A 112,624-nucleotide genomic window follows, 5' to 3' on the forward strand; every position below is an offset into this window, starting at 1 on the left:
CAGGCTCTCGGACCAATGGTAGGGCCATTACTGAGGTGTGTCGGCGTGTCGCGGTAGGCGTGTCACGATCACCATGTCCAAAATGGTGCATTCATCTCTATGTGCAGCCCCCGAATTTCCCCTGACCTCACGCCATAGATGATCAGATTGTTCCCTCCACCCTCTCCGATTTCATATGGTGTGACTCCAGTTACTGCTGCGGCTGGGGAGGGCGGCGGTGCGGGATCCACAAGCCGAACCCTCGGATCTCATCCGAAGCGTTTCGAGGGCCCTACGAGTGTTGGAGGCGGTCGGTCAGTCGCCACGCGGTCTGACCGTGAAGCAGATCGCGCGCCGATGTGACTTCACCGTCGCCACGACGTACCACCTGGTGCGAACGCTGGCCTACGAGGGGTACGTGATCCGCAGGGAGAACGGCACCTACGTCGTCGGCCTGGAGATCGCCGACCGCTACCGGGAGCTCGTCCTGGCCTTCCGGGGCCCGGGCGCCGTCATCGACCGGCTGCGCCGCGCGGCCGCCGAGACCGGGTACTCCCACTACCTCGGCCGCTTCGTCGGCGGGCGGGTGGCGGTGACGGCGATGGCCGAGGGGCCGCGCACGCCGCCGATGGACGATCTCGTGCCGGGCTACGACGAGGCCGCGCACGCTACGGCGCTGGGCAAGGCGCTGCTCGCCACGATGAGCGCGGACCAGCGGTGGCGGTTCCTCAAGGAGTACGGGATGAAGGCCTACACCTCGGCGACGCTGACCTCGCCGGAGGCGCTGGACTCCGACCTCGCCGCGGGGGAGCGGCGCGGGATGCAGATCGAGATCGGGCAGTTCCGGCAGGGGCTGGCCTGTGCCGCCGTGATGGTGGTCAACGATCGGGATCAGGATCGGCGGGTCGTGCTGGCCTGTGCGCTGCCGCCGGCGGAGCTGATGTCGTCGGCCAAGGTGGTTCGTACTCGTCTTCTGGCCACGGCCCACCACTTGGCCACCGTTCTCGCCGAGTAGCTCGGCTTCTTGCCTCGGCTTCTTGGCTGGGCGTTTTGTCCGATAAGTCGGGCGCTGGCGCGCCACGACTTATCGGATTTTTCGTATATGCCCGATTTCGCGACTGTCGCCTCTGTGACAACTGCTTTCCACCTGAACCTCTGTGCGTATTAGTGCGTAGAAGCTGGTGGAAGGGATCGGAAACATATCGAAGCGTGAGTAGAGACGATGCTGACCTGCTGAAGGCACTCCACGCGGAGCACGGCGACGCGCTGTTCGCGCACACCTTGCGACTGACCGGCGGCGACCGCCAACGGGCCGAGGACCTCGTACAGGAAACCCTGCTGCGGGCCTGGCAACACCCGGAGGCGCTCGACCCGGCCCGTGGCTCGGTCCGCGCCTGGCTCTTCACCACCGCACGCAATCTCGCCATCGACGCGTGGCGAAGACGGTCGGCGCGGGTGGGTGAGGTGTACACCGACCAGATGCCGGAGACCCCGGTAGTGGTCGACGAAACGGAGCGAGCCGTGGAGTCTTGGGTGATCGCGGAGGCGCTGACCCGGCTCTCCCGCCCGCACCGCGAGGTGCTGGTGGAGTGTTTCTATCAGGGTCGCTCCGTCGCGGAGGCGGCTCAACGGCTCGGCGTGCCTGCCGGCACGGTCAAGTCGCGTACATACTACGCACTGCGGTCACTGAAGGTCGTCCTAGAGGAGTTGGGGGTGACGCAATGAGGTGTGAGCACCTCCATGACTCGGCCGTCTACGTGCTGGGGGCGTTGTCGCCGCCCGAGCGCGAGGCATACGAGCGGCATCTCGCCGACTGTGCGCAGTGCCGTGCGGAGGTGGCGGAGTTCTCCGACCTGCCGGGGCTTCTGGGCCGGCTCGATCCGGAGATCGCCGCACAGATCGCCCTGGCGTCGGACGACTCCTTGGACGCGCCTCCTTCCGAGGCCGCTTCTCCTTCCGGGCCTCCTTCGTCTGGGGCCGCGGGCCCGCGCTGGGCTGGTCCGACTGTGGCTCCGACCTCCGCTCCGACCTCCGCTCCGACCTCCGCTCCGACCTCCGCTTCGGCTTCGGCTCCGGCTTTTGGCCCGGCCGACAAGCGCTGGGCCGGGCCCACCGCTCCCGGCATGAACGGCAGCGCCGTCGACCCGCTGCTGCCGCGCGTGCTGGATCGGGCGCAGAGCGCTCGCCGCACGGCCCGTCGCCATCGGCGCTGGCAGACCGTGGGCACCGCGCTCGTGGCGGCGTGCCTGGGCGTCCTGGCCGTGCTGGGCGTACGGGCGGCCGGGGTCGGGCAGCCGGACTGGGAGTCGATGCGCGAGGTGGCCTCGACGGTGCCGATCACCGCGTCGCTGGCCGTGTCGCCGGACTCCGGGGGGACCGAGGTACGGATGAAGTGCGCCTACAAGGCGAGCGAGGGGTCCGAGTACTCGAAGTGGACGTACACCCTGGTCGTGGTTCCGAAGTCGGGACAGGCGCAGGAGGTCAACACTTGGACGGCTCGGCCGGGGGACGAGATGGAGCTGTCGGCGCACAGCGACCTCAAGCAGTCCGACATCGACCACATCGAGATCCGCAAGGGCGACGGGACGCCGCTGCTTTCGCTTCGCACCTGATCTTCTTCGCTCTACTCACACACTGCTCCACGGCGGCCGCTTCCCCTTTCGGAAGCGGCCGCTTTTCGGCTTTTCTGGTGCTCGCGCGGTCTCGCTCGGTTCTCGTGCTTTGTGCCGTGTGGCCGTGTGGCCATGCGGCGTTTTGGCTCAGGCCGGCGCGGCGGCGGTCTCGTCGTGCGGCGCGGCCGCGGTGTTGCGCGCCGCGCGGTTGCGCCGGGCCACTCGGAACGCATCCCAGGTGAACAGCGCGAGCGCGAGCCACACGATCACGAACCCGGCCAGCCGCGCGGGCGGGAGCGGCTCGGAGAAGATCGCCACCCCGATGATCAGCTGCAGCGTCGGCGTCAGATATTGCAGGATCCCCAGCCCCGACAGCGGCACCCGGTTGGCCGCCTCGGCGAACAGCAGCAGCGGTACCGCGGTCAGCAGCCCACTGCCGGCCAGCATCACCGAGTGCCAGGTCGACACGGTGCCGAAGGTCGACTCGTGCTGGTTGGTGATCCAGAAGAGGTACACCAGGGCGGGCAGGGTCAGCACGCCCGACTCCAGCAACAGCCCCTCGGCCGCGGGGAGCCCGAGCCGCTTCTTGACCAGCCCGTAGCACCCGAACGACGCGGCCAGCGTGAGCGCGATCCACGGCAGACGCCCGTAGTCGACGCTCAGCACGACCACCGCGACCGCACCGATCCCGAGCGCGCTCCACTGCAGGGGCCGGAGCCGTTCGCGCAGCACGAGCACGCCGAGCAGGATCACAAAGAGGGGATTGATGAAGTACCCGAGGGATGCCTCGACAACGCGATCCGTGTTCACCGCGAAGATGTAGACGCCCCAGTTGACCGCGATGAGCACCGCCGCGGCCGCGAGCCCGGCCATCCGCTTGGTCTGCTTGAGCAGCGAGCCGACCCGCCGCCAATGCCGGATCGCCGCGATCACGAGCACCATCGTCAACAGCGACCACACAACCCGATGCGCCAGTACCTCAACCGCTCCGGCCGGCCGCAGCGCGTGGAAGTACAGCGGAAAGACCCCCCACAGCACGTTGGCGGTCAGAGCAGAAAGATATCCACGGCGCAGCGGGTCCACGCACTACACCGTATGCCCTTATGAGTAAGGGGCGGACGGGAAGTCCACCCCTCACGCAATGGTCTTCGTCACGGTCGTTTTGCGGCTTTTCATGGGGTTGACTCGGCGGCGGGCTCGCAGCTCAGCGGTAGTCGCGGTAGCCCTGGTTGCCGTTGCCGTACCCCTGGTCGTCCTGGCCGTAGCCACCACCACCGCCCGGCTGGCCGTATCCGCCGCCGCCCTGCTGGCCGCGGCCGTACCCCTGCTGCTCGCGGCCGTACCCCTGCTGCTCGCCGCGGCCGTAGTCCTGGCCGTAGCCCTGCTGGTACCCGCCGCGGTACTGCTGCTGTTGCTGCTGGACCTGCCGCTGCCGCTGGCGCTGCTCGTAGTCGTAGTCGCGGTCGTCCCGCTTGCGCTTGCGGTCCTTGCCGTCGGGGACGAAGAAGTTGAGCAGCCAGCTGACCACGCCGATGAACAGCGCCCCGAGCACGGCCGTGGGCCAGAACTTGTCGACCCGGAACGGCAGGTCGAGCGCCTCGGCAATCTTGCTGGTGAGCAGCAGCAGCGCCCCGTTCACGACGAGCGAGATGAGGCCGAGCGTGAAGAGGTACGCGAAGCACCCGATCGTCTTGATGATCGGCCGCAACACCGCGTTGACAACCCCGAAGATCACCGCCACCGCGACGAGCGTGAGCACCTTCCGCCCGGTGTCGCCCTCAACCGTGATCCCGGAGATAACCAGCGTCGCCAGCCAGACCGTGAACGCACTCACAGCGAGCCGGATGAGGATTCCCATGCCGGTGATCGTGCCACGTCGCGCCCAGTCCGGAACACCCCGCTATCACCCCTTCTCAAGCCCATGCCGGACCACCCCCACCCAGCGCGACCGGCCCATCTGCATACCGTCGGGTAGCCGCCTCCACCCTTCGCCGCTCCACGTGCCGGCTGGCCTTCGGGTCGGGGCGTGCTCCATAGGCGCCGGGCGCGAGGCGGCGCAGGATTCGGGCACGGTCGTTCAGCGGCCGGGACCTCCCGTCAGTTGGACCTCGATCGGCGTGGGCTTGAGGTGGGCCCAGCGCACGGCCTCGCGGTTGGCGACCACGCAGACCATCTCCGGGCTGATCATCGCCAGCCCGGCGATACTGGTGTCGGCGAGGCCGAACGCGTCGCCGGCCAGCGAGGCCTCGCCGGGGGTCATCGGCTGCAACAGGGCCAGGTCGACCTGGGTCAGGAGATCCACGTCGGCCGGGGTCAGCTTGACGCGCAGGAACAGCACCGTCCGCCAGGCGCTGCCCGGAACCGGCATCGACCCTGCCGGCACCGGGCCGATGTCCACGACCAGCAGCTGCGGGCGCGTGGCCATGGCCGGTTGGGGCTCCGGGAGGCGGCCGGGCGCCACGACGGTCAGGGCCTCCGAGTTGCCGAGCGCCCGCTGAAACGCCTCCCACGCGTACGGCCGGCCCGACTGCACCAACACCGTTGCCCCAGCCGCCAGCGCCCGCAGGATGAGCAGCTGGGCACACCGCCGCCGGCCGATCAGCATGGCCCGGGTCGGCTCGCCGCGGAACAGGCGTACGACCAGCGGGTGGCCGTTGCGGTCGACGCCGAGCATGACGCCCTCGCCGCCGATGACCGGTTCGGCGAGCTTCAACCGTTCGCTGGTCACGATCGCCGGCTGCCCACCGGCGAGCGCGAGCCCATCGCGGCCGGCCACGAGGCCCGCCAGCGCCGCGTCGTTTCTCGCCGCACCTCCGCCGAGCGGCAGGGTCGCGGCGAGCCCCTCGAGCTGGTACCCGTCGAGCCGTTCGACCTCCCCGCCCATGTTCTCGGCCAGCCGTTCGAGCGCGGCCGCGGCCAGGGTCAACGTGTCCGGCCTGGGCGTCGCGAGCCGCACCACCAGCTCGGCCCGCACCGACCCGCCGCCGCCCGCAGCAGCGCCAAGTGCCTGGTCAAATCCCGCTCCGCTGCCCGCGAAGCCGCTCCGGTCACCGCGCGCGGCCGGACGTTCGCCGGCTGCGAATCCGTCCGAGCCCCTCGAATCACCTCCGCGTACGTACGGCCCCTGGTTGCCCGCAGAACCGCCCGGACCACTCCGCTCGCCGCCGTACACGGGCAACCCCTGGCCGGTCGCGAAACCGCCTGAAGCGCTCCGTGCACCGCCATGCACAGGCGACCCGTGACCGTCCGGGGATGAGGCGACGCCCACGAGCTCGTGGCGCCCCCGGCCGCGTCGTTGCTCAGGCACCCGCGCGGCCGGAGCCGCCTCCGGACCGTACGGCTGGACGATCAACGACAGCGTCATCAGCGCGTTCGGCAGCATCAGCAGCCGGCCCATCAGCGGCCCCTGCTCGGGCCATCGCCGTAATCGGAACACCGCCTGGTGCAGGCCACCCACCCTCAGGCCGGTCGAGCTCTCGGCGACCGGATAGGCCGGGTCGTGCTGCGCCACCTCGGCGAGGGCTGTCACGGCCGCTTCCGCCGACAGGGGCCGCGCCGGGAGGCGGGACTTGGCGAGGACGCGCACCGCTCGCCGTACCGCCGACTGGAGGGACTGCTCCAGATCAGCCCGTCGGTAGCCGCCCGCCCGGCGGACTCGCACGGCCAGGAGGACATCCTGGTGCGCGAGCACGCGGCCGTCCGTGAGCTGCCGGTATGACGTCGCGGACGCGGTCGATGTCGGCGGTGGAGCCGTGACCACGCTGACCAGCAGTTGGACGCGGACCTCCGGCACGTCCCGCGCCGGCGCCGGCAGCAGGGCGTCCAGCGGCGGCACCGGGGGTAACGGGGTGCTGAGCAGGCCCGACAGGTCGCCGACGCGCACGACGGCCGCCAAGCCGTCGGTGTCCTCCAGTACTCCCATCTCGGCTCCGTCGAGGTCGAGCGTCGAGATCGCGCCGCCCGGCCTCACCAGCGCGAACAGGTCGGCCCCGCCGGCGCCGAGGGCCAGGGCGCGGCGCCGGACCCGCGGGCGTCGCCGTCGCGCCAGGGCCAGGGCGAGCAGGAGCAGCGCAAGCGGTACCGCTGCGTAGGCCCACGCCCGCCCGAGCGCCCACGCCGCGATCACAATCGCGATCGCCCCCTGAGCCAGCACTATTCGCGTTGCCGCCGACATATCGCCCCCCGCCGATTGATTTGACGGGCTTATCGTATGGCGCCGGTACGACAATTTTGGGGGGCCGATGGCGTCGCGGCAGGATCAGCTGCAGTCGTACCAGTTCATGGTTCAACGGGTCGTCTCCGCGGTCGTACTGCGGGAGACCGACCCTGCTCAGCCGCCATTTCGCCGGGTCGCCGGGGCCACCCTGGTCGGCGTCATGCTGGCCGCACTCGGGGTCGGCGGCGCGGCGGCGTTGTCGATGTTGCGCCCTGGGAGTTCTGGCAAATGGCGCAACGACCGGGCGATCATTGTGGAGCAAGAATCAGGCGCATTATTCGTCTATCGCGACGAGGTTCTCCACCCCGTTCTGAATCAAGCGTCTGCGCTGCTCATTCTCAACTCGGCCGGCGCGCCGACGGTCGTTGTCGGGCGTGCCGCGTTGTCCGATGCGCCGCGAGGCGAGACTTTCGGCATTCCGGGCGCGCCGACGTCCCTGCCGCCCGCATCCGCGCTGCTCAAGGGGGCGTGGACGGTGTGCTCCACACCGGAGGGGTCGGTGCTGCTGGTGGGGAGGGGCCCCTCAGGCGGTACAAAAGCAGAAGAGAAAGGGATGCTGGTCGTCGGCCCGGATCGACAGACATATCTGGTCTGGCGCGGGTTCAAGCACCTCATCCGCCAGCCCGGCGCGGCCCTGCCCGCCCTCGTGTGGTCGGCGCGGCCGCTGGTCGAGGTCGCGCAGGCGCTGCTGCACGCGATCCCGAGCGGCACCGACCTGGTCACGCCGCCGGTCCCGGACCGCGGGAGACAAGTGCAAAACGGCAAAATCGGTCAGTTGTACCGTGTGAGCTCCGGCCAGCGCGCCGAAGCCTTCATCGTCACGGCGGAGGGCCTCGCCTCCCTCACGACGTTGCAGGCGGAACTGCTGCTCGCGGCGCCGGAGACGCAGAGCCTGCAGCCGGGCGGCACGTTCCTGCCCCTCACCCCGGCCGAGTTCGCCGCGCGCGTGCAGGGCCGGTCGGTCAAGCCGTTCGCACCCGACCCCGGCGGCGACGGTGCGCTGCCCTCCACGCCGCCGGAGTTGATCGAGGCCGTTCCCCATGTCGTGTGTACCGCCGAAGCTCTCACGATCGACCCCCAGCTCCCCGACCTCACGCACGCCCTGAAGACCACCACGGCGACGAAGGAGGGCGCGGTGCTGGCGGACCGCGTGGTGGTGCCGCCCGGGACCGGAGCACTGATCCGAACAGATACAGGTGTAGTCACCCTGGTGACCGATCTCGGCAAGCGCCACACTGTGCCGGTGCCCGATTCGTTGGGCGCACTCGGGTACGGCGGGGAGCAGCCCACCTCCGTGCCGAGCGAAATGGTCGCGCTCCTGCCCGCGGGACCAGCCCTCGACCCGAGTGCGGCCGGCGCGGTTGTCGGCTAGTCCGTCGTGTCGTTCGCCTAGTTGCCCGTAGTTGCCGCTCTCGCCCGTTTCGACGCTGCCGGCCGCTTCGGTCGCGTCGCTGCCGGGTCGCCACGTCGGACCGTCGCGTCGGACCGTCGCGTCGGGCCGTCACGTCGGGTCGCCACGTCGGGCCGTCGCGTCGCTGCCGGGTCGCCACGTCGGGCCGTCGCGTCGTCGGCGGATCGAGCGCGGTCAGCCGGGCTGTTGCTGCGTCGCCGTGTCTGCGGTCGGGGCGATGGTCCCTGGTCGAGGGCCTAGTAGTTCGTCAGCACCAGGTCGAAGCTGGCTCGTTCGGCGGCGCGGAGGTTGATGTCGCGGCGGGTTGCCATGCGGGTGGTGCGGAAGCCGGAGTAGATCTGGCGCGTCGCGTCGGTGTCGCTGTTCGTCATGGTCAGCAGCACGCCGCGGCGGGAGGCGTCGTGCATCTCGGCCGCCAGGCGTTCGTGGTCGGCGTCGCGGAACTGGCCCGGTGTGTAGCGCTTGAAGTCGGCGAACCCGCCCTCTGGGAGATAGGGAGGGTCCAGGAAGACCCAGTCGCCCGCGGCTGACTCGCGTAGGGCGTCGGCGAAGTCGCACAGGCGTATGTCGGCGTCCGCCAGCGCCTGGGAGGCCTCCAGGAGGGTCTCGCGGCGATAGTACGGGCGGTCGTAGGCGCCATAGGGAGCGTTGAATCCGCCGCGGCGGTTGACGCGCCACAGGCCTCGGAACGCGGTTTTGTTCAGGTAGATGACCCTCGCGGCTCGCTCGACCGGGGCCAGCGCCGCGGGGTCCTGGCGGCGGACTCGGTCGAAGTGCTCCGGCGTGTTGGCCATGGCGTCCAGGCCGGCCATCACGGACTCCGGGTCGGTGGCGACGGCCTGGAAACACGCGACCAGTTCGGGGTTGGCGTCCGACAGCACGGCCTTGGCTGGGCGCAGTTCGAAGAAGACGGCGGCGCTGCCCATGAAGGGTTCCCAGTACCGGCCGGTGAACTCCGGGGCGGCCGCCACGAGCTGGGTCGCGTAACGCGTCTTGCCGCCGGCCCACTTGATGAACGACCGGCCCTCCGCCATGCCGGTCATCTTAGATCGATTCGCGCTGAATCTACGGCAGGCCGGGCTGTCCGGAGTGGTGGGCGAAATGCCGGAAGTTATCCACAGCGCGGGATTGGCTCTGGTGACCGATCGCGGGATGCCGATACGGTCGGTGAGATCCCGGGGTCGTGCGAAAAGCATTCGAATCAGTTGATGTCCACTACGGAAACGGGGTGATCGCCGGTGGCGCAGACAACGCAGGCTGAACAGGCCGAGCTCAATTCGGCCGCACAGCGGTTCGAGCAGGTCAATGGCGAACTGCAGGGCATGCTCAACACGCTGATGCGGGAGCTGGAAGTGACGCGGGCCGGCTGGCAGGGCGTCGGCGGGCGGACGTTCGAGTCGGTGAAGCTCACGTTCAAGAACGACCAGGACGTGCTGAATCGGAACCTGCTGGAGACATCGGAAGGCCTGCGTACGGCGGGCCGGAACTACGGCGCCGCCGACGCCGACGTCGCGGGCACGATGCGGCGTGCGGGCCACTCCGATCTGTCCGCGCTCGGCGGGTGAGGAGGGCTTTCATGGAGTACACACTGGTGGTTGATTTCGGTGCGCTGCAGCACGCGAGTCAGTCGATTCAGTCGGCCCTCAACACGTTGCACTCCCGGCTCGACGAGGTGTCTCAGCTCGGCCGGCGGCTGACCGGGAATTGGCAGGGCGACGCCAAGGACGCGTACTCCCTGCGCCAGGCGAACTGGGAGCGCGCGGGGGCCGATCTGGCTCAGATGCTGCGCGACATCAAGCTCGGGGTGGACGAGTCGATGCAGCGGTACCAGGAGACCGAGGCGCGGAACACGCACCTGTTCCCGGGCGGGGGCTGATTCGGGGGCTCGGATTTGCACGGCGTTCTTGCTCCGCTCGGTGATTTCGACGGAGGAGGGGCGCCGCGCTGCCGTTTGCGGAATTCGTGGCCGGCATTTGGTTCGGCAGATCTGCGGGCCGGCGACGCCTCGGGGCATCGAGCCGCCGGAGTCCGGCGCCGTGCCATGAATGCGAGCCGGCGCGGTTCAGCGCCTGTGCCGTGGATGCGAGCTGGCGGAGTCGGGCGCCTGTGCCGTGGATGCGAGCTGGCGGAGTCGGGCGCCTGTGCCGTGGATGCGAGCTGGCGGAGTCGGGCGCCTGTGCCGTGGATGCGAGCTGGCGGAGTCGGGCGCCCGTGCCATGGATGACGGCTCGCCCAGCGGTCGGGTCGCGTCAGGGTCGCGGGCCGAATGCGGGCAGCGAGCGGTCCGGCGGGGGCTCGGGTGCGGGCGGTAGGTCTCGCAACCCCGGGCGCCAGTTGCGGCGGCGGCCTTTGGGAATGATCACGGCCAGGAACGACATCAGTACGACAGCGGCCAGGCCGGTCAAGGCCCAGGTCAGAGCCGTGTGCGTGGCGGCTGCCTGGGAACTGGTGTTCGGGTTCTTGGCCGGCTGGGCCAGGTTGCGGGACTGCGGGTTTGGGGAGGCGCCCGTCCGCTCGGTCAGGGCTCGGTACGGGTTCAGGACCCCCGCGCCGTAGCCGTCGCCCGCCTGGCCGCCGTCGGCTGTGGCCCGGAGCTGGGCGGCTACCTGGGTGGCGGTGAATTCGGGGTGGTACTGGCGCAGCAGGGCGGCCGCGGCCGAGACGAAGGGGGCGGCGAAGCTGGTGCCGTCCACGGTGGTCCAGCCGCTCGGTGTTGCCGTCGTCACAATCTGGGCGCCGGGGGCGACCAGGTCGACGTACGGGCCGAGCTGCGAGGACGGGACGCGCCGGCCGTCGGGGGCGATCGAGCCGACGCCGATGACGCCGTCGTACGCCGCTGGGTAGGGGGTGCGGTTGCCCTGTTCGGCGTCGTTGCCGACCGCGGCCACGAGCACGACGTCGTTGTCCTGGGCGAACTTGACGGCGGCGCGGACCTGGGGCTCGTCGGCGTACGAGACCAGGGAGAGGTTGATGACCCTCGCGCGGCGCGCCACGGCGTCGCGGATCGCGGTGGCCAGGCCCGCCGGGGTGCCGCGGCGGCCGGTCAGGGTGCCGTTGTCGCCCTCGATCTGCTCGGTCACGCGCAGGGCGAGGATCGTGGCGGCTGGAGCCAGGCCGCGGAATTGACTGTTCTGGTACGGCCGGGCAGCGATGATCCCCGCCACCGCCGTACCGTGCCCGACGCAGTCAAGTGTCGAATTGCCGCCGTCCAGTTGGTCGGGGCCGGGTTGGACGGCGCCCTGGAGCTGCGGGTTGCGGGCGTCGACGCCGGAGTCGATCACGGCGACCACGATGCCGCGACCGTCGGACAGGGCGTTGAGTCGGGTTTGGTCGTACCGTTGCTGCGGCCATGGGGGCACGGAAGGTACCGACGCGGCTTGTTTGGGTTGGTTCTGACAGGCGGCCGGTGCACGGAGGGGCGGCCCCTGCGCGGCCGCGCGGAGGGTGGCCAGTGTCACGGTGGCCGGCGGTTGGGGTGATTCGCCCCCGGTGTCCGAGTTCGAGGTTACCGGTGGGGAAAGATCAGCTATCGGGCTGAAATTGAGGATTGCCGCGAGTGTCGACAAAAGCGCCATAGCGGACATCGCGTACCGGCGCGGCATGGGGTCATGGTAGGCGCCAGGCATCGATGGGGCTGCCCCGCGAGCGTGGTGCTGTCGTCTGTCTCGACCGGTTGCGACGTCGAACGGCCCGTATGGGTGCCGCGAATGAGACAGGCCTGTGAGCCGCCCCGCTTCGATCGCTATGCTGGCCGGAGCGCTTGCCCGCGTCGCACCCCTCGAATTGCCGTGGCCATATAGGTTAGGTTTCGGCGACGCGGCGGTTTCCGAGCCCGAAGAGGGGGTGGCCGTTGAGCGAGTGGGAGCCGGCCACCGAGGCCGAGGTCGCCATGCGTGACGCGCTGCGCGCAAACGACCAGGAGCAGTACTTCCGCATCCTGGCGCGCGCAGACGTCCTGCTGCCGATCGCGCCCGACAGCTCGTCCGGCAGCGACGGCGGGTGGGGCACGTGGACCACCGAGGGCCGCACACATGTGCTGGCCTTCACTTCGCCGTCCGCGCTGCAGGAGTGCCTCGCGGGGCACCCGGGCACGCATCGGCGGGTGCCCTTCCGCGACCTGGCCGGGATCTGGCCCAACGTCGAGTGGTGGCTCGCCGTCAACCCGGGACTGCCCATCGAGGGGTACCTCCCGTCCTGGTTCGTCACCCAGATCAGCCGCGGTGACGTCCGCCTGCCCGGGCGCACCCTGGGGGCGCGGGCGCGCATCGAGCAGGCGTCGTCGCGTACCCGGGCGACCGCCCAGGTGCCGCAGCGCGGTGTGCCGAACCAGCCCGCCCCGACGCCCATCGAGCGGCAGCGCATGAAGGCGGCCGACCAGGCGTCAGCGCCGCCGGCGTCGACGGTTCCGCCTCGTCGTGAGGTACCGCCGCCGGATGTTGCGCCGCCGGGTGCCTTCCTGCCGACTCGGGCGGACCGGCCCATCAACTTCGAGCGCTCGGCGGGACGGCCTTTCACGCCGCCGGCGGCCGCTCCGGCTCGGCCTGTTGTGCCGCCTGTTGTGCCGCCGCCGGCTGAGGGGCGGCCTGTTCCGCCCGTGGAGAACGGGCCGACCTCGCCTGCGCCGACCTCGGGGGCTGGGGCTGCGCGGGGGCGGGCGTCGTTCCCCGGCGCGGCGCCGCGGGGGCTCTTTGACGATGCCGACCGCAAGCCAATGGACGTGCCTGGGGAGCGGGAGCTGTTCTCGGGCATCGACCGGGGGCGGCAGCCGAACGGGACGCCGCCGTCGGCCGGGCTGCCGTCGCGGCCGTCCAGCGTGCTGCCGAACCGACCGATCGACCCGGGCCTGTCGTCGCGGCCTGGCGATATGCCTTCGCGCCCCGGTGACATGCCGCCGCGGCCTGGTGACCTGTCGTCGCGGCCCGGGGACCTGTCCTCGCGCCCTGGGGATCTGCCGCCGCGGCCTGGCGATCTGCCCTCTCGCCCGGGGGACCTTTCCTCGCGGCCCGGTGACATGCCCTCGCGGTCTGGTGATTTGCCCTCGCGGCCCGGGGATCTGTCGTCGCGGCCCGGGGATCTGCCTCCGCGTCCGGGGGACTTGCCGCCGCGGCCTGGGGATTTGCCGCCACGATCGGGTGATTTCCCGTCGCGGCCGGGCGATGGTGGTCCGCGGCCGGTCGAGGGTTTCCCGCCGCGGCCAGTTGAAGGGTTTGCACCGCGGCCGGCTGAGGGTCTTGCGCCGCGGCCGGGTGAGGGGCTGCCGCCTTGGCCGGGGGCTGACTCCGGGCTGCCGTCGCGCCCTTCGCGGTTGAGTGACGCTGGTCTTCCGTCTCGTCCCGGTGGGGAGTCCGGGCTGTCGCGTCCGGGTGGCGAATCCGGTCTTCCGTCGCGGCCTGCTGGTGACTCCGGGTTGCCGTCGCGTCCGGCGGGTGGGTCGGGTCTGCCGCAGCGCCCGGGCGAGGGAACGTCCTCGTGGGGCGAGTCGGGCCTCCCTTCGCGCCCGGGTGGTGAGTCGGGTCTTCCCTCGCGGGGCGGTGATTCGGGTCTGCCACCGCGCCCGGGCGAGGGACCGTCGCCGTGGGGTGGTGAGTCGGGTCTGCCGTCGCGCTCAGGCGGCGATTCGAGTCTGCCCACGCGCCCGGGTGAGGGACTCCCCTCGCGGGGCGGTGACGCTGGTCTTCCGTCGCGGCCGGCTGGTGGGTCGGGTCTGCCGTCGCGCCCTGGTGGTGAGTCGGGGCTGCCCTCGCGGCCCGGTGGTGAGTCGGGGCTGCCCTCGCGGCCTGGCGGTGAGTCGGGGCTGCCCTCGCGGTCGGGTGGGGAGTCGGGGCTTCCGTCGCGGCCGGGTGCTGGGGATGAGGGGCGGGATCCGCGGTACTGGCCGCGGCGTGATCCGGGGCGTGGGCTCGGCGAGATCTATACCGAGCACGCTGAGGCGGTCATTCCCGCCGCTTGGCAGCCGCCGCCGGATCTTCCTGCGGCTTCGGGGCCGCCGTTGCCTACTCGGCAGCCGCAGGCGACTCGGTCTGAGCAGGATGCGCAGCCTACGTTCCGGCCGGGTGGGACGTTGCCGCCTCGGTCGGGGGAGCCTTCCGCGTACCGGTCGGGGGAGCGGCCTGAGCCGTTGCCCTCGCGTCCCTTGCCGCCGGTGGAGCCGTTGCCGTCGCGGCCGCTTTCGGGTGAGGTGCTGCCGCCTCGGCCGAATTCCGGATCCGCGCCGGTTTCCGGGTCGGGGTCTGTGTTCGGTTCGGGCTCCAGTGCTGGTGAGCCGCAGGCCTATCGGTCCGGGGGGCCGTTGCCGTCGCGGCCGGTTTCTGGCGAGGCTGCGCCGTACCGGTCGGGTTCGAGCGATCCCGCTGCGTATCGGCCCGGTTCGGAGGAAGCCGCTCCTTATCGGCCCGCCGCAGATCAGCCTGCCGCGTATCGCGCCGGCTCCGAGGAACCTGCCGCCTATCGTTCCGGTTCGGAAGAGCCCGCCGCGTATCGGGCGGCGGCGGATGACGCTGCTGCCTATCGGTCCGGTTCGGAAGAGCCCGCCGCGTATCGGGCGGCGGCGGATGACGCTGCTGCGTATCGGTCCGGTTCGGAGGAGCCCGCCGCGTATCGGGCGTCCGCCGGGGACGCCGCTGGGTATCGGTCCGGGGACGAGCGGCCGGTGTCGGGGGAGCCCGCCGCCTATCGGGTGGGAGAGGTGCCGCCGCCTAGCGAGGACACCCAGCCGATTCGGTCCGGGTGGACCGGGGCGGCCGATGTGCGTCCGGGGCGGCCCGGGTTGGCCGCCCGCAGTGGTGAGAACGGAACCCAAGCCTGGTCGCAGTCCGCGCCGGCGTCGGTGCCTGCCGCCGCGCCTGAGCCGCCTTCGTTGCCGTTTGATCGGCCGGTGTTTGATCGGCCGGGGTTCAGCCGTACGGAGATTGAGAGCCCGGAGGCCGACGAGCCGCCCGCCAGCAAGCCGTTTGGTGATGTCTCGGCCGGGGCGCGCAGTGCTGGGTTCGGGCGGGCCGATCTCGACGAGCATCCGTTCTTCGCGGACGAGGGGCCGGCGCCTGCGCGTGGGCTGTTCGAGCCGCAGGAGCCGTCGGCCTGGTCGAGTCAGCAGCCAGTGGCTGAGCCGCCGGTTGCGCAGCCGACGTCACCCGCCCCAGAGGCATGGGACGCGCCGCGCCCGGAGTCGGCCGCGCCCTCGTGGCAGGAGGTCCACCCGGAGTCGGCCGCGCCCTCGTGGCAGGTGGAACGGCAGGAGTCGCGTCCAGAATCGGCCGGGTCATGGCAAGAGTCGCGCCCGGAATCCGCCGCGCCGTCGTGGCAAGAGGAGCGGCAAGGGGAGCGGCAAGGGGAGCGGCAAGAGCCGCAGCCCGAGTCGGCAGCCCCTTCGTGGCAAGAGGAGCGGCAGGAAGAGCGCCCCGACGAACGCCCCGAGTCGCCCGCAAGGAACGAAGAGCGCTCCGAGCCGGCCCCGTGGGAAGAGAGCTCCGCGCCGTCGTGGCAGGAGCGTGAGGAAAAGCCCGCCACCGAAGAGACCGGCGGGTTCTTCAGCGGGCGTGCCGAAGTACAACAGTCGCCGTACTTCCAGGCGCCCGCACCCGAACCGCAGCGCTCCTTCTTCGGCGAGCAGCCCGCCCCGCGCGAGGAAGAGCAGCGCCCCTTCTTCGACGACGAGCCCGAGCAGCAGCCCTTCAGCGCCTTCGGCACCCAGCGCGCCGACGACGCGCCGGTCCGCGACCCGTACGCGGCGCTGGCCGATCTGCGAAGCGAGCCCGAGAAGGAACCAGAACAGGTCTCGTTCGAGGACGGCGTCGCCGCGCTGGCCGAGCACCCGCCGGCCAGCGTCAACGAGGATCGCGCCGAGCCCTCGCCCGAGCTGCGCTCCTTCTTCGAGGACGACGCCCGGCCGGACTTCAGCCAGGAGCTGAACCTGCCGATCGAGGACGAGGAGCCGAGCAGCAGCACCACGCAAGGCTTCCGCCCCTCGATGGAGGACGCCCTCCCCAGCACCGGGCAGGGGTACCAGACCAGCGGCGCCACGCCCGAGCCCGTGTACGAGCCGGAGATCGTCGACGACGTACCGGTACGGCTGCATGACGAAATCGTCGACGCCGAGGTCGTGCCGCCGCCGCCCGCGCCCGCACCGGAGCCGGTGACCAAAACGGTGGTCAAGGAGGACCAGCCCGAGTTCCACCCGGCCAACCAGGTCGAGCGCGATCTCTTCGAGGCGGTCACGGCCAACAGCACCGACCGGTTCCTCTCGACGCTGCTGCTGGCCAAGGTCCTGATCCCGTTCTGGACGGACGGCGGGCCGGTCGAGCCGATGAACATGCGCACCGAGCACATGAACGGCCTGCCGCACCTCGTCGTGTTCACGTCGCAGGAGCGGATGGCGGAGCGGCTCGGCGAGGACGCGCGCGGCAACTTCATCAAGTTCACCCGCCTGATCCGGCAGTGGCCGCCCGGCGACCAGCTGGCGTTCGCGATCAACCCGGAGTCCCCGTCCGGCGCGGTGCTGCCCGGCACCGAGGTGATCCAGCTCGCGAGCTGGGCCACCGAGATGGGCCTCGGCGTCGACGACCCCGACGAGCAGCCGGCCGCCGTGACGCCCGAGCCGGCCCCGCAGGCCGCCCCGCGCCCGGCCTACGAGCCGCCCGGATCGGGCCTCGAGCAGGTCATGCAGAAGCCGATTTCACCAGAGCAGCTCTCGTACTACCTGGAGCGCAACTACGACCGCGTCTCCGGCTTCGTGCATCGCGCCGGCGAGGTCGCGCATCTCGAAACGCCCGAGCAGCTGTACAACGCGCTCGGCCTCGGATACGCCGGTTCCTCGTTCAAGCCGGACGCCGACGAGGCGTACGTGCTGCGCTGGATCGCGTACCGCGGCGACCTGTACCGCATCCCGTACGGCGGCGGCTCGCCCGAGGCCATGCGCGCGATGGAGGGCTGGGTCATCGAGCGCCCGCCGTTCCGCGGCAACGGCTTCGCGCCGAGCGAGACGAGCGACGTGATCGCCGAGTTCAAGGTGGACAGCGCGCGCCTGCCGCACAACGCCGAGCTGTGGCGCCTGCGCCGCGACGGCCGCCAGGAGCTCATCGCGCGCCTGGACGCCGACGGCCCGGCCTGGCGAAAGGCCGGCTCGTGATCCGCGACGGCTATGCGGCCCGCTGGCTCGGCGCCGAGTACGAGGCGAGCCCCGACGGCGACGACGTGCGCCTCTACCGGCCGGACGCGAGCGAGGGCTTCGAGGAGGTGCGTCCCGGACGGTACCGGCGAATCGTGCCCCGCAACGAGATCGATGATCTGGTCTATGTGCGGACCACGTGCTTCTGGCGCGACCAGCCGTTCATCGTGCTGGGCGAGCACGAGGGCTGGATGCGCGTGGAGTACACCGGCGGCCGCGCCCCGGCCGCCGCCGAGCTCGGGCTCGAGGAGTTCGACTACGGCGTGTACCAGGGCTGGGCGCCGCGCGCCGAGGTCAGCGAGCTGCGCGAGTACCGCGTCTAGCTCAGCCGGCCTTGGCCCAGCGGATGATCTCGCCGGTGACGAGCTCGGGCTGCTCGACGTGCGGGAAGTGGGCGGCGTTGGGCAGGAGCCGCCACTCGTACTCGGCGAGCACGTAGCGCCCGGAGCCCTGGGCGGTGCGGGGCAGGACGGCCGGGTCGAGCGCGCCGTGCAGCTGCAGCGTGGGTGCGGTGATCGGCTGCTGCAGAAGCTTGACGAATCGGTACCCCTGCAGCCGCAACGCCGACCGCACGGCCCAGCGGTACGTCTCCAGCGCGCAGAACGCCGCCTGCGGGATCTGCATCGCGGCGCGCAGGCAGGCCTCGTACTCGCGGTACGACTCCCGGGACGTCCATTCGGGCGAACCCCAGCGGCGCAGGTAGTCGCCGACCAGGGCGGCGTCGTGGCGGGTCAGGATGTGCTCGAAGCGCGGCACCTGGAAGCGCAGCACGGGCTTGGCCGCGGCCAGCTGGCCCCGCGGGTCGGTGGCGAGCCCGGCGCGCAGCCGCAGCGGGTGGGCGGCGCTGAGGACGACCAGGCGGCGGACCATCTTGGGGTGGAAGGCGGCGGTGGCCCAGCCGATCATGCCGCCGTACCCCGCGCCGACCAGGATCGCGCTGCGCTCGCCGAGGGCGCGGATGAGCCCGGCCACGTCGCCGGCCATCGTGTAGCCGTCGTACCCGCGGGGCGGCTTGTCGGAGGCGCCGTACCCGCGCAGGTCCACGGCGACGGCCCGGAAGCCCGCGTCGGCGAGCGCGGGGAGCTGGTTGTGCCAGGCGTACCAGAACTCGGGGAACCCGTGCAGGAACAGCACCAGCGGGCCGGTGCCGGCCTCCACCACGTGGAATCGGTTGCCGTTGGCGCTGACGAATCGGTGCGACCACGGTCCGTCCATCATGACGCACGTGTCGTCTACCGCGGGGTTCATGTCGCTCAGCGTAGGACCTTCTCGGTCGAAATCACGTAAGGCGACCGGCTAGCGTTCTTCACATGCCGCCTCCGCTGCCATTGATCACCGCCAAAGGAACTCCGCGTAAGTGCGGCACTACGTACGGTTCCGTAGCGGCCTCGGCAATTGCGGCAAACGTCGCGAACTACATGACCCGGTTCGCTGCCGCCGGTATTGACGCCCAGCAGGTCCACGGTTACGGAGCGTTGTTCCGCGCCGCCTCCCATCAGCACGCCCCGCGGGTGGCGGAAATGCTGGACGGGGTCGCCGAGGGCGCCCGCGCGAACGTCGACGAGATCTACGCCCTCAACGGCCGCACCGAGCTGATCTACAGCGCGGCCGGCGAGTGCACCGCGATCGCCGTGCTGGGCGAGCGCAGTGCGGGCGGCCACACCCTGCTCGCGCAGAACTGGGACTGGCATCCGGACCAGCGGCCGTACGCGCTGCTGCTCGACACCACCGACGAGCGCGGCCGCCGGGTCGTGGCCCTCACCGAGGCCGGCATGCTCGCCAAGGCCGGGCTCAACGACGCGGGACTCGGCGTGTGCGTGAACATGCTCGGCAGCACCAAGGACCGGCGCGACGGCGGCGTGCCGTACCACGTGCTGCTGCGCTCCGCGCTCGAGTCCGCGCACCTCGGCGAGGCGCTCGCGGCCGTGTGCTCGGTGCCGCGCGGGGCGAGCATCAACCTGCTCATGGGCCAGGCCTATCCCGCCGGTACGCCCGGCGAGGCGATCGACGTCGAGCTGGCCCCGGACGACGTCGGGTTCCTGCATCCGGTCGACGGGGTGATTACGCACGCCAATCACTTCGAGACCGCGCTGGCCCGGCACGACACCTTGAAGTACATCGGAAGCTCCTCGTTCTTCCGCTCTTCCCGCGCGCGCCGGCTGCTCGGCACCGGGCCGGTCGAGGAGGAGGGGATCCGCGCGGTGTTGCGCGATCACGGCGGGTTTCCGCAGGCGATCTGCCGCCACGACGAGCCCGGCGGGGCCGACGCGGACCGCACCGAGACGCTGTTCTCGCTGGTGCTCGACCTCGACGAGCGGCGTATGTCGATCGCCCACGGTCCGGCGTGCCGCGGGGTGGAGTACCACCACATTCGTCTGGGCGAATCGGCCTGAATCGGACAGCCTTGGCATTTACAACGGGACCTTAAATGTACCTGTGTAAACCGTTCCTTAAGTGGGCCGTTGTTTCATGTGTTTCAGCAGCTCAGCGGCCTTTGTGACGGCGTTGTCACTACGCCGGTGACCTTGGGTCACGGAGATTGTCTTAAGTCCTGGTCAGCGCGCTTCAAGCGTCGGTTGTACGGCTTCTGAGCAGCAACTACCTTCCGATCGACAAATAAGCGCGCCCCATTCGTCTGATCGGGACCGGTAGATGAACGAGCGTTACGACCCGTATTCCGACTCGTACTACGAGTCCGGGTACGAGGACCAGACCGGCCGCCAGGACCGCCGCGGCTACCGTGATCCCCGCGTGCCTGCTGACCGCGGTGGCTCCGGTCCGCACTTCTACGACCCGAACGCGCGCGGCGGTGGCCGTGACGTGCTGCCGGACATCGACGATGACGACGAGTACGACGACGAGCCCTCGAAGTGGCGCCGCCGTACCGCCATGGTCGCGATCGGCGGTGGCGCGGCCGCGCTGATCGGCGGCGGCGCCTACGCGGTGACCCAGTTCTTCGGCAAGGGCGGCGGCCACGGTGCCGACCCGGTCGCGGCCGAGCCGCCGATCGACAACACCGTCCCGGCGTACGTGGACCAGAACCAGAGCCTCATGAACGGCGAGGCCGGCCTGGGCGTCCGCAAGAACACGCCGACCACCGGCTCGTCGTTCGGCACCCCGGCCGACGCCGCCAAGAACGCGCAGGTCAAGGCCAACACGGTGCTGCCGAAGAAGGACCCGGTGCGGCACCTGGCCAGCCGGCTCACGTTCGGCCCCAACGCCAAGGTCATCAGCGACATCAACAAGCAGGGGATCAACGGCTGGATCGACAAGCAGATGAAGCCGGAGACGATCCCGCTCACGCGCGGCGAGCAGAAGGCCGACGCCGAGCTCGTCACCTACGGGATGTCGTACGACCAGCTCAAGGCCCAGCGCGACGACCTGGACAAGAAGGGCATCCACGCGGATGACCAGAACGTCCGGTACACGATCGCCAAGCAGATCTTCTCCGACCGCCAGCTCTTCGAGATGATGGTCGACTTCTTCAACGACTACCTGCACGTCGCCGCGTTCCACGACAACAACGAGCTGACCCGCGCCTCGTTCGACCGCGACGTGATCCGCAAGTACGCGCTGGGCAACTACGTCGACATGTTCGTCGCGGCGAACAAGCACCCGTCGCTGCTGATCTACCTCGACCAGCAGCAGTCGACCAAGGACCAGATCAACGAGAACCTGGCCCGCGAGAACCTCGAGCTGTACACCGTAGGAGCCTTCAACGGGTACACCGAGACCGACGTGCGTCAGGCCGCCATGCTGCAGACCGGGCGGAGCGTGCGGGACAACCAGTACGTGTACCGGCCGGAGCAGCACTACGTCGGGCCCGTGAAGATCATGGGCTTCTCGCACCCGAACGGCGACGCGGCCGGGGGCGAGGCGGTGCAGGAGGCCTACTTCCGGTACATCGCGCTGCACCCGAACACCGCCCGCTACATGGCGCAGAACCTCGCCACGCGGTTCGTGTCCGACACCCCGCCGAAGACGCTCGTCGACGCCATGGCCAAGACCTACGTCGACAAGAAGAGCAACATCCCGGCGGTACTGATGACGATGCTCTCCCGCACCGAGTTCTGGGAGTCCGTCGGGCAGAAGGTGCGCCGGCCGGGCGAGTACCTGGCCGCGACCTACCGCGCGCTGGACATCGGCGCCGACGCCCCGGCCACGTTCACGTCGAGCAACACCAACATGAGCCCGATGGTCCAGGGCCTCGGGGACATCATGCGCAAGCTCGAGGAGTTCGGCCACGCGCCGATGGAGCTGCCGACGCCGAACGGGTACGCCGACGTCTACGTCGCCTGGACCTCGGCCGGCACCATGGTCAACCAGTGGAACGACGCGTACACCGCGATCACCGGCGGCCGTCGCCAGTTCACGTGGACCAAGCCCGAGGCGATCATCGCGAACCCTCCGGCCACCGCGGGGGCCTACCTCGACGCGCTCACCAAGAAGCTGATCAACGTCACGCTCGACAACGACCGCAAGACCGCGATCCTGCACATCGTCAATCCGACGATGACCGCATCGACCCCCGTTGACGCCACCTTCAACGGCGGCATCGCGGCGGTCGTGCGCGCGATCTTCGCCACTCCCCACCACCACCTCCGGTAGGCGGCACACCATGGAGAAGCCAGTGCGGAACAACTCGCTCCACCCGGAGGTCCCGGACCTGCTGCGGCTCGGCCCCAACCGCTTCGAGTCCGCGCTTCGGGCCGAGGCCGAGGTGGTCAAGGAAGAGCAGAAGAGCGTCCGTCATCGGTACCTCGAGCTGGCCCGCCAGGAGGACCAGCAGGAGGACGGCCGGGGTGTGACCCGCCGCCGGTTCGTGGTCGGCGCCGCGGCCACCACCACGGCCCTGGCGACCAGCCAATTCATCACCACCCAGGCCTCCTTCGCGGCCACCCCGACGGGCACGCTCATCCACGTGTTCCTCTACGGCGGGGCCGACGCGCTGAGCCTGTTCGCGCCGATGAACGACGCCACCCTGAACCGGGTCCGGCCGAGCTTCACGCTGCCGAACACCTCGATCGCCCTCGACCGCGGGTTCGGGCTCAACGAGTCCTTCGCGCCGCTGAAGAAGTACCTGGACGCCGGCCAGCTCGCGTTCATCCCGGCCGTCAGCGACCGCCGGCTCGACCGCAGCCACTTCGCCGCCCAGGACACCTGCCAGCTCGGCGGCCTCCCGGCCGAGACGGGCGGCATGGGCTGGCTGACGAACCTGGCTGACAAACTCGGCCCCGGTACCGCCTTCCGCGCCGTCGGCATCGGCTCGACCCTGCCCCGCTCGCTCGTCGGCGGCGGCGGCGCCCTGGCCCTCAACAGCGTGGCGTCGCTGAACGTCAACGGCGACGGCAAGTTCAAGCAGCCGACCGTCGACGCCATCAAGACCCTCTTCACCGGCATCGACCACCCGATCGCGACCCCGGTCCGCGCCGGCATCGACGCCCTGACGCTGGCCAGCAAGCTCGCGCAGGAGGGCTACACGCCGGCCAACGACGTGAAGTACACCGGCGTCGGCAACGCGTTCAAGGAGCTCGCCCAGCTCATCAAGGGCGGCGCCAACGTCCGCATCGCCACGATCGGCATGGGCGGCTGGGACACCCACGAGAACCAGGGCACCCGCGGCGGCTACCTCGCCCAGCACTTCGGCGAGCTGGCCACCGGCATGGCCGCCTTCTTCGACGACCTCGGCCCGGACCTGTCCTCCAACGTGACCGTCATGGTCTCGAGCGAGTTCGGCCGCCGCGTCGCCGAGAACGGCGGCGGCACCGACCACGGCAAGGGCGGCGGCGTCATCGTGCTGTCCGGCAAGAAGGTGGCGGGCAAGCTGCTCGGCACCTGGAACGGCCTCGACACCCTGACCAATGGCGACGTGCCCGAGTTCAACAACATGTTCTCGGTCTTCGGCTCGGTGGCGCAGGGGCGCTTCGGGCTGACGGACGCCGAGGTCGGGCAGATCTTCCCGCGCCAGACCTACACTCCAGTGAAGATCTACGCGTAGCTCCACCTACGCGTCATAAGGGGCGGCCCCGGCCCGGGGGCCGCCCCATTTTTCATCGCCGGTACGCCAGGACCAGCTCGTCGATGTGGTCGAGCGGCAGGTCCAGCGCCTGGCGGACGCGGAAGCGACCGTTGGCGAGCATGCCGAGCTCCGGGTCGGTGCGCAGGTCGTCGAGGCTCAGGTCGGCGAGCTGCTCGAGGCCTTGGGCGAGGCCGGCGACGAACCAGCGGGCGGCCTGCTGGAGGTGGCCGTGCGCCTCCAGGGCCTCGCCGATGGCGTTGAACACGTCGAGGTCCTCCGGGCGCAGGCGCCGGGCGGCGGTGATCTGCGCGAACGCCTCGTCGGCGCGCCCCCGGTCGAACAGGAACGCGGCGTAGCCGGCCTGGGGGCGGCCTGGTTCGGCCTCGTCGATATCCAGCGCTTCCCGGAATGCGCGCTCGGCCAGTTCGTACTCGCCGACCATGGCGTAGTACTCGCCGGCCTCGCACAGGTTCTCGGCCCGTTGCGCGCACTGGTGCCCGGGCATGGACGAGCGTGAGCGCGTCGGCGTGCGCGCGCCGCTCGACGCTGTCCTGCGGCAGGAAGTCGCCGTCGCCGGGACGGAGTTGCCGGCGGTCGCTGTGTCTGCGGGCCACGCCGCCACCCTAGCGGCGCCGATGCCGTGCCCCGGCACCGAGACGTCGGCACGGCGGCGGACATTCCGTGGCTCAGGGCGGGCCGACCGACGCGGGCCTGAGCCGCGTCGCACCGGCCGCGTCGCACCGCAACCCGGCCCGCCCATGCAGGGCCCCGCTCGCGGGGCAGATCAAAGCGGCTCGGGCCGCGCGACCTCGCGTGGCGGTGCTGCCCGCGTCTTTGCGTGGTGCGTAGCGGTGCTCTGTGTCCCGCGTTGGGGGTCAATGGCGGGCCGATCGGCCCGTTGCTGGGCGCCCGGGGCAAGCGTGGGCGCCCAGCAGGGCGGTGGTGTCGTCAGTCCTCGGACTTGCTCGACTGCATGCCGGACGAGATCAGGTCCATCACGGTCGAGTCCTGGAGGGTGGTGACGTCGCCGAGGCTGCGGTTCTCGGCCACGTCGCGCAGGAGGCGGCGCATGATTTTGCCGGAGCGGGTCTTCGGGAGCTCCGGGACGAGCATGATCTGGCGGGGCTTGGCGATCGGGCCGAGGGTCTTGGCCACGTGGTTGCGCAGCTCCTGGATCAGGGCCTCGCCGGCCTCGCCCTCGGTCTCGACGCCGCCGCGCGGGATGGTGAATGCGACGATCGCCTGGCCGGTGGTCGGGTCGGTGGCGCCGACGACCGCGGCCTCGGCGACCTTGGGGTGGCTGACCAGGGCCGACTCGACCTCGGTGGTGGAGATGTTGTGGCCCGAGACGAGCATGACGTCGTCGACGCGGCCCAGCAGCCACAGGTCGCCGTCGGCGTCCTTCTTGGCGCCGTCGCCGGCGAAGTACATGCCCTCGAAGCGGGACCAGTAGGTCTCCTTGAAGCGGTTGTCGTCGCCCCAGATCGTGCGGAGCATCGACGGCCACGGCTCGCGCAGGACGAGGTAGCCGCCACCGCCGTTGGGGACCGACTTGCCCTGGTCGTCGACCACGTCGGCGGTGATGCCGGGCAGCGGGCGCATCGCCGAGCCGGGCTTGGCCGCCGTGACGCCGGGCAGCGGGGAGATCATGATGGCGCCGGTCTCGGTCTGCCACCACGTGTCCACGACGGGCGTGGTGCCGCCGCCGATGTTCTCGCGGTACCACATCCAGGCCTCGGGGTTGATCGGCTCACCGACCGAGCCCAGCAGGCGCAGCGACGACAGGTCGAACTGCTTGGGGATGTCGTCGCCCCACTTCATGAACGTGCGGATCGCGGTGGGCGCGGTGTAGAGCAGCGTCACCTTGTACTTCTGGACGATCTCCCAGAACCGCCCGCGGTGCGGGGTGTCGGGGGTCCCCTCGTACATGACCTGCGTGGCGCCGTTGGACAGCGGTCCGTACACGATGTAGCTGTGCCCGGTCACCCAGCCGATGTCGGCCGTGCACCAGTAGACGTCGCTGTCCGGCTTGAGGTCGAACACGGCGTGGTGGGTGAAGCTGGCCTGGGTCAGGTATCCGCCGCTGGTGTGCAGGATGCCCTTCGGCTTGGCCGTCGTCCCCGAGGTGTAGAGGATGAACAGCGGGTGCTCGGCGTCGAAGGCCTGCGGAGCGTGCTCGGCCGAGGCGGTCTCCACCGTCTCGTGCCACCACAGGTCGCGCTCGTCGTTCCAGTCGACGTCCTGCCCGGTGCGGCGCACCACGAGCACCTTCTCGATGCTGGGCGTGCGGACGACCGCCTCGTCGACGATGCTCTTGAGGCCGCTGGGCTTGCCGCGGCGGAAGCCGCCGTCGGCGGTGATGACGATCTTCGCGCTGGCGTCGTCGATCCGGCCGCTCAGCGAGTCGGCCGAGAAGCCGCCGAAGACGACCGAGTGCGCGGCGCCGATGCGGGCGCAGGCGAGCATCGCGACCGCGGCCTCGGGGATCATGGGCAGGTAGATCGCGACCCGGTCGCCGGCGACGACGCCCAGGTCGGTGAGCGCGTTGGCGGCCTGGCAGACCGAGCGGTGCAGGTCGGCGTACGTGATGGTGCGGGTGTCGCCCGGCTCACCCTCGAAGTGGATGGCGACCTTGTCCCCGCGGCCGGCCTCGATGTGCCGGTCGAGGCAGTTGTAGGCCACGTTGAGCTGCCCGCCGATGAACCATTTCGCGAACGGCGGGTTGGACCAGTCAAGCACCTGGTCCCACTCCTTGGCCCAGCTCAGCCGGTGCGCCTGCTGCTCCCAGAACGCGAGGCGGTCCGCCCGGGCCTCGGCATAGGCGCCTTCGGTGAGGTTGGCGGCGGCGGCGAACTCGGCAGGGGGCGGGAACTGCCGTGTCTCGTTGAGAAGGTTTTCCAAGGTCTCGCTCATCGGTGATGGCTCCTCGATGTGGTCCAGCTCTCGGTCTGAGGCTAGTTGGGGGGTGTGACAGAAAACAGGCGCCCGTTCTCTAAACTTTGTTCACAGTAGCGGCACGATACCGTCAACGGGTGCCAACGGACCCGCTCGCGCCGCTGCTGGATCTTGCCGACGTCCGCCCCGCGCTGGACGGGGCCCGCGCGGCGGTCGACGCCGCCATGCGCCACCGGACCCTGCGCCGCTCCGGCGGTCCGGTCGCGGCCGAGATCGCCCTGCGCACCTCGGTCGCCAGCGCCGCGCTCGACACGCACGGCTTCGACCTGGAGGGCGTTCGGGCGGGAGTGGTCACCGATCCCGTCGTACAAGGGGCCCTGCGTGTCACGGCGGCGCTGGACGGGCTGACGGGCACGTGGGCCAAGGCGCCCCGGCAGGTGCTGGCCAAGCTGCACACGCTCGCGGCGCGCGACGTCGTGCCCGCCGAGGAGCTGGGCCGTCCCGTGGATCCTTCCGTGGTACCGCGGCTGGATGCCCTGTCCGCGCTCCTCGCCGGCGGGACGAGCGCTCCGGTGCTGTTGCAGGCGGCCGTGGTACACGGGGAATTGCTGGCGCTGAAGGCCTTTGCCGGACCGAACGGGGTCGTGGCCCGGGCCGCGGCGCGGTTGACCCTGATCGCGGGCGGGCTGGACCCGCGCGGACTGCTGGCGATGGACGTCGGGCACCGCAGCCGCGAGCCCGAGTACGTCGGGTCCTCGAACGCGTTTGCCACCGGTACACAAGACGGCCTTCGCTCTTGGCTTCGGCACTTCGCCACGGCGACCGAGCGCGCCGCGGAGGAGCTGGTCGAGGTCTGCGAGAAGGCCGCGGAGTAGGGGGTCTCCGCGGCCGTCCCGAATCAGGCCTTGCGCGCGCGGGCGGCCTTGACCACGTTGATGATCAGGATGATCGGCACGATGAACACGTACCAGATCACGTAGACCGTCTCCGGCTGGCCGATGAGCAGGTACAGACCGTACGCGATGAAGGCCACGCCGATCACGACGTTCAGCACGCGCTGGCCGGTCGACTTGAGACCGAAGCCGACGGCGCCGATCGCGATGGCGATCAGGCCACTGACGCAGAGCAGACCGATGTAGGCCAGCTCCTGGCCCGCGCTGATCTCACCAAGGGCAGCGTTCATTGGGTGTTGCCTCCGGGGGATGGAAATGGGGGTATGGCTGCGACAGCGTAGAGCGCAGCACCAAATCCGTCTGCCCCGTTATAACGGTGAGCGACGAGGGTGGCCCCCCGGAAACAGTGGACGGCGCCTCGATGAGGGAGGCGCCGTCACACACGTCCGACCGGGTTACCAGGCGTGCACCTCAAGTCCGTTGGCAGCGGTCCTCGCGGATCCGCTGTAACGCGCCTACCGCGGCTGATCGCTCGTGGGTGCCCGGCGGCCGTGCACGGGGTCGAGCCGGCCGTAGCCTGTCTGACCTCGCTCTTTCTTTCTACGCCGCCCTCACCACGATCGGAACCCCCCGTCCCGAAGATGTGACTGGTGTGGTTCAGGTGGCGGTTGCGGCCGCCAGTTGGGCGCGGCGGGCCTTGCGGTGTTTGCTGTAGAGGGCGATTCCGATCGCCACCACGGCGCCCAGTCCCAGCGCGGCCGCGGCCACCGGGACGGCCGGGCGGTCGCGCAGGCGCTTGCTCAGCGGGATCGGGTGGCGGAACTCCAGCATCGGCCAGCCGCGCTCGACGGCGACCCGGCGCAGCCCGCGGTCCGGGTTGACCGCCGTTGGGTGCCCGACCAGGCTCAGCAGCCCGGCGTCGGTCACCGAGTCGGAGTACGCGTAGCAGTTGGCCAGGTCGTAGTCCCGCTCGGCGGCGAGCTCCTTGACCGCGACGACCTTGTTCGGCCCGGCCGCGTAGAAGTCGATCTCGCCGGTGTAGCAGCCGTCGTCGCCGACGTTCATGCGCGTGGCGATGATGTCGGTGATGCCGAGCTGCTCGCCGATAGGTCGGACCATCTCGTCGCCGGAGGTCGACACGAGCACGACATCGCGGCCGGCCGCGCGATGTTCCTCGATCAGCAGCGCGGCCTCGGCGTAGATATACGGGTTGATCAGCTCGTCGAGCGTTTCCCGCACGATCTGGCGAACCTGCTCGGCGCGCCAGCCTTTCACCAGGGCGGCCAGATAGTCCCTGGTGCGGGCCATGGTCTGCTCGTCCGAGCCGCCGCCGACGCGGAAAATCAGTTGTGCGTAGGCGCCTTTGATGACATCGCGGCGGCTGATCAGCCCATCGCGATAGAACGGTCGACCGAAGGCCAAGGCACTCGACTTGGCGATCACCGTTTTGTCCAGATCGAAAAACGCGGCGCTACGCCCCACGGCGGGCAAGTGTAGCGTTGCGGGGCGGTCCATGGCGCCCGGACTTGACCAAAGCCAGTCCAAAGCCCGACTGGATCACGCTCGGCTCTTAGGTGATCACGTCTGAGTTACCCCAGAGTGAAATATTGATTGGCGTCCTGGGCGTGTTGCGGGCACGTCCTACTCGACGTATGTGGGTCGACTCAGGCATGCTTATGTTTGCGACGAGGTTTCACGTCGACATGGCGGAGACCCGTTATTGACCCTCGGCGGTTGCACCCCCCGTAACCGCTGAGTGGGTTCGGCTCGACCCCCCCGGAGCCGAACCCCCGGCGACCCCCGTCACCCCCCGGCGGGGGTCGTCCCCTTCCCGGCTCATTCGCGCGCAGTCGCATCCGAGCAGGTTGCCGGATTTCAGCCACATGGCCTTTTGGATGGTGGCTGCGGACTTTCGTCGCTATGCGCGGTGGTTAGCCAGCATTGACGCCGAGTGCTTTGTTGAGCGTTCACGGTTTCGACTTTTTATTCGGTACGGCAACGAGCCTACGCCCGTCCTGGCCCGTTTTGTCGGGGTTTACATAGCAGATCCACTTGGGCCGTGGGAGTTGTCCACAAGCGGCCGGTTATCCACAGATCATGGACCGGTCGCGAGCGGGCGACGGCCCGATGGGGCCAGGGTGAGCGCAGTCAGTCGAACCGCTCACGACCGTGGAGCCCTCCGTGCACCGACCATTGCTTGTCTCCGACGATCCCGCGCTGACCGATCACGTCGTCGACCTCGCCGCCCGGCACGCACTCGAGCTCGACGTGGCGCCCGGCCCCGACGACGCCCGCCGCCGATATCCCTCCGCGCCGCTCGTGCTCATCGGCGACGGGGCCGTGCCGGCGTGGATCCGGGCCGGGCTGCCCGAGCGGTCCGGGGTGATGCTGCTGAGCCGCGGTCATGGGATGGATCGGCTCACCGGCCTCGCCGAGGAGGTGGGGGCCGAGCGGATCGTGCAGTTGCCGGCCGGCGTGGAGTACCTCGTGCACGAACTCCGCCGCGTCAGCACCCGCACCGTGGTCGCCACCGACGTGCGCGGCCGCATCCTCGCCTGCATCGGCGGCCGGGGCGGCGCCGGTGCCACGGTCCTGGCCGCGGGACTCGCGCGCACGGCCGGGCGCGCGGGGCTGAGCGCGCTGCTCGTCGACGCCGACCCGCTCGGGGGAGGGGCCGACCTCGCCCTCGGCTGGGAGAAGCTCAAGGGCCTGCGCTGGCCCGCGCTCGCGGTCGCCGATCCCGACCTGGACGCCGGGGCGCTGTTCGACGCCCTGCCCAGCCGCGACGGCGTCGCCCTGCTCTCGTGCGGGCGCGACCCGGACGCGGTCGACGGCCTGTCGCCCGCCGCGATGGCCGGTGCCCTCGGAGCCGGCGCCCGCGCCCGCGACCTGGTGGTGGCCGACCTGCCCCGGCGGCTCGACGACGCCGCGACGCTCGCGCTGCGGGCGGCGGATCTGGTGCTGCTGGTGGTACCGGCGGAGATGCGCGCCTGCATGGCGGCCACCCGGGTCGCGGCGACGCTGCACCCGCACACCGACGCCGTGAAGCTCGTCGTGCGAGACCCCGGCCGGGTCCCGTCCGCGCAGATCGGCAAGGTGCTGCGGCTGCCGGTGGCCGGCGACCTGTACTCCGACCGCACCCTGCCCCACCGCGTCGAGAGCGGCGACGGGCCGCCGCCGACGGGCCGCGGCTCGCTCGTCCAGGTCTGCCGCAGCATCCTCGGCGACGTCGGGCTCGGAGCGGCGGCATGATGGAACTCACGGAGCGCGTACGCGCCCGATTGGCCACGAACGGCGTCGGCGCTTCGCCGGACCGGGTGCTGGTCAACGACCTCGCGCTGCGCCAGATGGCGATCCGTCTCTCCGGCGAGGTGAACGGCACCGGCCCGCTGGCCACCCTGCTGGCCGACCCGAGCGTCACCGACGTGCTGGTCAACGGGGGCGGCGAGGTCTGGGTCGAACGGGAGAAGGGCGGCCTGCGCCGGGTCCCGGGCCGGCTCGGCGACGAGGCGTACGTGCGCAAGCTCGCCCAGCAACTCGCCTCCAACGCCGGCCGCCGCCTCGACGACGCGAGCCCGTTCGTGGACGTGCGCCTGCCCGACGGGACGCGCATGCATGCCGTGCTGCCGCCGGTCGCGCTGGGCGGGCCGTACCTGTCGCTGCGCACGTTCCGGCGGCGCGCGTTCACCATCGAGCAGCTGGTCCGCTGCGGCACCTTCGATCCCGGCGCGGCGAAGCTGCTCCGCGCGGTGGTGGAGGCGCGGCTGCCGTATCTGGTGACGGGGGGTACCGGCAGCGGCAAGACGACGGTGCTCGCCGCGCTGCTGTCCACGGTCCCGGTCGCCGAGCGGGTCGTGATCGTGGAGGACGCCGCGGAGCTCCGCCCGGCCCACCCGCACGTGGTCGGCCTGCAGGCCCGCGTCCCCAACGTCGAGGGCGCCGGCGAGGTGACCCTGCGCGACCTGGTGCGCCAGGCCCTGCGCATGCGCCCCGACCGCCTCGTCATCGGCGAGTGCCGCGGCGCGGAGATCGTCGACCTCCTCGGCGCGCTGAACACCGGCCACGAGGGCGGCGCGGCGACCCTGCACGCCAACTCGCCCGCCGACGTGCCGGCCCGGCTGGAGGCGCTGGGGCTCCTCGGCGGCGTACCGCGGGCCGCCCTGCACGCCATGCTCGTCTCCGCCCTGCGCATCGTCGTCCACCTGCAGCGCTCCGGCAGCGGGTGTCGCGAACTGACCGAGATCTGCGTGCTGGCGCCCCACGTGGACCGCCGGACCGCAGTGGTGCTCACCGCCTGGCGCCGTGGCTCGGGCGCGGGCCCGGCCCTCACCGACCTCGCCGAGATGCTGGCCGCGCGCGGCGTCGACCCGCCGAAAGTGGGCGGCAACTGGACGTTCACGCCGGAAGAGGGCTGGCGATGAGTGCTCTGGATCTCGCTCTTCTCGCCGGTGTACTGCTAGTGGCTGGCTGGCTTTTTTACTGGCTTCGCGCCCGCCGGCCATCGGCACGGCTCGCCCGGGTCGCGCGGGAGTTGCACGCACCGCGGCCCGCCCGTCGCCGGTTGGAGCTCGTGCTGTTGCGGCGCCCGGTTCTGGCGTGCGCGGCGTTGGTCTCTTTGGTGGCGGGCGGGGCGCTCCCGGTCCTCGGGCCGGTCGCGGCGGTGGTCCTTCCGGTGTACGGCCTGCTGGCCCTCCTCTCGTTGCGCCGCCACCTGGTCCGGCGCGACGCCGACCGGCTCGTCGCGGGGCTGCTGGACGCGGTGGACGCGACGGCGGAGGGCCTGCGAGCGGGCGCTCTGCCGGACGGCACAACGGTCCCGCTCCACGGCGGCGGGGTTGGGGAACGCTGGGCGGGCGCGGCGGTGGAGGTGGCGCGGGGGCGTCTCCTGGCGGCGTACCGGCTGAGCGAGCACCTCGGCGTCCCGCTGGTCGACCTGCTCGAACGGGTGGAGGCCGACCTGCGCGCGGGCCAGGCCTTGCGCGCGGAGATGGCGGCGCAGCTGGCGGGGGCGCAGACGTCGACGGCGGTGCTGCTCCCGCTCCCGCTGCTCGGCTTGTGGGTGGGCTCGGCGATGGGCACCGATCCGGCCGCGTTGCTGCTGCACACGCGGTTGGGCGCGGCGTGCGCACTGACGGCGGTCGCGATGCAGTGCCTGGGCCTGCTGTGGACGTCCCGCATGGTCCACGCCGCAACGGCCGAGGCGCGCTGATGGCGAGCTGGGTCTGCGCGGCTGGTGACGTCGGGTGTGCCTCGGGCGACCCGGATGCAGATGGCGATGGCGGAGGTGTGCTGATGGGCGGCTGGGTCTATTGGCAGCTGCCAATCGGGTCGCGGTTTGCGCTTTCGGTTGGTGGCTGGGTTGGGCGGCCGCCGGCCGGGGTGGCGGGCGGGCTGGCCGTCGGGCTGATCGTTCGGGGCCGGATGGTCTGCGGGGCGACGGCGGAGGTGCGGCGGTGAAGGGGTGGCGCCGGTGGGCGGCCGCGTCGCTGGCCGGGGTCGGGATTGCGCTCGCCGTCGGAGGTGTCGCCGGCGTCCTGATCGGGCTCGGCGTGGCAGCCGGGTGCGTGGTGCTGTTCGGGCGCCTCGAGCCGGCCCACGTGCGGCGGGAGCGGGCTACGGCGCGGTCGGACCTGCCGTTCGCGGCGGATCTGCTTGCCGCTGCGCTTCGGGCTGGGGCGCCGCCCGACCGGGCTGCGCTGGCCGTCGGCGAGGTGCTCGGCGGGCCGGTCGGGGAGCGGCTGGTGCGGGCCGGGCGGGCGCTGCGGCTGGGGGCGACGCCCGAGATCGCTTGGGGGCACCTGGGCGACCTGCCGGGCGGGGCGCGGTTTGCCCGGGCCGCCACACGCAGCGCCGAGCATGGGCTGGCCCTGACCCGGACGCTCGATCGGCAGGCGTCCGACCTTCGAGCGGCTCGTGCGGCGGCAGCCGCGGCGGCGGTACGGCGGGTCGGGGTGCTGGCCATCGTGCCGGTCGCCGTGTGCTTTCTGCCCGCGTTCGTGCTGGCCGGGGTAGTGCCGGTGCTGGTCGCGGTGGTCCATGACGTGTTCGCCGTCCTGTGAGGAGCCGACTGTGAACCGACTTTGCGAAGGGGAGACCTATCCATGATCAACACGAGGGCGTGGTTCCTGGCGTTGGTGCGGCAGGACAAGGGGGCGTTGTCGATCGAGTACGCGGCGCTGGTCGTGATCGGGCTTGTGTTCGTCGGGGTGCTGCTGGCGCTGGCCCGGTCGGAGGGCATGCGGAACTACCTGGCCGGACTGCTGATGCAACAGGTGGCGTGAGCACCGCGAGAACGACGACCACGAGGAGAAGGAGACGTCATGAGTTCAGCAAATGCAGGGGATGGCATGGGCATCGCGATTGGGCGGGCCGTGGTGCCGGTGCCCGTTGATCGGAGAAGCGCACAGCACCGTCGGGAGAGACCTCGGGCGCCCGGGGAGCGGGGGTCGGCGGCGCTGGAGGTGGCGTGTGCGGTGCCGGTGATTCTGCTGTTTCTGGTCTCCGGGATTGCCATGCTGGCCGCGATGACCGCCAAAATGTCGGCCGTCGACAGTGCCGGCGCCGCGGTCAGGGCGGTGGCGCGGGGTGAGCCGGTGCCGGACCTGCGGGAAGGTACCGAGCTGATCGGCGTCGAACACGACGGGGATCTGGTCCGCGTGACCGTGCGGCGGCAGGTGCCTACGCCGATCTTCGAGGGGTTCTACGTCGAGGAGACGGCGGTGGCCATGGCTGAGCCGTCCGCTGCCGGCGGGCCGTGATTCGGGGTGCGCGGGTCCGGGGGCCGGTCAACCGGGGTGCGCGCCATCAGCGACCAGCGCCGAAGTCGACGAGGCGTCCTCGGGGACCGGTTGCTTGCGAACCCATGAGGCGCTTCCTGATGCGACCACGTCCGCGCGAATCCAGAGAGGCTCGTGAGCGGGGGTCGGCTGGGCTGATCTGTCTTGCTGTTGGGCTGGCCTTGGCGGCGCTCGCGGTTGGGATTTCGACCGGGGGCGGGGTCGTGGTGGCGGCGCATCGGGCTCGGAATGCGGCGGACGCCAGTGCGTTGGCCGGGGCCCTCACCGTGTCGGGGGGATCGGCCGTGGCCTGTGCGGCGGCGGAGCGGCTGGCCGGGGAGAACCACGGGCGGCTCATGGCCTGCGTGGTGAGCGGGCCGATCGTGACGGTGACGGTGGAGGTGTGGACGCGGTCCGGACTCAAGGCCCGAGCCAGCGCCCGAGCGGGACCTGTGGACAGTGTCCGCGGCGGGCCCGAGGAAGAGGAAGCAGCCAGGGTCGAGAAAGCAGCCGGGCCCACGAAAGAGGACGAGAACCAAGCCGGGCCGGAGGAAGCAGCCGGCACGGGAGAGGGAGTCGCGCCAGAGGTGGGAGCGGACCCGTGGGTCGTGCCGCGCAGGAGTGCGCCCGGCGGCGCGAGGGAGGAACCGCAATGAAAGCCATAGCGAAGGCCATGAGGAGGGCAACAAGGAGGGCGATGGGCAAACGTTGACGGCGGCGCGAGACGGGGCTCGGTGCAACGGCCAGGAGCCGGGTCCCGATCGCGTCAGGTGATGTGGCGCAGGACCAAGGTGAGGAGGCGGGCGGCTTCCGGTTTGTTCAGCGGGTTGTTGCCGTTGCCGCACTTCGGGGACTGCACGCACGACGGGCAGCCGTGTTCGCAGCGGCAGGAACGAATCGCGTCGCGGGTTGCGGTCAGCCATTGAGGCGCGGTGTGGAAGGCGCGTTCTGCGAAGCCGGCGCCGCCGGGGTGGCCGTCGTACACGAAGATGGTGGGCAGGCCCGTGTCCGCGTGCGCCGCCGTCGACAGGCCGCCGATGTCCCAGCGGTCGCAGGTGGCCATCAGGGGCAGCAGGCCGATTGCCGCGTGCTCCGCCGCGTGCAGGGCGCCCGGCCACTCCAGGTCGGGAATGCCCAAGTCGTCCAATGCGTCGGGATCGATGGTCCACCACACGGCCACCGTGCGCAGGACGCGCTCCGGGAGGTCCAGCGGCACCGTGTCGATGACCTCGCCTGACATGAGTTTGCGGCGTTGGTAGCTCACCACCTGGTTCGTGACCTCCACCTCGCCCAAGGACAGCGTGATGGGGCCCGTGACCCGGGACTCGCGGGTGGAGAGGATCACCATGGACGTGACGTCGCGGGGGTGGGTGCTCCAGTCCGGGTCCTCGGCGTGGACCAGGGCGCAGTTGTCGGCCAGGTCCAGTTTGTCGACCACGTACGTGGCGCCGCGGTGGAGGTACACCGCGCCGTCGTGGACCTGCTGGTGGGCCGAGCCCGTGTCGACCGTGCCCAGCAAGCGGCCCGTTGACGACTCGACCACGGCGATCGGGCCGCCGCCCGCGCCGCGGAGGTCCACGTCGGGGCGGTCGCGTTCGGTCCAGTACCAGCCTGCGGGGCGCTTTCGCAGCATTCCGGCCGCCACCAACGCGTCCAGCACGTCCCGGGTGGTCGGGCCGAAGAGGTCGACGTCCGCCTCAGTGAGCGGGAGGTCCGCCGCGGCGCAGCAGAGTTGGGGGGCCAGGACGTGGGGGTTTGCCGGATCGAAGACCGTCGCCTCCACCGGGCGGCCGAAGAGCGCCTCCGGGTGGTGGACCAGGTAGGTGTCCAGCGGGTCGTCGCGGGCTATCAACGTACAAGAGGCGGCTCTTCCTGCTCTTCCGGCGCGGCCCGCCTGCTGCCACAGGGAGGCCAGCGTGCCCGGGTAGCCGCACATGAGGACCGCGTCCAGGCCGGTGAGGTCGACGCCCAGCTCCAGGGCGTTGGTCGAGGCCAGGCCCAGGAGGCGGCCGTCCATGAGGTCGCGTTCCAGGGCCCTTCGGTCCTCGCGCAGGTAGCCGGCGCGGTAGGCCGCCACCCGGGTGCCCAGGCCCGGTACCGCGAGGTCCAGGTTGTGGCGGGCCATCGTCGCGACCAGCTCGGCGCCCTTGCGGGAGCGGACGAACGCCAAGGTGGGCACGCCCTGCGCCACCGAGTTGGCCAGGAGGGTGGCCGTCTCGCTCAGGGAGGAGCGGCGGGGGCCGTCGTCGGTGAGTAGCGGGGGCTCCCACAGTTTGAAGGTGATCTCGCCGCTTGGCGAAAAACTTTCGGCGAACACCTCGAAGGGCAGGCCGGTCAGCTTCAGGGCCGAGCCGCCGGGGTCGCCCGAGGTGGCTGAGGCCAGGACGAAGGTGGGGGTGCTGCGGTAGCGGGCGGCTACGCGGCGCAGGCGGCGCAGGACGTGGGCGACGTGGGAGCCGAAGACGCCGCGGTACGCGTGGGACTCGTCGACGACCACGTAGGACAGGCCGCGCAGGAACCTCGACCAGGCGCCGTGGCCGGGGAGGATGCCGAAGTGGAGCATGTCGGGGTTGGTCAGGACCACCCTCGCGTGCTGGCGGACCCAGTCGCGCTCCTCCCGGGAGGTGTCGCCGTCGTACGTGGCCGGGTAGAGGCTTGGCAGGCCGAGCTCGTGGAGGGAGCGGAGCTGGTCGGCGGCCAGAGCCTTGGTCGGCGCGATGTAGAGCACAGTGGCCCTTGGATCGGCGCGCAGGCGGGAGAGGGCCGGCAGCTGGTACGCCAGCGACTTGCCCGAGCCGGTGCCGGTCGCGATCGCGGTGTGGGTGCCCTCCCAGGCCGCGGTGGCCGCCTCGGCCTGGTGGCGCCAGGGGGCGAAGCCGAAGGCCGACCGGACGTCCTCGGGCACCCAGTCGGGCCACGGGACCGTCGTTCCGGCGCGGCTGGGGAGCGTCTCGGTGTGGAGGAGCACGTCCAGCACTCTAAAACACCTGTTCGAAGTGGAAATCACGGTACACGCCGGGCGGATGTGGGAAAGGGGGTGGAGCGTCGCCTGGCGGGGGCGTCGATGGTTAGATGCCCGTGGAGGGCTCGCACATTTCGGCCGCCAGAGGAGGAGGTCCGCATGGAGCTGTCGTTGTCGACGTACGACTCCGGCGACCACAAGGTGCTCGAGGTCGGCGGTGAGGTGGACGTCTACACCGCCCCCCGCCTGCGCGAGAAGCTCGTGGAGCTCGTGGAGCAGGGCGCCCGGCACGTGGTGGTCGACCTGAGCCGGGTGGAGTTTCTCGACTCGACGGGGCTCGGCGTGCTCGTGGGTGCGCTGAAGCGGCTTCGCGCGGTCAACGGGACGTTCGGGCTGGTCTGCGCGCATGAGCGGCTGCTGAAGATCTTCCGGATCACGGCCCTCGATCGGGTGTTCCAGTTGTTCGACACTGTGCCCGACGCGATCGCCGCGACCGGCGCGGGCAACGACTCCCCGGCGTAGGTCCATGCCGACGGTACGACTCTCCTTCTCACCCGCACCGGCGCATGTCCGGACCGCCCGCCTGGTCGGCGTGGCCGTCGCGCGGCGCGCCGGCGTGGCCGAGGAGCTGCTCGAGGAGGTCCGGCTGGCGATCGGCGAGGCGTGCTCGCGGGCCGTCGCGCTGCACCGCTCGCACGGGCTCGACGACCTGGTCGACGTGGCGATGGCCGACGGCGACCGGTTCACCGTGCGGGTCGTGGACCGGGCCGCCAACGGCGCCATGGTGCACCGCGCCCCGTCGGACGACGCCGTCGTGCTGCTCTCCGATCCCGCTCTGCCGCTGACCACCCCGCCGGACCTGCTGGCGGAGGAGGCGGTCGCGGCGCGGATGGGGCTGGCCCTGCTGGCCGGTCTCGTGGACGACCTCAACGTGTCCGAATTATCCGACGGAGTCGGGACCGAGGTCCGGATGTCCTGGCCACTGGAGCGGTCCAGCGACTGACCGCGTGACTAAATCGACAGAATGCGATTTGTATAAACGCGCAAGTCGGTGTGACCACGGACACGCCATCCGGCTAGAGTACGGCGATCGTGTATGACGTCCCTGGTCATTGGGTACCTCGGTCGCTCAGCACGACTTCCCGAGCGAAAAAACGGGGAGATTCGCCGCCGGCCTGACCGCTCGCGGCGCTGTCATGTGTCGGTACAGGAGGACAACGAATGTCCGGATCACTCTCCGCTGCTGGAGAGATTTCCCTTTCCGGGAGCAATCTGACCTACATCGTCGTCGCGCTCGTCATCGCCCTTGTGGCGCTCGGCTTCGCCGCGGCGCTGGTCAGGGCGGTGCTCGCGACCGGGCGGGGCACCCCCAAGATGCAGGAGATCGCCGGGGCGGTGCAGGAGGGCGCGAGCGCGTACCTCACGCGCCAGTTCAAGACCCTCGGCATCTTCGTCGTCATCGCGGTCGTGCTGCTGTTTCTGCTCCCGGTCAACGACGCCGGTGACAACGAGACCCTGATCAAGATCGGCCGGTCGGCGTTCTTCGTCGTCGGTGCCGTGTTCTCGGCCTTCATCGGTGGCGCCGGCATGGCGCTGGCCACCCGCGCCAACCTGCGCGTCGCGGCGGCGGCCCGGGAAGACGGCGGCCGGGAGAAGGCGATGCAGATCGCCTTCCGCACCGGTGGTGTCGTCGGCTTCCTCACCGTGGGTCTGGGCCTGTTCGGCGCGGCCCTGGTGGTGCTCATCTTCAAGGACCGCGCCCCGATCGTGCTCGAGGGCTTCGGTTTCGGTGCGGCCCTGCTCGCGATGTTCATGCGGGTCGGTGGCGGCATCTTCACCAAGGCCGCCGACGTCGGCGCCGACCTGGTCGGCAAGGTCGAGAAGGGCATCCCCGAGGACGACCCGCGCAACGCGGCGACCATCGCCGACAACGTGGGCGACAACGTGGGTGACTGTGCCGGTATGGCGGCCGACCTGTTCGAGTCCTACGCCGTCACGCTGGTCGCGGCGCTGATCCTGGGCCGTGCCGCCTTCGGCGAGCAGGGCCTGGTGTTCCCGCTGATCGTCTCCACCATCGGCGTGTTCGTGGCGATCGTCGGCGTGGCGCTCACCCGCCTGCGCAAGTCCGACCGCAACGGGCTCGTCGCGATCAACCGGGCGTTCTACATCTCCGCCGTCGTCTCGGCGATCCTGGTCAGTGCGGCCGCACTGTTCTACCTGCCGGCCAAGTGGACCGGCCTGGACGGCAGCACCGGCGCGCTCGACGCGCTCAAGGCGGCGCAGGGTGACGACGCGCCGCCGTTCGGCCCGCACGTCACGGCCATCGTCGCCGTCGTCATCGGCATCGCGCTGGCCGCGATCATCCAGGCCCTCACCGGGTACTTCACCGAGACCGAGCGCCGCCCGGTCCGGGACATCGGCAAGAGCGCCCTGACCGGTCCCGCCACGGTCGTGCTCGCCGGCGTCAGTGTCGGCTTCGAGTCGGCCGTGTACTCCGCCATCGTCATCGGCGCGGGCGTCTTCGGCGCCTTCCTGCTCGGCGGCGGCTCGATCACCCTGTCGCTGTTCGCGGTCGCCATGGCCGGCACGGGCCTGCTCACCACCGTGGGCGTCATCGTCGCCATGGACACCTTCGGCCCGATCAGCGACAACGCGCAGGGCATCGCCGAGATGTCCGGCGACATCGACGAGGCCGGGGCCCGCACCCTGACCGAGCTCGACGCCGTCGGCAACACCACCAAGGCGATCACCAAGGGCATCGCGATCGCCACGGCCGTGCTGGCCGCGACGGCGCTGTTCGGGTCGTACACGGACACCATGAAGACGGCTCTGGCCGACGCCGGCGAGAAGGCCGACGACGCCGCCACCGCGATCCTGCTCAACGTGGCCAACCCGGGCAACCTGGTCGGCCTGCTGATCGGCGCGGCGGTCGTGTTCCTGTTCTCCGGCCTCGCCATCAACGCCGTGGCCCGCTCCGCGGGTTCGGTGGTGTTCGAGGTCCGGCGGCAGTTCCGCGAGTTCCCCGGCATCATGGACTACTCGCAGCGTCCGGAGTACGGCAAGGTCGTCGACATCTGCACCCGCGACGCCCAGCGTGAGCTCGTGACGCCGGGTCTGCTCGCGGTCATGGCCCCCATCGCGGTCGGCTTCGGCCTCGGCGTGGGCCCGCTGGCGGCGTACCTCGCCGGTGCGATCGGCACCGGCACGCTCATGGCGGTCTTCCTGTCCAACTCCGGCGGCGCGTGGGACAACGCGAAGAAGCTGGTCGAGGACGGGGTGCACGGCGGCAAGGGCTCGCCCGCGCACGAGGCGACCATCATCGGCGACACCGTCGGCGACCCGTTCAAGGACACGGCCGGCCCGGCCATCAACCCGCTCATCAAGGTGATGAACCTGGTCGCCCTGCTGATCGCCCCCGGCGTGGTCACCCTGACCGTCGGCGGCGGCAACCAGGTCGCCCGGTACAGCATCGCGATCGTCGCGGTGCTGGTCATCGCCGGTGCGGTGGTGCTGTCCAAGCGCAAGTCGGTCGCGGTCGACGCGGGCGACGGCAACGGCGCCTCCTCCACCGAGGCGGCCCCGGAGAAGGTCACCGCCTGACCTGCACAAAGTAACCACCACGACGCTCCGGCCGGTTCTCGGCCGGAGCGTCGTGTTTTCTCGAACAGACGATCGGATCTACGCTGCATCTATGCGAGCCGCCCGCCTCCTTGCCGCCGTCGCCCTGCTCCTCGGCGCGGCCGCGTGCGGCGGGCCGGACGGGGTGGAGCCCAAGACGTGGGCCAAGCAGGTCTGCACCGCGCTCACCCCGTGGCGCGCCGAGATCGCCGACCTGACCAGCAAGGCCCAGCAGCAGCTGCAGGCGGCCAAGACGCCGGCCCAGACCAAGACCAACATCGTCGACCTGCTCGCCGGGGCCGAGGCGTCCAGCGAGAAGGCCCGGACCGGGGTCAGCGGCGCCGGGGTGCCCGCGGTCGACGACGGGCCGAAGGTGGCCGAGCAGTTCACCGCCTCGCTGACCAAGGCCCGCGACGCCTACGGCAACGCCAAGCGGACCGTCTCCGGCCTGCCCACCGAGAGCGCCAAGACGTTCTACGGCGAGGTCTCCAAGGCGTTCTCGACGCTCAAGGACGAGTACGAGCGCAGCGCCATCGACCCGTCCCACGTCGGCCCGGCGGACCTGCAGAAGGCCTTCGACGAGGTGCCCGAGTGCCGGTGACGCCCGTGGTCCGCGGCCGGCAGCTGTCGCTGTTCGGGGTCGAGGCGCGCCCGCCGGCGCCGCTCGACCTCGAGGGGCTGCTGGCCGGGGCCGGGCAGGTGGGCCGGATGGGCGGCACCGGCCGGGTCTCGATCGTGGTCGACGACGCCTGGCGCGGCGCCGTGCTGCGGGCCGAGCTGGAGCAGCGGGGCCTGGCGGTGACCTGCGAGCCGACCGGCGAGGCCGACCGGTGGCAGTTGCGCACGTCGTACTCCGCCCTGCTCGCCCCCCTCGCCGCCGCCTGGCTGGACGAGTGGGGCGTGAAGGTCTACCCGCGCTCGCTGGCGCTGGACGGCCGCCGGCTGCGCCTGTGGGTGGCCGCCGCGGGCAGCTACGAGGGCCCGCGCTCCTATCTCCTGCGCCTCGCCCCGCGCCCGATCGAGCCCGCGGAGCCGGAGCCGGAGGCGCTGGAGATCGACGAGATCATCATAGAACCGGACAAACCCCGGCAGATTCTGCCGCCGGCGAGCGACAGCCGCCCGAACGTCAGGAAGCGCAAGAGCGAGAGCAAAATCACAGCCTTCGATCCCGGGCCGGACGAGTACGCCGACGTGGAAGAGGTCTTCGACGCCGGTGAGTGGGTCGACGACCTGCCCAGCGTCGAGCTCGACCCGGTCACGCCCGAGGCGGACCGGCAGCCCGAGGTGATCGACCGCCAGGTCGCCGACAACTGGATCGCGGTGGGTGACGCGCTCGTCGCGGTCGGTCTGCCCGCGGTCCTCGTCGGCGCCGACTCCGGCGACCCCGCGTACCGCATCGTGGGACCCCGGCGCATCAACCGCCTCGCGGAACTCGTCGGCGAGCCCCCGGCCGAGGCGCCGGCCGACGTCTGGCCGGCGTGAGCCCAGGTCACCCCGGGTAGGGGGATCGAGTCCCTCCGTAGATGTGATTTGCCGCGTGCCGCCCCGACAAAACCCCATAAACACGGCACGCGGCGCGACACGTTGGCAAGATCGGGCAGGTCGGGGTTCTGCATAGGTGTACCGTGGCGCCGATCGGCGTGTCGCAAGCCGAGCGCCGGGAGCCCCATCGCGCAACTCGGTGCCTGAGTGAGCGTTACGTTTGACGTCTGTCCGTCCGCACCGGGGAGAACTGTGCCGAACTCCGCCAACACAAAGCGGCTGGTGATCGTGGAGTCGCCGGCGAAGGCCAAGACGATTTCGGGTTACCTTGGCCCGAACTACCTCGTCGAGGCGAGTTTCGGCCATGTCCGTGACCTGCCCGTGGGCAAGAAGGACATGCCCGACGCGCTCAAGAGCAAGCCCTGGGCGTACCTCGGCGTCGACATCGACAACGACTTCACCCCGGTCTACATCATCTCGGCCGACCGCCGGAAGCAGATCTCGCGGCTCAAGGACCTGCTCAAGCAGGCCAGCGAGGTCTACCTCGCCACAGATGAGGACCGCGAGGGCGAGGCCATCGCCTGGCACCTGCTGGAGACGCTCAAGCCCAAGGTGCCGGTCAAGCGGATGGTCTTCCACGAGATCACCCGGCCCGCCATTCAGGCCGCCGTGGCCAACCCGCGCGAGATCAACCGCTCGCTGGTGGACGCCCAGGAGGCCCGGCGCATCCTGGACCGCCTCTACGGCTACGACGTCTCGACCGTGCTGTGGAAGAAGGTCCAGCGGGGCCTGTCCGCCGGCCGCGTGCAGTCGGTGGCGACCCGGATCGTGGTCGAGCGGGAGCGGCAGCGGATGAAGTTCCGCTCGGCCGAGTACTGGGACATCCTCGCCAAGCTGCTGCCCGAGAACGACGAGCGCACGTTCAACGCGACGCTCATCGCGATCGACGGCGACCGCGTGGCCACCGGGCGCGACTTCGACCCGGAGACCGGCAAGGTGCGGCCGAACGCCGGGGTCATCCACCTCGACGAGACCGGCGCCCGCGGGCTGGCCGCCCGGCTGGAGGGCCAGCGCTTCACGGTCACCCGGGTCGAGGAGAAGCCCTACCGCCGCAAGCCGTACCCGCCGTTCATCACCTCCACGCTGCAGCAGGAGTCGGCCCGCAAGCTGCGGATCTCCTCGGCGCAGACCATGCGCATCGCGCAGCGGCTGTACGAGAACGGCTACATCACCTACATGCGTACCGACTCGGTGAACCTGTCCGAGGCGGCGATCGCGGCCGCGCGCCAGCAGATCGCCGACCTCTACGGGGCGGGCGCGGTGCCGGCGCAGCCCAGGCGGTACACCGGAAAGGTCAAGAACGCGCAGGAGGCGCACGAGGCGATCCGTCCCGCCGGCGACGCCTTCCGCACGCCCGGCGACGTGGCCAAGGAGCTCAGCGCCGACGAGCTGAAGCTGTACGAGCTGATCTGGCAGCGCACGATCGCCTCGCAGATGAACGACGCGGTCGGGAACTCCACCTCGGTGCGGATCAACGCCGTCACCCCGGCCCAGGAGTCCGTCGACTTCGGCGCGACCGGCAAGACGATCACGGACCCCGGCTTCCTGCGGGCGTACGTCGAGTCGACCGACGACGAGAGCGCCGAGGCCGACGACGCCGAACGCCGGCTGCCGGTGCTGGTCAAGGGCCAGCCGCTGACCGAGAAGGGGCTCACCCCGACCGGCCACACCACCCAGCCGCCGCCCCGCTACACCGAGGCCTCGCTGGTCAAGGCCATGGAGGAGCTCGGCATCGGCCGGCCGTCGACCTACGCGTCGATCATGGAGACGATCAACAACCGCGGCTACGTGTTCAAGCGCGGCCAGGCGCTGATCCCGTCGTTCCTGGCCTTCGCGGTGATCGGGCTGCTCGAGCAGCACTTCCCGCGGCTGGTCGACTACGACTTCACCGCCTCGATGGAGAACGTGCTCGACGAGATCGCCAACGGCGACGGGAGCGCGGTCAACTTCCTGCACCCGTTCTACTTCGGCGGCGACACCGGCGACGAGGGCTCGGTGCCGCGCCAGGGCGGCCTGCAGCGCATGGTCACCGAGCGGCTGGGCGAGATCGACGCGCGCGGCATCAACTCGATCCCGCTGTTCCGCGACGATGCCGGGCGCGACATCGTGGTGCGGGTCGGCCGGTACGGCCCGTACCTCCAGCGCACCCTGCCCAACCCGCCCGAGGGCGAGGAGGGCGACCGCGCACCGGTGCCGGAGGGCATCGCGCCGGACGAGCTGACGCCGGAGAAGGTGGCCGAGCTGTTCGTCGGCGGCCAGGGCGGCGAGCGCCAGCTGGGCGAGCACCCGGACACCGGCAACCAGATCGTGGTCAAGGCCGGCCGCTACGGGCCCTACGTGGTCAGCGGCGAGAAGACCTCCTCGCTCCTGTCCGACCAGAAGCCCGACGAGCTGACCCTGGAGCAGGCGCTCCAGCTGCTCACGCTCCCGCGGGTGGTCGGCAAGGACGCCGAGGGCAACGAGATCACCGCGTCGCCCGGGCGCTACGGGCCCTACATCAAGCGCGGCACCGACACCCGCTCGCTGGCCGACGAGTCGCAGCTGTTCACGCTGACGGTCGAGGAGGCGCTGCAGCTGCTGGCCGCGCCGAAGACCCGCGGGCAGGCCGCCGCCAAGCCGCCGCTGCGCGAGATGGGCCCGGACCCGGCGACCGAGAAGCCGATGGTCATCAAGGACGGCCGGTTCGGCCCGTACGTCACCGACGGCGAGTTCAACGCCTCGCTGCGCCGCGGCCAGGCGGTCGACACGCTGACCGTCGACGAGGCGAGCGAGATGCTGGCCGAGAAGCGCGCCAAGGGCCCGGCCCCGAAGAAGGCGCGCCCCGCGGCCAAGAAGACGGCCCCGGAGAAGAAGGCCACGGCGGCCAAGAAGACCACGACCGCCGCGAAGAAGGCCGCACCCGCGAAGAAGGCGGCCCCGAAGAAGGCCACCTCGTCGCGCAAGAAGGCCGAGGACTAGGCGCCGAGGACCCGTTCCGTGTAGACGTTCGCGAATACGCGGTTCGGGTCCAGCTTGTCGCGCATGGCCGTGAAGTCGGTGAAGCGCGGGTAGGCGGCGGCGAGGGATTCGGCGGTGCGGAAGTTCATCTTGCCCCAGTGCGGCCGGCCGCCGAGCGGCGTGGTGATGGCCTCGAACTGGCGGAAGTACTCCTCGTAGCGGGCGCCCACGTACTGGTGGATGGCGATGTACGCGTTCGCCCGGCCGTAGCCGTGGGAGAGCCAGATGTCGTCGGCCGCGGTGAAGCGCACCTCGACCGGGAACTGGATTTTGTACGGCAGCCCGTCGACGATTCGCCGCAGCCCGTCGAACGCCTCGCGCACGTTCTCGCGGGGCAGGCCGTACTCCATTTCCACGAACCGGACCCGGCGCGGAGTGCAGAAGACCTCGTGCGAGGCCGCGGTGTACGTGCGGGCCGAAAGGGCGCGCGCGGAAATGCGGCTCACCGCCGGTACCGACGAAGGAATGGCGCGGCCGAGGCGGCAGGCGGCCCCGAAGACCGTGTTGGACAGGAAGTCGTCGTCGAGCCAGCGGCGCCAGCCCGGCAGCGGCTGATCGGCCGTGGGCACGACGGTGTTGCGCTTCATCTGCACGCGGTCGGTGTAGGGGAACCAGTAGAACTCGAAATGGTCGTTGGTCCCGATGTGCTCGTCGAGGCCCGACCAGACGTCGGCCAGCGCGGCCGGGCGCTCGTCGGCCCGCAGCGTGAACGCCGGCACGCAGCGCAGGGTCACCGAGCTGAGCACGCCGAGCGCGCCGATGTTGACCCGGGCGGCCGCGAAGAGCTCGGGGTTCTCGCCGGCCGAGCAGGTCAGCTCGGTGCCGTCGGCCACGACCACCGTCAGGGCTTCGATGAACGTCGACAAACAGCCATAGGCCGCGCCGGTACCGTGTGTGCCCGTGGAAAGCGCGCCCGAAATCGTCTGCGCGTCGATGTCGCCGAGATTCGGCATCGCCAGCCCGTTGGCGGCCAGGACGGCGTTCAGTGCCGAAAGCTTCATGCCCGCCTGGACCGTGACGAGATTTCCGTCCACCCGCACGAGGGACGCCATTCGGTCCAGTTCGACCCGCACGCCCTCGGTCACGGCGGTCGGCGTGAAGCTGTGGCCGCTGCCCACGGCCTTCACCGACAGGCCCTCGGCGGCCGCCGCGCGGACGCATTCGCCCAGCTCAGAGGCGCTGGCCGGGTGGGCCACCCGGGCGGGGGTGGCGGTGTGGGTGCCGGCCCAGTTGGTCCACGGAGAAGTCACGAAACCTGAGTACCCTTCATGTATGCCCCCCGTCAATCACAAGGGTGAAATGCCCTATCCGTCGATCGTGCCCGGTCGTTGACGTGAGTAGGTTTCAAAGAGGGCTACACGGCTATCGGCCAGGCCCGACGAGGTAGTAGAGGGGGACGACCGGGTGGCGACGCAGACAGTGGCCGGCGCCGGTACGAAGCCGTTGCGCCGGGTGCCGGTGCAGGGGCGCAGCGTGGCGCGGGTCGGGCGGATGCTCGACGCCTGCGCGGAACTCGTCGACGAGGTGGGGTACGACGGGCTCACGACCACGCTGCTCGCGGAGCGGGCGGGGGTGGCGATCGGCTCGGTGTACCAGTTCTTCCCGGACAAGCGGGCGATCGTGCAGGCGCTGACGCTGCGCAGCCTCGAGGGTTACCTGGAGCGCCTCGGCGCCCGGCTGGCCGACGAGGGTATCGCGCACTGGTGGGACGCGGTCGACGCGGCCATCGACGAGTACATCGACATGCACCGCACCGTGCCGGGCTTCCGCACGCTGCACTTCGGCGACGTCGTGGACATTCACCTGCTCGACGACGAGCGGGACAACAACGACGTCATCGTCTCGCAGCTGTCCGGCCTGCTCATCGAGCGCTTCGGCATCCTCGACGCGAAGCGCCTGCAGTTCGTGCTGGCGATCGCGGTCGAGGCGGCGGACGCGCTGATCAAGCTCGCCTTCCGCAAGTCCAACGAGGGCGACCCGGTCGTGCTCGAAGAGGCCAAGGCGCTGATCAAGGAGTACCTGCACCACCGCTTGTAGTGCATCACGGCGGGCGAAGCGGGCTGTTGAGAATCCCACAACGACTGTCCGCTTTGCCCGCTGCGACGCATACTTCTGATCGACCGGTACCCCACGTCGAGGACTGGATCGATCACATGCACAACGGTGTCACCAGCAGGAATATCGGCATCATCGGTGCCGGAAGAGTCGGGGCCGTGCTCGGCGCCGCACTCGAGCGGGCCGGGCACACGGTGGTCGCCGCCGTGGCCGTCTCGGCCGCCTCCAAGGCCCGCGCCTACGGGTTTCTGCCCAACGCGCGCCTGCTGCCCGCCGACGAGGTGACCGCCGCCGCCGACCTGGTCCTCCTGGCCGTGCCGGACGACGCGCTCGCCCCGCTCGTGAAGGGCCTGGCCGAGACCAGGGCACTGCGCCCGGGCCAGATCGTCGCCCACACCTCCGGCGCCCACGGCCTGGCCGTCCTCGCCCCGGTGGCCGCGGCCGGCGCCTTCCCGCTGGCCCTGCACCCGGCCATGACGTTCACCGGGACCACCGCCGACCTCGACCGGCTCGCGGCCGGCATCTCCTTCGGCGTCACCGCCCCCGACGAGCTGCGCCCGTTCGCCAAGGCCCTCGTGCGCGACCTCGCCGGCACCGTGGAGTGGATCGAGGAGGAGAAGCGGCCGCTGTACCACGCGGCGCTCGCCCACGGCGCCAACCACCTCGCCACCCTGGTCGCCGAGGCGATGGACCGGCTGCGCGACGCCGGCGTGCACCAGCCCGAGCGCGTGCTGGCCCCGCTGCTGGGCGCCGCCCTCGACAACACGCTGCGGATGGGCGACGCCGCGATCACCGGCCCGGTCTCGCGCGGGGACGCCGGCACGGTCCGCAAGCACCTGAAGGCGCTCGACGCCGTGGCTCCCGGTTCGGTACCGCCCTATCTCGCCCTGGCCCGCCGCACCGCCGACCGCGTGATCGCCGCCGGTCGCCTGCGCCCGCAGGACGCCACCCCGCTGCTCGACGTGTTGGCCGACGCATCCCGGAAAGAACAGAACGCATGAGGATCGTCGACGACCGCGCCGGACTCCGGTCCGCACGCGCGGAGCTGCACGACGTCGCCGTCGTGATGACCATGGGCGCGCTGCACGAGGGGCACGCCACGCTGCTCCGCCAGGCGCGCGCCGAGGCGAAGTCGGTGCTGCTCACCATCTTCGTGAATCCGCTGCAGTTCGGGCCGAACGAGGACTTCGACCGGTACCCGCGAACCATGGAGGCCGACCTCGAGCTGGCCCGGGCCGAGGGGGTCGACCTGGTCTTCGCCCCGACGCGGGAGGTCATGTACCCCAATGGGGAGCCCGCGGTGCGCGTCGAGCCGGGCCCGCTCGGCGAGGTGCTGGAGGGCGCGAGCCGGCCCGGCTTCTTCCACGGGGTACTGACCGTGGTCAACAAGCTGTTCCAGCTCACCCGGCCCGACCGCGCGTACTTCGGCGAGAAGGACTACCAGCAGCTCACCCTGATCCGGGCGATGGCCCGCGACTTCGACCTGCCGATCGACGTGCGCGGGGTGCCGACCGTGCGCGAGGCGGACGGGCTGGCGCTGTCCAGCCGCAACCGGTACCTCGCGCCCGCCGAGCGCCAGGCCGCCCTGGTGCTGAGCCGGGCGCTGCGGGCAACCGCGGACGCGGGCTCCATCGAGGCCGGGCTGGCCGAGTTCGCCGCGGTGCCCGAGGTCAAGCTCGACTACCTGGTGCTCGCCGACCCGATGCTCGGCCCGGCGCCGGAGCACGGCCCGGCCCGCGCCCTGACCGCCGCCTGGGTGGGCGGCACCCGACTGATCGACAACCTGGGAGTGCAGTTGTGATCCGCACGATGCTCAAGTCCAAGATCCATCGCGCCACGGTCACCCAGGCCGACCTGCACTATGTCGGATCCGTGACAGTGGACGAGGACCTGATGGACGCGGCCGACCTGCTGGCCGGCGAGCAGGTCGCGATCGTGGACGTCACGAACGGGGCGCGGCTGGAGACCTACGTGATCGCCGGGCCCCGGGGCTCGGGCGTGATCGGCATCAACGGCGCCGCCGCGCACCTCGTGCACCCCGGTGACCTGGTCATCCTGATCTCGTACGCCCAGCTCGAGGACGCCGTCGCGCGCACGTTCCAGCCGCACATCGTGCACGTCGACGCCGACAACCGGGTGATCGAGCTCGGCAGCGACCCCGCCGGCGCGGTGCCCGGTATGGCCGGTTCTCCCATCCGGGGGGACCTCGTCCGCTCTTAACGCCTCTTACCAGCGTTTATCGCCTTGTTGCCAACCGCCACTATGGTTGGGCAGACTGCCCAGGCATCTGCCGAGCCCGGGGGAGGGGACAGACGAGGATGGCGCGCAAGCTGATCCTGGCGCTGGTGCCGGTGATGGCCCTGGCCGTCCTGGCGGGCTGCGGCACGCCGGCCGGCACCGACAAGGACCTGACCGACGACTGGGCCATGCTCGCCCAGCCGAAGATCCCCTCGCCGCCGGTCGGCGCGTGCTACACCACGTCGGTGGACGTCTTCGTCACCGAGCAGGTGACGCAGTACTCCTTCAAGCCCGCCGACTCCTGCTCCTCCTCGCACGCCAGCGAGACCTTCTACGTCGGCGACCTGACCGGCGCGGCCGCGAGCGGCACCACCCCGCCCAAGGGTGAGGCGCTCAAGGACGCCTGGACCAAGTGCAGTACCGAATCCGAGAAGTTCCTCGGCGGCGACTACCACGACGGCCGCCTGGAGCTGCTGGTCCTGGTCCCGTCGGCGACGCACTGGTCGGCCGGCGCCCGCTACCTGCGCTGCGACCTGGCCGAGGTGGTCAGCGACGGCGACAAGCCGGTCAACCGCTCGGGCAGCCTCAAGGACGCGCTGAGCGGGGACAAGCCGCTGGCCCTGGGCTGCGCCATGGAGGTGTACGACACCGACGGCAAGACCTGGCTGGACTACACCCCGACGACGTGCACCGCGACGCACAACATGGAGTACGTCGGCACGTACACCTCGACGGACCGGCCCTTCCCGTCGACCTCGGACGAGCGCAAGACCGCCATGCGCCCCGGCTGTGAGGCGCTGGGCGCGAAGTACCTCGGCATGACCGCGACCCAGCTGACCAACCACCAGCAGGTGGGCATCGGCTTCTGGATGGTCGACGAGGAGAACTGGAAGCGCGGCAACCGCTCGGCGCGCTGCTACGCGATGCTCTTCGACAAGAAGACCACCACCAAGTCGCTGAAGAACATCGGCTCCGGCGCGATCTGAATCTGGACAGTTACCGGCGGGTAACGCAGACTCCTTCCTCATGAAGCGGGTCGTCCTCATCGCGGTCGTCGTGGCGCTCATCGGGGGCGGGCTCTTCTGGATGTACGAGCGCGGGCAGGGAAGGGACATCCCCAGCTCGCCGCCGGCGGGCGCGCCCAAGGCCGGGACCTGCTACAAGGTCGACGTCAACGGGGCCAAGGCGGCGCTGCCGTGGGCCGGGGAGCCGGTCGACTGCGGGGCCATGCACACCGTCGAGCTGTTCCACGTCGGGCAGGTCGGCAAGGACCTGCTGCACCGGCTGGACGACGCCACGGGCGACGACGTCAAGGTGACCGAGGCGCTGCTGTACGCCCAGGCGCGGCGGGCCTGCCTCGTCGAGGGGCCGCTGTTCCTCGGCGGCGGCTGGCACGAGGCCCGGGTGCAGATCGTGGCCGCCTGGATCAAGCCGGCCACCGACGGCTTCTTCGGCTGCGGGCTGGCCGAGGTGACCGGGCCGGCGGGGGAGCAGTTCGCGCCCCGGACCGGGTCGCTGAAGAACGCGCTCGCCGGGGACTCCTCGCTGGCCATCGCCTGCATCGACAAGCTCAAGTACGTGGCGTGCTCGGCGCCGCACGACGGGGAGTACTCGGGGGTCTACACGATCACCCCGCCCGAGGCGCCGTTCGACGAGGTGGCGGTGCAGTCCGCGACGAGCAAGGGGTGCACCGGCGTGGCGCTGAGCTATCTCGGGCTGCCGGCCGACGGAGGGCGGGCCGACCTCACCTCCGGGGCGGTCGGGCCCAAGAACGCCAACGACTGGCTCGGCAGCGATCAGGCGTTCACCTGCTACGTGATGAGCGCGAAGCCGCTCAAGGCCTCGGTGCGCGGAATCGGGGCCGGCGCGTTGCCGCTGGCCGCGTAACAGGAGGGCGACGAGCATCACCACCCGCCGAACGGGCGCGTGATGTTGACTGTAGTGATGACAGCAGGCATCAACGGGCCGAACGTCCCGCGAAGGCTGGCCGGGCCGCAGCCCGGCTGGGCGGAGCCGACCGACGTCGTCGTCATCGGGTCCGGGGTCGCCGGGCTGACCGCCGCGCTGCATCTGCGCGAGGCCGGGCTGCACGTCACCGTCGTCACCAAGGTCAACATCGATGACGGGTCGACCCGGTGGGCGCAGGGCGGGATCGCCGCGGTGCTCGACCCGCTCGACACGCCGGAGGCGCACGCCCAGGACACGCTGGTGGCCGGGGTCGGGCTGTGCGACCCGGCGGCCGTGGACGTGCTGGTGCGGGAGGGGCCGACCCGGGTCCGCGAGCTGATCCGCTGGGGTGCGGAGTTCGACCGGAACACCGACGGCTCGCTGATGCTGACCCGCGAGGGCGGGCACCACGCCAACCGGATCATCCACGCGGGCGGCGACGCGACCGGGGCGGAGGTGCAGCGGGCGCTGCATGCCGCGGTACACCGGGACCCCTGGATCCGGCTGATCGAGCACGCGCTGGTGCTGGACCTGCTCACCGACGCGAACGGCCGGGCCTGCGGCGTGACCCTGCACGTGCTCGGCGAGGGCGCCGAGGACGGCGTCGGGGCCGTGCACGCGCGGGCGGTCGTGCTGGCCACCGGCGGGATGGGCCAGATCTTCGCGGCCACCACCAACCCGATCGTCTCCACCGGCGACGGCGTCGCGCTCGCGCTGCGGGCCGGGGCCAAGGTCACCGACCTGGAGTTCGTCCAGTTCCACCCGACCGCGCTGGCCCTGGGCAACCACGACTCCCAGCAGCCGCTGGTGAGCGAGGCGCTGCGCGGCGAGGGCGCCTACCTGCGCGACGGCGAGGGCAACCGCTTCATGGTCGGCCGGCACGAGCTCGCCGAGCTGGCCCCGCGCGACATCGTGGCCAAGGGCATCTACCGGGTCATGCGGGCCGAGGGTGCGAGCAATGTGTGGCTGGACGCCCGGCACCTCGGCCGCGAGTTCCTCGAGGCGCGCTTCCCGACGATCGTCGCCTCCTGCCGCGCCGCCGGCGTCGACCCGGCCGCCGACCTGATCCCGGTCTCGCCGGCCGCCCACTACGCCTCCGGGGGCGTGCGCACCGACCTGCGCGGCCGCAGCTCCATCCCCGGCCTGTACGCGTGCGGCGAGGTCGCCTGCACCGGCGTGCACGGGGCCAACCGGCTCGCCTCCAACTCGCTGCTGGAGGGGCTGGTCTTCGCCCGCCGCATCGCCGAGGACATCGCCAAGGACCTGCCCGCGCAGGCCGAGCCGGTCCTGGTGGACACGCCCGCCTGGTCCGCCGACCCCGCCATCCGCCCGCAGCTGCAGGCCGCCATGTCCGCGCACGCGTCGGTCCTGCGCAGCGCCGAGTCGCTGGAGCAGGCCGGGCAGGCGCTCACCAAGCTCGCACTGGACCGAGCCGGCGCCAACGTGGCCGCCTGGGAGGCCAGCAACCTGCTCACCGTCGCCAGTGCCCTGGTCGCGGCCGCGTCGTTGCGGCAGGAGACCCGGGGCTGCCATTGGCGCGAGGACTTTCCCGACGCCAGCGACGTCTACCGGGGGCACTTCCTCGCCGCCCTCGACGACGACGGGGCGCTCAAAGAAACCTGGGAGGACGCGTGAAGCTCCAAACGGAGTCCGAGCTGCGCAAGCTCGGACTCGACCCGGCCGCGGTCGAGGAGATCGTGCAGCGGACCCTGACCGAGGACCTCGGGCCGGACCGGCTCGACGTCACCAGCGCGGCGACGATCCGCGAGGACCAGATCGACGAGGCCGACATCATCGCGCGCGCCGACGGGGTCGTCGCCGGCCTGTGGGTGGCGGCCGCGGTGTTCGAGGCGACCTCGGGCAGCACCGTCGTGGAGCTCCGCAAACGCGAGGGCGAGCCGGTCGTGCGCGGCGACGTGCTCGCCACGATCAGCGGCCCCACCCGGGCGCTGCTGACCGCCGAGCGCTCCGCCCTCAACCTGCTGTGCCGCATGTCGGGCGTGGCCACCCACACCCGCCGCTGGGCCGATCTCCTGGAGGGCACCAAGGCCCTCGTGCTCGACACCCGCAAGACGACCCCGGGCCTGCGGGTGCTGGAGAAGTACGCGGTGCGGGCCGGCGGCGGCACCAACAAGCGCATGGGGCTCTACGACGTCGCCATGATCAAGGACAACCACAAGCTGGCGGCGGGCGGGATCACGTCGGCGTACAAGCGGGTGCGCAAGGCCTTCCCGGACGTACCGGTGCAGGTCGAGGTGACCACGGTCGGCGAGGCCGTCGAGGCGGTCACCGCCGGGGCGACGTTCCTGCTGCTGGACAACATGAAGCCGGACCTGCTGCGCGAGGTCGTGAGCGCGGTCGGCGGCCGGGCCGAGCTCGAGGCGACGGGCAACCTGACGCTGGCCACGGCGGCGGAGTACGCGGCCACCGGCGTCGACTACCTGTCGGTCGGCGGCCTCACCCACTCCTCGCCGATCCTCGACATCGCAATGGACCTCCGCCTGCATTAGGCCGGCGGAAAGGCCGTCGTCACGAACTGGTCGATGCGGTTGTACTGCCAAGTCTCCGGCACCGTCCGCCGGCACACGTCCTGCGCGCTCACGCAGACGACCGCATCGACCGTCGTGACGTCCCCGGCGGGCTGCCCGGGGACCGCCGACTGCAGCTCGACCAGCTCCTTGTCGTGCAGCTCGACCTGCAGCGGGTACTCCCACAGGTCCCCGTCCATCACCAGCCCGACCCGCTTCGCGCCGCTGGCCCGGACCTGGTCGATCGCGGTGCGGTAGCTCGCGGCCTGGTCGGGCATCCGGGCGAAGCGCTCCTGCCAGTCGTCCAGCGTGAACACCGAGGCGTGGCCGACGAGCCGGCGGGGCTGGCCGTAGTAGACCGCGATGTACGCGTGCGCCGCCCCGGCCAGCAGGACCACGGCGACCAGCGCGCTGAGCGCCCAGCGGAGCGCGCGCCGTTCGACGTGCAGGGCCCGCTCCAGCATGTAGCCGGCCAGCGGGGTGGCGACGGCGAAGGCGGGCAGGATCAGCCGGTTGCCCCAGTACTGCCACTTCACGATCGCGGCGGTGGTGAGCAGCGCGCCGAGGACGAGCAGCGCGTAGCCGCGGGTGCGCTTCCAGCACAGGCCGAGCACGGTGCCGAGCAGGACCAGGGCGGACTGGATCGGGTACGGCGAGCGGTCCTCGTCGGGCTTCCACCGGTCGCCGGGGAAGATGCTGCGCCACTGGGTGATGCTCGGGTCGTTCGGGTCCACCCCGACCGCGTCGGCGATCCGGACGACCGAGCCGCCGATCGCCTCATTGACGCCGGCCAGCGGGGTCAGCAGGGTCGAGGCGCCGAGCCGCAGCCCGTTGACGAGGATGGCGGGCGGGTCGTGGCGGGTGGTGGACAGCGCCTCCCGGTACCCCGGCGGGCCGAACGGGGAGCCGAACGCCTCCTGCACGCGGAGCAGCGAGGGGCCGGACAGGAGGGCGCTGGCGGCGAGGACGGCGCACGTGCCGTACAAGAGCTGCCTTCGCTCCTTGAGGCGGCAGACGGCCCAGTAGACGAGGATCGGCAGCAGCGCCATGGCGCCGGTGGTCTTGGTCACCATGGTCAGGCCCGCGGCGCCGGCCAGGGCCAGGGTGTTGGGCCAGCTCGCGGGGGTGCGGCGGGCGTCGAGGGCGAGGGTGGCGGCACAGGCGATCCAGGCGGTGACGACCAGGTCGTTCTGGGTGCTGGTGGACTCCAGGGCGACGGCGGGGGCGGTGAGGAAGACGGCGGCGGTGAGCCACTGGCCGGTGCGGCCGGCGCCGATCTGGCCCGCGCACCGGGCCACGGCGAGGGCGCCGAGAAGACCCGCGAAGAACTGCAGGAGGTTGTACTGTCCGTCGCCGCCGGTGAGCATCCGCAGGTGGAGCAGCAGGAACTCGGCGCCGGGGACGAGGATGATCTGCTGGGTCTGCGCGGTGGCGAAGTTGGCCAGGTCGCCGTTGGCCACCCAGTGCTCGATCTTCGCGAGGTGGTAGCTGTTGGAGTCGAAGTTGTTGGGGGAGCTGGCCAGGGCGAGGACGAGTTCGCTGAGGACGAGCAGCCCGACGACGACCTGCAGCGCCTTTGTCGCCGTGCGCTGCGTCTCTCGCGTCCGATTTATGCGTTTTTCGCGGATTGTCGCCGCGATTTCGCGCGCTTTTTCCGGCAGCGAACGCCAGGCCAGCCAGGCGGTCGTGAGGGTGGCGGCGAGCCAGGCGGCGACGAACGGTACCGGCGAAATCCAACGCAGCAGCGAGAACAGCTCGACGACGAGGACCGCGCCGACCGCCACGGCGAGCGCGGCGCGGATCACGGCCAGTCCACGATCGGACTCGGCCCGCGGCCGCAGCGCGATGGCCGTGAACGCCAGCGTCAGCACGGGCAGGAGCGCGAGCAGGATCATTGGCACGCGATCGTAATTGAACGGCCGTTGGTTAGGCTTCCGGGGTGCTGCTCTGCATCGACATCGGGAACACCAATACGGTGCTCGCCACCTTCGAGGGCGAGAAGATCGTCCACTCGTGGCGGATCAAGACCGACTCGCGCGCCACCGCGGACGAACTCGGGCTGCTCTACCGCGGTCTGCTCGCCACCGACGCGGTGTCCCTGACCGGCGTGGCGGCCTGCTCGACCGTGCCGGCCGCCCTGCGCTCGCTGCGCACGATGCTGCAGCGGTACTACGGCGACGTGCCCGCCGTGATCGTGGAGCCCGGCGTGCGGACCGGCGTCCAGCTGGCCATCGACAACCCGAAAGAGGTCGGCACCGACCGCGTGGCGAACACCCTGGCGGCGTTCACGCTCTTCGGCGGCCCCTCGATCGTGGTCGACTTCGGCACCTCGACCAACTTCGACGTGGTCTCGGCCCGCGGCGAGTTCCTCGGCGGCGTGCTCGCGCCCGGCATCGAGATCTCGGTCGACGCGCTGGCCGACCGCGCGGCCCAGCTGCGCAAGGTCGAGCTGGTCAAGCCGCCCCGGGTGATCGGCAAGAACACCGTCGAGTGCCTGCAGTCCGGCGTGGTCTACGGCTTCGCCGGCCAGGTGGACGGGGTGGTCCGCGGGGTGACCGCCGAGCTGGGCGGGGAGGTCAAGGCCGTCGTGGCGACCGGCGGCCTCGCCTCCATCGTGATCGGGGAGTGCCAGAGCGTCACCCATCACGAGCCCATGCTCACGCTGATCGGGCTGCGCTTGATCTTCGAGCGGAACACCTAGAGCTTGCTGCTTCGGTACGCGTACGTGACGTACGGCAGCTCGAAGTGCTCTTGGTCGCCTTGGATGCGGCCGGCCAGCTCGCGGACCCTTGCCTCCAGCGCGGCGCGGGCGTCGGCGTCCGAGACCAGGTAATACGAGCGCGACTTGATCAGGTCGACCAGCGAGTCGACGGTGTGCGGCGTGCTCCAGCGGAAGAGTTGCAATTCGGCGGTACCGAACAATGGCCCGAACTGATCCGGCGTGAGCGTGCGCTCGTCGATGGCGGTTCGCGCGCGGTGGCCGTCGAAGACGTCAGACAGTTCGGCGACCCAGGCCACGGATTCGTCGCGAACGTTCCAGATCGGGATGAACCACCCGCCCGGCTTGAGCACGCGCGCGATCTCGGTGTGTGCGGGCTCACCGGCGAACCAGTGATAGGCCTGCCCGGCGGTGACCGCGTCCAGGCTTTCCGCCTCGACGGGAATGGCGGTCGCGCTCCCGGCGCGGGCGTCGCCGTCGATCTGCCGGCGCATTTCGTCGTCCGGCTCGACGGCGATGACATCATGGCCGAGCTCGCGCAGCTGCCGGGTCAGAATGCCGGTCCCGGCGCCCAGGTCGACAATCCGCCGGGGCGCCTCGCCCAGCGCCCAGCGCAGGGCCTCCAGGGGATAGCGCGGGCGGATTCGGTCGTAGAGGTCGGCGGCCGCCCCGAACGATGACGCGTGTTTGCTGAAGTCCACGCGACCAACCGTACGCCGACGGGCATTCTGCGTGCAGTTGCGAGATGCCCGCGCAGGTCGTCACACATAGCAATGCGCCCGACACGGATCTGTACGGCGCGCATTGCTTTCGGGCTATTTCTGAACCGGACGGCGCAGTGGCCCCACCCCGGCGGACCTCGGACATCGTCCCCGGTTATTGCCGCAGGGAAACGATCCCTTTGGCGTTGGTGCGAGCGGCCGGTTTCGGCGTACCGTTGACGCGGGTCGGCCTTACTACGTTATCTTTGCAATCGCACAAGGCGCGGGGCGGACTTCCTCGAAGGGAATACGACAGTGGCCAAGCGGACCATCCACGTGCTGGTCGACGACCTCGACGGTGGAGAAGCCGACGAGACGGTGAAGTTCGCGCTCGACGGCGTGCAGTACGAGATCGACCTGTCCAAGAAGAACGCAACGAAGCTGCGCGATGCGTTCGGCCCCTTCCTGACCGCCGGGACCAAGGTCGGGCGGGGTGGCGTGGTTGTCGGCGGCCGGGCCGCCAGCGCGCGCGGCCGGGGCGGTGCGGCCGCCGATCGCGAGCAGAACAAGGCGATTCGGGAATGGGCGCAGAACAAGGGCATCAAGGTGTCCGACCGCGGCCGGATCAAGCAGGAAATCGTCGACCGCTTTAATGCCGAAGCGGGGCGATAGCACGTTTTGTTGCGGGCCGTACGATTCCAGACGCTCCAGACACCCATCGTGACGGTTCAGTCACGGTGGGTGTTCTGTGTCTGACCGTCCGATTTCGCTCTTGGCGTACGGGACGGGGTGCAGGAACAGGCGCCCGTCTGCCAACGTTGGTCGAAAGCGCCGGGTACACGTGGTTCCCGGAGGGTAGGCAGTCAAAGAACGGCGGGACCACCGGCCGAATGTGGGGTGCGGCAACGCCGCACACCCCGCACTGTGTCGGTCCTCGGCGATAGAGTGATGGCACGGTCACGTTGGCGTCCGACAGAGCTTCGGCGTGGCGACCCCCCACGAACGGGGTTCCGCGCAGAAGCGGCGGCGACGGACACGGCACGTGAGGAGCAGGGATGTTCGAGCGGTTCACCGACCGAGCACGAAGGGTTGTCGTCCTGGCGCAGGAAGAAGCCCGGATGCTCAACCACAACTACATCGGCACCGAGCACATCCTGCTCGGCCTCATCCACGAGGGTGAGGGCGTGGCGGCCAAGGCGCTCGAGAGCCTCGGCATCTCGCTGGAGGGTGTCCGCCAGCAGGTCGAGGAGATCATCGGCCAGGGCCAGCAGGCGCCGAGCGGGCACATCCCGTTCACGCCACGCGCCAAGAAGGTGCTGGAGCTGTCGTTGCGGGAAGCTCTGCAGCTCGGGCACAACTACATCGGCACCGAGCACATCCTCCTCGGCCTTATCCGGGAGGGTGAGGGCGTCGCCGCCCAGGTGCTGGTCAAGCTGGGCGCCGACCTCAACCGGGTCCGCCAGCAAGTCATTCAGCTGCTCTCCGGCTACCAGGGCAAGGAGCCGGCCGCGGCCGGCACCGGCGCCCCCGGCGAGGCGGCCCCGTCCACGAGCCTGGTGCTCGACCAGTTCGGTCGCAACCTCACCCAGGCCGCGCGCGAGGGCAAGCTCGACCCGGTCATCGGCCGGGAGAAGGAAATCGAGCGGGTCATGCAGGTGCTGTCCCGCCGCACCAAGAACAACCCCGTCCTGATCGGCGAGCCCGGCGTCGGCAAGACCGCCGTGGTCGAGGGGCTGTCCCAGCGGATCATCAAGGGCGAGGTGCCCGAGACGCTCAAGGACAAGCAGCTCTACACCCTCGACCTGGGCGCGCTGGTCGCGGGCTCCCGCTACCGCGGTGACTTCGAGGAGCGCCTGAAGAAGGTGCTCAAGGAGATCCGCACGCGCGGCGACATCATCCTGTTCATCGACGAGATCCACACCCTCGTCGGTGCGGGTGCCGCCGAGGGCGCGATCGACGCGGCGAGCATCCTCAAGCCGATGCTGGCCCGTGGCGAGCTGCAGACCATCGGTGCGACCACGCTGGACGAATACCGCAAGCACCTCGAGAAGGACGCCGCCCTCGAGCGGCGCTTCCAGCCGATCCAGGTGGGTGAGCCGTCGCTGGCGCACACCATCGAGATCCTCAAGGGCCTGCGGGACCGCTACGAGGCGCACCACCGGGTGACGATCACCGACGCCGCCCTGGTGGCCGCGGCGACCCTCGCCGACCGCTACATCTCCGACCGCTTCCTGCCGGACAAGGCGATCGACCTGATCGACGAGGCCGGGGCCCGGATGCGCATCCGCCGGATGACCGCGCCGCCAGACCTGCGCGACTTCGACGAGCGCATCGCCCAGGTGCGCCGCGACAAGGAGTCCGCGATCGACGCGCAGGACTTCGAGCGGGCCGCGCAGCTGCGCGACAAGGAGAAGCAGCTGCTCGGGCAGAAGGCCCAGCGGGAGAAGGAGTGGAAGGCCGGCGACCTGGACGTCGTGTCCGAGGTCGACGACGAGCAGATCGCCGAGGTCCTGGCGAACTGGACCGGCATCCCGGTCTACAAGCTGACCGAGGAGGAGACGGCCCGCCTGCTCCGCATGGAGGACGAGCTGCACAAGCGCCTCGTCGGCCAGGAGGATGCGGTCCGCGCGGTCTCGAAGGCCATCCGGCGTACGCGCGCCGGCCTGAAGGACCCGAAGCGCCCGTCCGGCTCGTTCATCTTCGCCGGCCCGTCCGGCGTGGGGAAGACCGAGCTGTCCAAGGCGCTCGCCGAGTTCCTCTTCGGCTCCGAGGACGCGCTCATCCAGCTCGACATGTCCGAGTTCCACGACCGGTACACGGTGTCCCGACTCGTCGGTGCGCCCCCCGGATACGTGGGCTACGACGAGGGCGGCCAGCTGACCGAGAAGGTCCGCCGGCGTCCGTTCTCGGTGGTCCTCTTCGACGAGATCGAGAAGGCCCACCCGGACGTGTTCAACACCCTCCTGCAGATCCTGGAGGACGGCCGGCTCACCGACGGTCAGGGCCGCATCGTGGACTTCAAGAACACGGTGATCATCCTGACCACCAACCTGGGCACCCGCGACGTGGCCAAGGCCGTGTCCCTGGGCTTCCAGGCGTCGGAGGACAACGAGTCGAACTACGAGCGGATGAAGCAGAAGGTCAACGACGAGCTGAAGCAGCACTTCCGCCCGGAGTTCCTCAACCGCATCGACGACACGATCGTCTTCCACCAGCTCATGCAGGACCAGATCCTCGGCATCGTCGACCTGATGATCGCCCGGATCGAGACCCAGCTGCGCAACAAGGACATGGGTCTCGAGCTGACGGACAACGCCAAGAAGTTCCTGGCGAACAAGGGCTACGACCCGGTGCTGGGCGCGCGGCCGCTGCGCCGCACGATCCAGCGCGAGATCGAGGACGCCCTGTCCGAGCGCATCCTGTTCAACGAGCTGCGCCCGGGCCAGATCGTCGTCATCGACTGCGAGGGCGACCCGGCCCAGTTCGAGAAGTCCAAGCTGGTCTTCAGCGGCGCGGACCGCCCGGACGAGGTGCCGGACGCGGTGCCGGCCGAGCTGACCGGCGGCGGCTCCGAGGAGACGTCGTCCTGATAGCAGTTCTTGCCTGAAACCGGGGCCGTGCGGCATTGCGCCGCACGGCCCCGGCTTTTTTGTGCGCCGGCCCGGCGATCGCGATGGCATCCGCGACGAGTTTCGAACCGCTCGCGCTGTCGCGGGCATCGTGTCTCGTGAAGGCCATCGCGAAGGGGGCGGTTCGTGCGCGCTGATCAGGAGCTCGACTACGTCGAGTTCGTACGTTCGCGGATTCCGCGGCTGCACCACGTGGCGTACCTGGTGCTGGGGGACCGGGATCGGGCCGACGACGCGGTGCAGAACGCGCTGACGGTGCTGTACCGCCGCTGGGGTCGCATCGGGGAGATCGAGAACCTCGACGCCTACGTGCACACCATGGTCGTCCGGGCGTGTCTGGCGGACCGGCGGCGGCCGTGGGCCAGGGTGCTGCTGCGCGACACCCCGCCGGACGGGCCGGTGCCCGGGCGGGAGGGGCTCGTCGACGAGCAGCTGCTCATCCGGCAGGCGATCGACCGGCTGCCGGAGCGCCAGCGGGTCGTCGTCGTGCTGCGGTTCCTGTGTGACCTGCCGGTCGCCGAGGTCGCCCGGCTCATCGGACGGTCCGAGGGGACGGTCAAGAGCCGCACCGCCTACGCGCTGACCGCACTGCGCCGCTGGATCCCGTCGACCACCTGGAGCGTGTCATGATCGACAACCGGCTTCGTGACTACGCCCGCACCGTCTCCAGCGCGTCGCGGCTGCAGGCGGAGGGGGTGCTGGCCCACGCCAAGCGCGCGCAGCGGCGGCGGGCGGTGCTCGCCTCGACGGCGGCCGCGGCCGGCGTGGCCGTGGTGGCGGTGGCCGTCGCCCTGGTCGTCCGGCCCTCCGGGGGCCCGGCCGTCCCGGCGGTCGTCCCGGCCAGCTCGGCGCCGGTGGCGGCCGGCTGCTCGGTGGACCGACTGCCGCTGCCGGCCGGGGTCACCAGCGCCTCGACCGTCGGTGCGGACCCCAGCGGGCGGTACGTCATCGGCGTGCGCTACCCGAGCGACGACTCGACGCCGGCGGTCTCGATCCTGTGGACCGACAACCGGCCGGCGCTGCTGCCGGCCGACTTCCGCGCGGTCGCCGTCAACGCCTCGGGGCTGGTCGTCGGCGAGCACGGCCGGCTGGAGGACCGGCGGGCGGCGGTCATCAAGGACGGGGCGGCCATCGACCTGCCGCTGCCGGCCGGCGGGCAGTTCACCGACGTCACCGGGGTCAACGCCCGGGGCGAGATCACCGGGCACACGTTCCTGGCCGGATCGGCCGTGCGCGGTACCGTGTGGCCGTCGGTCGGCGTCCAGCCGAGGCTGCTGCAGGCGGGTGGCAAGGACACCTACGCGGTCGGCGTCACCGACGACGGCACGAGCGTCGGCACGATCGGCGAGCGCGAGAAGCCCTACCGCTGGGCGGCCGACGGCACCGGCAAGGCGCTCCCGGTCCCGGACGGCTACCGCGGCGGCGAGGCCCGGGCGGTCAACGGCGACTGGGCGATCGGCACCGCGTCGACCAGCCGCGGCGGCGCCGACGGCAAGGACGAGCTCACGGCGACCGAGGTGCCCGTCCGCTGGAACCTGCGCACCGGCGCCCTCGCCCACGGCTTCCAAATCGCCGCCGAGGGCGTCGCGGCCGACGGCACGGTCCTCGGCCGGGTCGGCAAGGACGTGCCGGGCGTGTGGCGCGACGGCACCGTCGTCACCCTGCCGATGCCACCGGGCGCCGAGCGGGGCGCGGCGATGGCCGCGGTCGGCGACGGGCACACGATCATCGGCTGGACCACGGCCGCCGCCGGTCCCACGCCACTGGTCTGGAGGGGCTGCTGATCCTGGATTCCGATATGTCGGGCATCGTTCCTCAGCCCGACATATCGGATTTATACCCCGACAGGCGACAGGGTGACGGGTGACCGTTTGTGCAGTGGCTGCTAGCGGGGTAGTTGAACGCCTGGTGGCATCGGGCGGGATTGCCGGATTCCGTAGTCGTACAAGGGACTCGGAATGCGTCATCACCCCGACAGGCGGGTAAGTTGCCGCCCGTGAGTAAGGGGCGGTTTCCGTTTGAGTCCGAACGACTTGGGCGGCGGTCGGCCGGTCGGCCCATCGCGCGCGCTGGGCTTTTGGCTCGGCTCGATGCCGCGCGTGGGCCCGTGGTGCTCGTGGCGGGCGTCGGGGGCGGGAAGAGCACGCTTCTGGACGCCTGGGTCGCCGCCCGCGGTGCGGTGCTGGTGGATCTGGCCGTGCAGGGGCTGGACGCCGTTCCGGCCGAGGGGCTCACGGCCATCGACGGGGCCACCGCGCGGGACGTTTCGGCGCTGGCGAACCGGCGCGGGGTGGTGATCGCGGCCGAGCAGGATCCCGGTGTGGCCGGCGCCGTCGTCGTCACCGCCGCCGAACTCGCATTTGCCGAGGACGAGACCTATCAGGTGCTGGCCGCGGCGTTCGGGGATGCCGAGGCGGCCGATGTGCTGGCGCCCGATCTGCATCTGCTGACCAACGGGTGGCCGGGGCTGGTGGCGCTGGCCGCGGCCTGGCTGGCGCAGCATCCGGCCGGTGAGCGGCGGGAGCGATTGACCGCGCTCGCTCGGGCCGAGGAAGGGCTGGCCGAGTTTCTCGTACCCGCGGTGCTCGGCGGGCTTTCCGCCGACGAGCGGGAAGTGGTGCGGCGGGCGGTCTATGCGCCCGCGATCGAGGATTCGCGGGCGGTTCCACCGTTCGTGCAGGGGCTGTTGCGCCGGCCCGGGTGGTTCGTTGTCCCAGCGGGATGGAAGGCGGCGCTCCGGAGCCTGTTGCCCCGGGGCGCCGCCGAAACTCGCTACTTCGCCGGCATGTAAAGCGGCGGTCGCGTTACTTCGCCGGGATGTGAGCCGGCGTCAGACCGACGCCGGTGAAAAGCGCTACTTCGCTGGCATGTAGTCCGACAGCAGGGCCGGGGTCAGGCCCGCGGCCGAGATGGCCTGCAGTGCGGCGATGAAGTCGTCGACGAAGCGGTCGCGGAAGTGCATCAGGATGATGTCGCCCTTCTGGACGGACTTCCCCTCCTGGTACCGCACGATGCCCTTGTCCACCGTCTCCTTCCAGAAGAAGCCGGCCGTCAGTCCGCAGTCGTGCGCGACCTTCAGCGTGGTGGCGTCCTTGTCGCCGAAGGGCGGGCGGAAGAGGGTGGGGCGCTGGCCGTACAACTGGGCGAGTTGGTCGGCGGAACCGCAGATCTCGCGTTTCTGGAAGTCGTAGGACTTGCCCTTGAGATTCGGGTGGGTCAGCGTGTGCGCCTGGATGTCGGCGCCGGCGTCGCGCAGTGGCTTGAAGTAGTCGGGGTTGTCGCGAATGGCGTTGATGGTCAGGAACAGCGTGACCTTCACGCCCGACTCGCGCAGGAGCTCCAGGGCCTCCGGGCGCTTGATCCAGCCGTCGTCGATGGTCAGGAACGCCACGGGCTGGTCGGTCGGGATGCGGGCGTAGTACGGCGCACCCGCGCCCTCCGGCAGGCCGATGCGCACCGGGGTCGGGGGCTTGCCGAACTTCGGCAGGCGGCCCGTGAACTCGTTGCCGGGCGGGGGCGCCTGGGTGGTCTTGGTCGCCGTCGGCTTGCCCGCCGGGGTGGCGGCGGTCGAGGCCGGCGGCGCGGGATCGCCATCGTCGCCGGGCACGTCGGTGGCGCTGGGCGAGGCCGCGGCCGAGGCGCCGTTGAGCTGGTTGTGGCCGGAGTCGATCTTGTCGTCGCAGGCGGCGACGGCCAGGGCCAGCACGGTGAACGCGCTGATCAAGGCCCCGATGCGGCTCCTTCGGCCGATTGCAAGCACGAACCTGAGACTAGCGATGGAATTCCCTCGGAGTACTACCCAAATTGGGTATCCGCTCCGGTGAATAACGCCACCCACACGGACGGCAACCTAACCCGGCAGGGTGTACGTCTCTTCTCGCTCGTTCACCAGGCCGTCGGTGAGCAGACCGGCGAGCGCGCGCTTGCGCTGGTCGGCATCCGGCCACACGGCGTCCAACTGCTCGAGCAGCACCGGCCCGTCGCTCGCGCGCAGCACGGCCATGATGAGTCCGCGGACATAGCGGTCTGTTCCGTGGTACCGCTGGGAAGGCCGCCCGATCCCGTCCCCCGCTGGATATCCGGCGAGCCGCCACGTGCACGACGCGGTCAGCGGGCACTCGGTGCACCGGGGCGCCCGCGAGGTGCAGATGAGCGCGCCCAGTTCCATGAACGCGATCGAGGCGCGGGCCGCCGCCTCGTGGTCGTCGGGCAGCAGCGCCTCCATGGCGCGCAGGTCGGCCGGCGAGGTGTTCCCGCCGCCGTCCGCCCGGCCGCCGACCGCGCGGGCCACGACCCGGCGCACGTTGGTGTCGACGACCGGGTGGCGCTGGCGGAACGCGAAGGCGGCCACCGCGCGGGCCGTGTAGACGCCGATGCCGGGCAGCGCCAGCAGCGCCTCGACGTCGTCGGGGACCACGCCGCCGTGGCGCTCCACGATGGCCGTGGCGCAGGCGTGCAGGCGGAGGGCGCGGCGCGGGTACCCGAGGCGGTCCCAGGCCCGGATCGCCTCGCCCGGCGGATCGGCGGCCAGGTGCCCCGGCGTCGGCCAGCGCTCCATCCAGCGCTCCCAGGCCGGCGCCACCCGCGACACCTGCGTCTGCTGCAGCATGACCTCGGAGACGAGCACGCTCCAGGGCGACGCGCCCGGGCGGCGCCAGGCGAGGTCGCGGGCGTTGGCCGAGTACCACCGCGTGAGGGTGTCCGCGATGTGGTCGGCGATGGTGGTCTGTGCGTTCCGGTGGCTGGCGATACGCAAGGATAAGCCCCGTGAACGAGTACGCCGTCACGGTCATCGGCCACGATCGGCCCGGCATCATCGCCGACGTCGCCGAGATCCTGGCCCGGCTGGGCCTCAACCTGACCGACTCGACCATGACCCGCCTGCGCGGACATTTCGCGATGACGCTGGTGTGCGCGGGGCCACCGACCGGGGCGGAGGTCGAGGCGGCACTGGAGCCGCTCGGGGCCGACCGCACCCTGCTGATCACCGTGCGCAGCGTCGTCGAGGAGCCCGCGCACGAGTCGGCGGGCACCCCGCACGTCATCACCGTGCACGGCGCCGACCGGCTGGGCATCGTCGCCACGCTGGCCCGCACCGTCGCGGAGGCCGGCGGCAACATCACCGACCTGACCACCCGGCTGTCCGGCAGCCTCTACGTGATCATCGCCGAAGTCGACGTCACCGACCCCGACCGACTCAACGAGGCCCTGCGCACCGCGGCGCGGCGCCTCGACGTCGAGGTGTCGATGCGCCCGGCCGACGCGGACCTGTTGTGAGCGGGGCCGTACTCCCCGTCCTCCGCGCCCCCGATCCGGTCCTCGGCACCGCCGCCGAGCCGGTCGATCCGACCGCGCCGGAGATCCTCCAGCTCGCCGAGGACCTCGTCGCCACTATGCGCGTCTCGCCCGGCTGCGTCGGGCTGGCCGCACCTCAGGTCGGCGTGAGCGCCCAGGTGTTCGCGGTCGACGTGACCGGGCACCCCAAGGCGCGCACCGTCCACGGCGCCTTCGTGCTCTGCAACGCCCGCATCGTCGAGGCCTCGCAGTGGCAGAAGGGCCGCGAGGGCTGCATGTCGGTGCCGGACCTCACCGGCGACGTCAAGCGGGCCGGGCGACTGGTGGTGGCCGGGTACGCACCGGGCGGTACCGAAGAAATCCAGATCGCGACGGATGCCTTCGAGGCCCGGGCGCTCCAGCACGAGATCGACCACTGCTCGGGGCTGCTGTTCCTCGACCGGGTCGCCGGCGCACACGCTGTGTATGCGCGCAAGGTCTACTTGGACTAGCTCACCACGGCGTGGTGCCCCTGCGAAACGGCATTCCCCCGATACGGTGAGTACATCATGAAGCTGACGGTTGGCCCTCTGCCCTCCGGCGTCTACTGGCGGCGCCGGGCGATCGTCGGCGGGGTGCTGGTCGTCGCTTCCCTGATGCTGTGGGCCTCCTGCGGCGGCAGCGGGGACGAGGGCAAGCCCACCCCGCTGGCGGCCTCGGGCGGCCAGACGACCGGCGCGCCGGAACCGACGGTGACCATCCAGGTCCCGACCACCGGCGAGCCGGTCGCCACGTCGGCGGCCGCCCCGACCTCGGCCGCGCCGGCCAGCCCGACGGTGCCGCCCTGCGCCGACGCCGACCTGTCGCTGGCGGCCTCGCCCGAGCAGGCCGTGCAGTTCCGGGGCGCCTACCTGAAGCTCACGTTGAAGATCAAGAACGTCACCGACCACGACTGCCTGCGCGACCTCGGGGCCGACTCGCAGGAGTTGTACATCCAGGTCGCCGCCAGCAAGATCTGGTCCTCCGACGCCTGCGACGCGCCGCACGGTTCCAAGCCCACCGTGATGAAGCCCGGCATCGAGGTCTCGTTCAACACCACGTGGACCGGCAAGGCCACGAACGGCGGCTGCGCGAGCCAGCAGACCCCGCCGGCCGGGAAGTACGAGCTCGTCGGGCGGCTGGGGACCAAGGTCAGCGAGCCGGTACAGGTGCAGCTGACTTAAAGTCGGTTGGCGATCTGGACTTGGTCGGGGGCGAACGCGGCCAGCGAGGCCAGCTGACCGTCGGGCGTGCCGCCGAAGTCGCGCAGGCGGATGGCCACGGCGACGCTGCGGGACTGCCGGTCGTCGAGCTTGACCAGCTCGCGCACGACGTTCTGGTCGATCCAGCCCGGGTTGTTGCCGGTCCGGTCGAGATTGCGCTGCAGCCGTACGGCCAGGAAGCGCTCGCCCCCCGCCTCGATCGCCGCCACCTCGGCGACTCGCGACCACGGCAGCACGAGGGTGCGCACCCAGCCGGGCCGGACGGTCAGCGCGAAGTGATTGGCCCCGACCCGCGGCCGGCGTACGACGCCGAGGACCACCGGCACCGCCCCGATCACGGCCAGCCCGGCCGTCCACATCGGAATGTCGGCGAGCGGGTTGTGGGCGCCCGAGTCCAGCGTCTCCGGCTCGTCGCCGAACAGCGCGCGGATCAGCAGGACGGCCAGGGTCGCGGAGACGGCGTACCACGCCAGGGTGCCCAAGGACCGGGACGGAAAGCTCCGCCGCCACTCGATCCGCTCCGGACCGGCCACCGGCGCTTGACCCCTCGCTGTCGCGTTCCTGGGAAATTCATCGCCGTCCATTGGTGGAGGGCATCCGACCACTCTACGGGCTGGGTCGATACCGCACCAGCACCTGGTGTCCGACCATCCGTAGACTGTGTGGGTGCCGATTGACCGCGAGCCCGCCAGGGGCGCCGCCAACACCGGCCTCATCGGGGGCTGGGCCGCCGCGCTGCCCGGCGCCGACCCCCTGCGCGCGACCCTGGCCCTGATGGCCCCGGGCACCGCGCTGCGGGACGGCCTGGAGCGCATCCTGCGGGGCCGCACCGGCGCGCTCATCGTGCTCGGCCACGACCGCGTGGTCGAGCAGCTGTGCACCGGCGGCTTCCCGCTCGACGTCGAGTTCTCCGCCACCCGCCTGCGCGAACTGTGCAAGATGGACGGCGCCGTCGTCCTGTCGAGTGACAACACGCGAATCGTCCGGGCCGCGGTGCACCTCATGCCCGACCCGACCATTCCCTCCGAGGAGTCGGGCACCCGGCACCGCACGGCCGAGCGGGTGGCCAAGCAGACCGGGTACCCGGTCATCTCGGTGAGCCAGTCCATGCGGATCATCGGGCTGTACGTGAACGGCCAGCGGCACGTGCTGGACGACTCGGCCGCCATCCTGTCCAAGGCGAACCAGGCGCTGGCCACGCTGGAGCGGTACAAGCTGCGCCTCGACGAGGTCAGTGGCACCCTCTCGGCGCTGGAGATCGAGGACCTGGTCACCGTGCGCGACGCGATGGCCGTGGTGCAGCGCCTGGAGATGGTCCGGCGGATCGCCGACGAGATCGCCGGGTACGTCGTCGAGCTGGGCACCGACGGCCGCCTGCTCGCGCTGCAGCTCGAGGAGCTGATGGCCGGCGTGGAGGCGGACCGCACCCTGGTCATCCGCGACTACCTGCCGACCGGGCGGCGCACGCGCTCGTCGGAGGACGCGCTGGAGGAGCTGGACGCCCTCAGCGCGACGGAGCTCATCGACCTCGTGGCCGTGGCCAAGTCCCTGGGCTACCCGGGCGCGAGCGACGCGCTGGACGCGGCCGTCTCCCCGCGCGGCTTCCGCCTGCTGGCCAAGGTGCCGCGCCTGCCGAGCCTGGTGGTGGACCGGCTGGTCGAGCACTTCGGCAGCCTGCAGCGCCTGCTGGGCGCGACCGTCGAGGACCTGCAGGCCGTCGAGGGCGTCGGCGACGCCCGCGCCCGCGGCGTCCGCGAAGGCCTGTCCCGCCTGGCCGAGGCCTCAATACTGGAGCGCTACGTCTGATCCGATCCGCGGGGCTGGGCCCAGCGTCGTTGGACTCCCAAAGAGGCTAAACGTCTTCCGCGGTGGCCTTCACCGCGTAGTGCAGTGCGGTCCGGACGTCATTCACCTCCAGCACTCGCATCCCGGGCGGGGTGACCCCGGTGGCGGCCGGCCCGCAGCCCGGCGGCACCAGCGCGAACCGGAACCCCAGCCGCGCCGCCTCGGCCAACCGGCGCGGCACGGCCCCCACCCGCCGCACCTCCCCGGTCAGCCCGACCTCGCCCAGCGCCACCAGGTCCGGCGGCATCGGCAGTTCGTGCGCGGCCGACGCGGCGGCCAGGGCCAGGGCCAGGTCGGCCGCCGGCTCGGTGACGCGGAGGCCGCCGACCGTGGCCGCGTACACCTCGCGGTCGTGCAGCTGGATGCCCGCCCGCCGCTGCAGCACGGCCAGCACCATCGCCAGGCGGGCCGAGTCGAGGCCGCTGACGGTGCGGCGGGGTGAGCCCGGCATCTGGGCGCCGATCAGGGTCTGCACCTCGGTGACCAGGGCGCGGCGGCCCTCCATGGCCACGCAGACGCAGGTGCCCGAGACGGCGTCGGCGTAGCGGGTGAGGAAGAGGCCGCTCGGGTCGGGCAGGCTCGTGATGCCGCCCTCGTGCATCTCGAAGCAGCCGACCTCGTCCGCGGCGCCGAAGCGGTTCTTGAGGCCGCGGACCATGCGCAGCGAGGAGTGCTTGTCGCCCTCGAAGTTGAGGACCACGTCGACCAGGTGCTCGAGGACGCGCGGGCCGGCCACGTTGCCGTCCTTCGTCACGTGCCCGACCAGCACCGTGGCCAGGCCGCGCTCCTTGGCGATCGCCACCAGGGCCGCGGTGACGGCGCGGACCTGGGTGACACCGCCCGCGACGCCGTCGACGCCGGGTGCCGACACGGTCTGGACCGAGTCGAGGATGAGCAGGCCCGGCTTCACGGCGTCCAAGTGGCCGAGCACGGCCGACAGGTCCGTCTCCGACGCGAGGTACAACTTCTCGTGCAGGGCCCCGATGCGCTCGGCCCGCAGCCGGACCTGGCTCGTCGACTCCTCGCCGCTGACCACGAGTGACGGGCTCTCGCCCTGCAGCGCCCACTGCTGGGCCACGTCGAGCAGGAGGGTGGACTTGCCGACGCCCGGCTCGCCGGCCAGCAGGACCACGCCGCCGGGGACGATGCCACCGCCCAGGACCCGGTCGAACTCGCCCACGCCGGTCGGGCGGGCCTTGGCCGGGGCGGCGCTGATCTCGGCGATCGGCCGGGCCGGCTCCAGCGGCGCCCGGGAGGGCACGGAGCGCAGGGCGGCCGGTGCGGCGGCCGCGCCTCCCGCGACCTCCAGGATGGCGCCCCACTCACCGCACTCCGGGCACCGGCCGATCCACTTGGGAGGCCGATGCCCGCAGACATCGCATTCGTAGATTGCGCCCCGGGTCTTCGTCACGCCCCGAACCTAGCCGAGGGGTACGACAAAAACGCCGACGTCTACTCCGCGTTCTCGTGCTGCACGACCGAGGACGGCTTCGGCAGCGGCGTCGCGGGCGGCGTCATCGGCAGGTTCGGCAGCTTCATGGTGGTGGTGCTGCCGTCCGCGTAGGTGAAGGTGAACACCACGTTGGTCAGCGCGCCCCCGGGCAGCAGCGGCGCGCCGGACAGCTTGTCGATCGCGAGGTACTTGGTGCCGCCGTTGTCGTGGGTCAGCAGCGCCACGCCCGAGGCCGGGATCTCGACCGCGATGGCCGACGCGCCCGCCGAGGTGGCCGTCGGCGAGGGCGGCGCGACCGAGGGCGACTCGGACGGCGAACCGGACGGCGAGCCCGACGGCTTGCGGGTGCCGGACGGCGTGGCCGAGGCGGACGTGACCGAGGGCGAGGGCGAGGCCGGCGCCGCCGCGGCCGACGGCTGCGCGCCGCCGACGAGGACGATCTGGCCGTTGTCGCTGGTCGCCCCGGTCAGCTTCACGGTCTTCTCGGCGTTGTTGAAGAACCGGACGGTGAGCGGCACCGTCGCGCCGGCCTTGTACTGGTCGGCGTACGTGATGCCGCCGTCCCGCAGCGCGATCTTGCCGTCGGCGCTCTCGGCGTTGATGCCGGGAACCGCGGCCGTCTGGGTGTCGGTCTGGGTGATCTGGCCCGCCGAGCAGGCCGAAAGCAGGCCGACGCCGAGCGCGGCCGTCGCCAGGAGCGCAGCGCCCAGCGCCGTGCGGCGGCGAGCCAGCGGCTTGGCCTGAGTCGAACGCGTCACCTTGGTTCCTCCAAATCAAGGGGCAGCCCGCAGTACAGCCTAGATGCCCTTGATCGGTGGATTACGCCCACCCTGGCAATGGTGACTCAATCCAGATTCAGGCCGCTGATCAGGAGAAACACGACATCGATCAGGGCGACCGCGATGACGGCGAGGAAAGGCGCGCGCGAAGTTGTGTCGCGATTCATGCGGTACCACCCCCAGAAAAGGGCGATCAGCGCCAGTGCCAGGGCGGGCCAGAACAGCACCGCGGGCGGACCCGGCGGGCCGAGGGCGAGGGCGGCCGTGGCGCCCAGCAGCAGTACCGCCGCCGCCACCAACGACCCCCGCCGGCCGAAGCGCTGGGGCAGGCCCCGGATGCCGGTCCGCACGTCGGCGTCCAGGTCCGGCAGGGTGTTGACGAAGTGCGCGCCCGCGCCCAGCAGCGCCCCGGCCGCGAGCAGCCACACCGGCGGGGTCTTGCCCGCGCCGAGCACGACGAACGCGGGCAGGCAGGCGAACGAGACCGCGTACGGCAGCACCGAGACCGCCGTCGCCTTGAGCGGCCAGTCGTAGAGCAGCGCGGACGCGAGCGCCAGCGCCGACACCAGGCCCGCTTGCCACCCGGAGAGGAAGCCGAGCGGCACGCACACGACGGCCGCGGCGGCGCCGAGCGCGGCCACGAGCCGCCGGGAGACCTTGCCGGCCGCCACCGGCTTGTCGGTCCGCCCGGCCGCGGCGTCGCGCTCGGCGTCCAGCGCGTCGTTGACCCAGCCGATCGAGAGCTGACTCGCCAGCACCGTGGCGCCGGCCGCGATCACCCCCGGCACCGGCCGGTCCAGGCCCAGCGACAACAGCACCGCCACCGCCGTGACACCCGCGGCGGGTTCCGGGTGACTCGCCCGCAGCAGCGAGATCGCAACCGACATCCGGCAAGTGTGGCCGCCGGAGGGGTTCCATGTCAGGCTCGTCTCATGCCCTCGCCGAGGCGCGCACGCAACGACCCTGGTCAGTACGACGACCTGGCCGGCGATTGGTGGCGCCCGGGCAGCCCGTTTTCGATGTTGTACTGGCTCGCGCGCGCCCGCGCCCGCCTGATCCCGCCGGCCGGCCGGCCCGGGGCGATCCTGGTCGATCTCGGCTGCGGCGGCGGGCTGCTGGCGCCGCACGTGTCCGGCAAGGGGTACACCCATATCGGTGTCGATCTCGTCGTCTCCGGGCTGGAGCAGGCGGCCGCGCACGGCGTCGCCCCGGTGCTGGCCGACGTGCGGCGGCTGCCCTTCGCCGACGGCAGCGCCGACGTGGTGAGCGCCGGCGAGCTGCTGGAGCACGTGCCCGACCTGGAGCGCACGGTCGCCGAGGCGTGCCGGATCCTGCGCCCGGGCGGCTGGCTGGTGCTCGACACGCTGGCCGACACCGCGCTGGCCCGGCTGGTGGCCGTGCGCCTGGCCGAGGGCATGTTCCCGGCGGTGCGCGGCCTGCACGACCCCGCGCTGTTCGTGAACCCGCGCCGGCTGCGCGACGAGTGCGCGCGCCACGGCGTGCCGATCGACGTGCGCGGCGTGCGCCCGGCCCTGCCCGCTCTGGCCCGCTGGCTGGTCACCCGCCGGTCCGCGGTGCCGATCGTCCCCACGTTCTCGACCGCGATCCTCTACCAGGGGCGCGGCAGAAAGGAAACTCCGTGACAGGTGCCGCCATAGCGGGGATGCACGTGACGTTCCCCGGCCAGATGCGCCAGGACGAGGTGTGGGACGGCTACTTCAGGCGGCACTACGAGGGGCCCCGGCGCGGGCTGGCCAAGCGGATCTTCGCCAACTCCGGCGTCGTGACCCGCCACGGGGCGGTCAATCCGCTGCTGGAGGACGCCTCCTCCTGGTCAACCGCGAAACGCATGAGCCGGTACCTCACCGAGGCGCTCCCCCTCGGCAAGGACGCGGTCGCCGGCGCATTGGACGCGGCCGGACTGCGCCCCGACGAGATCGGGCTGTTCGTGGTGTGTTCCTGCACGGGGTACGCGACGCCGGGCCTGGACATCCTGCTCGCCCGTGACCTGGGCATGGCCGCCGACACGCAGCGCCTCTTCATCGGGCACATGGGCTGCTACGCGGCGCTGCCCGGGCTCGGGGCGGCCGCGGACTACGTCGCCGCGCGGGGGCGGCCGGCGGTGCTGCTGTGCCTGGAGCTGACCAGCCTGCACGTCCAGCCGCCGACGGACGACCCGCAGCAGATCGTGGCGCACGCGCTGTTCTCCGACGCGGCCGCGGCCGTGGTCCTCGTGCCGGGCGGCCCGGGCGCGCTCGTGGCCGACATCGCGGCGGTGACCGACACGGCGACGGCGGACCACATGACGTGGGACGTGACCGATCTGGGCTTCCGGATGGGGCTGTCGCCGCGCGTCCCCGACGTGCTGTCGATCTACGTCGCGGATCTGGTGGACCGGCTGCTCGCCCCGCGCGGGTTGGCGGCGGCGGATGTGGACGCATGGGCGGTACACCCGGGGGGCCCTAGAATTTTGGACGTGGTGCGGGACGAGCTCGCGCTGCCCGAATCCGCCCTCGCCGAGTCGCGCGGCACGCTCGCGATGCACGGCAACTGCTCGTCGCCGACCGTGCTGTTGATCATCGACGCGCTGCGCCGCCGAGCCGCGGGGCCGCCGCGCAACACCGTCGCGCTGGCCTTCGGGCCGGGCCTCACCCTCTACGGGGTGCTGTTAGAGGCTCAGTAGCTCGCCCTTGAACTCCTCGGGGCTGGTCACCGAGCGCACCGCCTTGACCAGCCGGCCCCGGTCGTTGATCAGCACCGCGGCGGTGGTGCGCTCGCCGGCCAGGGTGGGCACGGACGCGCGCAGCGAGCTGTTGGGGTCGGCCAGGGAGCGCACCGTCGCCTGCTCGTTGAGCTGGGTCGGCAGCGTGGGCGCGCGCATGGCCACGACCACGACGCGGGCGCGGCTCTTGGCGGTCACAACGGCGTCGGCGGTACTGCGAATGAGCTCCTCGCACGTGCACCCGTCCACGATCAGCACGACGGCCGGGGCGATCTCGACGATGCCGACCGGCTTGCCGTCCGCGTCGGTGAGGCTCACGCCGGTCAGCGACACCGCGGCGGGCGAGTTCGTCGGCGATCCGACCCGCGGGGAGGTGCGCGGGGCGCGCCCGGGCCACGCGACGGCGAACAGGCTCACCAGGGTCGCGATGACCGCAATCGTCATGATCAGCAGTGGTACGGCCAGTCCCGGCGAATCATCGCTCGTCCGCCGCACCGGCTCGGGCTTGAGGTGCAACCGCCGCCGCCAGCGCCGCCGGATTGTGGCCCGGCGGAATTGCTTACGGATCACGGTGCCTTCGGCATCGAGATCGCCCGGGTCGTCGGGAATGATGATCGTTCCCCACTCAGGCGGGAGATCGGGGAGGCCACCACCCTCTTGTGGTCGCTCACCACCGCCGTTGTCATCCCGCAGAGCGCCCATCGCGTTCTCCTCGCACCTGCCTCAACTTTCCCTCACCATCCGGCCCTGCGCCAGAGGTGACTGCATCGAGATCTGTGCGTATCATCTACGCTCCGCCGCTGGTCACGTCACCCAGAGTGTCGGTTCTGGACTCGCGGCGTGGCGTGGAGGACACTTGCCGTAATCAATCGGATATGTCCGACTGCCAGGCCATTTGTGTGTGCTCCGGGTTGTTGATCCGCTACACAGCAGGTTCCACGATTCCTGTCAAGCGGGAGAAAGGGGACTCACATGTGTTCTGACCTGCGCGAATGCTGCGCTCTGGGGTGGGCCGACAGCGCGTGACCGTGTTACCCTAGACACAGCGAAAGGGGTTTCGAACCTATGGTTTTCAGTGTCGGCGAGACCGTTGTCTACCCCCACCACGGGGCCGCACTCATCGAGGCAATCGAGACTCGCGTCATCAAGGGCGAGGAGAAGAAGTATCTCGTCCTCAGGGTCGCTCAGGGTGACCTGACGGTGCGGGTGCCCGCTGAGAACGCCGAGATCGTCGGCGTGCGCGAGGTGGTCGGCGAAGAAGGCCTGACGAAGGTCTTCGACGTCCTCCGCGCTCCGCACACCGAGGAGCCGACCAACTGGTCGCGGCGTTACAAGGCGAATCTGGAGAAGCTGGCCTCCGGCAATCCGCTCAAGGTCGCTGAGGTCGTTCGTGACCTGTGGCGTCGCGACCGTGAGCGTGGTCTGTCGGCCGGCGAGAAGCGCATGCTCGCCAAGGCGCGGGACATCCTTGTCGGCGAGGTGGCGCTCGCCGAGAAGAGCACCAAGGACGAGGCGGAGACGCTGCTCGACAAGGTGCTGACCGAGGCCTGACGTATCCAGCCTGGCTATCCCTTCGATACCGAGGACCGCGACGTGACGGCGCACGTATCTGTGCGTGGTGACGTCGCGGTCCTCGTGCCTGCGGCCGGTATGGGCATCCGACTCGGACCCGGTGGCCCCAAGGCACTTCGCCTCCTGGCGGGCGAGCCGCTTCTTGTGCACGCCGTACGGCGTCTTGCGCTCGCGCCCAGCGTTGGCTGCATCGTTGTCGCCGCGCCCGCGGACGCTGTGTCCGCGGTCGTGGAACTGCTCGCCCCCGTGGCACCCGTCATCGTGGTGCCCGGTGGGGCGACCCGGCAGGCCTCCGTCGCCGCGGCGCTGGCGGCCGTGCCCACCGACTTCGACATCGTGCTGGTCCACGACGCCGCGCGCGCACTGACCCCACCGGAGCTGGTGGAGGCCGTCGCGGCAGCCGTTCGTGGGGGGCACGCCGCGGTCATACCCGTTCTCCCGGTGGTCGACACCATCAAGCGGGTCTCGGATTCCGGGGACGTGGTGGCCACCGTGGACCGGTCCTCCCTGCGTGCGGTGCAGACGCCGCAGGGGTTCCAACGCTCGATCTTGGAGAAGGCCCACGCGGCCGCTTCCGATGAGCACACCGACGACGCGGGCATGGCGGAAAGGATCGGGGTGACGGTTTTTACCGTGCCCGGCTCCGAGGCCGCGTTGAAAATCACCCGGCCCTTTGATCTGGAAGTCGCGGCGCTCTTTCTTTAGGCCGTGGCCGGCGTGGCCGTTTTCCGCGGCCGCCGGCGCCAGATGAGCAGGCTGCCGACCGAGCCGCCGATGCCGAGTGTCGCGATGATGACGCCGGCGATCGACATGCCGACCGCGTCGCCGCGGGCCGTGGCCGAGCCCAGCGCCGAGTAGGCGAGCGTGGCCGGGAGGGCGCCGACGACGGTACCGGCGAGGAAGGCCCCGATGCGGACGCTGGTGGTGCCGAAGATGTAGTTCGCGATGCCGAACGGCACCAGCGGGATCATCCTCGAGATCACGATGGCCAGGATGCCGCGCTTGGCCACCGCCTGCTCCATCTGCAGCAGCCGGCCGCTGAGGTGGCGGGCCATGAAGTCGCGGCCCAGGAAGCGGCCGACCGTGTGGGCGATGAGCGCGCCGAGGGTGATGCCGAGCATGACGTACAGCACGCCGCCCGCGAAGCCGAACACCAGCCCGCCGACGCCGGCCAGCAGCGTGCGGGGGGCGAGGGCGGTGGTCAGCACGGCCGAGCCGCCGATCGCGATGAACGGGGCGAGCTGGTTGTGGCCGACCGCGTGGGCCAGGGAGCCCTTGGTCGGGTGGGCAATGATGATCGCCACGGACAGGGACACCACAATGACGGCGAGCAGACCGAAGCGCATCGCGGCTCCGGTGCGCCACCACGGCTTGTGGCTCGTCGGGGTCGTCAGATCGCTGCGCACCCATCCCAGCCTAGGCCTCAATCGCCAGCCTGCCGACCCGAGCGACCGTTCGGCAACCGAAGGTTCACGGCCCGGCACCGAACGTCGTAGCCTTCCGAAGTGATGCTGATCGGGAACGGTACGGACGTCCATGCCTTTGAATCCGGCCGCGCGTGCTGGGTCGCCGGGCTCAAGTGGGAGGGCGTCGACGGCCTGGCCGGGCACTCCGACGGCGACGTCGCCGCGCACGCGATGTGCGACGCGCTGCTCTCGGCGGCCGGGCTGGGTGATCTGGGGGCGAATTTCGGCTCCTCGCGGCCCGAGTGGGCCGGTGCTTCGGGGGTCAAGCTGCTGCGGGAGAGCGCGCGCCTGGTCCGTGACGCCGGCTTCGAGATCGGCAACGTGTCCGTGCAGGTGATCGGCAACGTGCCGAAGATCGGCAAGCGGCGCTCGGAGGCGGAGCGGGTGCTGCATGATGCGATCGGGGCCATCGTGCGGCTGTCCGGGACCACCACCGACGGCTTGGGCTTCACCGGCCGCGGCGAGGGACTGGCCGCCACGGCCGTTGCTCTTATCTATCCAATTTCGCACTAGCCGTTGCGGTTCCACGTCCAGGCGTAGCCGGTGTCCTCGATCCCCAGCGCGGGCTCGCACAGGTCGAGCGGGCGGAAGGTGTCGACCATGACCGCGAGCTCGTCGAAGGCCTCGACGCCGATCGCGCGCTCGACCGCCCCCGGTTGCGGGCCGTGGGTGAAGCCGCTCGGGTGCAGTGAGATGGAGCCCTGCTCGATGCCGGAGCCGCGGCGGGCCTCGTAGTTGCCGCCCGTGTAGAACAGCACCTCGTCGGAGTCGACGTTGTGGTGGTTGTACGGCACCGGAATGGACAGCGGGTGGTAGTCGACCTTGCGGGGTACGAACGAGCAGATCACGAAGTTCGGCCCCTCGAACGTCTGGTGCACGGGCGGCGGCTGGTGCACCCGCCCGGTGATCGGCTCGAAGTCGTGGATCGAGAACGCCCACGGGTACAGGCAGCCGTCCCACCCGACCACGTCGAACGGGTGGTTCGCGTAGATGTGCTCGGTCCAACCGCGCCTGTGCTGCACCAACACGGAAATGTCGTACCCCTCGGCGATGATGGGTTCCGCTGGGCCACGGAGGTCACGCTCGCAGTAGGGGGAGTGCTCCAGGAACTGCCCACGCACCGAGAGATAGCGCCGCGGGGGTCCGATGTGTCCGGTCGCTTCGATAGTCAGCAGCTTCACCGAACCGTTCTTGGGTACGAGGCGATGAATCACCGACGTCGGGATGATCGCGTAGTCGCCCTCGGTCAGCTCCAGGACGCCGAAGGTGGTTTCCAGGGTGACCTCGCCGGCCGAGACGTAGAGGCACTCGTCGCCGACGGCGTTGCGGTACAGGGGCGAGGGCTCGGTCGCCTCCACGTAGGAGATCCGGACGTCGTCGTTGGCCAGCAGGTGCTGGCGCCCGAGGACGGCGTCGACCTTGTCCCCGCCGAGCTTGCCGGTCTGCAGGTGGCGCGGCTTGAGCGGCAGGTTCGGCACCCGCGACCAGGCCGGCGGCTCGAACGGCACGGCCGCGGTGATCGCCGTGGGCCGATGCCGGTGATACAGCAGCGACGAGTCGCTCGAAAATCCCTCCTGGCCCATCAGCTCTTCCGCGAACAGGGAGCCGTCGGGCTGGCGAAACTGGGTGTGGCGCTTCGGCGGCACCTCGCCGACGCGGCGGTAGTACGGCATCACGGTCCTCCGGTAACGGATGTCCGGATAACGGACATAGTTGTCCGCCCAGTAAAGCGTCCATTAGATTCGGAAGCCGTGTCAAACGCAGTGCCACCCCTGCTGACCGCACTGGTCGACGACGCCGCCGTGTTCCCGCCCGGCAGCGCGCCGCTCGCCGAGGCCGTGCCGGCCCACGCGAACCACCGCCGGAGCTGGTATGCCCAGCTCATCGGCCCTCTCCTGCTCCCGCTGGCCGACCGCGGGGGCGCTACCTCCGACACCGAGGTCGGGCTGATCGGCGAGCCCGGCGCGCTGGAAACCACCCTGGGTGATCTCCCGCCGGGCACCCGCCAGCTGGAGAGCCCGGTCGCCAAGCGGGGCGAGGACCCGCGCCCGGGCATCGAACGGCTGGCCGCGCTGATGCGCAAGAGCGAAGAGCCGTGGCAGTGGTACCTCGAGGTGCCCCTCGCCTGGGGCCTGATGTCCGGCCTCGACGCGATCGCCGCCCTGCGCGCCGAGGGCCTGCCCGTGGCGGCGAAGTTCCGCACCGGCGGGCTGGCCGCGGAGCTCTTCCCGAGCCCGGCCGACCTGGCCTCGGTCATCTGCGCCTGCCGGGATCGCGACCTGCCGTTCAAGCTGACCGCGGGGCTGCACCACGCGGTCCGGCACACCGACGCCGAGACGGGGCTCGTGCACCACGGGTTCCTGAACATCCTGGCGGCGGTGCTGGGGGCGGCCGACGGGCTGTCGCCGGCCGACCTGACCGTGATCCTGTCCACGACGGAGCCGATGCCGCTGGCCGCGCAGGTCCAGCCGCACCTGGAGCGGGAGCGGCCGCTGTGGGTGGGGTTCGGGAGCTGCAGCGTCCAGGACCCGGTCGACGACCTGGTCGCCCTGGGGCTGCTGGACCGCCCGCGCCCGGAGCCGGCCCGATGAGGCCACCCGGGCGTGAGGCTGTGCGCACAGCGGTCCGGACCGTGCGGTGGCTGGCACTTCCCCAGGTGCCGGCGACGCCGCAGTCGAAAGCCGAGGGTGAGCGGGTGCCGGTTGGAGGGGTGCGATGAGCGGGGCGGCGTGGCTGGAGCTGGCGGACGGTGATCCGTTCGGGGTGGAGAACCTGCCGTACTGCTCGTTCGGGCAGGACCGGTTCCGGTGGACCGGCGTGCGCATCGGCGACCGGGTGCTCAACCTGGCGGCGGCCGAGGGGCGCGGCCTGATCGACGCCGGCGGGGCCTTCCTCGGGCAGGGCAACCTGAACAGGTTCATGGCGGCCGGGCGGCCGGTCTGGGCCCGGGTGCGGGAGCGGCTGAGCGAGCTGCTCAGCGCCGGGCGCTATCAGGAGGCCGTCGAGCCGCTGCTGCTCGGGGTCGCCGACGTGCGGCTGGAGCTGCCGTTCGAGGTGGCCGACTACGTCGACTTCTACTCGTCCCTCGAACACGCGACCAACCTCGGGCAGCTCTTCCGGCCCGGTGCCGAGCCGCTGCTGCCGAACTGGCGGCACCTGCCGGTCGGCTATCACGGGCGGGCCGGCACCGTGGTGGTCTCCGGCACCGAGATCCCGCGGCCGTACGGGCAGCGCAAGTCCCCCGACGACGATGCCCCTACGTACGGGGAGTCCCGGCGGCTGGACATCGAGGCCGAGGTCGGGTTCGTGGTCGGGGTGCCGTCCGACGGGCCGATCCCGATCGACGACTTCCGGGCCCACGTGTTCGGCGCGGTGCTGGTGAACGACTGGTCGGCGCGGGATCTGCAGGCGTGGGAATACCAGCCGCTCGGGCCGTTCCTGGGCAAGTCCTTCCGCACCTCGATCTCGCCCTGGGTCGTGCCGCTCGACGCGCTGGACGCGGCCCGGGTCGCGGGGCCGCCGCAGGAGCCGGCCGTCCTGCCCTATCTGCGGGCGGGGGAGCACTACGGGTACGACATCGGCATCGAGGTCTTCTGGAACGACACGCTGGTCTCGCGGCCTCCGTTCAGCGGCATGTACTGGACGCCGGCCCAGCAGCTGGCGCACCTGACGGTCAACGGCGCCTGGGCCCGGACCGGCGACCTGTACGCCTCGGGGACGGTCAGTGGCCCCGACCCCGAGCAGACCGGCTCGTTCATCGAGCGCACCTGGAACGGGGCCCGCCCCATCCAGCTGGCCGACGGCACCCCGCGCTCCTTCCTGCTGGACGGCGACACGGTGTCGATCACCGCCACGGCACCCGGGCCGGGTGGCGCGCGCATCGGCTTCGGGGAGGTGACCGGCACGATCGCCAAGAACACGTTCGAGTGAACGTGCGTTGAAGCCGGGCCTGCGGTCTATGTCACGGGCCGGTGGGAACGCGGTGTGAGTCTTCTGCGGATCGACGGTCGCCGTGCGCGCTCGGTGGTGTGAGACAGGTATGGTGCCCCGCGGAGGTGGTTATGGGGACGAGTGCGGACGGACTGCGTCGGCTGGTATCGCCGCGTAGCTGGTCGCGGCCGGTTCGGTTCGTGCTGACCGGGCTGCTCGTCCTCGTGGTGCTCTTCGCGATGGGGATCACCGCGTACCGCACCCTGAAGCCGGCCGAGACCGTGAGCCGGGCCGACAAGCCCGTCCCGTCGGCCGAGCCGATCAAGGCCATCCAGTACTCCGAACTGCAGTCGGCGCCGCTGATCGTCGAGGGGCGGCTGCGGGTGTACACCGAGCAGCGCCGCGTGTTCGCCGACACTCCGGTGACGGCGCAGCGGATGAACACGCCGCACTGGTCGTACCGGCGGTGGCCGGCCGAGGTCGTCTCCATCGTCGAGGTCGAGAAGCCCGCCAGCGGCGTGGGCATGTCCGTCGTGATCACCAAGTGGTCCGACGGCGAGATCGTCGCCCTGGACGCCGAGAAGGGCGACATCGTCTGGCAGGCGAAGATCGACCCGGCCGACGGCGAGTCGTTCAAGGGCCGCCGCACCGGCGCGAAGACCATGTGGCAGCCCGACGACCTGTTCGTCAGCGCGTCGAACGTGGACAAGCAGCCGGTGGTGATCGCGACCGGCAAGGACGTCGTCGAGGGCATCGACCCGGTCAACGGCACGATCAAGTGGACCCGGTCGTTCACCGCCGACCCGGGCTGCCGCACGACGGACTGGACCGGCCCGGACATCTACTTCGTCAAGAACACCTGCGCCAAGCCGGCGACGCTGGAGCTGTACGACGCGGCCAGCGGCACGCTGCTGTCCACCTGGCGGCCGCCGGGGGCGTCGCTCGGTACCGAAAACGTCTCGAACTGGTTCATCGAGCCGTCCTCGTGCGCGCTCGGCCGCTCGGGCTGCACCATGTTCAAGGCCGCCCCCACGGGCGAGGGCGTCGTGACCTACACCGACGCCGCCGCCGGCCTGGGCACGATCACCGCCTCGTACTGGTCGCTCGCCGCCGACCGCACCGTGAAGCCCGAACCGGTCGCGGACAAGGACACCGTCATCGCCGTCGGCGACGTGATCGCCCAGCAGATGACCGGCGGCTACATCTGGGCCTTCTCCCGCACCACGGGCCAGCGCCTCTGGATGTCCGAGGTCAACGGCCGCCTGATCGGCGGCGACCAGCGCAACTTCTACGTGATCAACAACGAGTACCAGCTGCTGGTCTTGAATTTGGAGACGGGCGCGGTGACATCGAGCACCGAGCTGCGCATCCGGCCCGCGGACCGGTTCGTCTTCAGCCTGTACTACCTGCACGCGGGCTACTTGGTGATCGAGCGGCTGCAGACCACCAAGGAGTCCGAGATCGACGACAGGTACTACTTCAGCCAGGACACGGTCGTCCTGGTCGGGATCGGCTAAATCGCGCCCAGGAAGGCGTCGTTCTCCTCCGGGGTGCCGATGGTGACGCGGACGCCGTCGCCCTGGAAGGCGCGGACGATCACGCCGGCGCGCTCGCAGGCCGCCGCGAACTCGGCGGACTGGTCGCCCAGCGGGAGCCAGAAGAAGTTGGCCTGGGTGTCGGGGACGTCCGGGTACACCTTGCGGACCGCCTCCACGACGCGGGCGCGCTCCGAGACGACGAGGTCGACGCGGCGCTGCATCTCCGGCTCGGCCTCCAGGGCCGCGAGCGCCGCCGCCTGGGCCGGGGCCGAGGTCGAGAACGGCGTGACGACCTTGCGGACGGCCGCCACCACCTCGGGCGCGCCGATCAGGTAGCCGACGCGCAGGCCGGCCAGGCCCCAGGCCTTCGACAGCGTGCGCAGGACGACGACGTTCGGGCGGTCGCCGTAGGCCTCCAGGCCGTCCGGCACCTCCGGGTCGGTCACGAACTCGCGGTAGGCCTCGTCGAGGGCCACGATCACGTTCGACGGCACGCGGTCGATGAACGCATCGAGGTCGGCGCGGCGGATGGCGGTACCGGTGGGATTGTTGGGGTTGCAGACGATGACGATGCGCGTGCGATCGGTGATGGCGGCGGCCATCGCGTCCAGGTCGTGGGCGTGGTTGGGCAGGTTGGGCACGCGCACGCTGGTCGCGGCGGTGGTGGCGCCGATGATCGGGTAGGCCTCGAAGGAGCGCCACGCGTAGACGGCCTCGTCGCCGGGCATACAGGCGACGCGGAAGAGGTGCTCGAACAGCGCGACGGAGCCGCAGCCGGTCGCGATGCGGTCCGCGTCGACGCCCAGCTTGTCGGCGAGGCGGGCGCGCAGCTGGGTGACGCCCATGTCGGGGTAGCGGTGCACGCCCGCGACGGCCTCGGTCACCGCCTCCACGACGCCGGGCAGCGGGCCGTAGGGCACCTCGTTGCTGGCCAGCTTGATGGCGCCGGGCACGGAGCGGCCGGGCACGTAGGCGGGCAGGGCGTCGAGGTCCGGGCGGGTGAGGCTCATGACTGATCTCCGGGGTCGTTCGCGGATTCGGGGGGCGTGTAGTTGGGGTCGCGCTCGGCCATGACCACGACGGTCCCGGCGGCGCGGTCGTGGATGGCGCGGTGCAGCGGCCAGTCGACGACCGGCGACAGCGCGTCGATGAACTGCAGCAGGAAGCCGATCCCGCACGTCCACAGCAGGACCCACAGGCCCAGCGGGTTCCAGCGGCGGATCGAGCGGCCGAAGCCCAGCGGCTTGTCGGCGTCCAGCCCGACGACCTTGATCTTCAGGAGCCGCTTGCCGAGGGTCTGGCCGCTGCCGGCGTTGGACGGGACCTCGTAGGCGAACCAGATCGCGGCGATCAAAATCAAGATCACGATTTGCAGGTACTGCGCGCGATCCGACGTCGTGAGGTCGCCGATCGACTCGCCGTTGGTCTGGCGCCGGTAGATCTCGGCCATGACCGGCCCGACCTCACGCACGTACTGATAAATCAGGTAACCGGTGGCGACGGCGATGATGACGCCGACCGCGAGGATGTCCACGAGCCGTGCCAGGAAGCGCTTGCCCAGGGGCGCGAGCGCGTAGCCGTGCGGGCGGATGACCTGGGCCGGCAGGGGGAACCCGGCCTGCGGCGGCAGCAGCACCTGGACCGCGCCGGCCGGAAGCTGGCCCTGCGGCATGAGGCCCGGCGGCAGCGGCGTGCCGGGCGGGAGCACGATCGCCCCGGGCGGCAGCTGGCCCGGCGGGAAGCCACCGGGCGGGATCGGGGTGCCGGGCGGCAGGACCACCGCACCCTGCGGGAGCGGCTGGCCGGGGGCCGTGACAACCGGCGCGGACGGCGCCGCGGGCGTGACCGGTTTCTCTTCGATCACCGGCGGGCGGTCCGGGGCCGGCTCCGAGGCGGGCACGGGCTCGCCGATCCAGCCTTCGCCGTCCCAGTACCGCTGGACGTCCTGGTCAACAGGGTCCTTGTACCACCCAGGCGCTGTCACGCCGCCTCCGCCTCCGTGTCGCTCATCCGGCCTTCACCACGATTGTCCCCGCTGCCTTGTCGTGCAGGCACTGCTGGTACGGCTTGTCCCACAGCTGCCACAGCCCGTCGATCCAGGACCAGAACGGTACGACGACGCCGACCAGGCTCTGGGTCGCCCAGCGCTTGGCCAGCACACCCCGGTCGATCGGGGCGCCGGGGCTGTCGAGCCGGAGGATCTGCAGCTTCATCGCCCGCTTGCCCCACGTGACGCCGGTCTTGCCGAACATCTCGACGTGGTACACGTAGGCCGCGACAAAGATCAACAATACGAGCAGCAGTTCGAGCAGCAGCGGCACGCCAAGCACCAGGGCCGGCGCGGGCCCGTCGCCGTTCGAGGCCGAGGCGGTGGTGGCCGCGCCCGCGATGATGGCGAAGATCGCAATGAAGACCGGGATGGCCAGGACCATGCCGACCCCGAAGAGCACCGCGGAGTCGATCAGCAGCGCGAGGAGCCGATCGCCGAAGTTGGCCAGCGGCATGCCGTTCGGGGCCCGGGGAACCGGCGGCGGTACCGCATAGGCGCCCTGTGGATAACCGCCCGGCTGTGGATAACCGGGCTGTGGATAGCCCGCCGGAGCGCCGCTGACCTGTGGATAACCGCTTTGAGGGTACCCACTCTGTGGATAACCCTGTTGATAACCCTGCGGAGAACCGGATGGCGGCCCGTACTGCGGCGCGCCACCCGGCTGCGGCTGGCCCGGATATGTCACCCGGACAGTGTTACAGGTTCCCGCGAAGTTCCTGCTCTCGCTCGATCGCCTCGAACAGCGCCTTGAAGTTGCCCTTGCCGAAGCCGAGCGAGCCGTGCCGCTCGATCAACTCGAAGAACACCGTGGGGCGGTCCTGGACCGGCTTGGTGAAGATCTGCAGGAGGTACCCGTCCTCGTCGCGGTCGACCAGGATGCCGCGCGCCTTGAGCTCCTCGATCGGCGCGCGCACCTGCCCGATGCGGGCGCGCAGTTCGGGGTCGTCGTAGTACGAGTCGGGGGTCACGAGGAACTCGACGCCCGCGGCCGTCATCTCGTCGACGGTACGGATGATGTCGTTCGTCGCCAGCGCGATGTGCTGCGCCCCGGGCCCGCCGTAGAACTCGAGGTACTCGTCGATCTGCGACTTCTTGCGCGACACGGCCGGCTCGTTGAGCGGGAACTTCACCTTGCGCGTGCCGCTGGCCACGACCTTGCTCATGAGCGCGGAGTACTCGGTCGCGATGTCGTCGCCGACGAACTCGGCCATGTTCGTGAAGCCCATGACGCGCCGGTAGAACTCGACCCACTCGTCCATCCGGCCGAGCTCCACGTTGCCCACGACGTGGTCGACGGCCTGGAAGTACCGCTTGGCCGGCGGCGCCACGATCGGCTTGCGCGCCACGAACCCGGGCAGGAACGGCCCCGAGTAGCGCGAACGGTCGATGAGCGTGTGGCGGGTCTCGCCGTACGTCGCGATGGCGGCCCGGCGCACCACGCCGTGCTCGTCCTGCTCGTCGTGCGGCTCCTCGACCACCTGCGCGCCCTGCCGCACCGCGAACGCGAACGCGGTGTCGACGTCGGGCACCTCCAGCGCGATGTCGCTGATGCCGTCGCCGTGCCGCTCGTAGTGCTTGGTCGCCTCCGCCTCGCGGTGCACCCCACCGGCGAACACGAAGATCGCCGAGCCGGACTTGAGCACGTACTCGGCGTGGTCGCGGTACCCCTGCTCCGGCCCGCGGTACGCCAGCAGCGTCATGCCGAACGCGGTCGAGTAGAAATGCGCCGACTGCTTGGCATTGCCGACGTAGAACCGGACGTGGTCGAGGCCGGTCAGCGGAAACGGGTCATGGGTCACGTCGTGCTCGACGGCCCCGATGAGCTCGTTCAGGTCTTCGATGGCGCGGGTCATACTGCGTAGCGTCGCCCGCTTTGCCCGGCCTGGGCAAGGAACGCTATTCTGCGTGGTCAAGTTGCACAATCAGCCGACTGTTTCTCGGGTACGGGTGAGCAGATTGCCCAGTGAAATCGACGTTCTCGATGCACGTCTGATCAGCCTGCTGTACGCCGAACCGCGCATCGGCGTCCTGGAGTGCTCCCGCCGCCTCGGGGTGGCGCGCGGGACCATCCAGGCACGGCTGGACCGCCTTGCGGCGCGGGGGGTGATCCGGGGGCACGGGCCGGACATCGACCCGGCGGCGCTTGGCTACACCGTGACCGCGTTCGTGACGCTGGAGATTCGGCAGCGGTTCGGGCACGACCCCGTTTCGACGCATCTGCGGGACATTCCTGAGGTGCTCGAGGTGCACACGATCACCGGTTCTGGGGATCTGCTGTGTCGCATTGTGGCGCGGTCGAACGCCGATCTGCAGCGGGTGATCGATCGGGTGATGAGCTTCGAGGGGATCGTGCGCTCGTCGACGATCATCGCGCTGGCCTCGCAGATCCCGTACCGGGTGCTGCCCCTCGTGGCCGCGGCCGCCGGCGACTCCTGAGACTTCCCTAGACTGCTCGGCGGGCAGAGCCGTAGCGCAGAGGTAGTCGCGGTTGCCTTGCCAAGGCAAAGGACGCCGGTTCGACTCCGGCCGGCTCTGCCCCTATGGATTGACCCTTGTCCGAGGTGTCACGGCTTGCCGCGCCGGACCCTCAGTCGTCAGCGAAGGGGTCGCGGCCGATCGCCGTCTTGATCGCTTCCCGAAGCGAGAGCATGCTGTCGGGCTTGGCGTTGGCCACACGGCTGTCGATTTCGCGTGCAATCGCTCGCAGTTCGTCCGCTGAGATGACGACCGAGGTCGCCTGGCCGTCGGGTGCCGAGAGCACGAGGCCGGCCAGTCCGCCCTCCATGCTGACGGTCACCATGCTCGTACTCAGCGCCTGCTTGGCCGTCTCGACCTTCATCACCAACCGCAGCGGGTCACCCTTGATCGGATGGAAGCCGCCGCGGTGGTACCACTCGGCGACTCGACTGTTGATCGCGTCGACCACGATCAGCCGGCCGCCGGCAGTGCGTGCGGCCTTGACGATGACCTCGACAGCGTCGAGCAGAAGGTCGTCACTGAGGTGTTGTCCCTGAATGGATCGGTCCAAGGCGAAGCGGGTCAGGATGTAAGCGGGAACAACGCTGAAGCCGCCCGCCCGGGAACCCGTCAGATCCGTGCGCTCCACCTGGGTCGGGGCAATCGAGTAGTACGCGATCACGTCATCGCTGTCCTCGTGTGTCCACACGTAGGTTCGCGACGTGCCGGCGAGCTGAGCGCGGCGGGCATGATCGGTAAGCCACAGGTTCAGCGACGGCTCGCCGCAGTCGAACGTGGCGAGCTGATGGTGATCCTTGAGACGGCTGGAGACAAACATGATCACGTCCGCCGGAACCGTCTGGGTCTGTTCGCGATCTCGGTGAGCGCGGACGCCTCATCCGGCTCGTCAAGTGACGAGATGAGCAGGTCGAACTGCTCGGCCGGCATGATGGTCCGGTGTGCTCTGGCTAGGACCTTCTCCGCCTCCGCCCGTGCCGACCGCACAACAAAGGCCGACACGGGCTCACCGAGCAGCTCGGCGGCTTCGGTGATACGGGACTTGCTGGTCTCGTCCGCCCGTACCTCAATGCGTTCCGTCTTGGGACTCATCTAGAACTCCGACCGTCTTACCGCGTTCACAGCATCAACTGTACGGCGATTGTACGGCGGAGCCTAGGGCCCCTACCGGCTGCCGATCTGCAGGGTCAACGTGGGTTTCGTGACCTCGGCGAAGAAGTCGTTGCCCTTGTCGTCCACCACGATGAAGGCCGGGAAGTCGACCACGTCGATCTTCCAGACCGCCTCCATGCCCAGTTCCGGGTACTCGATCACCTCGACGTGCTTGATGCAGTCCTGGGCCAGCCGGGCCGCCGGGCCGCCGATCGAGCCGAGGTAGAAGCCGCCGTATGTGTGGCAGGCGTTCGTGACCTGCTTCGAGCGGTTGCCCTTGGCCAGCATGACCATCGAGCCGCCCGCGGCCTGGAACTTCTCGACGTACGCGTCCATGCGGCCGGCGGTCGTGGGGCCGAACGAGCCCGACGCGTACCCCTCGGGCGTCTTGGCCGGGCCGGCGTAGTAGACCGCGTGGTCGCGCAGGTAAGCAGGCATCGGCTCGCCCGCGTCCAGGCGTTCGGCGATTTTGGCGTGGGCGATGTCGCGGGCCACGACCAGCGGGCCGGTGAGGGACAGGCGGGTCTTCACCGGCAGCTGCGACAGCTGCGCACGGATCTCGGCCATCGGGCGGTTCAGGTCCACCGAGACCACGTCGTCGTCGAGGTGCTCGTCCGTCACGTCCGGCAGGAAGCGGGCCGGGTCGCGTTCGAGCTGCTCCAGCCAGACGCCCTGCTCGTTGATCTTTCCAACCGCCTGGCGGTCGGCGGAGCAGGACACCGCGATCGCCACCGGGCAGGAGGCGCCGTGCCTCGGGAGGCGGACGACGCGGACGTCGTGGCAGAAGTACCGGCCGCCGAACTGGGCGCCGATGCCGAACTCGCGGGTGAGCTGGAGGACCTCCGCCTCGAGCGCCACGTCGCGGAAGCCGTGGCCGACGGCGGAACCCTCCAGCGGCAGGCTGTCCAGGTACTTGGCGGAGGCAAGTTTGGCGGTCTTCAGCGCGTGCTCGCCCGAGGTGCCGCCGATGACGATGGCCAGGTGGTACGGGGGGCATGCCGCAGTACCGATGAGGCGGAGCTTCTCCTCGAGGAACTGCATCATCCGGGTCGGATTGAGCAGGGCCTTGGTTTCCTGGTACAGGTAGCTCTTGTTCGCCGAGCCGCCGCCCTTGGCCATGAACAGGAACTTGTACGCGTCGTCGCCCTCGGCGTACAGCTCGATCTGGGCCGGCAGGTTGGAGCCCGTGTTCTTCTCGTCCCACATGGTCAGCGGGGCCAGCTGCGAGTACCGCAGGTTCAGCCGCGTGTAGGCGTCGAACACGCCGCGGGCGATGGCCTCCTCGTCCTGGCCGTCGGTGAGGACGAAGCGGCCGCGTTTGCCCATGACGATGGCGGTACCGGTGTCCTGGCACATCGGCAGGATCCCGCCCGCCGCGATGTTGGCGTTGCGCAGCAGGTCGAGCGCGACGAAGCGGTCGTTCGGGGAGGCCAGCGGGTCGTCGATGATCGAGCGCAGCTGGGTGAGGTGCGCGGGGCGCAGGAAGTGCGCGATGTCGTGCATGGCCTCGTCCGTGAGGCGGGTCAGCGCCTCCGGCTCGATCGTCAGGAACCGCCCGTCGCGGCCGATCCCGTCGCTGGTGACCAGGCGGTATTCGGTGGTGTCGGGTCCGAGCGGCAGCAGCGGCGAGAACGCGAATTCGGGGCATGCCTCGACTGTATTACCTGCCTGTATTACTCGACTCCGGCGACCCTGAGCAGGGCGGCCGTCAGAGCCGCGGCCACCACCACGACGACGAACGGGGCCTTGCGCCAGGCCAGTACGGCGCCCACCAGAACCCCCGCAGGCCGGGCAATGCCGACAAACGACGTCCCGTCCAGCAGGGCGGCGGTGGCGATCAGCGCGGCGAGCAGCGCGACGGCGGCGAGTGACAAATACCGCTTCACGTTTTCCGACACCGAGATCCGCTCGCGCAGGACCGGGCCGGCGAATCGGAAGGCGTAGGTGCCCGCCGCGAGAATCAGAATCGCGATCCAGCTCATTTCGACCTCGCCAGGAACAGTGCGAACAGGGCGGCCAGGACCGGTAGGCCCGCGGGGAGCACCGGCGTGGCGATGAGGGCGAGCGCGGCGCCGCCGGCTGCCACCCGTACCGATGCCGCGTCTTTCAAAGAAGGCAGGGTCAGGGCGAACAGCGCGGCCGGAAATGCCGCGTCGATCCCGAACGTGTTGGGGTCGCCGAGGGCCGAACCGGCGATCGCACCGATGGCGGCGCAGACGTTCCAGGTCAGATAGAGGCTGACGCCCGTCAGCCAATAGGCGCGCCGGCGGCGGGCGGGATCGTTCTGCGCCAATGCGAAAGCGACGGATTCATCCGTCATCAGGTGGCTGCCCAGGAAGCGCCGGCGGCCGAGCACCTCGTTGCCGATCGCCAGGCCGAACGGGAGGTGGCGCGCGTTGAGCAGCAGCCCGGCCAGCACGATCGCGGCCGCGGTGGCCCCGGCGCCGGCCAGCCCGACGGCCAGGAACTGCGCGCCGCCCGCGTACACCAGCGCGTTCATGGCCACGATCTGCGACAGCGGCACCCCGCCGGCCGACGCGATCGCGCCGAACGACAGCCCGACGATCGCGGCCGCCATGCACAGCGCGGCCACGTCCCGGGCGATCGGATCTGTTCGGAGAATCGAACGCATAGTTCGGTATGCTGGACCCACGCGCCACTGTTCGTCAAGACGAATACATCGTTCGCTGTACCGAACGGAAGCCCATGGACCCCACCAAACCGCCCATCGACCTCATCGCCGCCGCCCTCCGCCGCGAGCGTGAGCGGGAAAAACTGTCCCTGAGTGAGGTGGCCAAGCGCGCCGGCATCGCCAAGTCCACCTTGAGCCAGCTCGAATCGGGTGCCGGCAACCCGAACATCGAGACGCTCTGGGCCCTCGCGGTCGCGCTCAACGTGCCGTTCAGCCGCCTGGTCGAGCCGCCGCCGACCGCCCCGCGCGTGATCCGGGCCGGCGAGGGTCCCACGGTGAAGTCAGAACAGGCGGATTTCGTGGGTACCCTGCTCGCGACCTGCCCGCCCGGAGTCCGACGCGACATCTACCTGATGCGGGTCGAGCCGATCGGCGCGCGCAAGGCCGACGCTCACCTGCCCGGGACGATCGAGCACGTCGTGATGATCAGCGGGCGGCTGCGGGTCGGGCCGGAGGACTCGCCGGTCGACCTCGACGTCCACGACTACGCCTCGTTCGCGGGGGACGTCGCGCACGGCTATGAGGCGCTGACCCCGCACACCTCGTTCGCGCTGGTCATGGAGCACCGCTGACCACGGGTTGTTGATTGGCCGTTGTACCGGCAATGCCCCGTTTTCTAGCCTCGCTCGCATGACGCTCATCGCCCACGTCAGCGACACCCACATAGACGGCAGTCGGCGCAGTATCGACCGGACTACAGCTGTAGTGGACTATCTGCTCGGCCTGCAGCGGCCGGTCGACGCGGTGCTGCTCACCGGTGACCTGGCGGATCACGGGCGGGCCGAGGAATACGAGCAACTCCAGGTGTTGTTTGGCCGGCTCGACGTACCAAAGCTGTATTTGCCCGGAAATCACGACGAGCGTGCGGCGTTTGTCGCGGCCGGTCTGGGCCCGCTCAACCGGGTCGAACGGGTCGGGGACGCGGTGTTCGCGCTGGTCGACTCGACGATCCCGGGCAAGGACGAGGGCTTCATCGAGGACGCGACCCTGGACTGGCTCGACGCCGCGCTGGCGGGCGAGACGCCGGCGTTCGTGTGCTTCCACCACCCGCCGGTCACGCTTGAGCACACCTTCGCCGACCCGATGCGGCAGTTCGGCGAGGAGCGGCTCGAGGCGGTGATTCGCCGCCATCCGAACGTCGTGGCGGTGCTGTGCGGGCATTTCCACACGCCGACGGTGACCACCTTCGCGGGCGTGCCACTGGTCATCGCGCCCGGCATCAAATCGACGCTCATCATGCCGTGGGAACGCGAGACGGTCGAGATGGACATGGCTGACCGTCCGGCCCTCGTGATGCACCACTACACCCGTAGTCGGCTCACGAGCCACTATCGGATTCTCTAGGTGTACGTTTTCCGCCTTCTTCACGCGTACGCGAGGTAGCCGATTGTCCGGCCGCGGCCGACCATGAGTCCGTGGTCGCCGATGCCCAGCACATCCGAGGTCGTCTTGGCCTCCAGCAGCACGCGGCCGCTGTCCGGGGCATAGGCCGTGAGCTTTCCGCCGGCGGTGTCGCGGACCAGCACGGCGTACCGTGAAACCGCGACATCGGCCTTGGCGGGCACCTCCTGCTGCCAGAGCCGCCCGCCCTTCTCGAAGCCGACGACCGAGAGCGTCTTGCCGCCGTTGGAGCGGACCAGGCCGTACTGGCTGTCGGCCGTGACGATCTCGTCGCCCTCGGCCCCGGCCCACATCTCGCGCCCGTCGCGCGGCGACAGGAACACCTCGCGGTTGTCGCCGCGGGTCGCGATCAGCACGGTGTCCGCGCCGGCCGGGTCGCGCCGCTGCTCACAACCGGCGCCGGACGCGGTGTGCAGGTCGTACCCGTCCTTCTTCCACAGCGTCTTGCCGTTGCTCGGATCGCGCGCCTCGAGGCTGTACCGGCAGTTGCCGTCCTTCGGCGACGCCGTCGACACGAGCTCGCGCCCGCCCGCGACCACGACCCGCGAGGTGTTGGACGCGCCGTCCTCGCGCAGCACCTTGCCCCGCCCGGTGTCGACGATCTTCACCTTCTGCTCGATCGGAAAGCCGAGCATCGCCGGGATGGGCCGGGGCATGGCGTTGATGGCATCGCGGTACGCGTCGGCCTTGACCTCGGTGCCGAGCAGATCGCTGTTGATGCCGTTCAGCACGCGCCCGATCCCCGGCAGCGTCAGCTTCCAGATCGGCGCACCGTCCTTGGGCGACCGCGCCGTGAGGGTGCAGTCGCTGAGCCCGCCGCACGCGATCGTCAGCACGTGCTCGCGGTACGTCCACGCCCCGACCGCGTCGTGATCGCTCCACCGCGGCTGGCCGCTCACGGGGTCGAGCGCCTCCAGCCCGGTGCCGCGCCGCCCGACGATCGCCACGACACTGCCGCCGTCGCCCGCGACCCCGGCCCAGTCGGCCTCCTTGGTCCAGAGCACCTTGCCATCGGTCAGCGCCCGTCCCTCGACCGTTCCACGCATAGAAACAATCGCAGCTGTACCGGCAATCACCGCCGACGATGGCTGCCCGCCCACGCGATCGGTCCAGGCCGTGTCGGGTGTAGAAAGCTTGCCGGTACTGTCGGCAACCTTGTCCCACCAGTCAGTGATGTTGGGCAGCGGGTTCCAGCCGGTGATGATGATCGCGGTGATGATGAGCGCCAGCACACCGATCGCACCGAGCGCCGTCTCGAAGTTGCGGACCGCTCCCCTAGCCACGGCCGCGAGCGTAACGCCGCCGCATGATAATCCGCCGGATGTCGCGTTTCGCCCGTGTCGCGACGATTCACCCGTTCGTGAGGGTGGGACCGACCTTCGTGGGGGCAGAGCCGGCCGGAATCGAACCGGCGTCTTTCGCCATTGGAGGGCGGTGCGACGACCTCTGCGCTACGGCTCTGCCGCCGAGCAGTCTAGGAGGCGGCTAGACCGCCTGGATGTCCGTCGGGCCCGGCGCGTACAGCTCGGTCTGACGGGTGACGAGCGGGCAGTCGAGCGCTCTCGCCTCCCACAGGGCGTGCCGCGCTCCGTACGCCCCCGGCCAGGCGGAGATCTCGACCGCGGCCCGCTCGGTCAACGGCAGGACGGTCAGCGACTTCGACCACAGGATCGAGTCCCAGGCCGAGGCGTGCGCCTACACGAGGGTCCCGGCCTCGACGATCGCGAGGGCCGGAACCCCGATGCTCCCGAGGTCCTGGTCGGCGGTTCGCCACAACGCCCAGACCGGCGGGTAGGCATCGAACAGTGCGGTAAGAGCCGTGGCATCGAAGACGAGCACGCGTCAGACGTTAATCGCGACGGCCGAAATCCCTGAGAATAAATTTGGACTTAGGTCAATCAAGTCAGGTCGAACGCCGCGGCCCATCGCCGCCACGGTCGGCGGCAGCGGCGTGCATCGCGGCCGCGCGGCGCATGTCCTCGTCGGTGAGCTCGGGCACGAGGTGCGGCATTTCCCGCTTCAACCGCTCCCAGCCTGCGCCGGGCGTCCACTGCGGTGGGCCCACTTGCTCGGAGAGAGTTCTCATGGGTTCAACGGTAGTGCGCGGGCGGGTGGGTGTCACTTGGCCGCGTTGGTGGCACCGTCAGGATTCGACCTCTCGGTTGCGGCGCGCCAGTTGGGTGACGATGGCCGACGCGGCCAGGGCGATCGTGGCGGCCAGGCCGGCGATGCAGGCGACGATCAGGGCCGGCGCCAGTTCCATCGTGGTGGGGTGGCCGTAGGTCCCGTTCTCCGGCCACAGGGCCGACAGGCTGATCAGGCCGCCCACGATCCAGAGCACGGCGAAGACGTTGAGGGCGACGACTACGGGCGGTGCTCCTTGCGGCTTGGCCGTCATGGCAGCTCCTTGAAGTCCGGTACCCGTCCGGCGCATCCGCCGCGCGCCGGTGGGGTGCTTCTCGCCTGGATTCTTCGTGTGGCGCGACCTCGTGCCTTGTGATGTGTAGCCAATCGGACGGGGCGATCGCCCGGGCGAATTCTGGTCTGGCCGGAGCCGGAATGGATCGGGTTCAGCGGTGGCGTGGACGAACGAACATGCAGATTCGGCCGGTCGGGCAGGGGAGTCGGGGCCGTTCGACGTGGTGGGGAAAAGGGTTCGCGAAGAGGGAGAAAAGCGCGGGGAAAGGGGTGGAAAACCGAGAAAGGCGAAGAGAGGGCAGAGCCGGCCGGAGTCGGACCGGCGTCCTCCGCCTTGCGAGGGCGGCGCGACTACCTCTGCGCTACGGCTCTGCCGTTGGAGAGTGTAGGAGGGCGATCATGTCCGGGCGGTGGGTGTACTGGCCGCGGGGGTTGGCGCCGGCGGCCAGGAGGGCTTGGACCAGGTCGGGGGAGCCGTACTCGAGGGCCAGCCGCAGTGGGGGGCGGCCGCGGTCGTCGGCGGCGTTCGGGTCCAGGCCTGCTTCCACCAAGCGGGTCAGCAGGTCGTCGGTGCCGGTCAGCCAGGGCAGCAGGTGCAGCAGGGTGCGGCCGCGCTCGTCGCGTACGTGTGGGTCCAGGCCGGCGTCCAAAGCGGACTCGACTGCGGCTGTGTCGGCCTCCGCGAACAAGCGCAGGAAGTTGGCGCGCAGGGTGGCCATCTCCCGGGGGACAGCGATCGTGGGGTCGCGCCAGCCGTCGATGGCCGCCGCGCAGCCCTGCATCTCGCCGCCCAGGGCGGCCAGGGTGCGTTCGCGGTCCAGGGAGTGGGGCGGGACGAAGGAGCCGTTGCGCACGGCGATGACGTGGGTTTCGTTGTCGCAGCGGATCCCGATGGATGTGGGCAGCGAAGGCAGGGCAGGAGGAGACGGGCGCCAGGAGCCGGCCGGGAACAGGGCCGCGTGGACCAAGGGGTGCAGGTCCGCCGGCTGCAGGTGGCCGCGCAGCAGGGCGGTCAGTTCGGGCGGGCGGTTGGCCAGGTCGAGCGGGATGCGGGGGATGGCCGGAAGGTCGTACTCGCTCTCGGTCGGGCTGGTCACCAGCACGGCCTGCTTGCCGTCCAGGACCAGCGTGCGGTCTCGGAGTTCTATACGAGCCAAGGAGGACTGAGGGTCCGCCTCGATTGGTGAAGGAGGCTCCAGAAAGCCGCCGTTGATCGGGTGGCGGCGCGGGTGCCAGGGGGCGTCCGGTACCCACACGATATCGGCGAGGTACGACAAAACTCGGCGGCGGGAATCGTCCAGCGTGCTGTGGATCGGGCGGAATGCCGATAGGGCCCTCGCGTGCTGGGCCACGACCGAATAGCCCGCGAGGGCCCAGGCCTCGGCTGGGTCGAACGCGTCGTCCAGCATCACGGCGCGTTCGACCAGGCCCTCGGGGGAGTCGTCGCCCAGGGCATCCGAAGGCAGGCGCTCGCCAAGAGCGGTGAAGAACGGGAGCCGGGTCAGGCCGCCGCAGCGGGGGAGTTTGTCGGGGGTATACCGGGAATCCCAGCGATCCCGCAGGAGCACCAGCACGTCGTCGCGACGGGCCCTGGTGATCCAGGCTAGGCGCTCGAAGGAGAGGGTGACGCGCTGCGGGTCGCCCGGGTGGCCGGGAGTGCTGGCGATCAAGGCCCATGAGGCGGGGTAGAACGCGAGCGGGAAACGGCGGCGGCAGCGCAGGGGGCCGAGATGCCAGCGGAGCAGGTCCGGGGCCAGGTGGCGCAGGTCGGCCTCGAGGCGGTCGGCGATCGTGTCGCCGTGGTCGCGGCGGACCGCGTCCAGGTCGATGAGGACGTTGAAGCCCGCGGCCGCGCACGCGCCCGGCCAGTCGCCCGCGAGCCGGCGCTCGGTCGCGCGCTCGATCATGCGCGAAGGAAGCGGAGGCCACCTCACGAGAGCCGGGCCGGGAGCGGATGCCACTTCACGAGAGCCGGGCCGGGAGCGGATGCCGCGTCACGAGAGCCGTGCCGGGAGCGGATGCCGCGTCACGAGAGCCGGGCCGGGAGCGGATGCCACGTCATTTGACCAGCTTTCGGAGGAATGCCAGGTCGGGGCGGTTCGTCCAGCCCGCGGCGGAGGTGTAGCCGTGCACATGCACCGATGCCTTCGGGTCGGCGCCGGCTTTGAGCAGGGTTTTGACCAGCCGTACGGAGCCGATGGCCACCGCCTCGTGCAAGGGGGTGCGGCGGGCCGCGGTGCGGGCGTTCGGGTCCACACCCGCCGCCAGCAGCCGGGGTGCCAGGTCGTCGCCGCCCGGAATGAGCGGGAGCAGGTGCAGCAGGGACTCGCCGCCCGGGCGGAAGCGGACGTGCGGGTCGAGGCCGCGGTCCAGGGCGTCCACCAGCGCGGCGGTGTCGCCGAGGCGGATGAGCAGCAGCAGTTCGTCGTGCAGCCTCTGGACACGACGCGGCAGTTGTACGGCCAGATCGCGCCATCCCTCCCGCGCGGCCACACAGCCCTGGACCTGGCCGCCGAGGGCCGACAGCGCCATTTCGCGATCGATCTCGTGGCGGGAGTGCGGGATCAGGGTCGCACCGTCGCGCATCACGACCTCGTGCGTCGCGTCGTCGCAATGCACGCGAATGGACATGCGGAGGCGAGTGGGCGCTGGAAGGACCGGCGTGGGGGTTGGCGAAAGCTCAGGAAGTACCAACGCGGCGGTCGAAAAAAGCGCTTCGTAAACCAACGGGTGCAGCGTGGCCGAGCCGCGGCGCAGGGCGTCGAGCTCCGCTGGGCGGTGGACCAGCACATCCGGGATGCGCGGGATGCGGTCGAGCGGGATGCCGAACTCGTCCATTTCGGCGCGGCGTCTCTCGGCGTCGGCCTGGCCACGGGGCACGCGGCTCACCAGCCGCGCCCGCGCGCCGTCGAGGACGATGCTGCGGCCCTTGACATCGATACGGGTGAGGCCAAGGTGGGTGTCGGCCTCGATGCGCGGGCCGGGTGGGACGGGGTGGGCGCGCGGGTACGGCTCGGTGGCCAGCAGCTCCTCGACGTACTCGATGGTGCGGCGCGCGGCCGCGGGCAGGGTGGTGTGGATCGGGCGCGGCCAGGCCAGGGCGGCGTTCACCGCGGCGCCACGCGCGCGGTTGCGCACAGCCGGGTCGACGGCGAACGCCAAAGGGTCGAGGCGCTCGCGGCCGAAGCGGCGGTCGAACAACAGCACCTTCAGGTCGTATCCCGCGGCGGACCAGGCGGCGGCGTGTCGGCCGCTGTCGTCGAGCTGGAGCAGCGTCTGGACCAGCTCGCCGCCGGGGCGGTTGAAGAAGCCGCAGCGGGCCAGGATCTCGCGGGTGCGCCGCGCGTCCCAGCGGTCGCGCAACAGCAGGAAGCTGTCGTCGCGCAGGCCGCGCTGCTCGACCACGCGGCCGAGCGTCAGCCTGATCGTGAAGAACGGCGAGGTGTGCACCATGACGGCGTGGTCGTCGGGCAGGAGCGCCAGTGGGTACCACACGCTCGGGCGCGGGAGGGCGCCGCGGTCGCGCACGAGGTACCAGCGCAGCAGGTCGGGCACGAGGTGGCGCAGGTCGTCCTCGATCCGCGCGGCCGCGTCGGCGCCGAAGTTCCGCCTGATCAGGCCTAGGTCGACGTGGTTCTCGACGCCCGCCGCGGCGTGGGCGCCCGGCCAGTCGCCGGCCAGGCGGCGCTCGGTCGCGCGCTCGATCATCGAGGCGGGCACGGCCGACGGATGCATGAGAACCAACCCCCGAAAAAAGGGGCAGGGCCGGCCGGAATCGAACCGGCGTTCTTCGGATCCGCAGTCCGATGCGACGACCTCTGCGCTACAGCCCTGCCATGCGTGAGTCTAAGGATCAACGCCAAGCGAATAAGCCTGGCAGGATGACGGTCATGTATGGCTTCGCGAGGCTTGCCGGATTCTTCGCCGCGCACGGCGTGTGGAGTGTTTCGGACGGCGGGCCGCTCACGCCGCTGCTCGGGTACGAGGACGCCGACGGTCAGCGCGGCCTGACCCGGCTGGTGGCCGACGATCTGGCCGAGGGTGCGCGGATCGGGCGGGAGATGCTGGAGAACAACCCGGAGGGCTGGGCGCGGGCGGTGCTCGTGCTCGATGCGTACATCCATCTGGAATCGGGCAAGGTCGACGCGCTGATCGCGGAGGCGGTCGAGTTCGGGCCGGTGCCGAAGCGGCTGATGATCGCGGTGCCGTACCGGCCGGAGCCGTTCGCCGTGCACCGGCCGAAGTTTCTGGAGATCGACGGGGTGTCCGAGGCCGAGACGGGCAATCTGGCCGATGCGTTCTTCAACGGCGTCGAGGCGCACAGTGAGGCGAGCGCCGTCTGGAGCGCGCACCTGGACGAGTCGATCTAGGGAAGCTTCGATAGGTCGGTCGAGGGCACCGCGATCCAGCCCTCGATGCGCGCGAGCGGCAGTTGGTCGCCGTTCGGGCGCTCGGTCAGGCCCAGCGCGACGGCGCGCGCGGTGAGCGCCGCGACCACGGCGTCGAACGCGTCGCGGTTGGTGCTCACGAGCGGGGCGAACGCGCCGAGATCCAGCCACGGCGCGGCCGCGGTGCACAGGGCGGCGGCCAGGCCCTCGTGGCGGCCCTTGTAGCGGCGGGTGACGCCCCAGCGGTACAGCGACGCGGCCGGATGCGTCTCGACGATCTTGCCGGAGCCGCTGCGGTCGACGTCCTGGCCGGACCGCGCGAGCATGGCCTGCAGCGCGGCGCAGCGCAGCGCGGCGTGGCCCTGGCGGTCGGCGGCGACGCTGGCCGGGACGACGCCGGGGACCGTCGTGCGGACGGCCTCGTCCGTTGCGCGGTACATCATCGCGCGCCGCCAGTTCGCGCCGTTCTCGTTGCTCGGCAGGCTCGCGGTGTGCCCGTCGCGGTGCGCGTTGACGAGCGCGGCGAACGGTTCGGGCCAGCCGAGCGCACAGTTGAGCCCGGTCTTGTCCGCCGCGCGGACGGCCGCGAGGATGCGCGTATCGGGCACGCCTACGGTGAGTTCGCGCAGTACCGCACGGCCGCGCGACCACGCGAGGGTCGCGAGGGCGGTCCGCTCGTCGGTGGGGGCGAGATCGACGCCTGCGGTGAGCACGAGAGTAAACAGCGACGCGCGGGCGCGCCGCGTTACACCCCGCTAGCCGCCGCTCTGGTTGCCCTGCGAATTGTCGTTTTCGCCCTGATCGTCGCTCGGGCGGGCACTGTTCGTGAGCGACGGTCGCGCCGAGGACGGCGAGGAGGACGGCGCGGTCCCGAGCACGCGGTGGCAGTACGCGTCGATGGAGGCCTCGCCGCCGGCCAGCCGGGACAGCTCCTGGCGCACCTCGTCGGTGAGCGGCTCGTCGTCGCGCGCTTCCCAGGCGCGGCAGAACTTCTCCAGTACCACCTGCAGGGAAGCGGAGGCGGATGGTGACGGGTGCGGAACCTGCGGGGCCGACATGGTCGAAGTTGGCGAGTCGTCGGAGGTCGTGTGCGAGTCGAACCAGATCTGCACCGGCGCCGGCAGGTTGCCCGTGCTCGCCGCGAACGCCGTGCCGCCCACGCCGATCGCCACGAGCGCGGTGGCGAAGACCGCGAGCATGCGCCGCTTGCGGCGGGGGCGGCGCGCGGGCGCGTTGCGCGGCCGGTACTCCTGGCGGAACCCCGCGACCGCGTCCTCCTCGCCGCGCAGCTCGTGGCGTCGCCCGGGCGCGGCCGCGGCGGACAGCAGCTCGCCGAGGCGCCCGTCGGGCAGGTCGTCGCGCTTCATCCGGCCCGCCTCTCCTCGGCGGAGCCCGGGTAGTTCGATTGGACTTCTGGATGGGCGGCGAGTTTGCGCAAACCGCGCATGGCCGCGATCCGCACCGCGCCTGAGCGTTTTCCGAGCACTCGCGCAGTTCCGGCCACGTCCAGGCCGGCCACCACGCGCAGCATCACGGCCTCGGCCTGGTCCTGCGGCAGGCTCGCGATCAGCCGGAGCGCGCGATCGGTGTCGTCCAGTTCGAGCGCCTCGGCCGCCGCGTCGCGCGTCGCCACCACGCGCAACTGGTCCACGGCCTCGTGCGGTTCCTCGTGGCGGCGCCACGCCTTGCGGTTCTCGTCGATGCCGCGATGCCGCGCGATCCGGAAGAGCCAGATCCTGAAAGCCGTCGCTGTACCGTCGAATCGCGCCAAATCGCGCGACACCTGCAACCACGTCTCGGACGCCACGTCCTCGGCGGCGTCGCCGCAGACGACGCGGAGATAGCGCAGTACCAAGGGATGCAGTGAGCGCCAGAGGACCGCGAAGGCCTTGGGATCGCCGTCGATGGCGGCGGCCAGCGGCACGGCGAGATCCTCGTCCCGCACCCCCTGGACCGACGCCGTCACCAGCACACGGTAGGCCAGGTCGGCCGAGATCGCGCGGCGCTACCCGGGGGTGGGATCGACAAACAAAGTTCAGCCATTCGCGGTGCGGACCGCAAAGCGCCCACACGGTACAGGTCGTTCGCTTAGCGTGACGAGGCGACTACTTAAAGTGGGGGAGCGGATGCGCAGGGTCACCGTAGGGGCCGCGCTTGCGGCCGTCGTCAGCGCCGGGGCGCTCACGCTGGGGGTGGACCCGGCCTTCGCGCAGCAGCCGACGCTCACCGTCACCGCCTCGCCGAACCCGTCGACCCGCACCCAGCAGGTGACCGTGTGCGCGACGGTCAACGAGGAGGAGGCCAACGGCACGATGACCTTCAGCGGGGCCGGCCTCCCGGACAACTCCATCGTCGGCGTGGACTCGTCCACCAGCAAGGCCTGCGTGCTCAGCACAGACCTGGAGACCGGGCGGGTCACGGTGAACTACAGCGGCAACTACGGTCCGCTCACCGACGGCGTGGACATCGTCGTCAACCTGATGGACACCACGACCACGGTCACCGCGACGCCGAACCCGTCCGTGTCCGGCGCATCGGTTGAGCTGTGCGCCACGGTCGAGGGCGCGGGGATTCCCGAGCGCGCGCGGACCGAGGACTTCACGCCGACCGGCACGGTGACCTTCGACTTCACGTCCGGCAGCCAGACCGCGAACCTCAACGGCTCCGGCCAGGCCTGTGTCACGCCGAGCGAGGTGGGCGCGGGCACGGTCACCGCGACGTACAGCGGGGACTTCAACTTCGACCCGTCGACCGGCACCACGACGGTGACCCGCAACAAGGCCGACACGACCACCACGGTCACCGCGGTGCCCGATCCATCCGTGCACGGCCAGAGCGTGCAGGTGTGCGCGGCGGTCGCGGCGACACCTCCGGGCAGCGGCACGCCGACCGGCACCGTCACCTTCACCGGCGGGCTCACCCAGACCGTGCCGCTGAGCAACGGCGAGGCCTGCGCCACCGTCACGGACCTGACCGGCGCCATGATCACGGCGAACTACGCCGGCGACACCGCCTTCAAGGCGTCGATGGGCTCGGTCTCGCCGAACGTGAACGCGGCCGACACCACCACCACCGTCACCGCGACGCCCGACCCGTCAGTCACCGGCGAGTCGGTCGAGGTCTGCGCGATGGTCGCGGCGTCCCCGCCGGGCGGCGGCACCCCCACCGGCGATGTGATCTTCAGCGACGCGAACGGCATCATCGACACCAAGCCGCTGGACGGCACCGGCCAGGCCTGCGCCACCACGACGAACCTGGCCACCGGCACGGTCACGGCGACGTACGGCGGTACCGAGGAATTCGGCGGCTCGGTCGGCACCCAGAGCGTGACGGTCGACCCGGCCACCACCGCGACGACGGTGACCGCGACCCCGCCCACGTCGGCCGCCGGCGACTCCGTGGAGGTCTGTGCGACCGTCGCGGTGAGCGCGCCCGGCAGCGGTACACCCGCGGGCTCGGTGACCTTCACCGGCGCCGGCCTGAACGACACGAAGACCCTCAGCGGGGGCGTCGCCTGCACCACGAGCACTTCGCTCAGCACGGGCACGATCAACGCCGCCTACAACGGCTCCGACGGCTACGCGGTCTCGTCGGGCACCACCAGCGTGACCGTCAGCGAGAACCCGTCGAACCCGAACCCGCCGGTGGTGAACACGCCGGTGCCGAGCGTGCCCCGCAACGTCACCGCGGTCCCGCTGAGCTCGGCCGTCCGCGTGACCTGGGACGCGCCCAACTCGGGCAGCCCGGTGACCGGCTACACCGTCACCGCGAGCCCGGGCCCGGCGACCTGCGACACCACGACGGAGACGATGTGCGTGCTGGGCGCGGTGGCGGGGACCAGCTACACGTACACCGTCGTGGCCCACTCGGCCGCCGGTGACTCGGAGCCGAGCACGGCGACCGCCGCGACGACGCCGGAGGCCCCGAGCACGCCGGCCGCGCCGCCGTCGACGAACCTGACCCTGACCACGACCGACGGCCAGATCACCACCGCCGCTCCCGGCCAGGTCGTCACCTTCGTCGGCACCGGGTTCGCGCCGTACTCCACGGTCACGATCACGATCTACTCGACCCCCATCGAGCTGGGCCGCGTGACCACGGATGCGACGGGGTCGTTCCAGGTGCCGATCACGCTGCCGCAGCAGCTGGCGGCGGCGCAGCACACGGTGGTCGCCCAGGGTTCGGCCCCGGACGGCAGCGTGCGGGCCATGTCGCTGGCGGTCGCCGTGGCGGCGGCGCCGGTGATCACGAACCCGCCGGCCGCGGGCTCCCTGCCGGTGACCGGGCCGCCGGTCGGCGTGCTGCTGCTGACGGGTCTGGTGCTGGCCGTCACGGGCGCGGGGCTCGTCAGGATGGGGCGCCGCACCGCCTGACGCCCATTGACCGCAAAGGCCGCCTCCGCCCGAGGCGGCCTTTGTGCTGCGCCCGGAATGTCATCGTCCATTCGGCGGACCGTGGCGCGCAACATCGGTACTTGGCGATCCGGAAGGTCGATTCGCCGAAAATGCGCTCCGCCGTAGCCTCGACACGTCCAGTAGCCGGTCGCGAGAGGTTGTCGGGTGCGCAAACCGTTCCCCGTCATCGACGTGCGACCGCTCGAACCGTCCGGCGTGTCGGGGTTCGGCATGCGACGCCGCCAGCTCGGCCAGATCCCGATGCCCCGCGAGGGCGCGGTGCTCACGTTCCTGGTCGACGGGCGCTACCAGCAGCTGCCGGGCGGCCGCCATCCGCGCTCCACCGACCACATCGTCGTGGCCGCGCGGGCCGTCGCCGTGGTCGACATGCGGCCGCGCAGCATGCTGTTCGACCTGCCGATCGCCTCGCCGCGCCCCGAGCGCGACCTGCACCTGCGGCTGGGCATCCGGTGCCAGGTCATCGACCCGTGCATCGTCGCCCAGCAGGGGCTGCGCGACGTCGCGCCGGAGCTGCTCACGTACTTCACCGCGGACCAGCGCCTGCGCTGGACCGCGGCCGGCCTCGCCGACCGGACGGTCAACGAGGTCTACCGGGTGGTGAGCAACCGGGTCGCGGCCCGGTTCGTGACGCATCCGCTGACGGTTCCCGGCATGGAGTTCCGCCTCGCCGAGATCCGGCTGTCCACCCGCTAGCCGCTCTGGGGGACCGTTGATCGACCCTGGCACGACGAAACCGGCCGCGCGCCTGCCCGAGGCGGCACCGCTGCCGCCCTACTGGCACCCGGGGCGCATGCTGCGCCGGCTCGCGGGCGTCGACGAGGAACTGCTTTCGTGGGTACCGCAGGAGCGTCCGCGGTACACCGGCCTGGGTGGCACTGTTCTTTCGACGGCGACGCTCGCGTTCTTCTCGATGTCGTTCGCGATCGGCCAGCTGCTCGGCGCGTGGACGCCGTGGGTGCTGATTCCCGCGGCCGTCTGGTTCCTGGTGATCCTCAACCTCGACCGGTGGATCGTGGCCACGCCGCCGGGGCCCGAGCTGCGGCACAAGGTCTCCTCGGTGCTGGTCCGGCTGGTCGTCGCGATCGTCATCGGCGTGGTCATCGCCGAGCCGCTCGTGCTGCGCATCTTCGAGACCGCGATCGTGCAGTACATCAAGGACACCCGCGACGAGGCCGAGCGGAGCCTGAGCACGCAGCTGGAGACGTGCAACCCGGTGCCGCCGCCCCGCCAGCCCGACCCCGAGTGCGGCAAGAACAAGATGCTGGCCCCGGCCGCGAGCGAGCTGAACGGGCTCGTGGACGAGAAGGCCAACAAGGAGAAGCAGCGCACGGACCTCCAGGCGGCCGTGCAGCCGCTGGACGACCAGCTCGCCGTCATGCGCGAGAACGAGCGCAAGGAGTGCGCGGGCGAGCCGGGCGACGGCTTCACCGGACGGTACGGCAACGGCCCGGTCTGCAAGAAGCTCACCGACACGCGCGAGGAGTTCGAGCGCACCCACCAGACCACCGAGAAGCACAAGGCGATCGCCGACCTCGACTCCGACATCACCAAGCTGACCGAGGACATCGGCACGGCCACCGCGAACTGGGGCAAGAAGCGCGACGACTACATCGCCGAGCAGAAGGACAAGCTGCGGGCCAACCAGGGCAGCATCGGGCTGCTGGAGCGGATGGACGCGCTGCGGGCGCTGGCCGGGCAGCACGGGACGCTGGCGTGGGGGATCTGGGCGGTACGGCTGCTGTTCATTCTCGTCGACATCGTGCCCGCGCTGTTCAAGTTCCTCGGCGGCATCACCCGCTACGACCGGCTCACCGTCGAGAGCCTGGAGCGGGGCGAGCTGGAGTTCGCCGCGATCAAGGCCGACCGGCTGAACCGCGCGCGCATGTGGGCCATGCAGCAGCGCGACGACCTCGCGATCGAGGAGGCGCGGCGGGCGGCCGAGCGGGCCGGGCAGCGCGAGAAGATCATGGATGACCTGCAGGTGACCTGGTCGGTGCCCGGGCTGCCGAAGGCCAACGGCAGCAACGACTACGGCGGGGCCACGCTGCTCGAGGACTTCACCGGCGAGCTCGGCTTCACCCGGCTCGACCCGGACGGCGAGATCCGCGGCCACGGCCCGGTCGGCGCCGGGGGCCAGGACGAGGAGGACGACGACACGCCGCCCGAGCCGGCGCCGGAGCTCAAGCACATCCCGTTCTTCAACGTCGTCATGATCGGCGGCCGCGGTACCGGCAAGACGACCCTCATGGCCACCCTGCACCACGAGCTCAGTACCGACGATCACGACAACCCGCGCGGATACTCGATCCGCTGCACGGACCCGGTCAAGTGGGCACAGCTGAACAAGCACTACCGGCAGCTGGCCACGCCCGGCGACACCTGGCCGCCGCCGACCGGCTACGAGTCGATCGAGAAGTTCGAGTTCGACTGCTACGTCGAGAGCGAGGATCGGGGCGGCACGCCGGTACTGCGGCTGCGGTACTGGGACTACGCGGGCGAGGTGGTCGGCACCGAGTCCACGATCGACCCGTACCTGCGCACGGAGCTGGCCAAGCGGCTGCGTACCGCTGACGTCGTGGTGGTGGCCATCGACGGCATGCGCCTGCGCGACGCCGAGTACGACAAGGCCGAGCTGATCGAGCTCAACCAGCAGCTCACCGAGTACGCCCAGCTGGTCAACAACGTCGAGTGCCCGATCCAGCTGCTCATCACCAAGTGGGACCGGCTGGTCGAGCCCAACCCGAACTCGCCGTCGGCGCGGCCCTGGACGCTCAAGCAGGCCGTCGCCGAGATCCGGCGCGTGCCGGCCATGAAGAACCTCATGACCGGCCGGAAGAACGCCGGCGAGCTGCGGATCATCCCGCTGTCGGTGACCGGCCGCGACGTGGTCGACGAGCAGCGCAGCGACGACGGCATCGTGCGGATGGCCAAGGTCAGCCCGCCCAACCCGATCAACATCGACGTGCCGTTCGCCGCGATGCTGCCCGACCGGCTCGCCGAGGCCTTCAACGACCTCGGCCCGCAGGCCGTCAAGGCCGCCTTCCGCCGGGCCCGGCGCGCGCAGAGCATCATGTGGGTGCACGGCGTGCTGACCGCGGTCGACTGGGTCGCCCGCCGCATCTCGGTCAAGCTCACCCTGCTGCCCGTCCCCGGCCTGGAGCTCAACTGGGGCCAGGCCGAGATCGATGGCGACCGCGACGCCGGCTGGATGCGGGCGTACGCCCAGAGCGAGCGCTTCGGCCGCCGCCGCATCGGCAAGGACCTCGTGGACGAGCTGCGCACGAAGGCCAGGGACCTGCAGAAGCGGGCGAGCTGGTCGGTGCTGGCCAAGGAGAAGTTGCTCGGCCGGCTCGAGGCGCGGCTGCGCCAGTTCGAACGGGACAGCACGAGCGAGCAGGTCCCCCAGCAGCGCCGCCCTGATCCCGCACCGATTGGATTGACCGGGAGCAATTCGTGAGCGCGGTGTGGCCGTTCCTCATCAGCCCGGGCCGCAAACTCGGGCTGCGCGTCGTGCTCGCCCCCGACTTCCTGAGCGGGCGCACCGACGTGCTGACCGCGGCGCTGCGCGACACCGACCCCGACGACACGTCGATCCAGACCCGCACCGTCCGCCAGTCCGACGGCTCGAAGCTCGCGGTGGCCTTCCGGCGCCGCCCGCTCACCAGCGACGCCACCATTCGGGTGTACTCCCCAAGCCGCAACCGCCTCCGCCAGACCCTCACCGGCCACACGGGGCGGGTCGTCACCGCCGCGTTTTCGCCCGATGGGGGCCGGCTGCTGACCACCTCCTGGGACCACACCGCCCGGCTGTGGAAGCTCGGGCGCGAGGAGCCGGTGAAGCTGGCCGGCCACAAGGGCTGGCTGAGCGGCGGCGTCTTCGCTCCGGACGGCCGCGGCGCGTACACGACGTCCTGGGACGGCACCGTGCGCCGCTGGGATCTGCCGGCGGGCGCCGAGGCTTCGCGGCTGGAGCTCGGCGTACCGCTGGTCAGCCCGTGCGCGATCGACCTGGCCGGAACCGTGCTCGCGGTGGGCGGCGCGGATCACCGCATCCATGTCGTGGACCTGCGCTCGGGCGCGTTGCGCGGGCGGCTCACTGGTCATACGGACCGGATCACGCAGTGCGCGATCGCGCCGGACGGGCACACCCTGGCCACGTCCTCCTGGGACGGCACGGTGCGCGTCTGGGATCTCGCCACCGGCGCGGCTCTGGACAATTTGAGCGGCCACGAGGGCTGGGTGACCGGCTGCGCGTTCGGCCCGCGGGGCGAGTGGATCGCGTCGAGCGGCTGGGACGGCACGGTACGCATCTGGGGCGACTCGAACGCCCCCGCGGGCCGGATCGTCATGTCACGGCCCGACCCGTTTTCCGGCTGCGTCGTGCACCCGCGCGGCGGCTGGCTGGCTGCTCCGGGCGGCCGGGTGCGCATCGCCGGCCTGCCGCGGGGCGAGCCGGTCCGTACCTTGGCAGGTCCGCCGGCCCGCCGCGTCGCCGTGTCGCCGGACGGCAAGCTGCTCGCTTTGACGAGCGTGGATGACGGCCCTGATGCTGCTTATCCGGTCCGTGACGGTTTCGGCCGCACGATCACCATGGTCGAGGGCTTCGTGGGCGCCATTCGGGATCAGCCGCTGGATTGGGAGCGGCTGCACGCGCGCTGCTCGGACGCCCTGGGTCAACTCCTGGCGTCCGAGCCCGCGGGTGTACTGCTGGAAAGCCGCCCCGAGCCGCCCGCTTCCCGTTTGCGCGCGCCCCGCCAGCCGCCCGATATGCCGGCCCACCTCGTACCGCCGTCAATGTTCGGCTGGTGGGACACGTATCGGGTGAGCTCGCGGCGGAAGTGAACTATGGCTTTCGAGCCACTGCGCCGAAGATGGAGGCGTCGACGGGCGCCGGGTTCTCCTCGGCGTCGGGCTCGGGCCGCCACTCGCTGACCGCGACGATGCCGGGCTCGACGATTTCGAGCCCGTCGAAGAACTCGGCGAACGCGGCCCGGTCGCGCGGGTACACGTCGGACTTGCCGGTGCGCAGCGTCTCGTCCCAGTTCGCGGCGAGCTCGGGCGTGAGAAAGTCCTTGGTGGCGCAAGACATCGTCAGGTAGCTCCCGGACGGCAGCGCGTCGAGCAGCGTCTGCACGACGTTGCGCGCGGCGGCCTGATCCGGCAGGAAGTGCACGATCGCCACGAGCATCAACGCCACCGGCTGCTTGAGATCGAGCGTCTCGGTCAGCTCCGGGTGGTCGAGGATGCGCTGCGGTTCGCGCAGGTCTTCCTCGAGGTACCGGGTGAGCCCCTCCGGCGTGCTGGTCAGGAGGGCTCTTGCGTGGGCCATGACCATCGGGTCGTTGTCGGCGTAGACGATGCGCGCCTCGGGCGCGATGCGCTGCGCGACTTCGTGCGTGTTGTCGGCGGTGGGCAGGCCGGTGCCGATGTCGAGGAACTGCCGGATGCCGGCTTCGCCGGCGAGGTAGCCGACGGCGCGCTGCAGGAACGCGCGGTTGGCGCGAGCCGCGATCCGCGCGGCCGGGTAGGACTGCGCCAGCAGGTCACCGGACTCGCGATCGGCGGCGAAGTTGTCCTTGCCGCCGAGCCAGTAGTTGTATCGCCTGGCCGGATGTACGACTCCGGTGTCGAGCTTCTCCAGCATCAAGACCCCCAGATCGGAAAGCACCATGGTAGTCACATCAGCGAGCTCGATCGAGAGCGTCGTAGCGCTCGGCGGCGGCGTTGGAGCATGAGCAGTACCAATGCTGCAAATGCCAGCGGGAGGGCCACGGCGAGGATGCGCAAGGGCTGTGGCCAGGGGCCGTTGTCGGGGGACTGGGCGGGGCGGACGGTCAGGTTCGGCAGCAGGGCGGTCGCGAGCTGCAGGTCCGACACCTCGCAGTGTTGGGTGCCGAACTCGCAGGACTGGGTGGTGTCGAAGCTGGAGAGCGGGCGGCGGTCGCCGGTGGACACGGTGATTTCGGTCAGCGACGGGCGGTCGTGGTCGTCCGTGGTCGCGGCGATCAGGTGGTCGGCGTCGCGCCAGCCCAGGGGGCGGGCCACGTGGTCGATCGGAGCAGGGGCCGTCGTGGTCGGGGCGAGCGGGACGAAGGTGACGGGGCCCTTGTCGCGCAGGTAGATCGTGTCGTCGCGGGCGTTGCCGTCCCAGGGCACCGTGGCCAGGAAGCGGCCGTCGGGGGACCAGGCCACCCGGGCGACCAGGCCCTGGCCGGCCGGGATGGTCACCGTGCCGTCCTCGAAGCCTTCCATGTTCAGCAGGTGTACTGCCTGAGGCGTCTGCACGGCGATCCGCGCACTGTCCGGGGCGAAGGCGGCGGTGTACGGCTGTTTGACCGAGGTGATCACGATGTCGGTACCGGTGGTCAGGTCCATGATGCGCAGCAGGCCCAGCATGACGGCGTTCGTTTCGGCGTCGTCCACGCTGGCGTAGACGCTGTCGGCGTCGGCCTCGCTGTAGGCGACGTACCGCTGGTCCGGGGACCAGGCGAGCAGCCGGACCTGGCCGTTGCCGTGCACCGGGACTCGGCGGCGATCGCCCGTCGTGAGGTCGACGAGCAGCAGGTCGGTGGTCCAGCCGCGGCGCTCGCCGACGAGTACTTGGGTGCCGTCCGGGGACAGCAGGCTCACCGGGCGGTCGCGCTCCTCGATCGCGCCGACGCGGCGGTACGTGTCGCGGTCGGCGCCGACCACCAGCGGCTGGTGCATGTTGAACAGTTCGCCGTTGCCGTATGTGTACAGGGCGATCGCGCGGCCGGGGGCGGCGCGTTCCACGGTGGCGGTGAGCGTTGAGTAGGCGGCGAACCTGTCTGGTACGGACGGTTGGGGTGCGGGCGCGGCTGGGCGGGGCTCTGGGCGTACAACCGGGAAAAGCGCGATCAGGATGAGCACGACGGCGCTCCAGGCGGCCGCGGCCCCGAGCCGGCGGCGGCGAACCGAGCGGCGGCCGCGGACCAGCACGGTCTGCATATAGCCGTCGGCCAGCGGCGGTGCGGGGTCCTCGGGCAGGGCCGTGAACAGGTCCCTCATGACGCGTGCCCTTCCAGCAGCCGGCGCAGCGCCGCGATCGCGTAGGACGTCTGGCTCTTGACCGTGCCCGTCGAGCAGCCGAGGGCGGCTGCCGTTTGGGCGACGTCGAGGTCCTCCCAGTAGCGCAGGACGAGCACGGCGCGCTGTCCCCGGGTGAGCCGCGCGAGCGCCGCGCGCACGTCGAGCCGGTCCTCGATGCCCGGCGGGATCATCGCGGGGACCGGTACCTCGGCGGCCGTGCGCACTCGTCTGGCCCACGGCCGCCTGCTTTCGGCCAGGTATGCGTGAATGAGCATCGCGCGCACGTACGCGTCGATCGATTCGGCGGCGGTTGCCTTGCGCCAGTGGCGGTACAGCGCGACGAGACACTCCTGCACGAGGTCGTCGGCTGTTGTCCACTGACCGCACAGGCGGTAGGCGAGCCGCCGCAGCATCGGCGTGCGCGCTTGGACGTACTCCACGAAATCCTGCTCGTCCCGCAATCGAGGCCTCCCCGATCACTAAGAGTGGACCAGCTCGGGAATCGGTTGTGATGCGCGGCGGACATTCCGGATCGGCCTGATCAGCAGCAGCGCGGCGACGGCGGTGGCGGTGGCGGCGGCTCCGACGAACATCAGCTCGCGGGGGGCTACGACCGTCGCCACCGGGCCTACCAGGGCCTGGCCGACCGCGATGCCCGAGACCGAGCCGGCGACCTCGTAGGCGGTGACGCGGTTGAGGACTTCTGGCGGTACCAACGTCTGCACGCTTGTTGCCCACATGACCGACCAGAACGCGATGGCGACGCCTCCGACGGCGTGGGCGGCGATCAGCGTGGGCAGCGGCGGTTCTAGGGCGACGGACAGCGGGATGGCGGCGAAACCGGCCAGGACCACTGCTCCGGCAGCCAGCGGACGGGCTGGGCGGAAGCGGATGGCTACGAGGCCGCCGATGATGGTGCCGGCGCCGAGGCCGGCCATGGTCCAGCCGTACGCGGCGTCGCCGAGCCTGGCTCCGACGAGTTGCGAGGCGAGGGGGACGTAGGGGCCGAATGCGCACAGGCCGAAGCCCATCCAGATGAGGATGACCGACCACATCCAGCTGCGGGAGCGGAATTCCACCCAGCCTCGGCGCAGGTCGCGCAGGACGTTGCCGGCTTGGCGGGGGAGCTGCGTTATCCGGATGAGGGCCAGGCAGATGCCGCTGAGGAGGAACGTGCTCGCGTCGACGGCGAACACCGGGCCGGGGCCGGCGGCGGCGGTGAGGATGCCGGCCAGTACCGGGCCGCCTAGCTGGGTGGCCGCGTCGGCGACCTTGAGGGTGGCGTTGGCGCGTTGGGGGTCGGACGCTACGAGCGGGACCATGCCGTTGACGCCTGGCTGGAACATCGCGGCGGCTACGCCGGAGAGGGCCGAGAGGACGAGCATGAGCCATAGGGGCGGGGCGCCGGCGAAGAACGCGGCGGCGGCGATGCCCTGGGTCAGGAAGCGCACGGCGTCGGCGGCGATCATCATCGTGCGGGCGCCGATCTGGTCGGCGAAGACTCCGCCGAAGACGACCAGGAGGACGAAGGGGGAGGTCCAGACGGCAAGAACGTACCCCACGCCGGAGACTCCGTAGAGCGCCCCTACGGCCAGCGCGATCGCGACCGGCATCATGGCGTCGCCGAGCAGGGAGACGGAGCGCGCTATGAAGTACAGGGAGAAGTTCCGCGTCCACAAGGTGCTCATGATCGATGATCCTGGTCGGGTGCGGGTCCTGGCACAGGCGCTGGGGAGGCCAACCTTGGGTACATTCTTGCCATGAGGCGGGATCGGGTGGTGGCGCTGGTTGGGCCGGTTCTGGAGCTGTACCCGGTGACGTGCGCTTCGGCGGTGTTCGGGT

105 protein-coding genes, 4 tRNA genes and 3 pseudogenes (1 of these 112 only partly in view) are annotated in these 112,624 nt (G+C 70.9%); 63 read left to right on the forward strand and 49 right to left on the reverse strand.

Translation table 11 applies throughout. From position 1 onward, the window contains the following. Nucleotides 1–217: 217 nt before the first annotated feature. The 4 genes and pseudogenes from ACQPZ4_RS01100 to ACQPZ4_RS01115 all read left to right on the forward strand — a co-directional run bounded on the left by ACQPZ4_RS01100 (nt 218) and on the right by ACQPZ4_RS01115 (nt 2,591). The gene (locus ACQPZ4_RS01100) at nt 218–994 is read left to right on the forward strand and encodes an IclR family transcriptional regulator (protein WP_433054748.1); all 777 of its coding nucleotides are present in this window, start codon (nt 218–220) and stop codon (nt 992–994) included. A gap of 215 nt (nt 995–1,209) precedes the next feature. Then, nucleotides 1,210–1,704 (forward strand): sigma-70 family RNA polymerase sigma factor, encoded by a 495-nt coding sequence (locus ACQPZ4_RS01105; RefSeq protein WP_433066126.1) that lies wholly within the window; start codon nt 1,210–1,212, stop codon nt 1,702–1,704. After that, nucleotides 1,701–1,799: pseudogene (locus ACQPZ4_RS01110) on the forward strand (zf-HC2 domain-containing protein); the annotation flags it as partial. The gene ACQPZ4_RS01105 and the pseudogene ACQPZ4_RS01110, both read left to right, overlap by 4 nt. A 303-nt stretch (nt 1,800–2,102) precedes the next feature. Next, nucleotides 2,103–2,591, forward strand: a complete 489-nt coding sequence (locus tag ACQPZ4_RS01115; protein ID WP_433067156.1) for a hypothetical protein — start codon at nt 2,103–2,105, stop codon at nt 2,589–2,591. A 147-nt stretch (nt 2,592–2,738) separates the two neighbouring features. Here the strand turns inward: ACQPZ4_RS01115 and rarD are convergent, their stop codons facing one another. The 3 genes and pseudogenes from rarD to ACQPZ4_RS01130 form a co-directional block, all read right to left on the reverse strand. Next, complete coding sequence (gene rarD / locus ACQPZ4_RS01120) at nt 2,739–3,674, reverse strand: EamA family transporter RarD (protein ID WP_433054751.1); 936 nt, start codon at nt 3,672–3,674, stop codon at nt 2,739–2,741. Nucleotides 3,675–4,101: 427 nt separating this feature from the next. Further along, nucleotides 4,102–4,449 (reverse strand): annotated as a pseudogene (locus ACQPZ4_RS01125) (phage holin family protein); the annotation flags it as partial. A gap of 219 nt (nt 4,450–4,668) precedes the next feature. Beyond that, a complete protein-coding gene (locus ACQPZ4_RS01130) occupies nt 4,669–6,717 on the reverse strand; it encodes a hypothetical protein (protein WP_433054754.1) in 2,049 nt (682 codons plus the stop codon). A 115-nt stretch (nt 6,718–6,832) separates the two neighbouring features. Here ACQPZ4_RS01130 and eccB point away from each other — a divergent pair, with 115 nt between their 5' ends. Beyond that, nucleotides 6,833–8,179: a type VII secretion protein EccB gene (gene eccB / locus ACQPZ4_RS01135; RefSeq protein ID WP_433054757.1), complete on the forward strand. Its 1,347-nt coding sequence runs from the start codon at nt 6,833–6,835 to the stop codon at nt 8,177–8,179. 275 nt (nt 8,180–8,454) lie between these two features. Here the strand turns inward: eccB and ACQPZ4_RS01140 are convergent, their stop codons facing one another. Continuing rightward, nucleotides 8,455–9,252, reverse strand: coding sequence for a DNA adenine methylase (locus tag ACQPZ4_RS01140; RefSeq protein WP_433054760.1), 798 nt, complete (start codon nt 9,250–9,252; stop codon nt 8,455–8,457). Nucleotides 9,253–9,456: 204 nt separating this feature from the next. Between ACQPZ4_RS01140 and ACQPZ4_RS01145 the strand changes: the two genes are divergently transcribed. After that, the gene (locus ACQPZ4_RS01145; protein WP_433054763.1) at nt 9,457–9,783 is read left to right on the forward strand and encodes a WXG100 family type VII secretion target; all 327 of its coding nucleotides are present in this window, start codon (nt 9,457–9,459) and stop codon (nt 9,781–9,783) included. An 11-nt stretch (nt 9,784–9,794) separates the two neighbouring features. Next, entirely contained in the window at nt 9,795–10,094 is a 300-nt protein-coding gene (locus ACQPZ4_RS01150; protein WP_433054766.1) for a WXG100 family type VII secretion target, read from the forward strand. A gap of 373 nt (nt 10,095–10,467) precedes the next feature. On the opposite strand, the gene ACQPZ4_RS01155 is transcribed toward ACQPZ4_RS01150, so the two are convergent. Beyond that, on the reverse strand, nt 10,468–11,499 hold the full coding sequence (locus ACQPZ4_RS01155; RefSeq protein WP_433054769.1) for a S8 family serine peptidase: 1,032 nt from the start codon (nt 11,497–11,499) through the stop codon (nt 10,468–10,470). 608 nt (nt 11,500–12,107) lie between these two features. Here ACQPZ4_RS01155 and ACQPZ4_RS01160 point away from each other — a divergent pair. The 3 genes and pseudogenes from ACQPZ4_RS01160 to ACQPZ4_RS01170 all read left to right on the forward strand — a co-directional run. Further along, a pseudogene (locus ACQPZ4_RS01160) lies at nt 12,108–12,386 on the forward strand (SseB family protein); the annotation flags it as partial. 2,706 nt (nt 12,387–15,092) lie between these two features. Further along, nucleotides 15,093–17,342: an SseB family protein gene (locus ACQPZ4_RS01165; protein WP_433066128.1), complete on the forward strand. Its 2,250-nt coding sequence runs from the start codon at nt 15,093–15,095 to the stop codon at nt 17,340–17,342. After that, complete coding sequence (locus ACQPZ4_RS01170) at nt 17,339–17,704, forward strand: hypothetical protein (RefSeq protein ID WP_433054772.1); 366 nt, start codon at nt 17,339–17,341, stop codon at nt 17,702–17,704. Before ACQPZ4_RS01165 ends, ACQPZ4_RS01170 begins: the two co-directional genes overlap by 4 nt. A gap of 1 nt (nt 17,705) precedes the next feature. Here ACQPZ4_RS01170 and ACQPZ4_RS01175 read toward each other — a convergent pair whose 3' ends face one another. Then, nucleotides 17,706–18,629, reverse strand: coding sequence for an alpha/beta fold hydrolase (locus tag ACQPZ4_RS01175; RefSeq protein ID WP_433054775.1), 924 nt, complete (start codon nt 18,627–18,629; stop codon nt 17,706–17,708). Nucleotides 18,630–18,691: 62 nt separating this feature from the next. Here ACQPZ4_RS01175 and ACQPZ4_RS01180 point away from each other — a divergent pair, with 62 nt between their 5' ends. The 3 genes from ACQPZ4_RS01180 (at nt 18,692) to ACQPZ4_RS01190 (ending at nt 23,379) form a co-directional block, all read left to right on the forward strand. Then, nucleotides 18,692–19,774: a C45 family autoproteolytic acyltransferase/hydolase gene (locus tag ACQPZ4_RS01180; RefSeq protein ID WP_433054778.1), complete on the forward strand. Its 1,083-nt coding sequence runs from the start codon at nt 18,692–18,694 to the stop codon at nt 19,772–19,774. 259 nt (nt 19,775–20,033) lie between these two features. Beyond that, nucleotides 20,034–21,989 carry a DUF1800 domain-containing protein gene (locus ACQPZ4_RS01185; protein WP_433054781.1) on the forward strand — a complete coding sequence of 652 codons (1,956 nt, stop codon included), beginning with the start codon at nt 20,034–20,036 and terminating at the stop codon, nt 21,987–21,989. A gap of 10 nt (nt 21,990–21,999) precedes the next feature. After that, nucleotides 22,000–23,379: a DUF1501 domain-containing protein gene (locus tag ACQPZ4_RS01190; RefSeq protein WP_433054784.1), complete on the forward strand. Its 1,380-nt coding sequence runs from the start codon at nt 22,000–22,002 to the stop codon at nt 23,377–23,379. 52 nt (nt 23,380–23,431) lie between these two features. Here the strand turns inward: ACQPZ4_RS01190 and ACQPZ4_RS01195 are convergent, their stop codons facing one another. Together ACQPZ4_RS01195 and acs are read right to left on the reverse strand one after the other, a co-directional pair. Continuing rightward, nucleotides 23,432–23,905 carry a hypothetical protein gene (locus ACQPZ4_RS01195; protein WP_433054787.1) on the reverse strand — a complete coding sequence of 158 codons (474 nt, stop codon included), beginning with the start codon at nt 23,903–23,905 and terminating at the stop codon, nt 23,432–23,434. Between the two features lie 443 nt (nt 23,906–24,348). Beyond that, nucleotides 24,349–26,313, reverse strand: coding sequence for an acetate--CoA ligase (gene acs, locus ACQPZ4_RS01200; RefSeq protein WP_433054790.1), 1,965 nt, complete (start codon nt 26,311–26,313; stop codon nt 24,349–24,351). A 119-nt stretch (nt 26,314–26,432) separates the two neighbouring features. On the opposite strand from acs, the gene ACQPZ4_RS01205 reads away from it, so the two are divergent. Beyond that, nucleotides 26,433–27,170 carry an oxidoreductase gene (locus ACQPZ4_RS01205; protein WP_433054793.1) on the forward strand — a complete coding sequence of 246 codons (738 nt, stop codon included), beginning with the start codon at nt 26,433–26,435 and terminating at the stop codon, nt 27,168–27,170. Between the two features lie 23 nt (nt 27,171–27,193). Here ACQPZ4_RS01205 and ACQPZ4_RS01210 read toward each other — a convergent pair whose 3' ends face one another. Together ACQPZ4_RS01210 and ACQPZ4_RS01215 are read right to left on the reverse strand one after the other, a co-directional pair. Continuing rightward, on the reverse strand, nt 27,194–27,478 hold the full coding sequence (locus ACQPZ4_RS01210; RefSeq protein WP_433054796.1) for a hypothetical protein: 285 nt from the start codon (nt 27,476–27,478) through the stop codon (nt 27,194–27,196). Between the two features lie 367 nt (nt 27,479–27,845). Further along, on the reverse strand, nt 27,846–28,703 hold the full coding sequence (locus tag ACQPZ4_RS01215) for an HAD family hydrolase (RefSeq protein WP_433054799.1): 858 nt from the start codon (nt 28,701–28,703) through the stop codon (nt 27,846–27,848). A gap of 666 nt (nt 28,704–29,369) precedes the next feature. On the opposite strand from ACQPZ4_RS01215, the gene ssd reads away from it, so the two are divergent. From ssd to ACQPZ4_RS01250, 7 genes are all read left to right on the forward strand, one after another. Continuing rightward, nucleotides 29,370–30,440, forward strand: coding sequence for a septum site-determining protein Ssd (gene ssd, locus ACQPZ4_RS01220; RefSeq protein ID WP_433054802.1), 1,071 nt, complete (start codon nt 29,370–29,372; stop codon nt 30,438–30,440). After that, nucleotides 30,437–31,609, forward strand: a complete 1,173-nt coding sequence (locus tag ACQPZ4_RS01225) for a TadA family conjugal transfer-associated ATPase (protein ID WP_433054805.1) — start codon at nt 30,437–30,439, stop codon at nt 31,607–31,609. Before ssd ends, ACQPZ4_RS01225 begins: the two co-directional genes overlap by 4 nt. A gap of 185 nt (nt 31,610–31,794) precedes the next feature. Next, nucleotides 31,795–32,397 (forward strand): type II secretion system F family protein, encoded by a 603-nt coding sequence (locus ACQPZ4_RS01230; RefSeq protein ID WP_433054808.1) that lies wholly within the window; start codon nt 31,795–31,797, stop codon nt 32,395–32,397. Between the two features lie 244 nt (nt 32,398–32,641). After that, nucleotides 32,642–33,247 carry a type II secretion system F family protein gene (locus ACQPZ4_RS01235; protein ID WP_433054812.1) on the forward strand — a complete coding sequence of 202 codons (606 nt, stop codon included), beginning with the start codon at nt 32,642–32,644 and terminating at the stop codon, nt 33,245–33,247. A gap of 42 nt (nt 33,248–33,289) precedes the next feature. Further along, nucleotides 33,290–33,469, forward strand: a complete 180-nt coding sequence (locus ACQPZ4_RS01240; RefSeq protein ID WP_433054815.1) for a hypothetical protein — start codon at nt 33,290–33,292, stop codon at nt 33,467–33,469. A gap of 192 nt (nt 33,470–33,661) precedes the next feature. Continuing rightward, complete coding sequence (locus ACQPZ4_RS01245; protein WP_433054818.1) at nt 33,662–33,946, forward strand: TadE family type IV pilus minor pilin; 285 nt, start codon at nt 33,662–33,664, stop codon at nt 33,944–33,946. A 119-nt stretch (nt 33,947–34,065) separates the two neighbouring features. Beyond that, nucleotides 34,066–34,620, forward strand: a complete 555-nt coding sequence (locus tag ACQPZ4_RS01250) for an Rv3654c family TadE-like protein (RefSeq protein ID WP_433066131.1) — start codon at nt 34,066–34,068, stop codon at nt 34,618–34,620. Between the two features lie 110 nt (nt 34,621–34,730). Here ACQPZ4_RS01250 and ACQPZ4_RS01255 read toward each other — a convergent pair whose 3' ends face one another. After that, the gene (locus tag ACQPZ4_RS01255; protein ID WP_433066134.1) at nt 34,731–36,989 is read right to left on the reverse strand and encodes a DEAD/DEAH box helicase; all 2,259 of its coding nucleotides are present in this window, start codon (nt 36,987–36,989) and stop codon (nt 34,731–34,733) included. Between the two features lie 96 nt (nt 36,990–37,085). Here ACQPZ4_RS01255 and ACQPZ4_RS01260 point away from each other — a divergent pair, with 96 nt between their 5' ends. The 6 genes from ACQPZ4_RS01260 (at nt 37,086) to topA (ending at nt 45,044) form a co-directional block, all read left to right on the forward strand. Beyond that, complete coding sequence (locus tag ACQPZ4_RS01260) at nt 37,086–37,448, forward strand: STAS domain-containing protein (RefSeq protein ID WP_433054821.1); 363 nt, start codon at nt 37,086–37,088, stop codon at nt 37,446–37,448. A gap of 4 nt (nt 37,449–37,452) precedes the next feature. Then, nucleotides 37,453–37,929 (forward strand): ATP-binding protein, encoded by a 477-nt coding sequence (locus tag ACQPZ4_RS01265; protein WP_433054824.1) that lies wholly within the window; start codon nt 37,453–37,455, stop codon nt 37,927–37,929. Between the two features lie 218 nt (nt 37,930–38,147). Beyond that, the gene (locus ACQPZ4_RS01270; protein WP_433054827.1) at nt 38,148–40,526 is read left to right on the forward strand and encodes a sodium-translocating pyrophosphatase; all 2,379 of its coding nucleotides are present in this window, start codon (nt 38,148–38,150) and stop codon (nt 40,524–40,526) included. A gap of 91 nt (nt 40,527–40,617) precedes the next feature. Continuing rightward, on the forward strand, nt 40,618–41,145 hold the full coding sequence (locus tag ACQPZ4_RS01275; RefSeq protein ID WP_433054830.1) for a hypothetical protein: 528 nt from the start codon (nt 40,618–40,620) through the stop codon (nt 41,143–41,145). Continuing rightward, a complete protein-coding gene (locus ACQPZ4_RS01280; RefSeq protein ID WP_433054833.1) occupies nt 41,136–42,026 on the forward strand; it encodes a hypothetical protein in 891 nt (296 codons plus the stop codon). The genes ACQPZ4_RS01275 and ACQPZ4_RS01280 overlap by 10 nt, the downstream gene beginning before the upstream one ends. A 252-nt stretch (nt 42,027–42,278) precedes the next feature. Next, complete coding sequence (topA, locus tag ACQPZ4_RS01285; protein WP_433054836.1) at nt 42,279–45,044, forward strand: type I DNA topoisomerase; 2,766 nt, start codon at nt 42,279–42,281, stop codon at nt 45,042–45,044. On the opposite strand, the gene ACQPZ4_RS01290 is transcribed toward topA, so the two are convergent. After that, the gene (locus ACQPZ4_RS01290; RefSeq protein ID WP_433054839.1) at nt 45,041–46,333 is read right to left on the reverse strand and encodes a D-arabinono-1,4-lactone oxidase; all 1,293 of its coding nucleotides are present in this window, start codon (nt 46,331–46,333) and stop codon (nt 45,041–45,043) included. The genes topA and ACQPZ4_RS01290 overlap by 4 nt on opposite strands. Before the next feature lie 241 nt (nt 46,334–46,574). On the opposite strand from ACQPZ4_RS01290, the gene ACQPZ4_RS01295 reads away from it, so the two are divergent. The 8 genes from ACQPZ4_RS01295 to nadC all read left to right on the forward strand — a co-directional run bounded on the left by ACQPZ4_RS01295 (nt 46,575) and on the right by nadC (nt 53,833). After that, nucleotides 46,575–47,120 carry a TetR/AcrR family transcriptional regulator gene (locus ACQPZ4_RS01295; RefSeq protein WP_433066137.1) on the forward strand — a complete coding sequence of 182 codons (546 nt, stop codon included), beginning with the start codon at nt 46,575–46,577 and terminating at the stop codon, nt 47,118–47,120. Nucleotides 47,121–47,236: 116 nt separating this feature from the next. Further along, complete coding sequence (locus ACQPZ4_RS01300) at nt 47,237–48,139, forward strand: Rossmann-like and DUF2520 domain-containing protein (protein WP_433054842.1); 903 nt, start codon at nt 47,237–47,239, stop codon at nt 48,137–48,139. Then, nucleotides 48,136–48,939, forward strand: a complete 804-nt coding sequence (gene panC / locus ACQPZ4_RS01305; protein WP_433054845.1) for a pantoate--beta-alanine ligase — start codon at nt 48,136–48,138, stop codon at nt 48,937–48,939. Before ACQPZ4_RS01300 ends, panC begins: the two co-directional genes overlap by 4 nt. Further along, a complete protein-coding gene (gene panD / locus ACQPZ4_RS01310; protein ID WP_433054848.1) occupies nt 48,936–49,358 on the forward strand; it encodes an aspartate 1-decarboxylase in 423 nt (140 codons plus the stop codon). The genes panC and panD overlap by 4 nt, the downstream gene beginning before the upstream one ends. 98 nt (nt 49,359–49,456) lie before the next feature. Then, on the forward strand, nt 49,457–50,362 hold the full coding sequence (locus ACQPZ4_RS01315; protein WP_433054851.1) for a septum formation family protein: 906 nt from the start codon (nt 49,457–49,459) through the stop codon (nt 50,360–50,362). A 40-nt stretch (nt 50,363–50,402) separates the two neighbouring features. Continuing rightward, on the forward strand, nt 50,403–51,263 hold the full coding sequence (locus ACQPZ4_RS01320) for a septum formation family protein (protein ID WP_433054854.1): 861 nt from the start codon (nt 50,403–50,405) through the stop codon (nt 51,261–51,263). Between the two features lie 57 nt (nt 51,264–51,320). Then, nucleotides 51,321–52,958, forward strand: coding sequence for an L-aspartate oxidase (locus ACQPZ4_RS01325; protein ID WP_433054857.1), 1,638 nt, complete (start codon nt 51,321–51,323; stop codon nt 52,956–52,958). Then, on the forward strand, nt 52,955–53,833 hold the full coding sequence (nadC, locus tag ACQPZ4_RS01330; RefSeq protein ID WP_433054860.1) for a carboxylating nicotinate-nucleotide diphosphorylase: 879 nt from the start codon (nt 52,955–52,957) through the stop codon (nt 53,831–53,833). The genes ACQPZ4_RS01325 and nadC overlap by 4 nt, the downstream gene beginning before the upstream one ends. Here nadC and ACQPZ4_RS01335 read toward each other — a convergent pair. Next, on the reverse strand, nt 53,830–55,746 hold the full coding sequence (locus ACQPZ4_RS01335; RefSeq protein ID WP_433054863.1) for a hypothetical protein: 1,917 nt from the start codon (nt 55,744–55,746) through the stop codon (nt 53,830–53,832). The genes nadC and ACQPZ4_RS01335 overlap by 4 nt on opposite strands. A gap of 44 nt (nt 55,747–55,790) precedes the next feature. On the opposite strand from ACQPZ4_RS01335, the gene ACQPZ4_RS01340 reads away from it, so the two are divergent. Continuing rightward, on the forward strand, nt 55,791–56,552 hold the full coding sequence (locus ACQPZ4_RS01340; protein WP_433054866.1) for a type III pantothenate kinase: 762 nt from the start codon (nt 55,791–55,793) through the stop codon (nt 56,550–56,552). Here ACQPZ4_RS01340 and ACQPZ4_RS01345 read toward each other — a convergent pair. Next, complete coding sequence (locus tag ACQPZ4_RS01345; protein ID WP_433054869.1) at nt 56,549–57,271, reverse strand: class I SAM-dependent methyltransferase; 723 nt, start codon at nt 57,269–57,271, stop codon at nt 56,549–56,551. The two genes, ACQPZ4_RS01340 and ACQPZ4_RS01345, sit on opposite strands and share 4 nt — an antisense overlap. 315 nt (nt 57,272–57,586) lie before the next feature. On the opposite strand from ACQPZ4_RS01345, the gene ACQPZ4_RS01350 reads away from it, so the two are divergent. From ACQPZ4_RS01350 to ACQPZ4_RS01370, 5 genes are all read left to right on the forward strand, one after another. Then, entirely contained in the window at nt 57,587–57,943 is a 357-nt protein-coding gene (locus ACQPZ4_RS01350; protein ID WP_350546334.1) for a histone-like nucleoid-structuring protein Lsr2, read from the forward strand. Nucleotides 57,944–58,326: 383 nt separating this feature from the next. Continuing rightward, entirely contained in the window at nt 58,327–60,861 is a 2,535-nt protein-coding gene (locus ACQPZ4_RS01355) for an ATP-dependent Clp protease ATP-binding subunit (protein WP_433054874.1), read from the forward strand. A gap of 165 nt (nt 60,862–61,026) precedes the next feature. Then, a complete protein-coding gene (locus ACQPZ4_RS01360; protein ID WP_433054877.1) occupies nt 61,027–61,530 on the forward strand; it encodes a SigE family RNA polymerase sigma factor in 504 nt (167 codons plus the stop codon). Then, nucleotides 61,527–62,684 carry a hypothetical protein gene (locus ACQPZ4_RS01365; RefSeq protein ID WP_433054880.1) on the forward strand — a complete coding sequence of 386 codons (1,158 nt, stop codon included), beginning with the start codon at nt 61,527–61,529 and terminating at the stop codon, nt 62,682–62,684. Before ACQPZ4_RS01360 ends, ACQPZ4_RS01365 begins: the two co-directional genes overlap by 4 nt. Before the next feature lie 323 nt (nt 62,685–63,007). After that, nucleotides 63,008–63,691, forward strand: coding sequence for a hypothetical protein (locus tag ACQPZ4_RS01370; protein WP_433054883.1), 684 nt, complete (start codon nt 63,008–63,010; stop codon nt 63,689–63,691). A 63-nt stretch (nt 63,692–63,754) separates the two neighbouring features. On the opposite strand, the gene ACQPZ4_RS01375 is transcribed toward ACQPZ4_RS01370, so the two are convergent. Both ACQPZ4_RS01375 and ACQPZ4_RS01380 read right to left on the reverse strand, forming a co-directional pair. Further along, nucleotides 63,755–64,660 carry a polysaccharide deacetylase family protein gene (locus ACQPZ4_RS01375; RefSeq protein WP_433054885.1) on the reverse strand — a complete coding sequence of 302 codons (906 nt, stop codon included), beginning with the start codon at nt 64,658–64,660 and terminating at the stop codon, nt 63,755–63,757. A 90-nt stretch (nt 64,661–64,750) separates the two neighbouring features. Then, the gene (locus tag ACQPZ4_RS01380; protein ID WP_433054888.1) at nt 64,751–65,656 is read right to left on the reverse strand and encodes an A/G-specific adenine glycosylase; all 906 of its coding nucleotides are present in this window, start codon (nt 65,654–65,656) and stop codon (nt 64,751–64,753) included. A gap of 11 nt (nt 65,657–65,667) precedes the next feature. Between ACQPZ4_RS01380 and ACQPZ4_RS01385 the strand changes: the two genes are divergently transcribed. Genes ACQPZ4_RS01385 through ACQPZ4_RS01395 form a run of 3 tightly spaced genes read left to right on the forward strand, consistent with a single transcriptional unit; the run spans nt 65,668 to nt 67,397 of the window. Next, entirely contained in the window at nt 65,668–66,177 is a 510-nt protein-coding gene (locus ACQPZ4_RS01385; RefSeq protein WP_433054891.1) for a glycine cleavage system protein R, read from the forward strand. Further along, the gene (def, locus tag ACQPZ4_RS01390) at nt 66,174–66,686 is read left to right on the forward strand and encodes a peptide deformylase (protein ID WP_433054894.1); all 513 of its coding nucleotides are present in this window, start codon (nt 66,174–66,176) and stop codon (nt 66,684–66,686) included. Before ACQPZ4_RS01385 ends, def begins: the two co-directional genes overlap by 4 nt. 57 nt (nt 66,687–66,743) lie before the next feature. Beyond that, entirely contained in the window at nt 66,744–67,397 is a 654-nt protein-coding gene (locus ACQPZ4_RS01395) for a hypothetical protein (RefSeq protein WP_433054897.1), read from the forward strand. On the opposite strand, the gene ACQPZ4_RS01400 is transcribed toward ACQPZ4_RS01395, so the two are convergent. After that, entirely contained in the window at nt 67,394–67,918 is a 525-nt protein-coding gene (locus tag ACQPZ4_RS01400) for a hypothetical protein (RefSeq protein ID WP_433054900.1), read from the reverse strand. The two genes, ACQPZ4_RS01395 and ACQPZ4_RS01400, sit on opposite strands and share 4 nt — an antisense overlap. A gap of 232 nt (nt 67,919–68,150) precedes the next feature. Here ACQPZ4_RS01400 and disA point away from each other — a divergent pair, with 232 nt between their 5' ends. Beyond that, nucleotides 68,151–69,242, forward strand: coding sequence for a DNA integrity scanning diadenylate cyclase DisA (gene disA / locus ACQPZ4_RS01405; RefSeq protein WP_433066139.1), 1,092 nt, complete (start codon nt 68,151–68,153; stop codon nt 69,240–69,242). Between the two features lie 46 nt (nt 69,243–69,288). Here the strand turns inward: disA and radA are convergent, their stop codons facing one another. The 3 genes from radA to ACQPZ4_RS01420 all read right to left on the reverse strand — a co-directional run bounded on the left by radA (nt 69,289) and on the right by ACQPZ4_RS01420 (nt 72,400). Further along, the gene (radA, locus tag ACQPZ4_RS01410; RefSeq protein WP_433054903.1) at nt 69,289–70,692 is read right to left on the reverse strand and encodes a DNA repair protein RadA; all 1,404 of its coding nucleotides are present in this window, start codon (nt 70,690–70,692) and stop codon (nt 69,289–69,291) included. Between the two features lie 41 nt (nt 70,693–70,733). Continuing rightward, complete coding sequence (locus ACQPZ4_RS01415) at nt 70,734–71,492, reverse strand: hypothetical protein (protein WP_433054906.1); 759 nt, start codon at nt 71,490–71,492, stop codon at nt 70,734–70,736. Between the two features lie 86 nt (nt 71,493–71,578). Then, nucleotides 71,579–72,400 (reverse strand): UbiA family prenyltransferase, encoded by an 822-nt coding sequence (locus ACQPZ4_RS01420; protein WP_433054909.1) that lies wholly within the window; start codon nt 72,398–72,400, stop codon nt 71,579–71,581. Between the two features lie 45 nt (nt 72,401–72,445). On the opposite strand from ACQPZ4_RS01420, the gene ACQPZ4_RS01425 reads away from it, so the two are divergent. Both ACQPZ4_RS01425 and ACQPZ4_RS01430 read left to right on the forward strand, forming a co-directional pair. Next, a complete protein-coding gene (locus tag ACQPZ4_RS01425; protein WP_433054912.1) occupies nt 72,446–73,156 on the forward strand; it encodes a methyltransferase domain-containing protein in 711 nt (236 codons plus the stop codon). 20 nt (nt 73,157–73,176) lie between these two features. Continuing rightward, complete coding sequence (locus ACQPZ4_RS01430) at nt 73,177–74,196, forward strand: type III polyketide synthase (protein ID WP_433054915.1); 1,020 nt, start codon at nt 73,177–73,179, stop codon at nt 74,194–74,196. Here ACQPZ4_RS01430 and ACQPZ4_RS01435 read toward each other — a convergent pair. Then, entirely contained in the window at nt 74,182–74,679 is a 498-nt protein-coding gene (locus ACQPZ4_RS01435) for a hypothetical protein (protein WP_433054918.1), read from the reverse strand. The genes ACQPZ4_RS01430 and ACQPZ4_RS01435 overlap by 15 nt on opposite strands. Nucleotides 74,680–75,300: 621 nt before the next feature. On the opposite strand from ACQPZ4_RS01435, the gene ACQPZ4_RS01440 reads away from it, so the two are divergent. Together ACQPZ4_RS01440 and ispD are read left to right on the forward strand one after the other, a co-directional pair. Beyond that, on the forward strand, nt 75,301–75,786 hold the full coding sequence (locus ACQPZ4_RS01440) for a CarD family transcriptional regulator (RefSeq protein ID WP_433054921.1): 486 nt from the start codon (nt 75,301–75,303) through the stop codon (nt 75,784–75,786). Between the two features lie 99 nt (nt 75,787–75,885). Then, complete coding sequence (gene ispD / locus ACQPZ4_RS01445; RefSeq protein WP_433066142.1) at nt 75,886–76,512, forward strand: 2-C-methyl-D-erythritol 4-phosphate cytidylyltransferase; 627 nt, start codon at nt 75,886–75,888, stop codon at nt 76,510–76,512. Here the strand turns inward: ispD and ACQPZ4_RS01450 are convergent. Next, a complete protein-coding gene (locus ACQPZ4_RS01450) occupies nt 76,509–77,213 on the reverse strand; it encodes a TVP38/TMEM64 family protein (RefSeq protein WP_433054924.1) in 705 nt (234 codons plus the stop codon). The genes ispD and ACQPZ4_RS01450 overlap by 4 nt on opposite strands. Nucleotides 77,214–77,315: 102 nt before the next feature. On the opposite strand from ACQPZ4_RS01450, the gene ispF reads away from it, so the two are divergent. Beyond that, entirely contained in the window at nt 77,316–77,786 is a 471-nt protein-coding gene (gene ispF / locus ACQPZ4_RS01455; protein WP_433066145.1) for a 2-C-methyl-D-erythritol 2,4-cyclodiphosphate synthase, read from the forward strand. On the opposite strand, the gene ACQPZ4_RS01460 is transcribed toward ispF, so the two are convergent. After that, nucleotides 77,783–78,946 (reverse strand): homogentisate 1,2-dioxygenase, encoded by a 1,164-nt coding sequence (locus ACQPZ4_RS01460; RefSeq protein WP_433066148.1) that lies wholly within the window; start codon nt 78,944–78,946, stop codon nt 77,783–77,785. The two genes, ispF and ACQPZ4_RS01460, sit on opposite strands and share 4 nt — an antisense overlap. A gap of 78 nt (nt 78,947–79,024) precedes the next feature. Here ACQPZ4_RS01460 and ACQPZ4_RS01465 point away from each other — a divergent pair, with 78 nt between their 5' ends. From ACQPZ4_RS01465 to ACQPZ4_RS01475, 3 genes are all read left to right on the forward strand, one after another. Next, nucleotides 79,025–79,864, forward strand: a complete 840-nt coding sequence (locus ACQPZ4_RS01465; protein ID WP_433054927.1) for a hypothetical protein — start codon at nt 79,025–79,027, stop codon at nt 79,862–79,864. A 124-nt stretch (nt 79,865–79,988) separates the two neighbouring features. Then, nucleotides 79,989–81,203: a fumarylacetoacetase gene (gene fahA, locus ACQPZ4_RS01470; RefSeq protein ID WP_433054930.1), complete on the forward strand. Its 1,215-nt coding sequence runs from the start codon at nt 79,989–79,991 to the stop codon at nt 81,201–81,203. 200 nt (nt 81,204–81,403) lie between these two features. Beyond that, nucleotides 81,404–82,720: a PQQ-binding-like beta-propeller repeat protein gene (locus ACQPZ4_RS01475; RefSeq protein WP_433054933.1), complete on the forward strand. Its 1,317-nt coding sequence runs from the start codon at nt 81,404–81,406 to the stop codon at nt 82,718–82,720. Here the strand turns inward: ACQPZ4_RS01475 and hisC are convergent. From hisC to hppD, 4 genes are all read right to left on the reverse strand, one after another. Further along, nucleotides 82,717–83,751 carry a histidinol-phosphate transaminase gene (gene hisC, locus ACQPZ4_RS01480; protein ID WP_433054936.1) on the reverse strand — a complete coding sequence of 345 codons (1,035 nt, stop codon included), beginning with the start codon at nt 83,749–83,751 and terminating at the stop codon, nt 82,717–82,719. The genes ACQPZ4_RS01475 and hisC overlap by 4 nt on opposite strands. Further along, entirely contained in the window at nt 83,748–84,725 is a 978-nt protein-coding gene (locus ACQPZ4_RS01485) for an RDD family protein (protein WP_433054939.1), read from the reverse strand. Before ACQPZ4_RS01485 ends, hisC begins: the two co-directional genes overlap by 4 nt. Nucleotides 84,726–84,747: 22 nt before the next feature. Further along, nucleotides 84,748–85,245, reverse strand: a complete 498-nt coding sequence (locus ACQPZ4_RS01490; RefSeq protein ID WP_433054942.1) for an RDD family protein — start codon at nt 85,243–85,245, stop codon at nt 84,748–84,750. 241 nt (nt 85,246–85,486) lie between these two features. Beyond that, nucleotides 85,487–86,644 carry a 4-hydroxyphenylpyruvate dioxygenase gene (gene hppD / locus ACQPZ4_RS01495; RefSeq protein WP_433054945.1) on the reverse strand — a complete coding sequence of 386 codons (1,158 nt, stop codon included), beginning with the start codon at nt 86,642–86,644 and terminating at the stop codon, nt 85,487–85,489. A 94-nt stretch (nt 86,645–86,738) separates the two neighbouring features. Here hppD and ACQPZ4_RS01500 point away from each other — a divergent pair, with 94 nt between their 5' ends. Continuing rightward, the gene (locus ACQPZ4_RS01500; protein WP_433066151.1) at nt 86,739–87,227 is read left to right on the forward strand and encodes an Lrp/AsnC family transcriptional regulator; all 489 of its coding nucleotides are present in this window, start codon (nt 86,739–86,741) and stop codon (nt 87,225–87,227) included. 25 nt (nt 87,228–87,252) lie between these two features. Then, nucleotides 87,253–87,326 (forward strand) — tRNA-Gly (locus tag ACQPZ4_RS01505). A 52-nt stretch (nt 87,327–87,378) separates the two neighbouring features. Here the strand turns inward: ACQPZ4_RS01505 and ACQPZ4_RS01510 are convergent. From ACQPZ4_RS01510 to ACQPZ4_RS01530, 5 genes are all read right to left on the reverse strand, one after another. After that, entirely contained in the window at nt 87,379–88,092 is a 714-nt protein-coding gene (locus ACQPZ4_RS01510; protein WP_433054948.1) for a hypothetical protein, read from the reverse strand. Further along, entirely contained in the window at nt 88,089–88,358 is a 270-nt protein-coding gene (locus ACQPZ4_RS01515; RefSeq protein ID WP_395898821.1) for a DUF1778 domain-containing protein, read from the reverse strand. Before ACQPZ4_RS01515 ends, ACQPZ4_RS01510 begins: the two co-directional genes overlap by 4 nt. A 72-nt stretch (nt 88,359–88,430) precedes the next feature. Further along, the gene (locus ACQPZ4_RS01520; protein ID WP_433066154.1) at nt 88,431–90,092 is read right to left on the reverse strand and encodes a fumarate hydratase; all 1,662 of its coding nucleotides are present in this window, start codon (nt 90,090–90,092) and stop codon (nt 88,431–88,433) included. Next, entirely contained in the window at nt 90,092–90,400 is a 309-nt protein-coding gene (locus ACQPZ4_RS01525; RefSeq protein ID WP_433054952.1) for an AzlD domain-containing protein, read from the reverse strand. Before ACQPZ4_RS01525 ends, ACQPZ4_RS01520 begins: the two co-directional genes overlap by 1 nt. Beyond that, nucleotides 90,397–91,050, reverse strand: a complete 654-nt coding sequence (locus ACQPZ4_RS01530; RefSeq protein WP_433054955.1) for an AzlC family ABC transporter permease — start codon at nt 91,048–91,050, stop codon at nt 90,397–90,399. The genes ACQPZ4_RS01525 and ACQPZ4_RS01530 overlap by 4 nt, the downstream gene beginning before the upstream one ends. 74 nt (nt 91,051–91,124) lie before the next feature. On the opposite strand from ACQPZ4_RS01530, the gene ACQPZ4_RS01535 reads away from it, so the two are divergent. Next, nucleotides 91,125–91,682: a helix-turn-helix domain-containing protein gene (locus ACQPZ4_RS01535; protein WP_433054958.1), complete on the forward strand. Its 558-nt coding sequence runs from the start codon at nt 91,125–91,127 to the stop codon at nt 91,680–91,682. A gap of 58 nt (nt 91,683–91,740) precedes the next feature. Beyond that, a complete protein-coding gene (locus ACQPZ4_RS01540; RefSeq protein ID WP_433054961.1) occupies nt 91,741–92,454 on the forward strand; it encodes a metallophosphoesterase in 714 nt (237 codons plus the stop codon). Between the two features lie 20 nt (nt 92,455–92,474). On the opposite strand, the gene ACQPZ4_RS01545 is transcribed toward ACQPZ4_RS01540, so the two are convergent. The 10 genes from ACQPZ4_RS01545 to ACQPZ4_RS01590 all read right to left on the reverse strand — a co-directional run bounded on the left by ACQPZ4_RS01545 (nt 92,475) and on the right by ACQPZ4_RS01590 (nt 98,762). Beyond that, nucleotides 92,475–93,794 (reverse strand): PQQ-binding-like beta-propeller repeat protein, encoded by a 1,320-nt coding sequence (locus tag ACQPZ4_RS01545; RefSeq protein WP_433054964.1) that lies wholly within the window; start codon nt 93,792–93,794, stop codon nt 92,475–92,477. A gap of 105 nt (nt 93,795–93,899) precedes the next feature. After that, nucleotides 93,900–93,972, reverse strand: a tRNA-Trp gene (locus ACQPZ4_RS01550). A gap of 24 nt (nt 93,973–93,996) precedes the next feature. Next, nucleotides 93,997–94,149, reverse strand: a complete 153-nt coding sequence (locus tag ACQPZ4_RS01555) for a hypothetical protein (protein WP_433054967.1) — start codon at nt 94,147–94,149, stop codon at nt 93,997–93,999. Between the two features lie 57 nt (nt 94,150–94,206). After that, nucleotides 94,207–94,350, reverse strand: a complete 144-nt coding sequence (locus ACQPZ4_RS01560; RefSeq protein ID WP_433054970.1) for a hypothetical protein — start codon at nt 94,348–94,350, stop codon at nt 94,207–94,209. Between the two features lie 64 nt (nt 94,351–94,414). Further along, on the reverse strand, nt 94,415–94,597 hold the full coding sequence (locus ACQPZ4_RS01565; protein WP_433054973.1) for a hypothetical protein: 183 nt from the start codon (nt 94,595–94,597) through the stop codon (nt 94,415–94,417). A gap of 57 nt (nt 94,598–94,654) precedes the next feature. Continuing rightward, on the reverse strand, nt 94,655–94,909 hold the full coding sequence (locus ACQPZ4_RS01570; RefSeq protein ID WP_433054976.1) for a hypothetical protein: 255 nt from the start codon (nt 94,907–94,909) through the stop codon (nt 94,655–94,657). A gap of 319 nt (nt 94,910–95,228) precedes the next feature. Further along, nucleotides 95,229–95,301, reverse strand: a tRNA-Ala gene (locus ACQPZ4_RS01575). After that, nucleotides 95,292–96,836, reverse strand: a complete 1,545-nt coding sequence (locus tag ACQPZ4_RS01580) for an ankyrin repeat domain-containing protein (RefSeq protein WP_433054979.1) — start codon at nt 96,834–96,836, stop codon at nt 95,292–95,294. Before ACQPZ4_RS01580 ends, ACQPZ4_RS01575 begins: the two co-directional genes overlap by 10 nt. A gap of 151 nt (nt 96,837–96,987) precedes the next feature. Further along, a complete protein-coding gene (locus tag ACQPZ4_RS01585) occupies nt 96,988–98,664 on the reverse strand; it encodes an ankyrin repeat domain-containing protein (protein WP_433054982.1) in 1,677 nt (558 codons plus the stop codon). Nucleotides 98,665–98,689: 25 nt separating this feature from the next. Continuing rightward, nucleotides 98,690–98,762: transfer RNA gene (locus tag ACQPZ4_RS01590), tRNA-Arg, on the reverse strand. Between the two features lie 48 nt (nt 98,763–98,810). On the opposite strand from ACQPZ4_RS01590, the gene ACQPZ4_RS01595 reads away from it, so the two are divergent. Then, nucleotides 98,811–99,299 carry a hypothetical protein gene (locus tag ACQPZ4_RS01595; protein WP_433054985.1) on the forward strand — a complete coding sequence of 163 codons (489 nt, stop codon included), beginning with the start codon at nt 98,811–98,813 and terminating at the stop codon, nt 99,297–99,299. Here ACQPZ4_RS01595 and ACQPZ4_RS01600 read toward each other — a convergent pair. From ACQPZ4_RS01600 to ACQPZ4_RS01610, 3 genes are read right to left on the reverse strand one after another with little or no spacing between them, the layout of a single operon-like run. Continuing rightward, the gene (locus ACQPZ4_RS01600) at nt 99,296–100,030 is read right to left on the reverse strand and encodes a DUF429 domain-containing protein (protein WP_433054988.1); all 735 of its coding nucleotides are present in this window, start codon (nt 100,028–100,030) and stop codon (nt 99,296–99,298) included. The two genes, ACQPZ4_RS01595 and ACQPZ4_RS01600, sit on opposite strands and share 4 nt — an antisense overlap. A 42-nt stretch (nt 100,031–100,072) precedes the next feature. After that, nucleotides 100,073–100,684 (reverse strand): hypothetical protein, encoded by a 612-nt coding sequence (locus ACQPZ4_RS01605; protein WP_433054991.1) that lies wholly within the window; start codon nt 100,682–100,684, stop codon nt 100,073–100,075. After that, entirely contained in the window at nt 100,681–101,283 is a 603-nt protein-coding gene (locus ACQPZ4_RS01610; protein ID WP_433054994.1) for an RNA polymerase sigma factor, read from the reverse strand. The genes ACQPZ4_RS01605 and ACQPZ4_RS01610 overlap by 4 nt, the downstream gene beginning before the upstream one ends. A 160-nt stretch (nt 101,284–101,443) precedes the next feature. Between ACQPZ4_RS01610 and ACQPZ4_RS01615 the strand changes: the two genes are divergently transcribed. The 4 genes from ACQPZ4_RS01615 to ACQPZ4_RS01630 all read left to right on the forward strand — a co-directional run bounded on the left by ACQPZ4_RS01615 (nt 101,444) and on the right by ACQPZ4_RS01630 (nt 108,574). Beyond that, a complete protein-coding gene (locus ACQPZ4_RS01615) occupies nt 101,444–103,690 on the forward strand; it encodes an Ig-like domain repeat protein (protein WP_433054997.1) in 2,247 nt (748 codons plus the stop codon). 186 nt (nt 103,691–103,876) lie between these two features. Next, the gene (locus ACQPZ4_RS01620) at nt 103,877–104,425 is read left to right on the forward strand and encodes a hypothetical protein (RefSeq protein ID WP_433055000.1); all 549 of its coding nucleotides are present in this window, start codon (nt 103,877–103,879) and stop codon (nt 104,423–104,425) included. 16 nt (nt 104,426–104,441) lie between these two features. After that, a complete protein-coding gene (locus ACQPZ4_RS01625; RefSeq protein ID WP_433055003.1) occupies nt 104,442–107,189 on the forward strand; it encodes a DUF4407 domain-containing protein in 2,748 nt (915 codons plus the stop codon). Further along, nucleotides 107,186–108,574, forward strand: a complete 1,389-nt coding sequence (locus tag ACQPZ4_RS01630) for a WD40 repeat domain-containing protein (RefSeq protein ID WP_433055006.1) — start codon at nt 107,186–107,188, stop codon at nt 108,572–108,574. The genes ACQPZ4_RS01625 and ACQPZ4_RS01630 overlap by 4 nt, the downstream gene beginning before the upstream one ends. Nucleotide 108,575: 1 nt before the next feature. Here ACQPZ4_RS01630 and ACQPZ4_RS01635 read toward each other — a convergent pair whose 3' ends face one another. The 4 genes from ACQPZ4_RS01635 to ACQPZ4_RS01650 are packed head-to-tail and all read right to left on the reverse strand — an operon-like array spanning nt 108,576 to nt 112,470. Beyond that, nucleotides 108,576–109,403 (reverse strand): SAM-dependent methyltransferase, encoded by an 828-nt coding sequence (locus tag ACQPZ4_RS01635; RefSeq protein ID WP_433055009.1) that lies wholly within the window; start codon nt 109,401–109,403, stop codon nt 108,576–108,578. A 5-nt stretch (nt 109,404–109,408) separates the two neighbouring features. Next, nucleotides 109,409–110,761, reverse strand: a complete 1,353-nt coding sequence (locus ACQPZ4_RS01640) for a WD40 repeat domain-containing protein (RefSeq protein ID WP_433055012.1) — start codon at nt 110,759–110,761, stop codon at nt 109,409–109,411. Then, entirely contained in the window at nt 110,758–111,222 is a 465-nt protein-coding gene (locus ACQPZ4_RS01645) for a SigE family RNA polymerase sigma factor (RefSeq protein ID WP_433055015.1), read from the reverse strand. Before ACQPZ4_RS01645 ends, ACQPZ4_RS01640 begins: the two co-directional genes overlap by 4 nt. 39 nt (nt 111,223–111,261) lie before the next feature. After that, nucleotides 111,262–112,470, reverse strand: coding sequence for an MFS transporter (locus ACQPZ4_RS01650; protein WP_433055018.1), 1,209 nt, complete (start codon nt 112,468–112,470; stop codon nt 111,262–111,264). Nucleotides 112,471–112,542: 72 nt separating this feature from the next. Between ACQPZ4_RS01650 and ACQPZ4_RS01655 the strand changes: the two genes are divergently transcribed. Next, nucleotides 112,543–112,624 carry the beginning of a GlxA family transcriptional regulator gene (locus ACQPZ4_RS01655; RefSeq protein WP_433055021.1) on the forward strand. 875 nt of this gene lie beyond the right edge of the window, so the window shows 82 of its 957 coding nt (coding positions 1–82); the start codon lies at nt 112,543–112,545; its stop codon lies beyond the right edge, outside the window.

The organism is Dactylosporangium sp. CS-033363, from assembly GCF_050942475.1.
GTDB lineage: Bacteria > Actinomycetota > Actinomycetes > Mycobacteriales > Micromonosporaceae > Dactylosporangium.

What these genes read in the sequence shown, in the direction of transcription:
- ACQPZ4_RS01115 (WP_433067156.1), top strand. Translation starts at nt 2,103, where the DNA reads ATGAACGGCAGCGCCGTCGACCCGCTGCTGCCGCGCGTGCTGGATCGG.
- eccB (WP_433054757.1), top strand. Translation starts at nt 6,833, where the DNA reads ATGGCGTCGCGGCAGGATCAGCTGCAGTCGTACCAGTTCATGGTTCAA.
- ACQPZ4_RS01140 (WP_433054760.1), bottom strand. Translation starts at nt 9,252, where the DNA reads ATGGCGGAGGGCCGGTCGTTCATCAAGTGGGCCGGCGGCAAGACGCGT.
- ACQPZ4_RS01150 (WP_433054766.1), top strand. Translation starts at nt 9,795, where the DNA reads ATGGAGTACACACTGGTGGTTGATTTCGGTGCGCTGCAGCACGCGAGT.
- ACQPZ4_RS01175 (WP_433054775.1), bottom strand. Translation starts at nt 18,629, where the DNA reads ATGAACCCCGCGGTAGACGACACGTGCGTCATGATGGACGGACCGTGG.
- ACQPZ4_RS01180 (WP_433054778.1), top strand. Translation starts at nt 18,692, where the DNA reads ATGCCGCCTCCGCTGCCATTGATCACCGCCAAAGGAACTCCGCGTAAG.
- ACQPZ4_RS01185 (WP_433054781.1), top strand. Translation starts at nt 20,034, where the DNA reads ATGAACGAGCGTTACGACCCGTATTCCGACTCGTACTACGAGTCCGGG.
- ACQPZ4_RS01190 (WP_433054784.1), top strand. Translation starts at nt 22,000, where the DNA reads ATGGAGAAGCCAGTGCGGAACAACTCGCTCCACCCGGAGGTCCCGGAC.
- ACQPZ4_RS01195 (WP_433054787.1), bottom strand. Translation starts at nt 23,905, where the DNA reads ATGCCCGGGCACCAGTGCGCGCAACGGGCCGAGAACCTGTGCGAGGCC.
- acs (WP_433054790.1), bottom strand. Translation starts at nt 26,313, where the DNA reads ATGAGCGAGACCTTGGAAAACCTTCTCAACGAGACACGGCAGTTCCCG.
- ACQPZ4_RS01210 (WP_433054796.1), bottom strand. Translation starts at nt 27,478, where the DNA reads ATGAACGCTGCCCTTGGTGAGATCAGCGCGGGCCAGGAGCTGGCCTAC.
- ACQPZ4_RS01215 (WP_433054799.1), bottom strand. Translation starts at nt 28,703, where the DNA reads ATGGACCGCCCCGCAACGCTACACTTGCCCGCCGTGGGGCGTAGCGCC.
- ACQPZ4_RS01225 (WP_433054805.1), top strand. Translation starts at nt 30,437, where the DNA reads ATGATGGAACTCACGGAGCGCGTACGCGCCCGATTGGCCACGAACGGC.
- ACQPZ4_RS01240 (WP_433054815.1), top strand. Translation starts at nt 33,290, where the DNA reads ATGATCAACACGAGGGCGTGGTTCCTGGCGTTGGTGCGGCAGGACAAG.
- ACQPZ4_RS01250 (WP_433066131.1), top strand. Translation starts at nt 34,066, where the DNA reads ATGCGACCACGTCCGCGCGAATCCAGAGAGGCTCGTGAGCGGGGGTCG.
- ACQPZ4_RS01260 (WP_433054821.1), top strand. Translation starts at nt 37,086, where the DNA reads ATGGAGCTGTCGTTGTCGACGTACGACTCCGGCGACCACAAGGTGCTC.
- ACQPZ4_RS01265 (WP_433054824.1), top strand. Translation starts at nt 37,453, where the DNA reads ATGCCGACGGTACGACTCTCCTTCTCACCCGCACCGGCGCATGTCCGG.
- ACQPZ4_RS01270 (WP_433054827.1), top strand. Translation starts at nt 38,148, where the DNA reads ATGTCCGGATCACTCTCCGCTGCTGGAGAGATTTCCCTTTCCGGGAGC.
- ACQPZ4_RS01275 (WP_433054830.1), top strand. Translation starts at nt 40,618, where the DNA reads ATGCGAGCCGCCCGCCTCCTTGCCGCCGTCGCCCTGCTCCTCGGCGCG.
- ACQPZ4_RS01295 (WP_433066137.1), top strand. Translation starts at nt 46,575, where the DNA reads ATGCTCGACGCCTGCGCGGAACTCGTCGACGAGGTGGGGTACGACGGG.
- ACQPZ4_RS01300 (WP_433054842.1), top strand. Translation starts at nt 47,237, where the DNA reads ATGCACAACGGTGTCACCAGCAGGAATATCGGCATCATCGGTGCCGGA.
- panC (WP_433054845.1), top strand. Translation starts at nt 48,136, where the DNA reads ATGAGGATCGTCGACGACCGCGCCGGACTCCGGTCCGCACGCGCGGAG.
- ACQPZ4_RS01315 (WP_433054851.1), top strand. Translation starts at nt 49,457, where the DNA reads ATGGCGCGCAAGCTGATCCTGGCGCTGGTGCCGGTGATGGCCCTGGCC.
- ACQPZ4_RS01320 (WP_433054854.1), top strand. Translation starts at nt 50,403, where the DNA reads ATGAAGCGGGTCGTCCTCATCGCGGTCGTCGTGGCGCTCATCGGGGGC.
- ACQPZ4_RS01325 (WP_433054857.1), top strand. Translation starts at nt 51,321, where the DNA reads ATGACAGCAGGCATCAACGGGCCGAACGTCCCGCGAAGGCTGGCCGGG.
- ACQPZ4_RS01335 (WP_433054863.1), bottom strand. Translation starts at nt 55,746, where the DNA reads ATGATCCTGCTCGCGCTCCTGCCCGTGCTGACGCTGGCGTTCACGGCC.
- ACQPZ4_RS01355 (WP_433054874.1), top strand. Translation starts at nt 58,327, where the DNA reads ATGTTCGAGCGGTTCACCGACCGAGCACGAAGGGTTGTCGTCCTGGCG.
- ACQPZ4_RS01365 (WP_433054880.1), top strand. Translation starts at nt 61,527, where the DNA reads ATGATCGACAACCGGCTTCGTGACTACGCCCGCACCGTCTCCAGCGCG.
- ACQPZ4_RS01395 (WP_433054897.1), top strand. Translation starts at nt 66,744, where the DNA reads ATGAAGCTGACGGTTGGCCCTCTGCCCTCCGGCGTCTACTGGCGGCGC.
- ACQPZ4_RS01420 (WP_433054909.1), bottom strand. Translation starts at nt 72,400, where the DNA reads ATGTCGGTTGCGATCTCGCTGCTGCGGGCGAGTCACCCGGAACCCGCC.
- ACQPZ4_RS01425 (WP_433054912.1), top strand. Translation starts at nt 72,446, where the DNA reads ATGCCCTCGCCGAGGCGCGCACGCAACGACCCTGGTCAGTACGACGAC.
- ACQPZ4_RS01430 (WP_433054915.1), top strand. Translation starts at nt 73,177, where the DNA reads ATGCACGTGACGTTCCCCGGCCAGATGCGCCAGGACGAGGTGTGGGAC.
- ACQPZ4_RS01435 (WP_433054918.1), bottom strand. Translation starts at nt 74,679, where the DNA reads ATGACGATTGCGGTCATCGCGACCCTGGTGAGCCTGTTCGCCGTCGCG.
- ACQPZ4_RS01440 (WP_433054921.1), top strand. Translation starts at nt 75,301, where the DNA reads ATGGTTTTCAGTGTCGGCGAGACCGTTGTCTACCCCCACCACGGGGCC.
- ispD (WP_433066142.1), top strand. Translation starts at nt 75,886, where the DNA reads ATGGGCATCCGACTCGGACCCGGTGGCCCCAAGGCACTTCGCCTCCTG.
- ispF (WP_433066145.1), top strand. Translation starts at nt 77,316, where the DNA reads ATGCTGATCGGGAACGGTACGGACGTCCATGCCTTTGAATCCGGCCGC.
- ACQPZ4_RS01460 (WP_433066148.1), bottom strand. Translation starts at nt 78,946, where the DNA reads ATGCCGTACTACCGCCGCGTCGGCGAGGTGCCGCCGAAGCGCCACACC.
- fahA (WP_433054930.1), top strand. Translation starts at nt 79,989, where the DNA reads ATGAGCGGGGCGGCGTGGCTGGAGCTGGCGGACGGTGATCCGTTCGGG.
- hisC (WP_433054936.1), bottom strand. Translation starts at nt 83,751, where the DNA reads ATGAGCCTCACCCGCCCGGACCTCGACGCCCTGCCCGCCTACGTGCCC.
- ACQPZ4_RS01490 (WP_433054942.1), bottom strand. Translation starts at nt 85,245, where the DNA reads ATGCCGCTGGCCAACTTCGGCGATCGGCTCCTCGCGCTGCTGATCGAC.
- hppD (WP_433054945.1), bottom strand. Translation starts at nt 86,644, where the DNA reads ATGACCCGCGCCATCGAAGACCTGAACGAGCTCATCGGGGCCGTCGAG.
- ACQPZ4_RS01515 (WP_395898821.1), bottom strand. Translation starts at nt 88,358, where the DNA reads ATGAGTCCCAAGACGGAACGCATTGAGGTACGGGCGGACGAGACCAGC.
- ACQPZ4_RS01525 (WP_433054952.1), bottom strand. Translation starts at nt 90,400, where the DNA reads ATGAGCTGGATCGCGATTCTGATTCTCGCGGCGGGCACCTACGCCTTC.
- ACQPZ4_RS01530 (WP_433054955.1), bottom strand. Translation starts at nt 91,050, where the DNA reads ATGCGTTCGATTCTCCGAACAGATCCGATCGCCCGGGACGTGGCCGCG.
- ACQPZ4_RS01535 (WP_433054958.1), top strand. Translation starts at nt 91,125, where the DNA reads ATGGACCCCACCAAACCGCCCATCGACCTCATCGCCGCCGCCCTCCGC.
- ACQPZ4_RS01540 (WP_433054961.1), top strand. Translation starts at nt 91,741, where the DNA reads ATGACGCTCATCGCCCACGTCAGCGACACCCACATAGACGGCAGTCGG.
- ACQPZ4_RS01565 (WP_433054973.1), bottom strand. Translation starts at nt 94,597, where the DNA reads ATGAGAACTCTCTCCGAGCAAGTGGGCCCACCGCAGTGGACGCCCGGC.
- ACQPZ4_RS01570 (WP_433054976.1), bottom strand. Translation starts at nt 94,909, where the DNA reads ATGACGGCCAAGCCGCAAGGAGCACCGCCCGTAGTCGTCGCCCTCAAC.
- ACQPZ4_RS01580 (WP_433054979.1), bottom strand. Translation starts at nt 96,836, where the DNA reads ATGATCGAGCGCGCGACCGAGCGCCGGCTCGCGGGCGACTGGCCGGGC.
- ACQPZ4_RS01585 (WP_433054982.1), bottom strand. Translation starts at nt 98,664, where the DNA reads ATGCATCCGTCGGCCGTGCCCGCCTCGATGATCGAGCGCGCGACCGAG.
- ACQPZ4_RS01595 (WP_433054985.1), top strand. Translation starts at nt 98,811, where the DNA reads ATGACGGTCATGTATGGCTTCGCGAGGCTTGCCGGATTCTTCGCCGCG.
- ACQPZ4_RS01605 (WP_433054991.1), bottom strand. Translation starts at nt 100,684, where the DNA reads ATGAAGCGCGACGACCTGCCCGACGGGCGCCTCGGCGAGCTGCTGTCC.
- ACQPZ4_RS01615 (WP_433054997.1), top strand. Translation starts at nt 101,444, where the DNA reads ATGCGCAGGGTCACCGTAGGGGCCGCGCTTGCGGCCGTCGTCAGCGCC.
- ACQPZ4_RS01635 (WP_433055009.1), bottom strand. Translation starts at nt 109,403, where the DNA reads ATGGTGCTTTCCGATCTGGGGGTCTTGATGCTGGAGAAGCTCGACACC.
- ACQPZ4_RS01640 (WP_433055012.1), bottom strand. Translation starts at nt 110,761, where the DNA reads ATGAGGGACCTGTTCACGGCCCTGCCCGAGGACCCCGCACCGCCGCTG.
- ACQPZ4_RS01650 (WP_433055018.1), bottom strand. Translation starts at nt 112,470, where the DNA reads ATGAGCACCTTGTGGACGCGGAACTTCTCCCTGTACTTCATAGCGCGC.